Here is a 113,713-nt window from a genome sequence, read left to right as displayed (position 1 = left end):
TTCAGGTTTTCAAAGCGGCCGTACAGCGCCTTGGCGGAGGGTGTACGGAAACCTTCGGCATATTGGCCGAACCAGGTGTATTGATCGGTCAGGGCGTAGGTCAGGCCAAACTTGGGCGTCACGCGGTGCCAGGTCTTTTCCTGGTCGCTCACGGGGTCGGCCCCCGTGGGGTTTACGGTATTGAGGAACGCCTGGGTCAGCTTGGGCTTGAGCTGGGTGTAGTCGTAGCGCACGGCGGGCAGGAAGGTCCACTTGCCCCAGGTGACCTGGTCTTGTGCAAACAGCGAATAGGTGTTGATGGTCGGGTCCGGGAAGTCGCTGGATTTATTCACGCTGTCACTGGCCATTGGGCTGGGCGCGCCCACGGCCGTGCAGCCACTGCCGACGACCAGGCAGGTGGCGCTGCCTTCGCGCGAGCCGGTGACTTTTTGCTGCTTGAGGGTGGTGCCATAGGTCACTTGGTGATCGGTCTCACCGAGGCTGAACGCTTTGTCCAACTGCGCGTCGAAAACCCACTGTTTTTCTTCGTAAAGCGTGTCGCGGGTGCGCAAGACGCGACGGCCCGATTGATAGATTTCGGCGGTGGTCTGGTCGGTCTTGGCGATCTGGTAGTTGAGGCTGGTCTTGATGCGGTCGGCAATCGGCGACTCAAGGGCAACGCTGTTTTCCAGGCCGAAACGTTCACGGGTAATGGTGTCGTTACCGCGACGATCACGGTAGAGGTTGAAGCCTCGGCCGCCGATGAACGGGCCGCCCACCGCGTTCTTCAGGTTGACGTCGCGATCATCCTTGTACTTCTCATACGTCACGCCCAGGCGGTTGTCATCGCCATAATTCCAGCCCAACTTGGCCAGCACGTTGGTGGTGCGCGCGTCCTCCGGGTTGGCGCCCGTGCGGGCCAGGCCGGTAGCGTTGTTGCCGTCGTAGGATTCGGTTTCATGGCCATTGCGCTGGCTCAGGTGCAACAGGCCGTCGAAGTCCTGCAAACGGCCGGCGACCGTGGCGGAGGTCAGCCAGCTTTCGTCGGCGGAGCTGTAGCCGGTTTTCAGACGGGCGCCGACGTCTTGGCCGGGCTTGATGATGTCATCCGGGTCAAGGGTGAAGTAACTCACCGCGCCGCCGATGGCACTGCTGCCGTACAGGGCCGAGGCCGGTCCGCGCAGGATCTCCACGCGCTTGACGATTTCCGGGTCGACGTAGTTGCGACGGGTCTTGGCGTAGGGGCCGTTGAAGAAGTTGTCCGGCACTTCGACACCATCCACCTGGGTGAGGATGCGGTCGCCGTCGATGCCACGGATGTTGTAGCCCGCGTTGCCGGAACGGGTGCCTGCGCCGCCCACCGAGACGCCGGGCTCGTAGCGCGCCAGTTCGCGAATGGTGTTGACGTTCTGGCGGTCCAGCTCTTCGCGGCCATGCACGCTGACGGTGCTCGGTACGCTGTTGATATCCTGCTCATTACGGGTGGCGCTGATGGTCACCTGTTGCAGATTCAACGTGCTGCCCGCCACGCGCTTTTCCAGCACGATGTTGTTATTGCCCAATTTGCGGTAGCTCAGGTTGGTCCCCACCAACAAGCGCTCCAGGGCTTTTTCCGGTGACAGCGCACCGTGTACGCCAGGGGACGATACACCCTGGCCCAGCTCCGCCGGCAGGCCGATTTGCCAGCCGGTCACGCTGGTGAAGGCATTCAGGGCCGAGACCAGCGGCTGCTGCTCAATGCTGAAACGGTAGTTGCCGTGGCTGCGGGCAACGGGCTCGGTGGTCGTGGCGGCCATCACGGGCGCACCGGCCAGCAGGATGGCGACGGTCAGCAAGGACAGCACGGGCGAAGAAGACCGGCGGTTGAAACGAGAGGACATCGAGAGCGCTCCGGAGGTACGAGTCTTATAGTTGCGAACCGTTCCAAATAGGAATCAGTTGCATTGGCTAAGACGAGACGTACTGCCGCAGGCTATCGAGTAAAAATAATTCTCATTTAGTTCAAGATCACCAGCGCCGGATATTCCGACAGCTTGGCCGAGGTGATGTGCGCCAGGGAACGCACCACGTCCAGCGGTTGGTCGAGGCGGTAATTGCCGGTGACGGCGATGCTGGCGAGCTTGTCGTTGGTGTTGACGATCCAGCCCGGGTAATAGCGGCGCAATTCGGCAAGCACTTCGCTCATCGGGCAGTTTTCGAAAATCAGCCGGCCCTGGACCCAGGCCAGGTCTTTGTTGGCATCGAGTTTGGCGGGCGGCCCAAAGCCCTTGGGGCCGATACGGATGCTTTCGCCCGCGCTCAAGCGCACACGGGCGTCGTCGAAGGTAGTGCTCAGGTCGACATCGCCGCGCTGCACTTGCACCTGGGCTTCGCCATTGAGGTAGCGCACGGCGAAGGCCGTGTCGCGCACGCTGGCGCGGACGGGGCCTGCGTCGATTTCCAGGGGCAGGCCGCGGCTGGGTACCACTTCGAAAAACGCCTCGCCCTGGTACAGGCGGGCGATGCGCTGATGGTCCTCGATGCGGCTGGAAAACGCCGAATTGGTATTCAGCAGTACTTTCGACCCATCGTCCAATTGCAGGCGCTGGCGCTCACCCACCACGGTGAGATGGTCCGCCTGCAGGCGCACGGGCAGGTTGCTGAAACTGAACAACCCCAGCAGCAACACGGCAGCGGTGGCCAAGGGTTTCCAATGCGGCTGCAGGCGACGCCAGGCGCTGGGTTTGCGTGGCGCCGCCAGGGCCACCGCGGCACTGTGTACGGGAGCGCCACCCCAGGCAGCCTGCGCCTTCCCGAACGCGTGGACGTGCGCCGGGTCGCGGGCCAGCCACGCTTCAAACTCGGCCTGCTGCCCGGCCCGCGGGCACTGCAAGGCGATCAGCCAGTCCAGTGCCTGGTCCATAGCCGGGTCTTGCAACACCTCATCCGCCAGCTCATGGGGGCGCAGGTTATTCGGGTCCATCACGGTGTGCCTCGGGTCTTCGCCACGTTTTATTTATCTTTTCTACAGCCTTGGTCGACATTTCTGTCGGATGAAGCTTAAGGCTGATCCAGCCGTTCGGCCACACCTACGCAGATGGCCATGATCAATTTCAGTTCCTTTTGCACGGTGCTCAAGGACACGTTCAACTGATCGGCAATCTCCTGGTAGCTGCAACCGTGCAGGCGGCTGAGGATGAAAATCTGCTGCTGGCGCGCGCTCAACCGGCCAAGGCTGACACTCAAGTGTTCGAGCAATTGTTCGGCCTGGGTGGCGTCTTCGGGGGTGCTGATGGGGGCAGCGACGCTTTGCAGGATGTCCAGTGGCACATCTTCCTGCAGCGTGCGGGCCTGGACCCTGCGCGAGCGCAAGTGATCCAGCGCCAGGTTACGGGCGGTCTGGTAGACGAAGGGTTCAAGGTGGTCGATCGGCCGCTCGCTCAGGGCCCGGGTGACGCGCAGGTAGGTTTCCTGCACCAGGTCTTCGGCGGTGCTGGGGTTATTCACCATCCGCTGCAAGGTGCGTAGCAGAATCAGCCGTTGGCTGAGAAAGACATGGTTGAAGCGAGATAGGCTCACAGTGATACCTGACCGATTGGCAGTTAATGATAATGCTTATCATCAATGCAAATGGCAAGTGGCACTTTGCTGCAACACGGTGAACTCGGCAGACGCGCGCTTTTGTGGCGAGCGGGCTTGCCCCGCGTTGGGCTGCGCAGCAGCCCTAAATAAGAACACCGTGTTTTTCCAGGCAAAACGCGGCGGCAGTTTTTGGGGCTGCTACGCAGCCCAACGCGGGGCAAGCCCGCTCGCCACAACAAGCCCGCTTGCCACAGTAAGCCCGCTTGCCACAACAAGCCCCGCCTGAACACAGGCGTTATTCGGCGTTGCACAGCGCCAGGCAGTTATCCAGCATGCGGTTGGAGAAGCCCCATTCGTTGTCGTACCAGGCCAGCACCTTCAGCAATTTGCCGCTGACCTTGGTGTGATTGGCGTCGAAGATCGACGACAACGGGTTATGGTTGAAGTCACTGGATACCAGCGGCAGGGTGTTGTAGCCGAGGATTTTCGAGTGCTGGCTGGCTTCCTTGAGCAGCGCGTTGACTTCTTCCGCGGTAGCTTCTTTCTTCAGTTGTACGGTGAGGTCCACCAGCGACACGTTGATCACGGGTACCCGCACGGCCATGCCGGTCAGTTTGCCCGCCAGTTCCGGCAGTACCAGGCCAACCGCTTCGGCGGCGCCGGTCTTGCTCGGGATCATGTTCTGGGTGGCCGAACGCGCCCGGTACGGGTCGGTATGGTAGACGTCGGTCAGGTTCTGGTCGTTGGTGTAGGCGTGAATCGTGGTCATCAAGCCGCTTTCGATGCCCAGCTCGCGATGCAGCACTTGGGCCACCGGCGCCAGGCAGTTGGTGGTGCAGGAGGCGTTGGAGATGATCTGGTGGGATTGACGCAGAATGTCATGGTTCACGCCGTAGACCACGGTAGCGTCCGCGCCCTTGGCCGGGGCCGAGATGATTACCTTGCGCGCGCCAGCGGTAATATGGGCGGCCGCCTTGTCGCGGTCGGTGAACAGGCCGGTGCATTCGAACACCACGTCGATCTTGTGCGCGGCCCATGGCAGGTCGGCCGGGTTGCGAATGGCACTGACGGCGATCCGGTCACCGTTGACGGTCAGGCTTTCCTGATCGTGGGCGACCTCTGCCTCGAAAGTACCGTGTACGGTGTCGTATTTGAGCAGGTGGGCATTGATCGAACTGTCGCCCAAATCATTGATGGCGACGATCTGCAAATCCTGGCGGTAGCCTTGGGTATACAGTGCGCGCAGGACATTGCGGCCGATACGGCCAAAACCATTGATTGCGATTCGAAGAGTCATTGGAAAGTGCCTGTCGTCGATTTGTTGTAAGAATTACAAGATTATTCGCATAAAAATAGAAAACAAGCCTTTTTAGTGGCAATATTTTGTTCAATCTACAACGAGTGACCTGAATCAACTGGTCCGATGATTTAAACGACTCCCTGCCATCCCATGTGCTGCGGGCGTTTGATCAGCATAGACACTCAGGTCGCCACATCCGTTAGCCTGGAGTTCTACACATGCATCCCCGCGTTCTTGAGGTCACCGAACGGCTTATCGCCCGCAGTCGTGCAACCCGTGAGGCATACCTTGCGCTCATTCGCGGCGCAGCCAGCGACGGCCCGATGCGCGGCAAGCTGCAATGCGCCAACTTTGCCCATGGCGTGGCCGGTTGCGGCACCGAAGATAAAAATAGCCTGCGCATGATGAACGCCGCCAACGTGGCAATTGTTTCGTCATATAACGACATGCTCTCGGCGCACCAGCCGTATGAACATTTCCCTGAACAGATCAAGAAAGCCCTGCGCGAAGTCGGCTCGGTCGGCCAGTTCGCCGGCGGCACCCCGGCCATGTGCGACGGCGTGACCCAAGGCGAGCCCGGCATGGAACTGAGCCTGCTCAGCCGTGAAGTGATCGCCATGTCCACGGCGGTAGCGCTGTCCCACAACATGTTCGACGCGGCGCTGATGCTGGGCATCTGCGACAAGATCGTGCCCGGCCTGATGATGGGCGCACTGCGCTATGGCCACCTGCCGATGATCTTCGTTCCTGGCGGGCCCATGCCGTCGGGCATCTCCAACAAGCAGAAAGCCGATGTGCGCCAGCGCTACGCCGAAGGCAAGGCCAGTCGCGAAGAGCTGCTGGAATCGGAGATGAAGTCCTACCACAGCCCTGGCACGTGCACCTTCTACGGCACTGCCAACACCAACCAGCTGTTGATGGAAGTGATGGGCCTGCACTTGCCCGGCGCCTCGTTCGTCAACCCGTACACGCCGCTGCGCGATGCGCTGACCCGCGAAGCCGCCCATCAGGTCACGCGCTTGACCAAGGCGAACGGCAACTTCACGCCGATCGGTGAGATCGTCGACGAGAAATCCATCGTCAACTCCATCGTCGCCCTCAACGCCACGGGCGGTTCCACCAACCACACCCTGCATATGCCGGCCATCGCCATGTCGGCGGGGATCATCCTGACCTGGCAAGACATGGCCGACCTCTCTGAGGTGGTGCCCACCCTGTCCCACGTGTATCCAAACGGCAAGGCCGACATCAACCACTTCCAGGCGGCGGGCGGCATGTCGTTCCTGATCCGCGAACTGCTGGAAGCCGGCCTGCTCCACGAAGACGTCAATACCGTGGCCGGCAAGGGCCTGAGCCGCTACACCCAGGAACCGTTCCTGGTCGACGGCGAGCTGATCTGGCGCGATGGCCCGATCGAAAGCCTCGATGAAGCCATCCTGCGCCCGGTGGCCCGTGCGTTCTCCCCGGAAGGCGGCTTGCGCGTGATGGAAGGCAACCTGGGCCGTGGCGTGATGAAAGTCTCCGCCGTGGCGCCGGAGCACCAGATCGTCGAAGCTCCGGCGGTGGTGTTCCAGGACCAGCAGGACCTGGCCGATGCGTTCAAGGCCGGCCAGTTGGAAAAAGACTTCGTCGCGGTGATGCGCTTCCAGGGGCCACGCTCCAACGGCATGCCGGAACTGCACAAGATGACGCCGTTCCTTGGCGTATTGCAGGACCGTGGCTTCAAGGTGGCGTTGGTGACAGATGGGCGTATGTCGGGCGCGTCGGGTAAGATCCCCGCCGCGATTCATGTCAACCCCGAAGCCCAGAGCGGCGGGCCGCTGGCACGGGTGCGCGATGGCGATATCATTCGTGTGGATGGCGTGAAAGGCACCTTGGAGCTTAAGGTGGACGCCGAAGAATTTGCAGCGCGCGCGCCAGCCACGGGCCTGTTGGGCAATAACGTGGGGGCCGGTCGCGAGCTGTTTGCATTTATGCGCTTGGCCGCAAGCTCCGCAGAGCAGGGCGCCAGCGCCTTTACCTCTGCCCTGGAGACGCTTAAGTGAAGCTTGCGCTGGTCGGTGATATCGGGGGTACCAACGCCCGTTTTGCGTTGTGGCGGGATCAGGCCCTGCATTCGATTCGTGTGCATGCCACGGCGGATCACAAGAGCCCTGAAGACGCGATCAAGGTCTATCTCCAGGAAGAAGGCCTGGAAATCGGCGACATCGGTGCGGTGTGCCTGTCGGTGGCCGGTCCGGTGAGCGGGGATGAATTTAAATTCACCAACAATCACTGGCGTTTGAGCAAGACTGCGTTTTGCCGGGCTTTGCAGGTGGATGAGCTGTTGCTGGTGAATGATTTCTCGGCCATGGCCCTGGGCATGACCCGCCTTAAGCCCGACGAGTTCCGCGTGGTCTGCGAAGGCACGCCGGAGCCGTTGCGCCCGGCGGTGGTGATCGGCCCGGGCACCGGCCTGGGTGTCGGCACCTTGCTGGACTTGGGCGGCGGCCGTTGGGCCGCGTTGCCGGGGGAGGGTGGTCATGTCGACCTGCCCCTGAGCAGCCCGCGGGAAGCCCAGCTGTGGCAGCACATTTACAATGAGATCGGCCATGTCAGCGCCGAAAGCGTCTTGAGTGGCGCCGGTTTGCCGCGTCTGTACCGGGCGATCTGTGCCGTGGACGGCCACACCCCGGTGCTGGAAACTCCTGAAGCCGTGACGGCGGCAGGCCTGGCCGGCGACCCGGTGGCGATGGAAGTCTTGGATCAGTTCAGCATCTGGCTGGGCAGGGTCGCGGGTAACAACGTGCTGACCACGGGTGGTCGCGGTGGCGTCTACATCGTGGGCGGTGTGATACCGAGGTTTGCCGACTTCTTTATCCACAGCGGTTTTGCCAAAAGCTTCAGCGACAAAGGCTGCATGAGCGACTACTTCAAAGGTATTCCGGTGTGGTTGGTGACCGCGCCGTATTCCGGGTTGACCGGGGCTGGCGTCGCACTGGAACAGGCGTTTGCATAGGGACTGATGGCCTCATCGGGGCAAGCCCCTCCCACATTTGGAACGTATTCCAATGTAGGAGGGGTGGTGCGACGATTCGACTTGCCCCCGATGAGGCCATCAATAACACCCCCATAACAACAAGGAGGACCCCGTGAGCGTAATCAGTAAATCGATTCTCCTCGTCGATGACGACCAGGAAATCCGCGAATTGCTGCAAACCTACCTCAGTCGTGCCGGCTTCCAGGTGCGTGGCGTGCCGGATGGCGCGGGGTTCCGCCAGGCGATGAACGAAGCGCCGTGCGACCTGGTTATCCTTGATGTGATGCTGCCGGACGAAGACGGTTTCAGCCTTTGCCGCTGGATTCGCCAGCACCCGCGCCAGGCGCAGGTGCCCATCATTATGCTCACGGCCAGTTCCGACGAAGCCGACCGCGTGATCGGCCTGGAGCTGGGCGCCGATGACTACATCGGCAAACCCTTCAGCCCCCGCGAGTTGCAAGCGCGCATCAAGGCCCTGTTGCGCCGCTGCCAGTTTGGCCAGGAGCGCAGCGGCAATGGCGACGTGCTGGTGTTCGATGAATGGCGCCTGGACATGATCAGCCACCGCCTGTTTCATGTGGACGGTGAAGAGGTGATTCTCTCCGGTGCCGACTTTGCCTTGCTCAAGTTGTTTCTCGATCACCCGCAACAGATCCTCGACCGCGACACCATCGGCAACGCCACCCGTGGCCGTGACCTGATGCCGCTGGACCGCATCGTCGACATGGCCGTCAGCCGCCTGCGCCAACGCCTGCGCGATACCGAAAAACCCCCGAGGCTGATCCGCACTGTGCGTGGCAGCGGTTATCAACTGGCAGCCAGCGTGGTTGCCGGCAATGCCCACTGAACACCTGACCGAGCGTCGCCGGCGCTTCCCGGTACCGCGTTCGTTGCTGGGGCGCATGCTGCTGCTGACTTTGCTCGCGGTGTTGTTCGCCCAGGCGCTGTCCAGCGTGATCTGGGTTTCGCAATTGCGCGCCACCCAGCTCGAAGGCTTGGTCACCAGCGCCCGCAGCCTGGCGCACTCGATGACCGCGAGCGTGAGTTATTTCCGTTCGCTGCCGGTGGCTTACCGCCCCTTGGTGCTCGACCAGTTGCGCAGCATGGGCGGCACCCGGTTTGTGGTCACCCTCAACGATCGCCCGCTGGACATGGCGATATTGCCGCAGACCCCGCGCAAGCAAGCGGTGCTGGAAGCGGTCGACGAAGTGCTGCGCCAGACCCTGGGCGCCGACGTGCATATCTCGGTGGAGTTCGTCAGCGCCGAAGACCTGCGCATCTTCAACGCCGGTTTGAAGCTCGATGAACTGCCCCGCTCCTGGGCGCATTACGCGCTGACCCTGGAGCCGGTGAATCCACCGGTACTGGTCACCCAGATCCAACTCGCCCCCGGCGAATGGTTGTACATTGCGTCGCTGTTGCCCGAGCCCTACACCAGTCTCGAAGAACAGGGCCTGCCGTCTCAGCAGGTGTGGTTTATCGTGCTGACCAGTGGCTTTTTACTGCTGTTCATCGGCCTGCTGGTGCACTGGCAGAGCCGGCCGCTCAAGCGCCTGGCACGGGCGGCGCGGGATATGTCCCTGGGCGCCGACGTGGAGCCGGTGGCCGAAGGCGGCGGCAGTGAAGTGGTGGAGGTAGGCCGTGCGTTCAAAGCCATGCGCGAACGCATCAGCCGTTACCTGACCGAACGCAGCCAGTTGTTCAGCGCCATTTCCCACGACCTGCGCACGCCAATTACCCGCCTGCGCCTGCGGGTTGAATTGCTTGAAGATGAGAACCTGCAAACCAAGTTCGGCCGCGACCTGGATGAGTTGGAGTTGCTGGTCAAAGGCGCGCTGCAATGTGTGAAAGACACCGACATCCACGAAAACATCGAACCGGTGGACCTCAATCATGTGCTCGAATGCCTGGTGGAGCCGTATGTGGCGCCCAACGGCAACGGCCGCGTCACGTTGGACGGCTATGCCTTGGCGCCTTACCCGGGTAAGCCGCTGGCGCTCAAGCGCTGCATCGGCAACCTGATCGACAATGCCTTGAAGTATGGGCAGAACGCGCATTTGCACATCGAGGACGATGGCGCGGAATTTATCCTGCACGTGGATGACGAAGGTCCCGGCGTACCGGAACAGCGTCTGGAGCAAGTCTTCGAACCGCACTTCCGCCTTGCCGGCCAGCAGCAGGGCTACGGCTTGGGCCTGGGCATTGCGCGCAATATCGCCCATAGCCATGGCGGCGAGGTGAGTTTGCAGAACTTGCGCGAAGGCGGCTTGCGAGTCACGTTACAACTCCCCCGAACCCTGGATTAGCAAACAGCGCCGATCAAATGTGGGAGGGAGCAAGCCCCTCCCACATTTTGATCTTCATTGGCTCAGACGCTCTGGCGCAGTCTTGCCAAATCCCTCAGCGGCGGCGCCCCAAACAACCGGCTGTACTCCCGGCTGAACTGCGACGGGCTTTCATACCCCACCCGATACCCGGCCGCCGACGCTTCCAGCCCTTCGGCGATCATCAGGCGCCGCGCCTCCTGCAAGCGCAACTGTTTCTGGTATTGCAGCGGGCTCATGGCGGTGATTGCCTTGAAGCGGTGGTGCAAGGTCGAGACGCTCAGGTTCACTTCCTTGGCCAAGTCATCAATGCGCAGCGGTTGTTCGTAATTGCCGTTGAGCCACTTGATCGCCTGGCTGACCCGATGGCTTTGGCTGTTGGCCACGGCAATTTCATACAACCGATAACCTTGCGGCCCACGCAGCAAGCGGTAGAGGATTTCACGGTTGATCAACGGCGCGAGCATGGCGATGTCTTTCGGGGTATCCAGCAGGCGCGCCAGGCGCAGCACGGCGTCGAGCAACTGGGGGTCGATGCGGTCCACATACATCCCGCGCGATGTCGGACGCGTGGGCACGCCCATGGGGCCGGCTTCGGCGATCAAGGCCGTGAGCTGCGCCGGGTCGATATTGATGCGCACCGACAGGTTCGGATCTTCCGGCGTGGCATCGATGATCCGCCCGGCCACCGGCATCGCCACCGAGAACACCAGGTAGTTGAGCGGGTCGTAGGCAAAGATTTCGTCGGCCAGGCGCACTTCCTTGCTGCCGTTGGCGAGGATGCACAACGCCGGTTCCACCAGCACCGGCATGAAGTCACGCGGCGTGTTGTGGCGGTTCAGGAACAGTGACGTAATCGCCGTGCCATAGGAGCCGTCTTCCCAGGTATGACGATGCACGATACTCGCCAGCTCGGCGCGCTGTTTTTCCGTCTCGGCATCGAGGGGCATGGACTGATGTTCGGGCGACGACATGAGGCGTCCTCTGCATGCTTTTTTGATGGGCTCAGCTTAGCGGCCGCTTTTCAAACAGTGTTACGACGATTCTGCACAATCCTTGCCTGATCCTGCGACCTTTCGTGAATCAGGCAAGCGTAGGGGCTGTCATCTCCCTGAAACAAGGCGTTTGCCCACGGAATAAACCGGCGGGCCGAGCGTCCTTCTCTACGCTTTTCGCAGGATTGTGCAATAAGCCGGCAGGAATCGACTAACCGCGCTCACCATTGCGCCGCTATCTTTGATCCTGTGGCAACACACCCTCACAGTGCTTGCCGAGCATCACTTCTCAACGGGAGAGTCGAATATGTCCACCCCCATTCCCGCGAGCCATATGGCCTTTATCCGCGCCCGCAGCGGGTGCAGCACCGAACTCGGTGCACGCTTGAGCAGTTTGATCGAACCGGGCCGCCAGGCTCAGGGTTGCTTGCAATTTTCGTTGCAGCATTCCCAGGTCGACCCCGATGTCTGGTTGGTCTCCGGCTTCTGGAGCAGCGAGCAGGCAATGAGCGCTTACTTCAGTTCGCCGGCCCTGATGCTCTTCACCGAATTGTTGAACGACATGGTGGTGCGCAGCATGGACTTCCAGACCTTCACCGATGCATCCGCCGCCAACGCCTACGGTGAGTACCTGCAACTGGCCGGTTAATGGTTAGAATGGCCAACTTTTCCATTGGCCAGGACCTGCAACATGGCACGTAAACAATTTGCCCACCACGAAGCCGTTTCCGCCGTAGTACCGGGTGAAGGGGCCTACAGCGCTGCCGTCGCCGTCAAGGCACTGGATGGCATGGGCGCCCCGAAATTTCACAAGATCCTGGATGGGCAGACGTTCAAGACGGCCTCCGACGCCGATGATGCGGCCACCGTGCAGCTTGAGCGGTTGATCGATGTTGATGAAGAGGGTCAACTGACCTGGGCGAGCGCCGCCAGCTGAACAACGCCGACAATCTAATGTGGGAGGGGGCTTGCCCCCGATAGCAGTGTGACAGTCAACAAAGATGTTGAATGTGCCATTGCCATCGGGGCAAGCCCCCCCTTTTTTTGACTGTATTTCAGTCAGGGTTTGGTGGCGCCTGGGCGATACATCTTGAACAGCGCCTCAGGGCCCAATTGGAAGTAATCCGCCGGGCCGCCGCCCCGCAGGATCGGCTCGGCGGCGGCGGTGTCGTAGATCCCGTCCTTGAGCAGCCACTTGGCAATGTGCACCGCGACCACCTCGCCCAGCACCAGCCAGCTTGGCACCGGTTGCTTGTCCGCACGTTGCAGCTGGATGATCTGCGTGACCTTGCACTCGAACGATACCGGGCTCTCGCCCACTCGCGGAACGCTCACGATCTTCGAAGCCACCGGTGTCAGCCCGGACAACTCGAATTCGTTCACCTCTGGTCCTACCGCCGCGCAACTCTGGTTCATCTGCTCGGCCAACGGGCGGGTGGCCAGGTTCCAGACAAACTCGCCGGTCTGTTCGATATTGTTCAGGCTGTCTTTGCGCCCGACACTGGAAAAACCAATGATCGGCGGAATGTAGTTGAACGCGTTGAAGAAACTGTAGGGCGCCAGGTTCAGGCGGCCGTTGCTGTCGTGTGAGGAGATCCAGCCAATCGGCCGTGGACCGACGATGGCATTGAACGGGTCATGGGGCAGGCCGTGGCCGTTGGCGGGTTCGTAGAAATAGATATCGTCAGGCATGGCCGGGGTTCCTGCTGCGGGGTTCGGGAAGGTAGCCATAGTGCAATCCACGGCAGTGAATTTCCATTGGCCCTATGGAATTTTCATTCAACGCCCACCTATTTTTCACAGCGCCCCGTTCAGTCTGCGCGCAACGTCGACACCCCCTATAAGTCGGCTATTTGACAGACTGAAGCTTCGGAGCCTTGCCCCCCAATGAACAAACTTCCTCAGATCACCCTGGCGTTCTGGGTCATGAAAATCTGCGCAACCACCCTGGGCGAAACCGCCGGGGACTTGCTGTCGATGACCCTGAACGTTGGCTACGCCATCAGCTCGATGATCCTGATCAGCGTGTTCCTGGTTACCCTGGTGACGCAACTCTGGTCGAAAGCCTACAACCCGGTGCTGTACTGGATTGTGATCCTGTCCACCAGCACTGCCGGCACCACCATGTCGGACTTCATGGACCGCAGCCTGGGCCTGGGTTATGCCACGGGGTCGATGATCCTGATCGTGATTTTGATGATCATCTTTGCGTTGTGGCACCTCAGTGGCGACTCGCTGAACGTGAACAAGGTGCAGACCTTCCGGGGAGAGTTGTTCTACTGGATGGCGATCCTGTTCTCCAACACCCTGGGGACCGCGCTGGGCGACTTCCTGGCGGATGATTCCGGGCTCGGCTTCGCCGGTGGCGCGTTGTTGATTGGCTCCACCATCGCAGCGGTGGTGGCGCTCAAGTACTTCACGCGGATTTCGTCGGTGTTGTTGTTCTGGGTGGCCTTCGTGCTGACTCGGCCATTTGGTGCGACCCTGGGCGATTTCCTGACCAAGCCCCACGAAAAGGGCGGGTTGGACTTCGGCACCATCGGTTCGTCGGCGGTGTTGGCGGCGGTGCTGGTGGTGATGATTGTCGGGGCGTCGTACGCACAGCGGCGCTATGTGCGGCGCGAAGTGGCAGAGTTGTCCTGATGCCAAATGTGGGAGGGGGCAAGCCCCCTCCCACATTTTCTACTGCATCCAGCGGTTAGTCCGTGGTAATCCGCGAATGCTTGCGGGTGTCCTTCATGGTCACATAGACCGCCAGAGACACCGCGATACAGGCCGTCACGTACCAGTAATAACCGGTTTCCATGCCAATGCTCTTGAACCACAGCGCGATGTATTCAGCGGTACCGCCGAAGATCGACACGGTCAGTGCATACGGCAGGCCCACGCCCAGCGCGCGGATTTCAGTCGGGAACAGCTCGGCCTTCACCACCGCGTTGATCGAGGTGTAGCCGCTGACGATGATCAGCGCCGCCATGATCAGGAAGAACGCGCCCCACCAGGTCTGGATGGTGTGCAGGGTGGTGAGGATCGGCACGGTGAACAGGGTGCCGAGGATACCGAATGCGATCAGGATCGGCCGACGGCCGATCTTGTCCGACAGCCCACCGACCAGGGGTTGCAGGCACATGAACAGAAACAGCGTGGCCGCCGAGATGGTGGTGGAGTCGGAGATGCTCATGCCGACGGTGTTCACCAGGTACTTCTGCATGTAGGTGGTGTAGGTGTAGAAGGCCAGGGTACCGCCCATGGTCAGGCCGACCACGGTCATCAGTTCCTTGGGGTGGCGCATCAAGGTGCGCATTGCGCTTTCCTTGGCTTTTTCCTTCTTGGTGAACGACTCGGTTTCTTCCATGCCACGACGCAGGTACAGCGCCACGACCGCGCACAGGGCGCCGATGGCGAAGGGGATGCGCCAGCCCCAGGCATACAACTGCTCGGTGGTCAGCAATTGTTGCAGCACGATCAGTACGGCCAGAGCGATGAGCTGGCCAGAGATCAGGGTCACGTATTGGAAGCTGGAGTAGAAACCACGACGCTCCTTGGTTGCCATCTCGCTGAGGTAGGTGGCGGAGGTGCCGTATTCGCCCCCGACCGACAGGCCCTGCAGCAAACGGGCAAATACCAGCAGGATCGGCGCGCCGATACCGATGACTTCATAACTCGGGCTCAGGGCAATCAGCAGCGAGCCGAAACACATCAGGTACACCGAGGCCATCAAGGCCTTTTTACGCCCCACTTTGTCGGCGTACAGGCCCATCAGCCAGCCGCCGATCGGGCGCATCAGGAAGCCCACGGCGAAGATCGCGGCGGTATTGAGCAGTTGGGCGGTGGTGTCGCCTTTCGGGAAAAAGGTTTTTGCGAAGTACAACGAGAAAGCGGCGTAGACGTACCAGTCGTACCACTCGACCATGTTGCCGACAGAGCCGCTGAAAATCGACTTGATCCGGCTGGAAGTGGTGCGCTCTTTTGTCGGCGCGGCCGCCGACCCCAGAGGCAGGGCGTTGGAGTTATCCATTGAAGGATCCTTCATCTAGTTGTTTTTATGGAGCGGCGTGAGCAAAGCGAACGCAGCCTGGCTCGAGCTATAGCAGGAGCTGTGCCAGCTGGATGAACGCCCGGTCTAGAGGGGTTTGGCGGATTTTTTGAGCGGAAAGTCGCTGATGGTTTTAAGGGGGGTGAGCGGAAATCCGCTTATCGCTGCAGGCCTCATCGGGGGCAAGCCCCCTCCCACACTTGAGCGTGTTCACAGATCAAAATGTGGTAGGGGGCTTGCCCCCGATAGCGGCCTGCGAGTCAACACAAGGATTCGCCTAGAGAAACATCTCCCGCACCAACCCATGGCGCTGCATCTTTTCATTGAAGGTACGGCGCGGCAGTTGCAACTCGGCCAGCACCGCCTTGATATCGCCCTTGTGCCGCGCCAGCGCGGCTTTCAGGCAGTGCGCCTCGAACGCCTCCTGCTGCGCCGCCAGCGATTGCCCGACCTCGATGCCCTCGGGTTCCGGATCGCCCAGCCCCAGGACCTGACGTTCGGCGACGTTGGCCAGTTCGCGCACATTGCCCGGCCAGTCATGGCTGAGCAGGCGTCCCAGTTGCGGGCCGCTCAATGGCTCGGCACTGCGGCCCAGGCGTTCGGCGGCGCTCTGGGCAAAGTGCTCGTACAGCAAGGGAATATCTTCGCGGCGCTCACGCAGCGGTGGCAGGCGCAGTTGTGCGACGTTCAACCGGTAGGCCAGGTCTTCGCGAAAGCGCCCGGCGCGAGCCTCTTCCAGCAGGTCCGGCTTGGTGGCGGCGATGATGCGCAAATCGACGTGGATGCTTTGGTTGGAGCCGAGCCGCTCCAGCTTTTGCTCCTGCAGCACCCGTAGCAATTTCACTTGCTGGGCCAGGGGCATGCTTTCGATTTCATCCAGGAACAGGGTGCCGCCGTGGGCGTATTCCAGCTTGCCGATGCGCTTGCCCTGGGCGCCGGTGAATGCACCGCTTTCGTGGCCGAACAACTCGGCTTCAAACAGCTGCTCTGGGATCGCCGCGCAATTGAGCGCCACAAACGGCTTCTTCGCCCGAGGACCAAAATCATGCAGGCAGCGGGCGACCATTTCCTTGCCGCTACCGGTTTCGCCACGGATCAGCACATTGACCGGCAACGTCGCCAGGTCCAGCACCTGGCGTCGCAGGTTTTGCAAACTTCGGGACACCCCCAGCAGGCTGTTCTCCAGTTTCTCCCGGTGGTCGGCCTGTTGATGCAGGCGACGGTTTTCGAGAATCAGCCCACGTTTGTCCAGCGCGCGGCGCAGGCTGTTGAGCAGCGCATCGGGGCTGAAGGGTTTTTCCAGGAAATCGTAGGCACCGTCGCGCATCGCTTCGACGGCCATCGGTACGTCGCCATGGCCAGTGAGCAATATCACCGGCAAGTCGGCATCACGGCGCTGCACTTCGGCCAGCAGCTCCAGGCCGCTGAGCCCGGGCATGCGCACGTCGCTCAGAATCACCCCGGGAAAATCCTTGGGCAACTGCGCCAGGCACGTTTCGGCACGGCTGAAAAGCTGCACTTCAAATCCCGACAGGCTCAACCATTGCTCGACGGCCGTGCGAATGCTGGTTTCGTCATCGACCACAATCACCGCATTCAACATAGGTCGGGTGTCTCCAGTGCGATAGGCAGGGTCAGGGTGAAGACGGCGCCGTCGCCACGGTTGCCGGCGATCAGGCGCCCGCCCAGTTCGTGCACGATAGCGTAGGAAACCGCCAACCCCAACCCGAGGCCGTCTCCCACCGGCTTGGTGGTGAAGAAGGGGTCGAACACGCTGTTCAGGTGTTCTTCGGCAATGCCGCCACCGCTGTCGCTGACGGTCAGTCGCCACAGCTGCTCATCAGCGTGCAGGTGGATTTCGAGGCGTTTGCGCGGCTTGTTCGCCATCGCATCCAGGGCATTGCGCAGCAGGTTGATCAGTACCTGTTCCAAGCGGATCGCATCGCCGCGTACCCAGGCGGGGCGGGTCAGGTCCAGCAGGGTGCCGATGCCTTCATCGCGCAGGCGCGCGTCGAGCAACTGCAGAGACTGATCGACTACGGTGGCCAGGTCCAGGCGTTCGCGCAGGCCGCTGGGGCTCTTGCGCGCGAAGGTCTTGAGGTGGCCGGTCAGCGCGGCCATGCGTGTGAGCATATCGTCCAGTGGGGTCAGGGCCTTGTAGGCATCGTCTATACGGCCGTGGTCAAGCAGCAGGCGCAGGGTCGCCAACTGCATGCGCTGGGCGGTCAGCGGTTGGTTGATTTCATGGGCGAGGGCGGCAGACATCTGCCCCAGCGCCGCCAATTTGGCCGATTGCACCAGGCCGTCCTGAGCGGTGCGCAGCGCCTGGGTACGCTCCTCCACAAGCTGTTCGAGCTCTTCGCGGCTGCGCTGCCGCAAGCGGGCCAGGCGCCAGCGCTGGGTCAGGAACAGCACCAGAAACACCAGCGCCAGCCAGGAGCCAGCGGCGGCCAGGCCGGCGTTGCGTTGGTCTTCAAAGGCGAATTGGGGCTTGCGCAGCAGGTGCAGGGTCCAGCCCTCAGCCTTCAGCGGCAAGGATTCCCAGATGTAGTTGGCGTTGCCGTCAGGTCCGTTGACGCGCATCAGGTGACTGTTGTCGTCGAAGCGTTGCAACGCCTGGGTTTCCAGGGGCTGCAATTGTTTTTTGTCGTATTGGCGGGTGGCCTTGAGTTCGGCCAGGTCGCTGGCCGACAGCGGGCTCAGGTTGCGATAACGCCAGCCGGGCTGGTTGGCGATAAACACGATACCGCGCGCGTCGCTGACCAGCAGCAGGTCATTGCCCTGGGCCCACTCGCGTTCAAGCTCGGGGAATTCCAGCTTGACCACCATGGCGCCGAGGAACTGCTCATGTTCATCGAGCACCGCGCTGGAGAGGAAGTACCCCGGCACCCCGGTGGTCACCCCGACCGCATAAAAGCGCCCGGCGCCCTGGCTCTGGGTTTGGCTGAAGTAAGGTCGAAACGCGTAGTTGTGCCCGACATAACTGCTGGGCAGGTTCCAGTTACTGGCGGCCACGGCCAGGCCGGTGCGGTCCATCAACTCCAGGGTGGAAGACTGGGCGGCACCGTTGATGCGTTCCAGTTTGCGGTTGAGCATGTCCTGGGTGGTGGCATCCAGCGGACCTTTCAAGGCGCTGATCATTTCCGAGTCCAAGGCCAGTACGGCGGGCAGGGCGCGGTAGCGTTCGATCAAGGTGTGCAGGGAGTTGGCGTACAACGCGAGTTGCTGGTTGGCGCGGGCGGCATCGTCCACCAGGGCCACGCGTTCGGCGTGGCGCGTGGCCAGGGCCGCGGCCAGCAGTGCACCGGCGATGATGAGCAGGGAATAGAAGGTCAGGCGCAGTGGGCGAGGGATCACGATCATACGATGATGAACAGGCGCAGTAAGGGGGAGCACCATAGCATGAGCTGCCTGGATCTTGTGGTGGGAGAGGCTACGGTGGCTAGAGGGCTTGTTGTGGCAAGCCCTAATGCCGTTCAGTTAAGCGTACATCGCCTTCTGTAGGAGCGAGCTTGCTCGCGAAAAACGTCAACGATAACGCGTGTTTCCTGAGTGAACGCGGCGCCTGTGAGTTCTTCGCGAGCAAGCTCGCTTCTACAAAAAAGCCTTAACTGAACGGCATTATGGCAAGCCCGCTTGCCACAGGACGCCTGGTCGCCCGTGACCGCCTCGATTGCCAAAGGGCAATCGGCAGTCAGAAAAAAAGGCGACCGGGCTTATCGCCGCAGTCGCCTTTATCCTTGCGGGGAAAGTGCTTACTGCACTTCCACCGCCAGGCTTTCACTGATCTTTTTCTGCCAGATGGCAGGACCGGTGATATGGACGGATTCGCCCTTGCTGTCCACCGCCACGGTGACCGGCATGTCTTTCACGTCGAACTCGTAGATCGCTTCCATGCCCAGTTCGGCGAAAGCCACCACACGCGACTTCTTGATGGCTTGCGCCACCAGGTAAGCAGCGCCGCCGACGGCCATCAGGTACACGGCCTTGTGGTCCTTGATCGCTTCGATGGCGGCCGGGCCGCGTTCGGATTTGCCGATCATGCCCAGCAGGCCGGTTTGCTCGAGGATCTGGCGGGTGAACTTGTCCATCCGCGTTGCGGTGGTCGGGCCGGCAGGGCCAACCACTTCTTCGCGCACGGGATCAACCGGGCCGACGTAATAGATGAAGCGACCCTTGAGGTCCACCGGCAGGGCTTCGCCCTTGTTCAGCATCTCGACCATGCGCTTGTGCGCGGCATCGCGACCGGTGAGCATCTTGCCGTTGAGCAACACGGTTTCGCCCGGCTTCCAGCTCTGCACGTCTTCCGGGGTCAGGGTGTCGAGGTTGACGCGACGGGCCGAAGGGCCGGCTTCCCAGACGATTTCCGGGTAGGCGTCCAGCGGTGGCGCCTCCAGCGATGCCGGGCCCGAACCGTCGAGCACGAAGTGCGCGTGACGGGTGGCGGCGCAGTTGGGGATCATGCACACCGGCAGCGAAGCGGCGTGGGTCGGGTAGTCCATGATCTTCACGTCGAGCACGGTGGTCAGGCCGCCCAGGCCCTGGGCGCCGATGCCCAGTTGGTTGACCTTCTCGAACAGCTCCAGGCGCATCTCTTCGATACGGTTGGACGGGCCGCGCTTTTTCAGCTCGTGGATGTCGATGGATTCCATCAACACTTCCTTGGCCATCACCGCGGCTTTCTCGGCGGTGCCGCCAATGCCGATGCCGAGCATGCCCGGTGGGCACCAGCCGGCGCCCATGGTCGGAACGGTCTTGAGCACCCAGTCGACGATCGAGTCGGACGGGTTGAGCATGGCCATCTTCGACTTGTTCTCGGAACCACCGCCTTTGGCCGCCACGTCCACTTCCACGGTGTTACCCGGGACGATGGAGTAGTGGATGACTGCGGGGGTGTTGTCCTTGGTGTTCTTGCGCGCGCCTGCCGGGTCGGCGAGGATCGATGCACGCAGGACGTTTTCCGGCAGGTTGTAGGCGCGACGCACACCTTCGTTGATCATGTCGTCCAGGCCCATGGTGGCGCCATCCCAACGTACATCCATGCCCACGCGCACGAACACGGTGACAATACCGGTGTCCTGGCAGATCGGGCGATGGCCGGTGGCGCACATGCGCGAGTTGATCAGGATCTGCGCGATGGAGTCGCGGGCCGCTGGCGATTCTTCGCGCAGATAGGCTTCGTGCATCGCTTGGATGAAGTCAACGGGGTGGTAGTAGGAAATGAATTGCAGGGCGTCGGCAACGCTCTGAATCAGGTCGTCTTGCTTGATCACGGTCATGAGTCGCGCTCCTCTATAAGGGAACATTCAATAAAGGTGGCTTCAGTGAAGTGCATCGGTCGGCTGAAACCACCTTTCCAAGGCGCGTCGCCAAGAAGAGCAGGTATTGTTGGCGCGACGCTAAAAAGGCGCGGCAGTATAACCCGGCGTGGTGGCCGATACACCCGACGATGGTCAAACTCTGTGGCAAGCCCGAATGCCTGTCAGTTAAGAGATAGAACGAGCAAACAGCAGCGGGCTTGTTGTGGCGAGCGGGCTTGCCCCGCGTTGGGCTGCGCAGCAGCCCCAATCAATCGGAATACGGAGTATCAGGCACTCCTCAGCGGCGGGTTCTGGGGCTGCTTCGCAGCCCAACGCGGGGCAAGCCCGCTCGCCACAGTTACAGTGTTCCTCCTTGGCTGACAGGCATTATGGCAAGCCCGCTTGCCACAAAAATGCGTTTCGTCATGCTGCCCGCGTTATCGTTAGCAATCTTCGCAATGTTTGAGTCCTTGTATGCCTGAACTGCACGTCGGCGAACGCCACTGGTCGGTCTCCACCGGCAGCAACCTGTTGGATGCCCTGAACCAGGCCGGCGTCGCCGTGCCCTACAGTTGCCGCGCCGGCAGTTGCCATTCATGCCTGGTGCGATGCCAGGGCGACGTCGAGGACAAGCAACCCGACGCCCTCAGCCCGGCACAGCGCCAGGATGGCTGGCGCCTGGCCTGTCAGTGCCAGGTGACGGCGGACTTGCGGGTCGAAGCGTACGATCCGACACGCGACGGTCTGTCGGCCGAAGTGGTAGGCGCTGACTGGCTGAACACGACTGTACTGCGCTTGCGCCTGCAACCGGAGCGCGGCCTGCGCTACCGGGCCGGGCAGCATCTGGTGTTGTGGGCGGGGCAGGTGGCGCGGCCCTACTCCCTGGCCAGCCTGCCCCAGGAAGATCCGTTCTTGGAGTTTCATCTCGAGTGTCGCCAGCCTGGCGCGTTCAGCGATGCCGCTCGGCAGCTGCGTGTCGGGGACCGCCTGCGCCTGGGCGAACTGCGCGGCGGCGCGTTGCAATACGACCCCGCCTGGCAAACCCAGCCGCTGTGGCTGCTGGCATCCGGTACCGGTATGGGCCCGTTGTGGGGCGTGCTGCGCGAGGCGTTGCGCCAGAATCACCAGGGGGCTATCCGCGTGATTCATCTCGCCCATGATGCCAGTGGCCATTACCTGGCCGAGCCCCTGGCCGCGCTGGCCGCGCAGCATGCGAACCTGACGGTGGAGCTATGGACCGCGGCGGAGCAAGCCCAGGCATTGGCGCAACTGCGGCTTGTTTCACGGCAAACTCTGGCCTTACTCTGCGGGCACCCCGCCAGCGTCGAGGCCTTTTCCAAGCGCCTGTTCCTGGCGGGATTGCCGCGCAATCAACTGCTGGCCGATGTGTTCCTGCCCCGTGGTTGAGCGCTGAATTCTACAGCCGCGAGACTGACCATGACCGACGCCATCCTGCAGCAGCGCGAACGTGGGTTGCTGACCCTGCAGTTCAACCGCCCCGACAAGAAAAACGCCCTGACCCGCGCCATGTACACGCAGCTGGCCGAAGCGCTGGAGCAGGCTGACGCGGACCCCGCCATCAGCGCCGTGCTGATTCAGGGCAGCCACGCGTGTTTTACCGCCGGCAACGACATCGGCGACTTTCTTGAACAGCCGCCCAGCGACCTCGACAGCCCACCGTTCCACTTTATGAAAAGCCTGCTCAATTGCCGCAAACCAGTGATCGCCGCGGTGGCGGGCGCAGCGGTGGGCATTGGTACGACGCTGCTGCTGCACTGCGACCTGGTGTACGTCAGTCGCGATGCTCGTTTGCGCATGCCGTTCGTTAATCTGGGGCTGTGTCCCGAATTTGGGTCAAGCCTGATCCTGCCGCGCTTGCTGGGGCACGCGAAGGCGGCTGAATTGTTGCTGCTGGGGGAGGAGTTCACAGGCGAACAGGCGGCCCTTTGGGGCATTGCCACCGAGGCGCTGGGCAGTGGCGAAGCCGCCTTGGCCAAGGCGCGAGAAATCGCCGAACGCTTTGACACCCTGGCGTCGGGTGCGGTGCAAGTCACCAAGCAATTGATGAAAAGTGTGGACCGTGAGCAGTTGCGGCGAGTGATCGAGGAGGAGGGCGCGTTGTTTGTCCAGCGCCTGAAATCCTCTGAAGCGATCGCAGCCTTGTCGGAGGTTATTTCAAGGAAGTAAGGCTCATCAGGCAGAGCAGGCACGACCTCAGCCGTGCCTGCCTGGAGGAGCCCTTTCTGGAAAAACGAGAACATCAGTAGCCGAAAATTCTCACCATGCTGGCAACGCGATTGCCAGCAACTCCCGAGACGCCGGCCACCACCAGCCTGCTATTGGGTACTTCAGCTCTTTCCACACGGCATGAATTGAATAGAGCGGCAGGTGCGGTATATGCCTTAGGTCTGACCGCACACACGATTGGGCGCCTGTTCGTGGGTGGCGTCTACTGGTAGAGCTGACAGTAGACAATGGGCCGTGAATGTTTTTTTAACTGACAAAAAAGCCCCGCCATTCACATGGCGGGGCTTTCGTTTTTCAACCGATCACTCAGACCATTGGGTCGCCAACGTGCAGGATCTTCATGCCATTGGTGCCACCGGTGGTGTGGTAGCTGTCGCCCTTGGTCAGGATGACCCAGTCGCCTTTCTCTACGACGCCGCGTTTGACCAGTTCGTCGATGGCCTTTTGGCTGACTTCGTTGGGTGCCAGCGAAGCCGGATCGAACGGAATGGTATACACGCCACGAAACAGCGCCGTGCGAGCCTGGGCTTCACGGTGGGGGGTGAACGCGTAGATCGGCACCGAGGAACGGATGCGCGACATGATCAACGGCGTGTAGCCACTTTCGGTCAGGGCGATGATCGCTTTAACACCTGGGAAGTGGTTGGCGGTGTACATGGCCGCCAGGGCGATGCTCTGGTCGCAGCTTTCGAAGACCTTGCCGATGCGATGGCTGGAGGTCTTGCTGGTCGGGTGCTTTTCAGCGCCGACGCAGATACGCGCCATGGCCTGGACGGCTTCCAGCGGGTACGGGCCTGCGGCGCTTTCTGCAGAAAGCATCACCGCGTCGGTGTAGTCGAGCACGGCGTTGGCTACGTCGGACACTTCGGCGCGGGTCGGCATCGGGTTCTGGATCATCGACTCCATCATCTGGGTCGCCACGATCACCGCTTTGTTGTGGCGGCGTGCGTGCAGGATGATCTTCTTCTGGATACCGATCAGCTCGGCGTCACCGATTTCCACGCCCAGGTCGCCACGGGCAACCATTACGGCGTCCGACGCCTTGATCAGGCCGTCGAGGGTTTCGTCGTCGGCCACGGCTTCGGCGCGTTCGATCTTCGCCACCAGCCAGGCGGTACCGCCGGCTTCGTCGCGCAGCTTACGGGCGTATTCCATGTCGGCGGCGTCGCGCGGGAAGGATACGGCGAGGTAATCCACTTCCATTTCGGCGGCGAGCTTGATGTCGGCCTTGTCTTTTTCAGTCAGGGCCGGGGCGGTCAGGCCACCGCCGCGACGGTTGATGCCCTTGTGGTCGGACAGCGGGCCGCCGATGATCACGGTGCAGTTCAGCTCGGTGACGGAAGCGGTGTCGACGCGCATGACCACACGGCCGTCATCCAGCAGCAGTTCGTCGCCGACGCCGCAGTCCTTGACCAGGTCCGGGTAGTCGATACCGACGACTTCCTGGGTACCTTCGGTCAGCGGGTGGCTGGTGGAGAAGGTGAACTTGTCACCGATCTTCAGCTCGATCCGCTTGTTGGCGAATTTGGCGATACGAATTTTCGGGCCTTGCAGGTCACCCAGCAATGCGACGAAGCGGCCATGCTTGGCGGCCAGGTCTCGCACCAGCTTGGCGCGAGCCTTGTGCTCGTCCGGAGTGCCGTGGGAGAAGTTCAGACGGGCAACGTCCAAACCAGCCAGAATCAGCTGTTCGAGGACTTCCGGCGAGTTGCTGGCCGGGCCAAGGGTGGCGACGATTTTGGTACGACGGACGGACATGCACAGACTCCTGAGTTCAAGCGCTGAGGAAGGCTACTATGCTCTTTGGTTGTAGTCATTGTTCGTTTGCACTACTTATCGGCCATTCGCTTGTTTTCGCTTCGATTGAATAAATGAACATCCTTGAAGATTTTCGACCAGGGGTCGATACACTGCACAAGACAGGAGAACCCCCATGCGAATTTTGCTCATTGCTGCCCTGGCCGTCAGCGTTACAGGCTGCACCCGCTGGTCGATGGACCACCATTTGAACAACGCCTACCGTGCGTACGGGGTCGGTGACTGCGAACGCGTGACCCTGGAATTGTCCCAGGTCGACCGTGAAAGCCGTACCCGCCGCTATGTGCAACCGGAGGTCTCGATGTTGCGCGGGCAATGCCTGGAGCGGCAGAAGCTGTTTGTCGATGCGGTGCAGACCTATCAGTTCATCATTAATCAGTACCCGTCCAGTGAGTACGCTTATCGGGCCCGTGCCCGGCTCGATACCCTGCAGCAACTCGGGCATTACCCCGGCGCGAGCGTTGCGCAGCCACGTCCGGCCTCGTTGTGATGATATTTGTCATTCTATAGCTGGCCCGTCGCCAGTCTTGGGCTATTCTTTGAATGTCCGTTTGTACAAGTTTGTACTCATACGGATGGAATGCTTGGGATTGGCAGCCGTAGAGTGACAAGGCGCTTGCTGTTGTCGCACCGATTCCCAGGGAGAGCGGCCTTGCATTAGCCGTTCCGAATCACTGGTAAGGCCAGAGTCATGGCCAATGGATGGCGATTTCATCATGTTTACTGATCGACGGATTGAGCGACATCAGTTGTCTTGTTTCCTGCAAGTGTTCAACCGGCTGACGGACAAACCCATTGGCTACTTGGGTAACGTGTCCGAAGATGGGCTGATGTTGATCAGCCAATTGCCGATGATGGTCGACGTAGAGTTCGAGCTGCGCTTGAAGATTCCTGCGGCCGACGGCGATTTTCAGGCCGTTGACCTTACAGCTGCCTGTTTATGGAGCCATGAGGACGTCAACCCGCAGCACTATGATTCCGGGTTCAGGGTGGTTGATGCGTCGCCAGAGTACAGTCTTCTGATCAACGCCTTATTGCATTACTTCAGCTTCGATCCCCTGCAGGCTTCTGCCTAGACACTACTTGCTGCACGCCCGGCTTAGGTCGGGCTATCCACGTTGGGGTGTGTGACATTCAAAGGACGCCGGCTTTTTTCCAGCCCAGGTAACGTGTCACCAAGGCCGGCCCCAGCCCTGAGGGTGGTGTATCCAGTACCGACAACCCGTGGGCGCTCAAGCGTTCGTGCAGTTCGTCCCTTTTATTCAGGTAGTCGACGGTGCCGCTGTAGGCCAGCGCTTCGGGCAAGGTTTGCACCGGCGACTGGCGCAATTGGTCGAGTACGTCTTCGCGCAGGCTGGCGACCATCACCCGGTGCTGTCGGCCGATGCGCTTGACCGCTGTCAGTAATGCCTCATCGTCCTCATCCCGCAGGTTGGTCACCACAATGACCAATGCCCGACGTTTTTGCCGCGCCAGTAACTGACTGGCTGCGGCCTCGTAATCGGCTGTGCGTCGGGTGGTGTCCAGGTCGTATACGGCGTTGAGCAACAGGTTCAACTGGCCGGTGCCCTTGACGGGGGCCAGGTAGCGCGGCTGGTCGCAGGCAAAGGTACACAGGCCCACCGCATCGCCCTGGCGCAAGGCGACATAACTGAGCAGCAGGCAGGCGTTGAGTGCGTGATCGAAGTGGGACAGTTCGGCATCCTGGCTGCGCATGCGTCGGCCACAATCGAGCATGAACACGATCTGCTGGTCGCGCTCGTCCTGGTATTCCCGGGCAATCGGCGTGCGTTGGCGCGCGGTGGCCTTCCAGTCGATCTGCCGCAGGCTGTCGCCCTCGCGGAACTCGCGCAACTGGTGAAACTCCAGGCCCAACCCCCGTCGCTGGCGTTGACGCACTCCCAGTTGGCTCAGCCAGTTATCCACACCCAATAGCTGGGCGCCATACAGGCGGGCGAAATCCGGGTAGACGCGGGTGGCATCGCTGGCTTGGGTAAAGCGTCGTGCGGCCCACAGCCCCAAGGGGCTGGGCAGCTGTATCTCGCATTGACTGAAACTGAAATGGCCGCGCCGCAAAGGGCGTAGGCGATAGCCCAATTCGCTGCATTCGCCCGGGCGCAGTTCGATGGACTGGGGCATATTCTCCACACTCAAGCCGTCGGGGACGTGATCGAACACCTGTACGGTCAGCGGCTGTGGGTAATCATGTTCGAGTTTCAGGCGTACTTCTCCCCAGCGGCCCAGCGCCAGGCTGCCTGGCATCTGCCGTTGTACCTGCACGGAGGGGCGGCGGTGCAGGCGAGCTGCGTCCAGTAGTGCCAGCAGCAACAGCGCCAGCAGCAGGCCCCAGGCGACTGAATGCAGGCTGGTGGGTAGCTTGAGCTGCAACGCTGCCGCCGTACCCAGCAGGATATTCAAGCCCAGCAGCACGCCGAGCCAGCTCAACAGCAGACGAGTCGGCTTCATGGACGGCTCATTGGCGAGGCGCCGGAATCTGGTCCAGCAGTTGCTTGAGCACCTGGTCCACCTCCAGTCCGTCGATATCCAGTTCGGGAGCGATACGAACCCGGTGGCGCAGCACCGCCAAGGCGCAGCCCTTGATGTCGTCCGGGGTGACGAACTCGCCCCCGCGCAGCAGGGCTCGGGCACGGGCACCGCGTACCAGGGCAATGGAGGCGCGCGGACCTGCACCGATGGTCAGCCCCGGCCAACTGCGGGTGGCCCGGGCCAGGCGCACGGCGTAGTCCAGCACTTGCTCGTCCAGCGCCAGCTCACTGGCTATCTGCTGCAACTTCAGTACATCCCCGGCTTGCAGCACGACTCGCAGCGGTTGGACATCCAGCATGTCGGCCCGGGACGAACGCGTGACTTCGCGCACCATGTCCAGTTCCTGCCGGGAGTCGGGATAGTCCATGCGTACCTTGAGCATGAAGCGATCCAGTTCGGCCTCGGGCAGCGGGTAGGTGCCTTCCTGCTCGATGGGGTTCTGGGTCGCCAACACCATGAACGGCTGGCCGATCGGCAAGGCCTCGCCCTCAAGGGTGACTTGGCGTTCCTGCATGGCTTCGAGCAGCGCTGCCTGGGTCTTGGCTGGCGCGCGGTTGATTTCATCGGCCAGCAGCAAGTGGGTAAACAGCGGCCCCTTGCGCAGTTTGAATTGTTCGGTGTGCAGGTCGTACACGGCATGGCCGGTGACATCGCTGGGCATCAGGTCCGGCGTGAACTGGATACGTGCGAAATCGCCGCCAAAGCAACGGGCCAGGGCCCGCACCAGCAAGGTCTTGCCCAGCCCGGGTACGCCTTCAAGCAGCACATGGCCACCGGCGATCAGCGCAGTGAGTACGTCATCGATTACCTGATCCTGGCCGATGACCGCCTTGCGCAGTTCAATGCGCAGGGACTGGGCCTGCTGGCTGGCGAGTTGCAGGGTTTCGCTGGTCAGGGCCGTGGCCGTTGGAAAGTCGCTCATAGGGCATTCCTGAGAGTTTGCAGGCATGCCACCTGACGGCTGAAATCGGCGCTGGAAAGCCGTTTTGCCGAAAGTGGGCCGAGGGCCTGATTGATGACGTGGGAGGGTTGGCGTGTCAGGTGTTCAAGGACCCGCCACTGTTCTTCGGTGTCGAGGTGTTCAAAACCGGGGTGGCGGTGCCGGGCGGCGCGCAGGATATCGCGCTGCAAGGCACGGAGCAGCGTGCCTTGGCCGTTGCGCCGCATGAGGAAATCGGCGCTGGCCTTCAAGTGCTCCTGCAATTGTCGGCGAGCCTTGGGGGCGGGCGCCTGGATCGGCCCCTGGCGCATGCCGACGTGCCAGAGTGCCAGGATGAGCAGCGCGGCGAGTGCGACCAGGGCCTGGGGGAAATGGCGCAGCAGCAGGGTGGACAGATCGTCCACGTCGCTGTTGAACAGCAAGGTCACATCAGTGCCCTGGTTCAGGTACCACAGCAGCCAGGCGTTATCGTGCTTGCCGATGTTCGCGTTGTTCCACAGGTCGCTGTCAGTGACCACCGTCACATTGCCTTGCCCGAGGTCGAGTTGCATCAGGTGGCTGGACCTGGCGCTGTTGGCGGAAAACTGCGCGACATGCCTGGGGTCGGTGAGATTGAAGTCGGTATCGAAGCTGAAATAGGCCGGAGCGGTTTCATTGTCGATATAGAGCTTGGTCAGGTCCGGCGTTTTCTTCTTGGGGGCCGGGGAGGGGGCTTCAGGGTCATCGCTCAATGTCTGGTGGATGTGCAGGCGATCGAGCAGCCAGTCACCGCTCTTACCGGTCTCTTCATCCCACAGTGCTTCGGCGACCACCAGCAGGTGCCCGCCGGACCTGGCCCACGCCAGCAGTTGATCCACCTGGCGTGGGGTCATGTTGCTGCGCTCACCTAGCAACAACAGGCTGTGGCCCTTGGCTGGCAAGTCGTCAAGCCGATCAAGGCCGTTGGCATGCCCCACCGACAGGCCTTGCTGGCGCAGGAAATGCTCGGCTGCCAGGTAGGGATTGGCCAGCGCCTCCGGCGATGGACCGCGATCCACTACTTGCTCATACGGGATAGCCTTCTGCCACGCGTACAAGCCGCCCGCTCCCAACAGGCATGCCAGCAGCAGCCCCACCCACAATAACGGTTGTTTCATCATGCGGCCCCCGCGTTGAACAGGGCGCGCCAATCTCGGCACAGTTGCTGTTGTGCCAAGGCCGGTGGGAGGCGATGACCATAGGCGAGGTTCTGCCAATGACGGGTCAGATCATCGCTGAAGGCCAGCAGTTGCGGTTGTTGCAACTGATGAATGCGAGCCAGGACCTGGCCCTCGGTGTCTGCGCTTTTCAGCGGCAGGTCGAAGTCGTGCAATAACCGACTGAGCAGGCCGCGATACAGCAGGCCAAGGGCTTCCCGTGGTTGGGTGGCCCAGAGTTGTTCGGCGGTAGCGGCGATATCGTCTGGCAAGGTTTCGGTGGCCAGTTCCAGGCCGAATAATTGCGACGGCACCGGCCTGGTGATTTCAGGCTTGGGTGGCACTTGCCGGCTGACAAACGTGCGCAGCCAATCACGATAGCGCCAGATCAGCAAGGCCACGCTACCTGCCAGCAAGCTCCATAGCAGCACTTCCAGGGCTTGGGCGACGGGCTTGAAGGTGTCGCTGTTGAGATTGTCCAGCAGCGCCTGGAGCCAGGCCGGCAGCTTGCCGTCTCCGTGCTCTTTGTTTTTGACGACGGGTTTATCCTCGCCAAAACGGTAGTGGGTGACGGTTTCCGGGTTCTTGAAGGGGGGCACGTCCAGCAGCGCCTTGATCGATTGGCTGGAGGCCTGGGGCGTCAGTGGCTTGGGTGATATGGCGTTGTCTGCCAGGGCCTGTGGGCTGAACGGCAGCAACATCAGCCCGGCCACCAGCAACAGCAATGGCGCGACACTGCTCAAGCGTTGGCGCAGGCGGCGGAATACCAGCTCCAGGTCCCAGGCCTCCAGCACGGTGCGGCGGTTGAGATAGAGGCTGAAGCCGCAAGCGATGTAGATCGGTTCCCAGAACACCAGGATCAGCGCATAGAAGGCGTTGCCCAGGTGCTCCAGCCATAGCCCTTCTGAATCGCCCGCCAGCGCCAGGCGTTGCCAGTCCCAGGCCAGTTCAAGCTGCTGTGGAATCAATAGATAGAACAGCGCCATGCAGCCAAACCAGAGACCAATCTCCAGATGCACGCCTAGGATGGTCAACCAGCGTGCGGCCCCGGCGTTGTGTTGCTGCAATACACCCAGGCGTTTTTGGCGTGCCGGGCCATCCAGGCCTTCGAGTTGGCTAACCGGCATCACAAAGCTGCGGCTCAGGCTGAACCGCCGCCAGGTCAGGCTGGCCAGCAACTGGCCCTTGAGCAGTCGCGGCCATTGGCGCACGGCCTGCTTGAGGCTGGGCGTCTCGCCAAACAAGGTTTTGGACAGGATATGCAATGGCAGGCGGTCGAAGGCGGGCTTTAACCACCAGAACAGGAATATGGCCGTGGACGGGGATTGCCACAGTAGTGCGGTCAACAGGATGAACACCGGGAGGGTGACGATGGCCCAACTGGCCATTAACAACAGGCGGTGTTCCCGGGCCATTAATACGCCAAGGTCCATGGCTTCCCAGGTCGTACGGGGACGAATCACGACGCTGGCATCACTCAGGCGCATGATGAGTCCGTCCGGCAAGGATCAGGTAGGCGGCCACCAGTAGCCAGAGCCCGGCACCAACCAGGTATTTCACCCAGTGAGCGACCGAGGTAATGGATGACCAGTAGGCTTCGATAAAGGCTGCGATCAGCAGGAAGGCCATGACACCGCAGAGCATCTGCACGCTTTTGTGCGCTGCCAGCCGCAGGGCCTCGCCACGGGTCAACCGGCCGGGAGCGATCAGCGCCCAGCCCAACTGCAAGCCCGCCGCGCCGGCCAGGGCAATGGCGCTGAGTTCGAATGCGCCATGGCCGATGACAAATGACCAGAAAGTCTGGCCATAACCGATTTCAGTGAGGTGCCCGGAGACGGCACCGATGATCAGGCCGTTGAAAATCAGGAAAAACACGCTGCCCAGCCCGAACAGCAAGCCGGCGGCAAAGGTCTGGAAGGCGATGCCGATGTTATGCATCACGTAGTAGCCGAACATCATCCAGTCTTCACTGGAGGCGCGGTCGGCGACGCGGCCCAGGCGACTGGCATCGGGGTCGTACATGCTTTGCATCTCGGCCACCTGCTGGGGGCTGACGATGCTGTAGATCAGCTCGGGGAACAGGTACACCAGCAGCGCGATACCCACCAGGCTGCCGAAAAACAGCAGGCTGGCGATCAATACGAAACGCCATTGTTCACGCACCAGCCGAGGGAAGTCGGCCAGGACGAAACTCAACAGGTTAGCCCCCAACTGGCTGCGATGGCGGTACAACTGTTGGTGGCCGCGCAGTGCCAGCTGTTGCAACGGGTCCACCAGGTAGCTGCTGTAGCCACGCTCCTGGGCCAGGGCGAGATGTTGGCACAAGCGTCGATATTGATGAGGGAAGTCGGCCACATCACCGGCCTTGGCGTTGTCTTGCTCCAACTGCTTCAGTTGCTCGGCGAAGGCTTGCCATTGTGCTTGATGACGACTTTCGAACAGGCTCTGCTTCATGTCGGCCCCAGTAAGCCACGCGCCACGCCATTGAGCTGCTCCACGGCGCGAGCCGGGGATACTTGCAGGGGCGTTGCAAGGATTGAGGCCAGTTCGTGTACCCGCTCAGCCGACAGTTGGCCCTGGCGTTCCGCGAAACCCAGGATCGCACGTTGTTCGCTGAGCTCCAGGGCGAAGGGCAGGCGCAGGGCCGCCGCCGGGGGCACCTGTGGACGAGCCAGGGGGTGTTCACGGTAGATCACCAGCGTGCCGCCGGCCAGGTCGCCCAGTCGTTTGAAATGAGGATGTTGCAGGCAACTGATGGCGCCGAGAAAGTAACCGAAAGGCAGCATGTCGACAAAGCGCAGCAGGTTGCGGATAAGCGAAGCGGACCAGCCAACAGGCGTGCCGTCGTCCTGTACCACGCGCAGGCCCATGACTTGCTTGCCGGGGGAGCAGCCCTGGTTGAGAACTTCAAACAGCACCATGTACCACCAACTGACCAGGAACAGCAGCAGCGAACCCAGGCCTATGCCGATATTGCCGAGCAGGGCCAAAGGCACCAGCAGGATGCCCATGAACAGCCCGCGCACGCCCAGGTCGAAGGCAAAGGCCAGCGCGCGTGGCAGCAGGCCGGCCGGGCGCAAGGGCAGGTCGATGCCCTCCGGGGTCTCGATCTGGTAACGGGTATCCAATGGGGCTGATGGCATCGCGATCCTTGGCAGTGCAGGGCAGTTGGAAGACACGGATGCTAGCAGTGTCGGCGGTGGAAGCAACCATTCAAGGTTTTTCTGGGTGTTTGTACCGTTAAGGTAGCGCTGGCCCCGAACGCCTTGCAGCGCCTAGACTTTGTCGATCTTCAGCACAGGAACAGCCCGTGACCTCCATTTTCTGGTACGACTATGAAACCACCGGCATCAACCCGCGCAGCGATCGCCCCCTTCAGGTAGCGGGTATCCGCACTGACCTCGACCTCAATGAGGTTGGCGCACCGGTCAACCTGTATTGCCGACCCAGTGACGATATCCTGCCTCACCCGGCGGCCTGCGCCATTACCGGCATTACCCCGGGCATCCTGGCGCAAAAGGGCTTGGCCGAAGCCGACTTCATGACTCGGGTGCATGCAGAACTGGCGGCCCCCGGCACCTGTGGCGCTGGTTACAACACCCTGCGCTTTGACGATGAGATGACGCGCTACAGCCTCTATCGCAACTTTTTCGACCCCTATGCGCGTGAATGGCAGGGCGGGAACAGTCGCTGGGATTTGATCGATGTGGTGCGAACCGCCTATGCGCTGCGCCCGGAAGGGATCACCTGGCCCCAGCAGGATGGGCGTGTCACGCTCAAGCTTGAGCGTTTGACCGAGACCAATGGCATCGAGCATGGCCAGGCCCATGATGCCTTGTCCGATGTGCGCGCCACCATTGCCCTGGCCCGGCTGGTGCGCGAGAAACAGCCCAAGTTGTACGACTGGCTGTTCCAGCTGCGCAGCAAGCAGCGGGTGATGGACCAGGTGCGCCTGCTGCAACCGATGGTGCATATCTCCGGGCGTTTTTCTGCCGAACGCCATTATCTGGGGGTTGTATTGCCCCTGGCTTGGCACCCGCGCAATCGCAATGCGCTGATCGTCTGCGACCTCGGGCTCGACCCGCAGGGCCTGTTGGACGTGGACGCCGAGACCTTGCGCCAACGCCTCTATACTCGCCGTGATGAACTGGCCGAAGGCGAGTTGCCGGTGCCGCTCAAGTTGTTGCATATCAACCGCTGTCCAGTGGTCGCACCGTTGAACGTGCTGCGTGCCCAAGACCGTGCGCGGCTGCAATTGGATATGGACGCTTATCAGGCGCGTGCGCTGCGGCTAACTGACGCACAGGAAGTTTGGCGCGACAAGTTGGCGGCGATTTACGCGGATGAAGAGTTTGCACCGGTGACCGACCCGGAGCAGCAGCTCTACGATGGTTTTATCGGTGATCGTGATCGTCGTTTATGCGAGCAAGTGCGAGCGGCAGAGCCTGCGCAATTAGCGAGCCAGCAGTGGCCATTTGATGATCAGCGTTTGCCGGAATTATTATTCCGCTACCGAGCGCGTAACTTTCCTGACACCTTGAACAGTGAGGAGCAGCAACGCTGGCAATTCTTCTGTCAGCAACGTTTGAGCGATCCACAATGGGGCGCCCCCAATACCCTGGAAGCATTTAATCAGGCGCGCCAGGAGTTGGCTGTTAGTGCTACGCCGTTTCAATGCCAGGTGCTCGATCAATGGCAGGAGTTTGCCAATGCATTAGCGGCGCGCTTGAAGCTGTAGTCAGCTAATTGCAGAATCTGCAGGCAATAAAAAACGCCAGCAAGCTGGCGTTTTTAATGTGTCGCGTATCAGGCGCAAGCCTGGCAAGGCTTAGCCCAGCAGGGTAGCCCAACCTTCAACCACGTCAGCGCCCCACTTGGCTTTCCACTCTTTCAGCGTCTTGTGATTGCCGCCTTTGGTTTCAATCACTTCGCCGTTGTGTGGGTTTTTGTATTGCTTGACCTTACGAGCACGCTTGGTGCCGGTAGTTTTTACGGCGCCACGTGGTGCTTTAACTTTCGATTCTGGATCCAGCAGCGCAATGATGTCACGCAGGGATTTGGAGTATTCGCCCATCAGGGTGCGCAGTTTGCCTTCGAATTCCAGCTCGGTTTGCAGCTTGTCGTCTTGGGACAGGTTCTTCAAACGGGCTTGCAGTTCTTTGATAGCTTCTTCGGTGGCACGGTATTCGTTGATCAGAGACATGTGGACTACCTTATGTAGAGCGCTGATTGACAGGGATAGTGGCCCAATAATAGTCAGGCAATTTCATCAAGTAAACATTTAAGAATGCATTTATGTGAATTACTTTGAATGTTTGTGGCAAAGCGATGCAATTGAGTTAATTAGTAGAGGGTGCGGCTATAGATAATCTCGTTAATTTCCCTCGCAACTGCACGTGCTTGCCCATGCATCTTCATATAGCAGTGCTAAAACCTTACGCTATTAAGGGCTGTGGCCAGGCCGGGCTGTCAGAATAAGCCTCAAGGAATACTACAGTTTTTCTGCGTAATCGCTAGAATAGCGGCCTTTGCGAAGTTCTGGAGTTCCCCCCTAATGCGCACTTTTCGGCTGGTGATAGCTTGCCCGGACCGGGTTGGCATCGTTGCCAAAGTCAGTAACTTTCTGGCTTCCCACAACGGCTGGATCACCGAGGCGAGCCATCACTCGGACAATCTCAGCGGTTGGTTCTTCATGCGTCACGAAATTCGTGCCGATACGCTGCCCTTTGGTCTTGAAGCTTTTCGTGAGGCGTTTGCGCCGATCGCCGAAGAGTTTTCGATGACCTGGCGCATCACCGACACCGAGCAGAAAAAACGCGTGGTGCTGATGGCCAGCCGCGAATCCCACTGCCTGGCTGACTTGCTGCACCGCTGGCACAGCGATGAACTGGACTGTGAGATTGCCTGTGTGATCTCCAACCATGACGACCTGCGCAGCATGGTCGAGTGGCATGGCATCCCGTACTACCACGTACCGGTCAACCCACAGGACAAGGAGCCCGCGTTCGCCGAGGTCTCCCGCCTGGTCAAGCAGCATGACGCTGATGTGGTGGTACTGGCGCGCTATATGCAGATCCTGCCACCGGACCTGTGCCGCGAATACGCCGGCAAGGTCATCAATATCCACCACAGCTTCCTGCCGTCGTTCGTCGGTGCCAAGCCTTATCACCAGGCTTCCCTGCGTGGTGTGAAGTTGATTGGCGCAACCTGCCACTACGTGACCGAGGAACTGGACGCCGGCCCGATTATTGAGCAGGACGTGGTGCGTGTCAGCCATAGCGACAGCATTGAAGACATGGTGCGTTTCGGCCGCGACGTCGAGAAGATGGTGCTGGCCCGTGGCCTGCGTTATCACTTGGAAGACCGCGTGCTGGTGCACGGCAACAAGACGGTCGTGTTCTGATCATCGTGTTTTGATTGAACAAAGAAGGGCCTGGGCGTTAAATCGTCGCAGGCCCTTTTTATTGATCGGCATAAGAGGACAAGCCCATGACCGACCCGCTCGATAAAGCCACATCCAAGGCGCCCGCTACGTTGGGCGAGGGGTGTCTGAGTCGCTATGACCCGGATGCGCTGGATGCCGAGGATGGTACGGACTTCCCAGGGGCTGCCCAGTTATGGGAGCAGTTGCAGGAGCAACCTGCTTACCCTGAAAAAGACGCTTGAGCAGTGGTTTGCCAACCATCAGCACAAACACCGGCCCACCGGCCAACAGATAGAAGTAATAGGTCACCGCCCGCCAGATCAAAATCGCCGCCGCGGCGGTGGATTTGCCCACCATGGGCGCCAGCAAGGCCGCCGACGTCAGTTCCGCCGCGCCGGCACCACCCGGTAACAGGCTGAATTGCCCTGCCGTCAAAGACAGCATCTGGATCAGGAAGCTCCAGGCCCACTGCACATCGCCGCCCAGCCCGCGTAGCGCCAGGTACAGCACGCTGTAACGCAATAGCCAATGCAGACTGGTCAGCGCGAACACTGCCACCAGTGTGTGCCAAGGCAGTTTCAGCGTGTCACTGAATGCCGCTAGAAAATGCAGCAGCCGGCGTGCCCAGCGCCGCCGTGTCGTGGCCCGAACCTTTAGGGCCTTGAGTGCCAGGCCTATCAGGCGAATCAGGCGCCGATGAAATCGCACCATGAGCAGGCAACTGACAACGCCCCCGGTCATCGATACGGCGCTGAGCCCCAGCAACCATTCCAGGCGTGGATTGAGGCTGTGGAACAGCGCGTACAACGCGATCCCCACCAGTGCACAAAGAAAAAACAGCAAGTCGCTCAACTGGTCCATGGCGAATACCGCGCTGCCGTGGGCCGGGCGTATACCGTGGCGTGCCAGCAAGGCCATCAAGGTCAGCGGCCCACCGCTGCCACCGGGTGTGGCGCACATGGCGAACTCAGTCGAGATCACCACCCCAAGGCATTTAAGTCGCCCCAACCGGCCACGGTGCATGCCCAGCAATAAGCGGATGCGCAGGCTGTTGATCAGCCAGCACAGGACAATCATGACAAACATCAGCAACAGCAGCGGCAAGGGGAATTGCCGAAGGCGCGTTATGGTTTCGCTGCCCCCCAATCCCACGGGAATCACCAGCGCGACCAGCAGGGCGAGCAACAGCCAGATCAATCGGCTCACGGCTGCATCGCCAGCCACGCGGCCTTGGTCAGTGGGGTGCGTCCGGCGTTCAACAGGCGTTGCAGGGTGTCCAGCCAATAACGGCGGGAAAACTCATGGCGCATGTCCACCGGGTGTAACCCCAGGCGAATGACCGGGGCTGTTTGCCAGTGTTGCTCACGTCGGTCGCTGAGGACTTTGGACAAGCCACGGCGCCAGGCGCTGCGCGCGCTCCACACCAGCCCCGGCGCATTGAGCGCGGTGAAGTCGGGCAGGCGATACAGGTGCTGCGGGTCGCTGGTGTAGCTCAGGGGTAATTGGCGTAGTGCCTGGCGAGTGCCCTGGCTCATCAGCCAGGCAGGGGCGACGAAACCCTGCAGCGGCCAGCCATTGCGTCGGAACACCTCGATGCCATCGGTAATACGCTGCAAGGCCTGGACCTGGGACAGTTGGTAGAACTCGCCTTCATGGGTATAGACCCGGCGCATGAACCACTCTTTTGGCGAGCGCGGTGGCGGTTGATCGTCGCAATGGTAGTAGCCGTGCAACGTCAGTTCATCGCCCTTGGCGACGCGGGTGTCGAGCAACCGTCGGAAATCAGTGTGGGCGGCCAGGGCGTCACGATGATGAAAGTCCGGCACCACCAGCCAGGTCATCGGCACGGCGCCCAAGGCGTCGACAGCTTCGACGAATGGGCGATAGTCGGTCCAGGTGTGCGGTGCGACATCGTGCAGCACCAGTAAAACCGAGCGCTCAACCATGGGCGAGCATCGGTTTGTGGCGGCCCAGCACCGCGTAGTAATGACCCAGCAGGCTATCGACCACCGTGTCCCAGGCGTAATGCTGTTCGACATGGCGTCGTGCCTGCTCCCCCAGGCGCCGACTATCGGTGCCGAACAACTCGCGCACGGCATCGGCCATCGCTTTGGGGTGGTTGGGCGCGCAGAGCAGGCCGCAGCGCTCGTCGACAATCTCAGTGAACGCACCGGCCGCCACGGCAACGACCGGGATACCGCAGGCCATGGCCTCCAGGATCACCAGGCCGAAGGTTTCCTGGTCTCCGGCATGCAGCAGCGCGTCGGCACTGGCCATCAACCGGGCGACATGGAGGGCGGGGCGGAACCCATCGATCACCGTGACGTTGTCCGGTACGCTGGCCGGCATGCCAGAGCCCACTAACAGTAAGTGGTAGCCATCCCCCAGGCGCTTCATGCACTTGAGCAGCACCGGCAGGTTTTTTTCCTTGGAACCTCGCCCGGCGAAGATCAGCAGGCGGGTGTCTTCATCAATCCCCAGTTCGGCGCGCAAGCCGGGGTCGCGCACGGCCGGCGTGAAGGTCTGCAGGTCGACACCCAGCGGCTGCACGAACACATTCCTGACCCCAAGCCCGATGAGCTTGTCGGCCATCACTTGGCTCGGCGCCAATACCCGATCGAAATTGCCGTAGAGCTTGCTGACATACGCCTCGACATTAGGGGTAAACCAAGGCCCCATGCGGTTGCTCACCAGCAGCGGTAAATCGGAATGGTAGAAGCCGATGACCGGCACATCCAGCTGGCGCCGCGCATCCAGTGCCGCCCAGGCGGTCAGGTAGGGATCGCCAACTTCGATCAGATCGGGCTGTAAGTCATGCAGGACATTTCGCCAGGGCGCGAGCCGAAGGGGGAAGCGATAGCCTTTGCCGAAGGGCAGGGCAGGCGCCGGCACCTTGAAGATCCCATCCTGTTCGCTCAAGTGCGCGCCGGGGATCAACAGGCTGTGGCGAATGCCGGGCTTGAGCGCCAGACGCCGATGCTTGGCGTCGAGATAAGTGCGTACGCCACCGCTGGCAGGGGCGTAGAACATGGTTATGTCCGCAATGTGCACGATGAACATCCCTCCTATCCGTTGCTCTCCTAACGTGGACCTGAGGTAAGGATAGATGTTCGATCGAGATTGGGGATGCACGGTGCGATCGAGTTTGAACAGCGTCAGTGTGGGAGCGGGTTCACTCGCGATAGCCGTGGTTCAGTCAATACGTCACCGACTGATGCTGCGCTATCGCGAGCGAGAGGGCTGCCTGTCAGATGCGGAAACTACCCACCAGTTGCTTCAGCCGTGCCGCCTGCTGTTCCAGGTCCGAGCACGCGCGCAGGGTTGATTGCAGGTTTTCCACGCCTTCCTGGTTAAGCGTATTGATCTCGGTGATGTCCATGTTGATCGACTCCACGACCGACGTCTGCTCCTCGGTGGCGGTGGCGACGGACTGGTTCATCCCGTCGATCTCACCGATGCGCTGGGTCACGCTGTTCAAGCGTTCGCCGGCCAGGTTGGCGATTTCCACACTGTCGAGGCTGTGGCGCTGGCTTTCGCTCATGGTGCTGACCGAGTCTCGGGCGCCGATTTGCAGCTCCTCGATCATGGTCTGCACCTGCTGCGCCGACTCTTGGGTGCGATGCGCGAGGTTGCGCACCTCATCGGCGACCACCGCAAACCCGCGTCCGGCTTCCCCGGCACGCGCCGCTTCAATGGCGGCGTTGAGTGCCAGCAGGTTGGTTTGCTGGGAAATACTGGTGATTACCTCAAGAATCTGGCCGATATTCACCGTCTTGCTGTTAAGTGCTTCGATATTGCTGCTTGAAGTGCTGATCATCGCGGACAGCTGGGTCATCGCCTTGATGTTGCGATCAACCACCTGTTGACCGTCTTCGGCCAACTGCCGCGCATCGCTGGCCTGGTTGGATGCTTGCGCAGCGTTGCGGGCGATTTCCTGGGCCGCGGCCCCTAGCTCGTTGATGGCGGCGGCAACGCTGTTGGTACGGTTGGCCTGCTCGTCGGAGTTGACCATTGACGAGTTGGAGGCGCTGACCACCCGCAGGGCCACTTCGTTGACGTGCTCGGTGGCCGAGGACACTTCGCGAATCGATGTATGAATGCGTTCCACGAAGCGGTTGAACGCATTCCCCAGGATGCCGAACTCGTCGTGGTTCTGGATGGTCAGCCGGCGGGTCAGGTCACCCTCACCGTCGGCGATGTCCTGCATGGCACGGGTCATCACGTGCAGCGGTTGCATCAAGACGCGAATCAGCATGCCCAGCAGGGCGATGATGATCACCACGGCAATGACGGTAGCGATGACGGCCGAGGTACGGAATTCGCTGAGCATGGCGAAGGATTTGTCTTTATCCACCGAAATACCCAGGTACCAGTTCACCGATGGCAGCCCTTTGATTGGCGTGAAGGTCACGATGTTGTCTTTGCCATTGGCTTGGACCTCACTGAAATCACCGCTGATTTTGGGTGTGTGTGTCGGGTAGACGTCCGCCAGGGTCTTCATCACCAGGTTTTTGTCCGGGTGCACCAACACTTTGCCGTCGGCGCTGACCAGGAACGCATAGCCCATGCCGCCGAAGTTCAAGGCTGCGATGTTGTCCACCAGGGTTTGCAGGCTCAGGTCGCCGCCGACCACGCCGATGCTCTGGCTGCCCTTGGCGCTGGGGGTGGCGATGGAGATGATCAATTGCCCGGTTGCGGCATCGATGTAGGGTTCGGTCAGGGTCGAACCGTTGCTGTTCTGGGCGCCTTTGTACCAGGGGCGAACGCGCGGGTCGAAGCCGTCCGGCATCTTGGTGTCGGGACGGATGGTGAAGGCGCCTTTGCTGTCGCCCACGTAGGTCGCCATGAATGCAGAGGTCAGGGCTTTCTGTTCCAGCAGGCTGGCAACCACGCTTGGTTCGGGATTGATGGCGATGTTTTGCGCAGCGTTTTCCACCAACGCAATGCGCCCGGTGAGCCAGGTTTGAATGTTGTTGGCGGTGACATCGCCCATTTCATGCAGGTAGTTATTCAGGTCGTCGCGAATCGCGTTGCGTTGCAGGTAGTCGTTGTAGAGGGTAAACAGCGCGAAGGCGGCAATGACGATAAGGGAGGCTGCAAGCAGGATTTTATGGCTGAAACGCAGATTTTTATTCATGGCTTGAAGGGTCCGCTAAGGTCTTTATATCCGAAGCGCGTCCTTGTGGGAGGCGCAAAATGGCAGTGTCAAAAAAGGTGTGATACTTCTTGGCGATAGCTCTGTGGGTCCCTGTAGGAACTATCTGACCTATTTTTAGACTTTGTGGGTCTCACATCTGTCTGTATCGACTGGCGGCACGAAAGATTAACCATAGGTGACGAAATGCCTGATTCCTCGCAACTCCTTATTGGTGCCGGTCCCGACGACCAGCCCATCGCCCAGGCCATGCGCCTGGCCAACCGCCACGGGTTGATTGCTGGCGCCACCGGCACGGGCAAGACCGTCACGCTGCAACGCCTGGCCGAGGCGTTCAGTGATGCGGGCGTGGCGGTATTTGCCGCCGATATAAAGGGTGACCTCTGTGGCCTGGGCGCTGCGGCGAACCCGCAGGGCAAGGTGGCCGAACGCATCGCCGGCATGCCCTTTCTTCATTACACGAGCAAAGCGTATCCGGTCACGCTGTGGGACATTCATGGCCAGTCTGGTCATCCCTTGCGCACCACGATCAGCGAAATGGGCCCGCTGTTGCTCGGCAGCCTGCTGGAGTTGACGGACAGCCAGCAGTCGGCGCTCTACGCGGCATTCAAGGTGGCAGATCGCGAAGGCCTGTTGCTGCTGGACCTCAAGGACCTCAAGGCACTGCTCAACCACCTGCGCTATCACCCGGAACTGCTGGGGGAAGATGCCGCGCTGATGACCACGGGTTCCAGCCAGGCATTGTTGCGGCGCCTGGCGGTGCTGGAGCAGCAGGGGGCCGAAGCCTTGTTTGGCGAGCCGGCCCTGCAGCTTGAGGATATTTTGCAGCCTGCCAGCGACGGACGCGGACGCATCCACTTGCTGGACGCCAGCCGCCTGGTGCATGACGCGCCGAAGGTCTATGCGACCTTTCTGCTGTGGCTGCTCGCTGAGTTGTTTGAGCAGCTGCCGGAGCGCGGCGATGCGGACAAACCGCTGCTGGCGCTGTTTTTTGACGAGGCCCACTTATTATTCGCCGACACGCCCAAGGCCTTGCAGGACCGCCTGGAACAAGTGGTTCGATTGATTCGCTCCAAGGGGGTGGGGGTGTATTTCGTCACCCAATCCCCTGGCGATTTGCCTGATGCGGTGCTGGCGCAACTGGGCCTGCGTATCCAGCATGGGTTGCGTGCGTTCACCACTAAGGAGCAGAAATCCCTGCGAGCGGTGGCGGACGGCTTTCGCCCCAACCCGGCGTTCGATGCCTTGGCGGTCCTGACGGAGTTGGGTACGGGCGAGGCATTGGTGGGCACCTTGCAGGAAAAAGGCACACCGGAAGTCGTCCAGCGCGTGTTGGTCGCACCGCCACAATCGCGGATCGGGCCGCTCAGTGACGGTGAACGTGCCGCCTTGGTCGCCAGTTCGCCGTTGCAAGGCCGTTATGACAAGCCGATTGATCGAGAGTCGGCCTATGAAGTACTGATGGCGCGCAAGGAATTGGGGCCTGCCGAGGCGTCCACGCCTGCAGCCCAGGAGCCGAGCTTTACCGATAAGGCCGGTGCGTTCCTGGGGACTGCGGCGGGCAAGGCGCTCAAGTCCGCCATGCAGCAAGCCGCCAATCAGATGGGGCGGCAATTGGTGCGGGGCTTGTTGGGGTCTTTACTGGGGGGGAGCAAGCGCAAATAACGGATCAGGGCTTGGGCTTGGCATGCGCGGCCAGGCGCTCCAGTGCCGCGCGCAAGCCCGGGTCGCTGATGCCGTCGGCCGTGGCTTGAATGGTCTCGGCCGCGTTCACCGATAAATTGATTGTGTGCCCGACCGCGCCTTGCTGCACGGTTGGCGGTTGCACCTTGAACTGGATCCGCGTCAGGCTGGCGAACTCATCGAAGGCCATCAATTGCCGTTGCAGGCGTTTTTGCTGATAGCGCAGGCGTGTCGCCCAATGGCCATCTGTGACAATTAGCAGCAGGTTGCCTTCGCGCCAGGAGGCCACATGACAGTGTTCCCGCGCGGCAGGTTGCAGTTGGGTTTCAAGCAGGCGTTGCAAATGGCCCAAGCGTTGCGCATGGCCAAAGATGGCTTTCAACGGCTTGGCTTCGCGAAGCAACACGCTGGGCGCGCGGGCTGTAAGAGGGCGAAATGCCATGATCAGACACCTAAAGTAACAGAGCGGCCATCTTAGCAGAATCCGCCCAGGCACCCCCAGGCAATGCATTGGCGAGGCTTTACCCGTGAAATCAATAGATAACTTCTGGGCTCCATGGGTTGAAGTTCCAGCAAAAGCCCTTATTTTAAACAAGCCCTCTCACAGCACCATGCCAGCATCGGGGAACAACGCCACTTTCCTCACCCACGATTCCGGGTAGAATGCGCGTTCGCATGCGGCCGTGAGGGCTGCTCGGGCCACTCACGGTGCGCCCTCCATCCCTATGTGTGGAAGAACCTGCCGATATGTTTGCGCCTTTGTTAAAGAAACTTTTTGGAAGCAAGAATGAGCGCGAAGTCAAACGCATGCTCAAGACGGTGCAGCTGGTCAATGCCTTCGAAGAGCAGATGGTTGCCCTTTCGGACGAGCAATTGCGCGCCAAGACCGAAGAGTTCAAGGCCCGCATAGCCAAAGGTGAAACCCTCGACAAGCTGCTCCCCGAAGCCTTTGCGGTTGCCCGTGAAGCCGGTAAGCGCGTCATGGGCATGCGCCACTTCGACGTCCAGTTGATCGGCGGCATGACCTTGCATGAAGGCATGATTGCCGAAATGCGTACCGGTGAAGGCAAGACCCTGGTGGCGACCCTGGGTGTTTACCTCAACGCACTGTCAGGCAAGGGCGTGCATGTTGTGACGGTGAACGACTACCTGGCCCGCCGGGACGCCAACTGGATGCGCCCGCTGTATGAATTCCTCGGCCTGACCGTCGGTGTCGTGACGCCGTTCCAACCGCCGGAAGAAAAACGCGCGGCCTACGCTGCCGACATCACCTACGGTACCAACAACGAATTCGGCTTCGACTACCTGCGCGACAACATGGCGTTCAGCATGGAAGAAAAATTCCAGCGTGAACTCAACTTTGCCGTCATCGACGAAGTCGACTCCATCCTCATCGACGAAGCCCGTACCCCGCTGATCATCTCCGGCCAGGCCGAAGACAGCTCGCGCCTGTACACCGAGATCAACAAGTTGATCCCGCGCCTGGAGCAGCACATCGAGGAAGTGGAAGGCGTGGTGACCAAAGAAGGTCACTTCACCATCGACGAGAAGACCCGCCAGGTCGAACTCAACGAAGCCGGCCACCAGTTCGTCGAAGACATGCTGACCCAGATCGGCCTGCTGGCCGAGGGCGAAAGCCTGTACTCGGCACACAACCTGGGCCTGTTGACCCACGTGTATGCTGGCCTGCGCGCCCACAAGCTGTTCCATCGCAACGTCGAATACATCGTCCAGGACGGCCAGGTCGTACTGGTTGACGAACACACCGGCCGTACCATGCCGGGTCGTCGTCTGTCCGAAGGCCTGCACCAGGCCATCGAAGCCAAGGAAATGCTCAACATCCAGGCTGAAAGCCAGACGTTGGCGTCCACGACTTTCCAGAACTACTTCCGTCTGTACAACAAGCTGTCCGGCATGACCGGTACCGCCGACACCGAAGCGTTCGAGTTCCACCAGATCTACGGTCTGTCGGTGGTGGTCATTCCGCCGAACAAGCCATTGGCGCGTAAAGACTTCAACGACCTGGTGTTCCTGACCGCCGAAGAGAAATACGCGGCGATCATCAATGACATCAAGGACGGCATGGCCCAGGGTCGTCCTATCCTGGTGGGTACCGCCACCATCGAGACTTCCGAGCATGTGTCCAACCTGCTCAACAAGGAAGGCATCGAGCACAAGGTCCTCAACGCCAAGTTCCACGAAAAAGAAGCCGAGATCATCGCCCAGGCCGGCCGCCCAGGCGCGCTGACCATCGCCACCAACATGGCCGGTCGTGGTACCGACATCCTGTTGGGCGGCAACTGGGAAGTGGAAGTCGCGTCCCTGGACAACCCGACCCCTGAGCAGATCGCCCAGATCAAGGCCGACTGGCAGAAACGCCACCAGGCGGTGCTGGAGTCCGGTGGCCTGCAGGTGATCGCTTCCGAGCGCCACGAGTCGCGCCGTATCGACAACCAGCTGCGTGGTCGTGCCGGTCGTCAGGGTGACGCCGGTTCCAGCCGTTTCTACCTGTCGCTGGAAGACAGCCTGATGCGTATCTTCGCCTCGGATCGGGTGAAGAACTTCATGAAGGCCCTGGGCATGCAGTCCGGTGAAGCGATCGAGCACCGCATGGTGACCAACGCCATCGAGAAGGCCCAGCGCAAGGTAGAAGGTCGTAACTTCGACATTCGTAAGCAACTGCTCGAGTTCGATGACGTCAACAACGAACAGCGTAAAGTGATCTATCACATGCGTAACACGTTGCTGGCCGCCGACAACATTGGCGAGACCATTGCCGATTTCCGCCAGGACGTGCTCAACGCCACCGTCAGCGCGCACATTCCGCCACAGTCCCTGCCTGAGCAGTGGGATGTTGCCGGTCTGGAAGCTGCGTTGAAGAGCGACTTCGGTGTTGACTTGCCGGTCCAGCAATGGCTCGACGAAGACGACCACCTGTACGAGGAAACCCTGCGCGAGAAGCTCATGACCGAGCTGCTGGCCGCGTACAACGAGAAAGAAGAGCAGGCGAGCGCCGAAGCCCTGCGTACTTTCGAAAAACAAATCGTACTGCGCGTACTGGATGACCTGTGGAAAGACCACCTGTCGACCATGGACCACCTGCGTCATGGCATCCACCTGCGTGGCTATGCCCAGAAGAACCCTAAGCAGGAGTACAAGCGCGAGTCGTTCACGCTGTTCTCCGAGCTGCTGGATTCGATCAAGCGCGATTCGATTCGCGTGTTGTCCCACGTCCAGGTGCGTCGCGAAGATCCTGTCGAGGAAGAAGCTCGCCTGCGCCAGGAAGCGGAGGCCTTGGCTGCGCGCATGCAATTCCAGCATGACGAAGCGCCAGGTCTCGAGGCTCCTGAGGTGTTGGGCGAGGAGGTCGATGTGGCCCTGGCCCAGACCCCCGTGCGCAACGAGCAGAAGCTGGGCCGTAACGAGCTGTGCTGGTGCGGTTCGGGCAAGAAGTACAAACACTGCCACGGCGAAATCAACTAAGATTTTCGCCTGACGCTGCAACACCCCGCGCCGCGACCGGCATCAGCCGTCGCGGCGTTTTGCCATTAATTCCTACCGTCGAACGCGACGGCACAGACATCACCTATTTTTAAGGAGCGCATTCATGGCTGTTGGTCTTGGTCCTTTGCCCACTTTGCACCCGGTTGCCGGTTTTGAACTCGGTATCGCTTCGGCCGGCATCAAACGCCCGGGGCGCAAGGATGTGGTGGTGATGCGCTGTGCCGAAGGCTCGACCGTCGCTGGTGTGTTCACCCTCAACGCCTTCTGCGCCGCGCCGGTGATCCTGGCCAAGCAGCGCGTGGCCGGCCCGATTCGTTACCTGTTGACCAACACCGGCAATGCCAACGCCGGCACCGGTGAACCTGGCCTGGTCGCCGCCGCCCGCACTTGCGCCAAGCTGGCGCAACTGACCGGCGTGGACGCCAGCCAGGTACTGCCGTACTCCACCGGCGTGATCGGCGAGCCGCTGCCCGTGGAAAAAATCGAAGCGGCCCTGCAAGCCGCGTTGGATGACCTGTCTGTGGATAACTGGGCGGCCGCCGCCACTGGCATCATGACCACCGACACCCTGCCCAAAGGTGCGAGCCGCCAATTCGTGCACGAAGGCGTGACGGTCACCGTGACCGGCATCAGCAAAGGTGCGGGCATGATTCGCCCGAACATGGCCACCATGCTCGGCTACATTGCCACCGACGCCAAAGTTTCCCGCGATGTGCTGCAACGCCTGATCCTGGATGGCGCCAACAAGTCGTTCAACCGCATCACCATTGATGGCGATACCTCCACCAACGATTGCTGCATGCTGATCGCCACTGGCCAAGCCAACCTGCCGCAAATCACCGAAGCCAACGGGCCGCTGTTTACTGCATTGAAGCAGGCGGTGTTCGAAGTGTGCATGGACGTGGCCCAGGCCATCGTGCGTGACGGCGAAGGCGCAACCAAGTTCGTCACGGTTGAAGTCAACGGCGGCGGCAACCACCAGGAATGCCTGGATGTCGGTTATACCGTGGCCCATTCGCCACTGATCAAGACTGCACTGTTCGCCTCCGACCCGAACTGGGGGCGTATCCTCGCCGCCGTCGGTCGTGCCGGCGTGCCGGACCTGGATGTGAGCAAGATCGACGTGTTCCTCGGCGACGTATGCATCGCCAGCGGTGGCGCGCGCGCCGAGACCTACACCGAAGCCCAGGGCTCGGCGGTGATGCAGCAGGAAGAAATCACCATCCGCATCGAACTGGGGCGTGGTAACTGCAGCGAAACCATCTGGACCACCGACCTGTCCCACGAATACGTGAAGATCAATGCGGAATACCGCACCTGAAAACGAACGTTACCTTGTAGGCGCGAGCTTGCTCGTGAAGAACGTCAACGATAACGCGGACATTCTGGATGCACGCGGTGCCTGGGCGTTTTTCGCGAGTAGGCTCGCTCCTGCAAAGGGCAGCTCAAAGCTTGTAAGGGAGACAGTGGCGTGAAACGAGTGCATGTAGCAGCAGCGGTGATCCGCGGCGTCGATGGCAGGATCCTGCTGGCGCGCCGCGCCGATACCCAGCATCAGGGCGGTCTCTGGGAGTTTCCTGGCGGCAAGGTGGAGGCCGACGAGTCGGTCGCCACCGCGCTGTCCCGCGAGTTGCAGGAAGAGCTGGGTATCCAGGTCACCACGGCGCGGCCACTGATCAAGGTGCAGCATGACTACCCGGACAAGCAGGTGTTGCTGGATGTCTGGGAAGTCTCGGCCTTTACCGGCGAGCCCCATGGTGCTGAAGGGCAGCCGCTGGCGTGGGTGGCCCAACGGGATTTGCTCAACTATGAGTTTCCGGCAGCCAATGCGCCGATCGTTGCCGCCGCACGCCTGCCCGCCGAATACCTGATCACCCCGGGCGAGCTGGAAACTCCGACATTGTTGCGTGGTATCCAGAAAGCCATTGCCGGTGGCGTCAAACTGGTTCAGTTGCGTGCCCCCAACGGTTATGACCCCAAGTACCGTGACCTTGCGGTGGACGCAGTGGGGCTGTGCGCCGGTAAGGCGCAGTTGATGCTCAAGGGGCCGTTTGAATGGCTGGGGGATTTTCCGGCGGCCGGCTGGCACATGACCGCCGCGCAACTGCGCAAATACGCGAGCAAGGGCCGCCCGCTGCCCAAGGATCGTTGGCTGGCGGCTTCCTGCCACAACGCCGAAGAACTGGCGCTGGCGGAAATGATGGACGTGGATTTTGTCACGCTGTCGCCCGTGCAGCCGACCCAGACCCATCCTGATGCCCAACCGTTGGGCTGGGAACTGGCGGCAGAGTTGATCCGTGGGTTCAGCAAACCGGTGTTTCTGTTAGGCGGGGTTGGGCCTGCGCAGCGGGAGCAGGCGTGGGAAGCCGGCGCTCAAGGTGTCGCAGGGATTCGGGCGTTCTGGCCTGAGCTTTGATGGTGCTCTGAAGGGCCCTATCGGGGGCAAGCCCCCTCCCACATTCGACCGAGTTCCAACTTTGGAATGTGATCAACATGTGGGAGGGGGCACCCCCGATGAGGCCCAATCAGTCACCGAATCATCATCAGTGCGGCTTCGCCGCCGCCTGCCACAACACTTCTGCAACACCCTGGCGCTTGGCAATCACCCGCGCCGCCACAAACAGCAAATCCGACAGCCGATTGATATACGCCAACCCCACCCCTTCCAACGGCTCTACAGCATTCAGATGCTGACAGCGCCGCTCGGCACTGCGCGCCAGGCTGCGGCATACATGGGCCTGGGCAATCAGCGCTGAACCACCAGGCAAGATAAAGTTTTCCAGCGGTCCGACTTCCTCGTTCCAGCGATCAATCGCTGCTTCCAGCCGATCAACTTCCGCCGCATTCAGTGCCTTGTACTCCGGCATCGCCAACTCGCCGCCCAGATCGAACAATCGATGCTGGCAAGGCGTAAGCACCTCGATCACGTCTTGTAAGCCTGGATGCTGCCCGCCGAGTGCTTCGAGATACGCCAGCAGCAACCCCAACTGACTGTTCAGCGTATCGACTTCGCCAATGGCTTCCACCCGTGGGTGGTCCTTGGGCACGCGGCGACCGTCGCCGAGGCCGGTTTCACCCTGGTCGCCGGTACGGGTGTAAATCTTCGACAGGCGAAAGCCCATGGTCAGTGCTCCAGTTGGGTAAGTTCAGCGGGGGACAATTGGCTGCCCGCCAGGGGCAGGCGCAAGGTGAAGCAGGTACCTTGGCCCAAGGTGGAGTGCACCTCCATCTGGCCCTTATGGTTGTTGGTGATGATGAAGTACGACACCGACAGCCCAAGCCCGGTGCCCTGGCCGATCTCCTTGGTGGTGAAGAATGGCTCGAACGTGCGTTTGCGCACGTTTTCGCTCATGCCGATACCGTTGTCTTCCACCTGGATTTCGGCCCAGGGCGGATTAAGCCGAGTGCGCAGGATGATGCGTCCCGGCTCGCGATCGTCCCCGCGCAGGTGAATGGCCTGGGCTGCGTTTTTCAGCAGGTTGAGCAACACCTGCTCCAGCTCGTTGGCGGTGCCGGGCACCGGGCCCAGTTGCGGGTCGAATTGGCGGATGATCGCCTGGCCCTTGAAGTCGAAGCCGATGGCGAGGTCGAAGTCATTACCGGCAATTTCCACGGCCTGGTCGATCAGGGCCGGCAAGTCGCAAGGCGCCATTTGCCGATTGCTGCGGCGGCTGAAACTGAGCATATGGGTCACGATCTTCGCCGCCCGCGCGCCGGCTTGCTGGATGCCGTCGAGCAGCTGCGGCACTTCGCGGCTTTGCAGGTAGCGGTTGACCGTGTCCAGGTCGATGCCAACCTGCTCGGCCTGTTCCAGGTTCTTGGGCAGGTCGGGCGACAAGCGGCGGCGGATGTTTTGCACGTTATGCAGGATCGCTCCCAGCGGGTTGTTGATCTCATGGGCCATGCCGGCCGCGAGCCCGCCGACGGAAAGCATTTTTTCCGACTGCACCATCATTTCTTCCAGGGACAGGCGCTGGGTGATGTCATCGATGCGGATCACCACGCCGCGCCCGGCACCGCCCGTCAGCGGGTAGAAGGTCAGGGCGTAATGCTTGGGCTCATCGTCCTTGATCCAGGTGACCCGCTCGATGCGTTCCACCGTGTGTTGCTCGACGGTAGCCTTGATTTGCGGCAGGTATGGCTTGAGGGGTTGGAAGGCGAGGTAGATCGGCTGGTTCAAGGCTTCGTCGAGGCGCGTACCGGAAAGCGCGCTGGCTTCCTGGTTCCACTGGGTGACATAGAGCTGCTCATCCAGGGCGATCAGCGCCGACGGCATGGAGTCGATGATACTGTTCAGGTAATTCTGGAAACCGGTGAGTTTTTTCTCGATCTTGCTGCGCACCTGGACTTCCAGTTCCAGCTTGCGGTTGGTGTGGCGCGTCTCCTCGGCCAGGCCCTGGGCCTGGGAATAGGCGGCCTGGGAGTCGTCCCGCGCGCGCTTGAGCTGCTGTTCGCGGGCTTCGATACGCGACAGCATGGTATTGAAGGCCTCGGCCAGGCTGCCGATTTCATCGCGGTTGCCGCGGCCGGCGCGCAGGGCGTAGTTCTCTTCGCGGGTGACCTGGCGGGACAGCTCTTCCAGCTCATGGATGGGGCGCGTGATCAAGCGTTTGATCTGCCGGGCGATGACCAGCCACAGCAGTACGCTGAAAATCAGGATACCCAGGCTGGCGGTCAGCGTACCGGTGTAGAACGCCACCGGCAGCTCACTGCTGGCCACCAGCAGCAAATGCCCGGATGGCTGGCCCGCGCGAGGCAGGGTGATCACCTGGTTGCTGCGGAATTCAGTGACCCGCCAGGCCTCGATATGCCGGTAGCTGTCCGGCAAGTGCAGGCGGTCGCCATGTTGCATCTGCGCCAGGCGGTTGCCTTCGCCGTCGTACAGTGCGGCGGCGCGCAGCGGCGAATAGCTGGTCAGTTCATTGAGCAGGGCGTCGGCCTTGGCTGGAGATTCCAGGGCTTCGGCGGCGAGTGCCGGGTTGGACACCAGCCGACCGATGGCCTGCAAGGCCTGGGGCGCCATGCTTTCCTGGGAAATCCAGTAGGCGGCGCTGATAAAGGTCAGGTTGGCCACCAGCAATACAGTGGTCAGCAGCACCAGTAGGGCGGCCAGCAGCTTTTGCCCCACCGGGAGATTTTCGAGACGCTGGCGCAGTGGCATCAGTTTTCCACAGGTAATAGACAAGTGGGCAGGGTAGCGCGTGCCTCAGTCGCTGGGCAATCCGCGTGCAATCAACTGCTCGACCAGGCGCATCTGCACCTGTTGCAAGTGCGGCAGGACCAATTGATGACGGTTGGCCGCCTGGCACGCATAGCCCAGCAGGTAGCTGATTTCGGTGCGCCGCGCGTTGGCCACGTCCTGGTACATCGAGGAGTAATTGGCGGCCGTGGCCTGGATCACTCGCTCTACCTCACTGTGCAGATCTTGCGCGGCGGCAGGCTGGCCGCAGCATTCGAGCAGCTCGCTCAGTTCGGCGCACAGGGTCGCGACTTCACACTGATGTGCCTGCAGGCCGCCATTTCGGCATTGGTACAGCACCGTCAGCGGGTTGATCGCGCAATTGAGCGCGAGTTTGCGCCACAGGCGGGTGAGGATGTCGGTGCTCCATTCGTGGGGGATGCCCGCAGCTTGCAGGTCATCCAGCCATAGCGGTGGAGTGGGGTGCTGAGCGTCGCCCAGCCAGGTGTAGCCATGCCCGGCGAATACCACGCGCCAGTCGCCGTCGCGAAACGCGCCTTCGGTGCTGGAGGCGAAGATGCAGCGCGCCTGGGGCAGTTGCGCCGCGACGGCGTCCTGGCTGCCCAGGCCGTTTTGCAAGAGGATCAGTTCGGCGTCCGGTACCAGTCGATGCTGCAACCGGGCGATGGCACCCTGGGCGTCGTAGGCTTTGCACGCCACCAGCAGACGATGAATCGGGCCGGGGCTGTCAGGTGTTTCGCCGATCACAGGGTAGGTGTGTGCTACGCCTTGCTCCACCAGGGTCAGCCCTGGCCCCGCCTGGTAGCTGGCCAGGCGCGCCTCATCGCGCAGGATCAGCCTCACGGGCACGCCGGCGCGCGTCAGGCGGGTGGCCCAGAGTGTGCCGAGGCTGCCGGCGCCGAGAATGTGCCAAGGGGTCGACATCAGTTTGTGCTCCGTAGGGGCGCCCACGGTGAATGGGGCGAAAGAACCGCTATAATGCCCCGGCATTTTAGCTCGGCGCGCTCCATCTTTACTGAGCCCGCCCTTTATATTGGAGAAATGACATGCCTTCGTTCGACGTGGTATCCGAACTGGACAAACACGAAGTCACCAACGCCGTCGAGAACGCCGTCAAGGAACTGGACCGCCGCTATGACTTGAAAGGCAAGGGCAGCTTCGAATTCAAGGAAAAGGAACTGACTGTCAACTTGACCGCTGAAGCCGATTTCCAGCTGGAAGCGATGATCGAGATCCTCAAGCTGGCCCTGGTCAAGCGCAAGATCGACGTGCAGTGCCTTGAAGTCAAGGACGCCTACGCCTCCGGCAAGCTGATGAAGCAGGAAGCCGTGCTCAAGGAAGGCATCGACAAGGAGCTGGCGAAGAAGATCGTCGCCCATATCAAGGATGCCAAGCTGAAAGTCCAGGCTGCCATCCAGGGTGAGCAGGTACGTGTCACCGGCAAGAAGCGTGACGACCTGCAAGAGGCAATCGCGGCCCTGCGCGCCAAGACATTCGACATGCCGCTGCAGTTCAATAACTTCCGCGACTGATGGCACTTCGGGGAACCTGCGGGCGTTTTCGACGTCCCACGCCCCAGAACCCACGCCTGCACTTGAGCCCTACGGGGCTCATTTGTGTTTCTAGGCCGTCAATAAGCCGCACATCCGCCACACAGGAGAAGCTACATGGATTTAAACGCTGAAATGGATCACTTGATCAAGACGTCGCAGTCGTGGATCCCGATGATCATGGAATACGGCAGCCGGGTGTTGCTGGCGGTGATCACCCTGGCCATTGGCTGGTGGCTGATCAACGTATTGACCCACCGCGTGGGCCGCCTGCTGGCCATGCGTAACGCGGACCTGGCGCTGCAGCACTTCATCACCAGCCTTGCGAACATTGCACTGAAAGTCATGCTGATCGTCAGCGTGGCCTCGATGATCGGCGTGGCAACCACCTCGTTCGTCGCGGCTATCGGTGCGGCTACCCTGGCCATCGGCCTGGCATTGCAAGGCAGCCTGGCCAACTTCGCCGGCGGGGTGCTGATTCTGTTGTTCCGTCCGTTCCGTATCGGCGACTGGATCGAAGCCCAGGGCACCGCCGGTACCGTCGACAGCATCCAGATCTTCCACACCGTGCTGCGCACCGGCGACAACAAGACCGTGATCGTGCCGAACGGCATCCTGTCCAATGGCATTATCACCAACACCAACCGTCAGCCGACCCGCAAGGTGGTGTTCGATGTGGGGGTGGACTATGAAGCCGATCTGCAAAAAGCCCGCGAAGTGCTGCTGGATCTGGCGAAAGATCCGCGCGTGCTGGCTGACCCTGCGCCTGTTGCCGTGGTGTCGACCCTGGGTGACAGCTCGATCACTGTTTCTCTGCGTTGCTGGACCAATACCCCGGATTATTGGGATGTAGTGTTCATGCTTAATGAACTGTCCCGTGACCGTTTAAAGGCAGCCGGGATTGATATTCCATTTCCGCAGCGAGTTATACGAGTCATGCAAGAGGCTGCGCCGAAGTAAGCGAAAGCGTCATGTTTAACTTGGCCGAAAGGTCAGGTTAAACGTGTCAGCTTAATCTCGTTAGTTAGCTTGCTAGTTATTTATTCGCTGAAGTAAAACTGCAATAAAAAAGCCGCCCCCCTGGCTAGCAGAGGGGCGGCTTTTTTTGTTTAAGGCCGAAGCCTTAAGTCATCGTTGTAATCAAACGCTTAATTACAAGATGTTCAGCGGGTATTGCGCGATCAGACGCAGTTCGTCGATCGACGCCGAACCGTAGTACACGCCGTCAGACGAACGATAGGTCGCTTGACGGACGCGCAGGCTCAGGTCTTTGGCTGGGCCGCTCTGGATCACGTATTTGGCTTCGATGTCGCGTTCCCACTCTTTACCGTTCGATGTGGTGCCAGTGTTGGCGCCGCTGCCGTTGACGTAACGAGTCATGAAGCTCAGGCCTGGCACGCCGAAGGTGGCCATGTTCAGGTCGTAGCGAGCTTGCCAGGATTTCTCGTCTTCAGCGTTGAAGTCGGAACGGGCGATGGAGTTGGCCAGGAAAATCGTGCCGCCGCCGTCTACGCCGTAACCGTAGTCGCCGTCACCGCTAACTTTCTGGTAGGCGAGGGTAAAGGTGTGAGCGCCGAGGGTATAGGCGCCCTGCAAGCTGTAGGCACGGTTATCCAGCTTGGTGGTGCCGTCTTTTTCTGCGCGTTGCAGGCCGGCGCCGTCGCTTTTGGTGCTGTAGATGTTGAAGTCGACAGCCAGGGACTGATCATCGCTAAGCGCGTGGGTCCAGTTCACGTTGGCGTAGAGTTTCTTCCAGTAGTCTTCCACTTTCGAGTAGTAGAGGCTGGTAGTGAACTCTGGGGTCCAGGAGTACACGCCGCCTACGAAGTTGGCGTCGCGCAGGCCAGTACCGGTACCCGGCTCGGAGCTTGCGATACTGTCCTTGTAGGTGTGGTCCTGGGCAACGATCGAGGTGAAGTGACCGGCTTCCAGTTTCAGGCCCTTGATCTCGTTGCTGGTGAGCGAGATACCTTGTGGCAGTTCTGGCAGGAGGCGGCTGTCATCGGATGCGAATACCGGGGCGGTGGTGTACTGGTCGCCCACTTTCAGGACCGTATCGGAAATACGGAACTTGATGGCTGCGCCACCCTTGGAGTAATCATCCTGCGCACGACCGTCGGAGCCGTTAGGGAACAGGCCGGTACCGGCACGGCCCTTGCCGCTGTCGAGTTTGATGCCCAGCAAACCAATGGCATCGACACCGACACCGATGGTGCCTTGGGTGTAACCCGAGCTGAACAGACCGTGGAAGCCGAGACCGGTTTCTTCGCGACGGCTTTGAGTGCCTGGCGCGTTGTTACGGAAGTCACGGCTGAAGTACAGGGTACGAGTCAGGATACTGGCTGTGCTGTCCTCGATAAAGCCCTTGGAATCGTCCTGGGCGGACGCCATTGCGAACTGCGAGGTGCCTGCTGAAACAGCCAGGGCGATCATGCTCCACTTCATCACGCGCATCGTGATTTGCTCCTTTGGTTTAGGAAGAGTACTGCCGTCCCACCTGTATTTTTATCTGGGCGGCTCTTTCTTTTTTGTGTCGGCGTAAAGTTATATCACGCAGACCGTATTGACGATACTTGTCCAACTATCCTTTCAGCTTCTTTACGAGGCTGTCGTAAATTGCTAGCTCCATGTCGCAAATTCACAGTCCGAATGTAACTGGACTGACAACTTCAATGCTGTTTTCAAACCCTTCAATAGTTTGGAGTCTTCCTTGATTCGCATTGAAACGCTGTTGTTCTTTTCGCGAAACACCTGCTTCCGAACGGGTGTCGTTGCCGACGATATGGGTGTGAATGCAACAAGCGCGCCCAAATCGGTAACTGAATGTCATTTTTTCGTGAAAATCGTTACTGCCCTGTAAAAACCGCATAAGCACGGGCTTTTTACGCCCTTTGGTTTGGTCTTGACGGCCGCGCATGACATCAGTGCGGTGGTACAAAAAACCTGTGCCTGCGCAAAACGTTACCGGTTCACCCCGATGAGTGGGTACTTGGCGGATCTCTTTGAGGCACAAGTGGGTCATTTTGGTGCGTTCCGGTGAGGCCCGTTCTAGCGTAGCTCATATATTCGCTTGCTTCGAAAAGGTGCAGGTTTTTTTGTCGGACCGTGCCGACGCTTCCTGCATTCGCCGTGAAGCCGCGAACAATCAACGGTATGCTGGGTACCTGAACTTGACCTGCCGAACGGAGTGCCCGTGGTGTTCGCCTTAGACCAACGCTTGCAACAAGACACACTGGCCCTCGGGGACTTCCCGCTGTGCCGCCTGCTGCTGTCCAATGACTCGAACTACCCATGGTTCATTCTGGTACCGCGTATCAACGGTATCAGCGAAGTGTTTCAGCTGGATGTCGCAGATCAACGAATCCTATGGGAAGAAACCACGGCCCTGGCGCAGTTGCTCAACGAAGGCTTGATGGCCGACAAGATGAATATTGGTGCGCTGGGCAACGTCGTCAGCCAGTTGCATGTGCATGTGATCGTACGCAGGCGCGATGACGCGGCATGGCCGGCTCCGGTTTGGGGCAAGCATCCGGCGCAGCCGTACACTGAACAACAGGTAGCGGCTATTCGCGCGCGCATGCGTGAGTTGTTGCCTGCCGACTTTATTTTTGCGCAGGACTGAACCATGGATCTGCAAGACCGTGTGACGGACCTGGAAAGCCGCTTGGCCTTCCAGGACGACACCATCGAGACGCTCAACGATATCCTGGTGACCCAGCAGCGCGCGGTTGAACGCCTGCAGCTTCAGATGGCGGCGCTGCTCAAGCGCCAGGAAGAAATGGGCGGCCAGTTCGAAACCTCCGAAGAGGAGGCTCCACCGCCTCACTATTAATTGGCCCACCCTTAATAGTCGCGCATAAAAAACCGCGATCCAGCCTAGCTGGATCGCGGTTTTTTTTTTGCAGCGCGGGCTGAAATCAGCGACGTGGCAGGGCAGCGATCACGTCTTCGGCTTGCAGGCCTTTGTCGCGATTCATGACGGAGAATTCCACACGCTGACCTTCGACCAGAACGCGATGGCCTTCGCCACGGATGGCCCGGAAGTGGACGAAGATATCGTCGCCCGAATCGCGGGAAATAAAGCCGAAGCCTTTGGACGTGTTGAACCACTTGACGGTCCCGGTATCCCGATTGGTCATGTCGTAGTTTTGCGACGCGGCCGCAGGGGACGAACGGTAGAAGCTGATGGCCAGGTGAAGAACGATGGCGACCAGCGCAATGACCAGGCTGAGCAGGATGGCCGGGTGGCCGCCGACTTCAGGCATGGGTGCCAGGAGGGTGAGAGTTTGGACCACAACGGTCAGCACCAACAGCGCACTGACGAGGTTTTGCAGTTGATGACGCATGCCTTTGTTCCAGTACGGAATCACGGGCGCCAGCGTCAGGTTAAGAAGGCCGAACAAGGCCAGGTACAGAGCGTCATGTTGTTGCAGGTAGGGCAGGCTTTCAGGCTGCAGGCTCGGGATAAAGGACAGCAGCAAAGCTGCAACGCCCGTTAGCAGGTGGACGATTTTCAACATTTTGATTAACTCACGTTAAGACGGATCACAAGGAAGAGCTGACTGGCACGGTTCGCTTCTGAACAATGGGAGGCGTTGAGCACGTGCACGGGTATCAGCCTATGCGCTGGCCGAAGAAAATAACGGCAGCGACACGCTGCCTATTTAACAGCAAAGGCTGTGCCTACTCAAATCAAGCATTTCCAGGCATTGCAAGGGGTGTGGCATTTCTGCGTCAAACGCTTGTCCTAGACGTTTGCAGGCTTTTTTATCGCTATCAGGCAAATCGCCTGTCGGGCGCAAAGCCTTGCTTGTCACAGGCCGGTGCGCCCGCGCGGGGCGAATTGCCGCACGTCGCCTGGTGCTGCCGGGCTGCACAAGGTGGGGACTCTTGCTAGAGTGGTCCTGCACCTGATCAATGAATGCTTGTCAATTGAAGGGGATAAACATGGCAATCGATATCGGTATCAGTGAAGAAGATCGTAAATCCATCGTCGATGGGCTTTCGCGACTGCTTTCCGATACCTATGTACTGTACCTGAAGACCCACAATTTCCATTGGAACGTCACGGGCCCCATGTTCCGCACGCTGCACCTGATGTTCGAGGAGCAGTACAACGAGCTGGCGCTGGCGGTGGACTCCATTGCCGAACGTATCCGTGCCCTGGGCTTTCCGGCGCCGGGTGCCTATTCGATCTATGCCCGTCTTTCTTCGATCAAGGAAGAAGAAGGCGTACCGAGCGCAGAAGAGATGATCAAGCAATTGGTTGCGGGCCAGGAAGCGGTCACGCGGACCGCGCGTGGCATTTTTCCGCTGCTCGACAAGGTCAGTGACGAGCCAACGGCCGACTTGTTGACCCAACGCATGCAGGTTCACGAGAAAACCGCGTGGATGCTGCGTTCCCTGCTCGAAAACCAGTAACCATCGACCTCGAGTGGCGTCGTCCCGACGCCGCTCGCGGGTTTCCCCGCGCTTCCTGGCGTTCTCCTACGATGATCGACTCTCCGTCTTCTGGCTGCCCCTGTCTTCCTGCTGTTTTATAGGCCTATCGCCCAATGGGAGAAACCCATGGGCTGTTGTTTGGCAACGGAGTGTCAGGTGTATGTCACGTGGAGCGGTGAGTGGAGTGATGGAAACGGGTGGTTTTCAGAAGATAAAGGTCGATCCCTTCTCCAGGGGGTTCGATATGGGATTGGCCAGGCCGTTGTCCCGATCGGTCAGGCTCAACGGTTTTTCCACCTGTCTGCGGCTCGAGCAGATCTATTGGAATATCCTCACGGAGATTGCCAGGCTCAATGCCTGTTCGGTCAGTGCATTGCTGTCTTACGTCGATCGGGAAGTGCATTTGCGGTATGGAGGCGTAAAGAACTTCAGTGGACTGGTCAGGGTCGTGTGCGTGGTTCACCTGTTAAAAGGCTGCAGCGCACCGTTGAGTCCTGAGTAATCTTGCGGTTCCGTGGCCAGGCCTGCCCCAGGGCGGGCCTGGCTTCGGGCAGAAAGCCGGCTGCGCTGCCTCGATTTACCAGATATAATCCCGCGCTTTGCTGCGAATGCCGGGGCTTGATCCGTTGGGCAGGCGTAGCGCGTAACGATCTGATCGCCGAGACATCTCCATGCCCATGTACGACTATCAATGTGCTTCCTGTGGTCATCAGTTGGAAGCCATTCAAAAGATCAGCGCAGCGCCGTTGGTCGATTGCCCGGCCTGCCAGGCGCCTGAACTCAAGAAGATGTTGTCCATGCCGGGCTTCCGCCTGAGTGGCAGCGGCTGGTACGAGACCGATTTCAAGACCGGCTCGAAGAAGAATCTGGCCGGCGGCGACAAAGCAGACTGAGTTGAACTCTACGCGCGGGCTCCTGCATTATCCGTCCCCTGCTTAACTGTGCGGTGACGAGGCAGGCCTCCACCGAATTTCGAATTACGAGAAGTGAAACCACTACCATGATGCGCAGCCACTATTGCGGCCAACTGAACGAGACCCTGGATGGTCAGGAAATCACCCTTTGCGGATGGGTTCACCGTCGCCGCGACCACGGCGGGGTGATCTTCCTCGATATCCGTGATCGTGATGGTCTGGCCCAGGTGGTGTTCGACCCGGACCGCGCCGAGAGCTTCGCCGCCGCCGACCGCGTGCGCAGCGAATACGTCGTGAAGATCACCGGCAAGGTACGCCTGCGTCCGGCCGGGGCTGTGAACCCGAACATGGCGTCCGGCGCAATCGAAGTGCTGGGCTACGAGCTGGAAGTGCTGAACGAATCGGAAACCCCGCCGTTCCCGCTTAACGAATACTCCGACGTCGGCGAAGAAACCCGCCTGCGCTACCGCTTCCTGGACCTGCGTCGTCCGGAAATGGCCGAGAAGCTGCGCCTGCGTTCGCGCATGACCACCAGCATCCGTCGCTTCCTGGACGAGAACGGCTTTCTCGACGTCGAAACGCCGATCCTCACCCGGGCTACCCCGGAAGGCGCGCGTGACTACCTGGTGCCAAGCCGCACCCACGCCGGCAGCTTCTTCGCCCTGCCGCAATCGCCGCAGTTGTTCAAGCAACTGCTGATGGTGGCCGGCTTTGACCGTTACTACCAGATCGCCAAGTGCTTCCGTGACGAAGACCTGCGCGCCGATCGCCAACCTGAATTCACCCAGATCGACATCGAGACCAGCTTCCTCGATGAAAAAGAGATCATGGGTATCACCGAACAAATGATCCGCAACCTGTTCAAGGAAGTGCTGGACCTGGAATTCGGCGAATTCCCGCACATGACTTTCGAAGAAGCCATGCGCCGCTACGGTTCCGACAAGCCAGACCTGCGTAACCCGCTGGAACTGGTGGACGTGGCCGACCAGCTTAAAGATGTCGATTTCAAGGTGTTCAGCGGCCCGGCCAACGACCCGAAATGCCGCATCGCCGCCCTGCGTGTGCCTGGTGGCGCGAGCATGCCGCGCAAGCAGATCGACGACTACACCAAGTTTGTCGGCATCTACGGTGCCAAGGGCCTGGCGTACATCAAGGTCAACGAGCGCGCCAAAGGTGTTGAAGGCCTGCAGTCGCCTATCGTGAAGAACATCCTGGAAGCCAACCTCAATGTGATCCTGGATCGCGTTGGTGCGGTCGACGGCGACATCGTGTTCTTCGGCGCCGACAAGGCCAAGATCGTCAGTGAAGCCCTCGGTGCGCTGCGGATCAAGCTGGGCCACGACCTCGACCTGCTGACCTGCAAGTGGGCACCGATGTGGGTCGTCGACTTCCCGATGTTCGAAGAGAACGACGACGGCAGCTTCAGCGCCTTGCACCACCCGTTCACTGCGCCGAAGTGCTCCCCTGAAGAGCTGGAAGCCAACCCGGCAGGCGCTCTGTCCCGTGCCTACGACATGGTGCTGAACGGCACCGAGCTGGGTGGCGGTTCGATCCGTATCCATCGCAAAGAGATGCAGCAAGCGGTATTCCGCCTGCTGGGCATCAACGAAGCGGAACAGGAAGAGAAGTTCGGCTTCCTGCTCGACGCCCTGAAATACGGCGCGCCGCCGCACGGTGGCCTGGCCTTCGGCCTGGATCGCCTGGTGATGCTGATGACTGGCGCCCAGTCGATCCGTGAAGTGATCGCGTTCCCGAAAACCCAGAGCGCTGCGGACGTCATGACCCAGGCGCCGGGTGTGGTGGATGCCAAGGCACTGCGCGAGTTGCACATTCGCCTGCGCGAGACGCCGAAGGCTGAGTAAGGCTGCTGCGTGAAAGCGCGATAAGGTTTTACGCGGTCAAAAAGGCGCATCTTCGGATGCGCCTTTGCGTTACAAGGGTTGCATCCCGCCTGGGGCGGGGTTGATAAGGTTTCTAGAGAATTTCGGAGTTGTGTTATGGCTGGCCATTCCAAGTGGGCGAACATCAAGCACCGCAAAGAGCGTCAGGATGCCAAGAAAGGCAAGATCTTCACCAAGTGGATTCGCGAACTGACGGTCGCTGCCCGCCAGGGCGGTGGTGACCCAGGCTCCAACCCGCGTCTGCGCCTGGCGCTGGATAAAGCCCTCGGCGCCAACATGAGCCGCGACATCATCGACCGCGCCGTGGCCCGTGGTGCCGGGGCGGCCGATACCGACGACATGGTCGAGCTTACCTACGAAGGCTACGGCCCGGGTGGCGTGGCGGTGATGGTCGAGTGCATGACCGATAACCGCAACCGTACCGCGGCGGCGGTGCGCCATGCGTTCAGCAAGTGCGGGGGTAACCTCGGCACAGACGGTTCGGTAGCCTACCTGTTCGAGCGCAAGGGGCAGATCTCCTTCGCACCGGGTGTGGATGAAGATGCGCTGATGGAAGCGGCAATGGAGGCGGATGCCGACGACGTGGTGACCAATGAAGACGGCTCCATTGACGTGTTCACCTCGTTCGCCGGGTTCTACGCCGTGCGTAACGCGCTGGAAGCGGCCGGTTTCAAAGGTACCGACGCGGAAATCGTGATGCTGCCAACCACCAGCGCCGAGCTGGACCTGGACGGCGCGCAGAAAGTACTGAAGATGCTGGATATGCTCGAAGACCTGGATGACGTGCAGAACGTGTATTCGAATGCCGACATCCCTGAATCTGTAGCCGAACAGCTAGGCTGAAGGGCGATGTAGTTTTAAATGTGGGAGGGGGCTTGCCCCCGATAGCGGTGGTTCAGTCGATTGAGAGATAACTGACACACTGCCATCGGGGGCAAGTCCCCTCCCACATTGGGCCTCCCTGTATCAAAAATTGTGTTTACCCGACCTGCAGGCCTTATGACTTTAATCCTAGGTATCGACCCCGGTTCGCGCATTACCGGCTTTGGCGTGGTGCAACACACCCCGCGTGGCTGCGTCTATGTCGCCTCGGGCTGTATTCGTACCGGCGCGGGCGAGTTGGCTGAGCGCTTGCAGATCGTCTATCGCGGCGTGCGTGAAGTGATCCAGACCTACGGGCCAGTGACCATGGGCATCGAAAAGGTGTTCATGGCCAAGAATGCCGACTCGGCCCTCAAGCTCGGCCAGGCCCGTGGCGCTGCCATCGTGGCCGGTGCCGAGGAAGGCATGGAAATCGCCGAATACACCGCGACCCAGGTCAAGCAAGCAGTGGTTGGTACGGGTGCGGCGAATAAAGAGCAGGTGCAGATGATGGTGATGCACATGCTCAAGCTCACCTCAAAACCGCAGATCGATGCCTCCGACGCCCTGGCCATTGCCATTTGCCATGCGCACACGCGCTCCAGCCTGCTACCGCACGGCTTGGGGACGGCACGCAGTCGTGGCGGGCGCCTGCGTCTCTGATAGCATCAGCGCAATCGTTATTTCCGGTCAGGCCTCGATCTGACCCCACGCTTTAAGGATCTGAACCGTGATTGGACGCTTGCGCGGCACCCTGGCTGAGAAACAGCCGCCGCACCTGATTCTGGATGTCAACGGGTTGGGGTATGAGCTGGAAGTGCCCATGACTACCCTGTATCGCCTACCGTCGGTCGGTGAACCCATAACGCTGCACACCCACCTGGTGGTGCGCGAAGACGCGCAACTACTCTATGGTTTCATCGGCAAGCGCGACCGCGACTTCTTCCGCGAGCTGATTCGCCTCAATGGCGTGGGGCCGAAGTTGGCCCTGGCGTTGATGTCGAGCCTGGAAGTGGACGAACTGGTGCGTGCCGTTTCGGCCCAGGACACCTCGGCGTTGACCAAGGTGCCGGGCGTGGGCAAGAAAACCGCCGAGCGCCTGCTGGTGGAGCTCAAGGACCGCTTCAAGGCCTGGGAAGTGGTGCCGAGCATGTTCGCTCTGGTGCCGAACCAGCCGGATATGCCGGCAGGCCAGGTGGCCAGCGCTGAAAGCGATGCCGTCAGCGCGCTGATCTCCCTGGGCTACAAGCCGCAGGAGGCGAGCAAGGCGGTGTCGGCCATCAAGGACAAGAACCTGAGCAGCGAAGACATGATCCGCCGAGCCCTGAAGGGAATGATTTAAGTGATTGAAGCTGATCGTCTGATCGCGGCCACGGGCCCCCGTGACCGCGAAGAAATCCAGGACCGTGCCATCCGGCCCCTGAGCCTGGCCGACTACATCGGCCAGCCTACCGTGCGCGAGCAGATGGAGTTGTTCATCCAGGCCGCGCGCGGGCGCAGCGAGTCCCTGGATCACACCCTGATCTTTGGCCCGCCGGGGCTGGGTAAAACCACCCTGGCCAACATCATTGCCCAGGAAATGGGCGTGTCGATCAAGTCGACTTCCGGCCCGGTGCTGGAGCGTCCTGGCGACCTGGCGGCGCTGCTGACCAATCTTGAACCCCATGACGTGTTGTTTATCGACGAAATCCATCGGTTGTCGCCGATCGTCGAGGAAGTGCTGTACCCCGCCATGGAAGACTTCCAGCTCGACATTATGATCGGCGAAGGCCCCGCGGCCCGATCGATCAAGCTCGACCTGCCGCCGTTCACCCTGGTGGGGGCGACCACGCGTGCGGGTATGCTGACCAACCCGCTGCGAGACCGTTTCGGTATCGTTCAACGTCTGGAGTTCTATAGCACCGCAGACCTGGCGACCATCGTCAGCCGTTCGGCCGGCATTCTCGGCCTGCCCCTGGACCCGGAAGGCGCGTTTGAAATCGCCCGTCGGGCCCGGGGCACGCCACGTATTGCCAACCGCCTGCTGCGCCGCGTGCGTGATTTTGCCGAGGTGCGGGCCAAGGGGCATATCACCAAGCCGGTGGCCGACCTGGCCTTGAACCTGCTGGATGTGGACGAGCATGGCTTCGATCACCAGGATCGACGTCTACTCTTGACCATGATCGAGAAGTTCGACGGTGGCCCGGTGGGGGTAGACAGCCTGGCCGCGGCCATCAGTGAAGAGCGCCATACCATTGAAGATGTGCTGGAACCGTACCTGATCCAGCAGGGCTACATCATGCGCACGCCAAGGGGGCGGGTGGTCACGCGCCATGCCTATTTGCACTTCGGGTTAAACATTCCGTCACGATTGGGTGAGATGCCCGTGGTAGACGAATTCCTGGATGCAGTGGACGATTAAAAAGACCACGTGGATCGATTTATTCAAGGTTTGTGCTGTCCTAGTGGCTGGTATCGTCATTCAGTCACTGGAAATATTCTCGAACGCAAAAAGCGAGAATGAAAAAACAGTTGCTAAGCCGGATTGGCAACCTGAGGAGTAAGCACTAGAGTATGCGCGCGCAAAACGGGGATCAGTCGTTCGCACATCGCTGTCGCGTTTATTACGAGGACACCGATGCCGGCGGTATCGTGTATTACGTCAATTACCTCAAGTTCATGGAGCGGGCTCGAACCGAGCGGCTACGGGAGCTGGGCTTTGCCCAATCCCAGCTGGCAGGGGAGGACCTGTTATTCGTCGTGCATTCCAGCGAGGCTCGCTATCACGCGCCGGCGCGACTGGACGACGAACTGCTGGTCAGCGCTGAAGTAATCGAATTGAACCGTGCCAGCCTGCGATTCAAGCAGCAGGTCAGGCGGGCTACGGATGCAACGCTGCTCTGCGAGGGGCAGTTCCTGGTGGCGTGTGTACGCACCAACAGTTTGAAACCTCGGGCCATTCCCGAAACTCTACGTGCGGCCTTTGCCGCCGTGAGCGGCGCGGGTAAACAATCAAAGCAGGAGATTTAGCGTGGAACCTACCGTCGTCGACCATTCCTCCATGTGGAGCCTGGTCAGTAATGCCAGTGTTGTGGTTCAACTGGTGATGCTGATCCTGGTAGCCGCATCGGTTACCTCTTGGGTCATGATTTTTCAGCGCAGCAACCTGCTGCGTGCCGGTCGACGTGCCCTGGAGAGCTTCGAAGAGCGCTTCTGGTCGGGTATCGACCTGTCCAAGCTCTACCGCCAGGCCGGCAGCAACCCAGATCCGGATTCGGGCGTCGAGCAGATCTTCCGCGCCGGATTCAAGGAATTCTCCCGTCTGCGCCAGCAGCCAGGCGTTGACCCGGAAGCGGTCATGGAAGGCGTGGCCCGTGCCATGCGCGTGGCCATCTCCCGCGAAGAAGAGAAGCTGGAGCAGAGCCTGCCGTTTCTCGCCACCGTCGGTTCCGTCAGCCCGTACATCGGCCTGTTCGGTACCGTGTGGGGGATCATGAACTCGTTCCGTGGCCTGGCCCAGGCCCAGCAAGCGACCCTGGCCACCGTGGCCCCGGGTATCGCCGAAGCCCTGGTCGCCACCGCGATCGGCCTGTTCGCCGCTATCCCCGCAGTAATTGCCTACAACCGTTTTGCCGCGCGCGGCGAGACCTTGATCAGCCGTTACTACACCTTCGCCGATGAATTCCAGGCGATCCTGCACCGTAAAGTGCACACCAGCGAAGAATAAGCAGGTACTCCCCGATGGCTTTAATCACTCGAGCTCGAACCAAGCGCAAGCCGGTCGCCGAGATGAACGTAGTGCCTTACATCGACGTGATGCTGGTGCTGCTGGTGATCTTCATGGTGACCGCGCCGATGCTCAACCAGGGTGTGAAAGTTGATCTGCCCAAGGTTTCCAGCGAAGCCTTGCCCCAGGACAACAACACCCAGGTGCTGACCATTTCGATCAAGGCTGACAAGACCTACTACTGGAACCTTGGCAGCGAAGTCGATACCCAGAAGCAGCAGGACAAGGCCCTGACCTTGCCGGCGATGACCGACGCAGTGACCAAGATTATTCGCTCCGGCAACGAAGGCGGCAAGCACACCCAAGTCTTCATCCGCGGTGACAAATCGGTCGACTACGGCTCCGTCATGGGCGCCATGGGCGGGCTGCAGAAGGCCGGCGTCGGCAACGTTGGCTTGATTACCGAGGCGCCCTGATGCACCAACAGCGAGAGCCGTCCGCCTCGGAAAGCTACTTCTGGCCTAGCGTCTGGGCAATTGCCCTGCATGTCCTGGTGTTTGGCATGTTGTTCGTCAGCTTTGCCATGACCCCGGACCTGCCGCCAGCCAAGCCGATCGTGCAGGCGACCCTGTATCAGCTGAAATCGAAAAGTCAGGCCACTACCCAGACCAATCAGAAGATTGCGGGTGAGGCCCAGAAGTCGGCTGCGCGCCAGACTGAAGTCGAGCAGATGGAACAGAAGAAGGTCGAGCAGGAAGCGGTGAAGGCTGCTGCGGAACAAAAGAAAGAAGAGGCGGCTCAAAAGGCCGAGGAATCGAAAAAGGCTGACGAAGCGAAGAAGGCCGACGAGGCGAAAAAGGCTGATGAAGCCAAGAAAGCCGAGAAAGCTGCCGAAGCTAAAAAAGCTGAAGAGAAACAATTGGCTGATATAGCCAAGAAAAAATCTGAAGAAGAAGCCAAAAAAGCAGCCGAAGAAGAGGCCAAGAAAAAGGCCGCTGAAGACGCCAAGAAAAAGATAGTCGAGGACGCGAAGAAGAAAGCCGCCGAAGACGCCAAGAAAAAAGCTGAAGCAGACGAGGCGAAGAAGAAAATCGCCGACGACGCGAAGAAGAAAGCTGCCGCCGACGCCAGCAAGAAAAAGGCCCAGGAAGCAGCGCGTAAATCCGCCGAAGACAAAAAGGCCCAGGCCTTGGCAGATTTGCTTTCCGACACGCCTCAGCGTCAGCAAGCATTGGCCGATGAACGTGGTGATGAAGTCGCGGGCAGTTTCGACGACCTGATTCGGGCACGAGCAGCAGAAGGCTGGACACGTCCACCTTCGGCACGCAAAGGCATGACAGTAGTGCTGCAGATCGGCATGTTGCCGGACGGTACGGTGACTTCGGTCAGCGTGGCCAAGTCCAGTGGTGACGGTTCGTTCGACAGTTCGGCGGTTGCCGCGGTCAAGAACATTGGCCGGTTGACCGAGATGCAGGGAATGAAACCAAGCGACTTCGCTCCCTATCGTTCATTCAAGATGACATTCACACCTGAGGATCTAGCCTTGTGAGAAACCTTCTTCGAGGAATGCTTGTCGTTATTTGCTGTATGGCAGGGATAGCGGCGGCGGATGAAAAGAACATCCTGGTCACCAGCGGTAGCGATCGGGCCACCCCGATCGCGGTTGTGCCGTTCGGCTGGCAGGGCGGCAGCGTGCTGCCGGATGACATGGCCCAGATCGTCAGCGACGACCTGCGCAACTCCGGTTACTACGCGCCGATTCCGAAAGGCAACATGATCAGCCAGCCTACCCAGGCCAGCGAAGTCATCTTCCGTGACTGGAAGGCCGTGGGTGCCCAGTACCTGATGGTCGGCAACATCCAGCCTGCCGGCGGTCGCCTGCAGATCCAGTACACATTGTTCAACGTGGCCACCGAGCAGCAGGTATTGACCGGCAGCGTGTCGGGCACCGCCGAACAACTGCGGGACATGGCCCACTACATCTCGGACCAGTCGTTTGAAAAGCTCACCGGTATCAAGGGTGCTTTCTCGACGCGCATGCTCTATGTCACTGCTGAACGTTTCTCTGTAGACAACACTCGCTACACGTTGCAGCGTTCGGACTACGACGGTGCGCGCGCCGTGACCTTGCTGCAGTCCCGGGAGCCGATCCTTTCTCCGCGCTTTGCGCCGGACGGCAAGCGTATTGCCTATGTGTCTTTCGAACAGAAGCGTCCGCGTATCTTCGTCCAGCACATCGATACTGGCCGTCGTGAGCAGATCACCAACTTCGAAGGCCTCAACGGTGCACCTGCCTGGTCGCCGGATGGTTCGCGCCTGGCATTCGTACTGTCCAAGGACGGTAACCCGGATATCTACGTGATGAACATGGCTTCGCGCCAGATCACTCGCGTCACCAGCGGCCCAGGTATCAACACCGAACCGTTCTGGGGTAAAGATGGCTCGACCATCTATTTCACCTCCGACCGCGGTGGCAAGCCACAAATCTACAAATCGAGCATTGGCGGTGGGGGCGCGGAACGCGTGACCTTTATCGGTAACTACAACGCCAATCCGAAGCTTTCGGCTGATGAAAAGACGTTGGTGATGATTCACCGTCAGGATGGTTTCACTAATTTCCGGGTTGCGGCCCAGGATTTGCAGCGCGGAACCGTAAAAATCCTTACAGATACCAACCTTGATGAGTCAGCCACTGTTGCGCCCAACGGCACCATGGTAATCTACGCCACCCGCCAGCAGGGCCGGGGAGTCTTGATGCTCGTGTCCATTAATGGACGCGTAAGGCTCCCGCTTCCTACCGCACAAGGCGAAGTCAGAGAACCATCCTGGTCCCCTTACCTGAACTGACGCGGCGCTACAAAAAGATTTGCTTAACACACTGGGGTTCATTAGGAGTTTCACGATGGAAATGCTGAAGTTTGGTAAGTTTGCTGCTCTGGCTCTGGCTCTGTCCGTAGCCGTTGGTTGCTCGTCTAAAGGCGGCGACAATGCCGGTGAAGGCGCAGCTGTTGATCCAAACGCTGGTTACGGTGCTAACACTGGTGCAGTTGACGGCTCCCTGAGCGAAGAAGCTGCTCTGCGCGCAATCACTACTTTCTACTTCGAATACGACAGTTCGGACCTGAAACCAGAAGCCATGCGCGCTCTGGACGTTCACGCGAAAGACCTGAAAGCTAACGGCGCTCGCGTTGTTCTGGAAGGTAACACTGACGAACGTGGTACTCGTGAGTACAACATGGCTCTGGGCGAGCGTCGTGCGAAAGCCGTTCAGCGCTACCTGGTACTGCAAGGTGTTGCTCCAGGCCAACTGGAACTGGTTTCCTACGGTAAAGAGCGTCCAGTTGCTACTGGCCACGACGAGCAGTCCTGGGCTCAAAACCGTCGCGTCGAACTGCGTAAGTAATTCGTCATGCGAACGTGCCGTCGTGCTCTAACTGTACTGACTCTCAGCCTCGCGCCGCTCTCGGTGTGGGCTGCGGCTCCTGTGGTCGATAGCAACTCTGGCTATAACAATAGCGGAAGTGCTTATCCGCCAGCGGGTTATGGCACGAACGGCGCCTATGCTGGGGGGGCGGCTACGTCAGCCCCCTCGGCACAGGGCGAACTGTTCAACCAGCTGCAACGCATGCAGGATCAATTGTCGCAGCAACAAGGCGCCATTGAGGTTTTGCAGAACCAAGTGAACCAGCTGAAGCAAGAAGGCCTGGAGCGATATCAGGATCTTGACCGACGTATTGGAGCCGGCGTTACACCTGCCGCAACTCCTGATAATTCTTCTACCGGTGGCGCACCCAGTGCCGCCGCCGGTGGTGCAGCAGCAGGGGCCGCGGCCGCCAGCCAAGCCCCTGCCGCCAGCAGCGAACCGGGTGATCCGGCGAAGGAAAAGCTGTATTACGATGCCGCCTTCGATCTGATCAAAGCCAAGGATTTCGACAAGGCCAGCAAGGCTTTCACCGCATTCCTCGGTCGTTACCCAAACAGTCAGTACGCAGGCAATGCCCAGTACTGGTTGGGTGAGGTAAACCTGGCAAAGGGTGATTTGCAGGGGGCAGGGCAGGCATTTGCCAAGGTCAGCCAACTCTACCCTAAGCACGCCAAGGTGCCGGACTCGCTGTACAAACTCGCTGACGTAGAACGCCGCCTGGGTCATACCGACAAGGTCAAAGGCATTCTGCAGCAGGTGGTTGCCCAGTATCCGGGTACTTCCGCTGCCCAGTTGGCCCAGCGCGATCTGCAACGCTTGTAAGCGATGCAGCCCGTTTGGAAGAAACCCGCGCCTGGCGCGGGTTTTTTCGTTAGAATCCACGCCCTTTTATGAAACACGCTTCCTGGGGTTTACGCGTTGGCGGAATTCCTTGAAGTGCCTGACGGAGGCGGACAGCCTGTTTAGCTGTTACGCCCGTGGCGACTATGCAAGACACATTACGCATCACCGAAGTTTTTTACTCGTTACAGGGTGAAACGCGCACCGCTGGCCTGCCCACAGTATTTGTGCGCCTGACCGGCTGCCCATTGCGTTGCCAATACTGTGACAGCGCCTACGCCTTCAGTGGCGGCACCGTGCGCACCCTCGATGACATCCTCGAGCAGGTTGCCAGCTATCGACCGCGCTACGTTTGTGTGACGGGTGGCGAGCCGCTGGCGCAGCCAAATGCCATTCCCCTGCTCAAGCAGCTGTGTGACGCCGGTTACGAAGTGTCCCTGGAGACCAGTGGTGCCCTGGACATTTCCGCGGTAGACCCGCGCGTAAGCCGCGTGGTCGACCTGAAGACCCCAGGCTCCAAAGAGGCGCATCGCAACCTCTACGAGAACATCGATCTGCTGACGGCCAACGACCAGGTCAAGTTCGTGATCTGTTCCCGCGACGACTACGATTGGGCGAGCTCCAAGCTGATCCAGTATGGCCTGGACCGTCGCGCGGGCGAGGTGCTGTTCTCGCCGAGCCACCACGACCTGAACGCACGCGACCTCGCCGACTGGGTGGTGGCTGATAACCTGCCAGTGCGCCTGCAATTGCAGCTGCATAAATATCTTTGGAACGACGAGCCAGGACGCTGAAATGACTGAACCTACGATTGCTCAAAAACGCGCTGTCATCCTGTTGTCCGGTGGCCTGGACTCCGCCACCGTGGTCGCCATGGCGCAGGCTGAAGGTTACACCTGCTACACCATGAGCTTCGACTACGGCCAGCGCCATCGCGCCGAGCTGAACGCTGCTGCCCGTGTTGCCCGTGAGATGGGCGTGGCCGAGCACAAGGTGATTGGCCTGAACCTCAACGGCATTGGTGGCTCAGCCCTGACCGACAGCAGCATCGATGTGCCGGAAGCGCCGAGTGAAGGTATCCCGGTGACTTACGTGCCAGCACGCAACACCGTATTCCTATCCCTTGCCCTTGGCTGGGCAGAGGTACTGAATGCCCGCGACATCTTTATTGGCGTCAACGCGGTGGATTATTCCGGTTACCCGGATTGCCGCCCGGAGTTCGTCGAGTCGTTCGAGCGCATGGCCAACCTGGCCACCAAGGCCGGTGTCGAAGGGCAGGGCTTTCGCATCCTGGCGCCGCTGCAAAACCTGAGCAAGGCCGATATTGTGAAGGCTGGCGTAGGACTAGGCGTCGATTATTCGCTGACTGTTTCCTGCTACCAGGCAGACGATGACGGCCGTGCTTGCGGGAAATGTGACAGCTGCCGACTGCGTGCTGAGGGCTTCCAAGAGGCCGGAATTACGGACCCAACGCGTTATTTCTGATTTATTTCAAATAAGGTGTTGAATAATCCTTAGAAATCAGTATTATACGCGCCACCACACAGCGGGTCGTTAGCTCAGTTGGTAGAGCAGTTGGCTTTTAACCAATTGGTCGTAGGTTCGAATCCCACACGACCCACCATTTTTGGCGGTTTAGAAAATCCGGAAGGCCCACGCAAGTGAGGATTTCCGGGTTTTTTTTTGTCTTGTGAAAAAGTCGATGTGTCATGCGCCGTCCGTGAGATGCCGAGTCATACGCCCCCGTGGAGGAGGCGATTCTCGCCCTCCTGCGGTCGGCTTATGCGGCCCTTGACGAGTTTTTGTAACAGCAAGGCCAGTGTCTCGGTCGCGTACCGCTTCTGACGTTTGTCGCCTGGCCTGAATCAACCCTGTCGGCGTTGAGCGAGATAAAAAAACGGGAAACACCAGCGATGGTGTTTCCCGTTTTTTTACCCGCTTATCACGGCCTCGAACGCCAGATTAGGCTTTTGAAACCATTCGATATTCTGTAGCCTTGCCCAGCTTCACTTTAACCCGTGCTTGATGAACACCCTCACTTCGTCCGGCGGCGCCCGAAGGGCTCCAGAGCCGGTGGTACACTCGACTTTCGCGCAACTGCGCCTGCAGGTCTTGCGAACATGACGCAAATTTCCGAACGCCTACTGGTTCAAGCCCACCTCGACGCCAAGCAGCCCAAGGTCCTCAGTGCCGATGAAGAGGCTGGCCTGCGTACCGCCATCGCCGCCGAGCTGAAAGCTCAGGACGCGGTGCTGGTCGCTCACTTCTACTGCGACCCGGTGATTCAGGCCCTGGCCGAAGAAACCGGCGGCTGTGTCTCCGATTCCCTGGAAATGGCACGCTTCGGCGCCGCCCACCCGGCCAAGACCGTGCTGGTCGCCGGTGTGCGTTTCATGGGCGAGACCGCCAAAATCCTCACCCCTGAAAAACGCATCCTGATGCCGACCCTGGAAGCTACGTGCTCCCTCGACCTGGGCTGCCCAGTGGATGAGTTTTCGGCGTTCTGCGATCAGCACCCCGAGCGCACCGTGGTGGTGTATGCCAACACCTCGGCGGCGGTCAAGGCGCGGGCGGATTGGGTGGTGACCTCCAGTTGTGCGCTGGAAATCGTCGAAAGCCTGATGGATAACGGCGAAACCATCATCTGGGGCCCGGACAAGCACCTGGGTACCTACATCCAGCGCCAGACCGGAGCCGACATGTTGTTGTGGGACGGTGCCTGCATTGTCCATGAAGAGTTCAAGTCCAAGCAGTTGGAAGATATGAAGGCGCTGTACCCGGACGCCGCGATCCTGGTGCACCCGGAGTCGCCGACGTCGGTGATCGAGTTGGCGGATGCGGTGGGTTCCACCAGCCAGTTGATTGCCGCGGCGCAGCGTCTGCCCAACAAGACCTTCATCGTCGCCACCGACCGCGGCATCTTCTACAAGATGCAGCAGTTGTGCCCGGACAAGGTCTTTGTCGAAGCGCCTACCGCCGGTAACGGCGCGGCATGCCGCAGCTGCGCGCACTGCCCGTGGATGGCGATGAATACGCTGGAGCGCACCTTGCAGTGCCTGCGTGAGGGCAGTAACGAGATCTTCGTCGAGCCTTCGGTGATCCCGCAGGCGGTGCGGCCGCTCAAGCGCATGCTGGATTTCACTCAGGCTGCGCGCCTGAAGCTGGCCGGTAACGCCTGAAACGAAGCGAGCTCGGTTAAAAATGTGGGAGGGGGCTTGCCCCCGATGACGGTGTGTCAGTCAATAGAAATATTGAATGTAGAGCCGCTATCGGGGGCAAACCCCTCCCACATTTTGATTTCAGCAGGCAGGGAGTTATTTCTTTTGCTTCGGAATTCTCACCAACTGCGTATCCGAGTAGATGTCATGCCAGCTGCGTTTCTGCTTGTCGAACAACGACCAGATAAACCCCAGCCCCACGCACAACCACGACGCAATCGACACCACAAAGCGTAACAGCGCCTGCCACAGGCTGATCCGCGAGCCGTCGGCGTTCTGTACGCGCACGCCCCACACCTGCATGCCCAGGGTCTGCCCGGAATGGGTCCAGAATTTGGCGAAGAAGCCAAACAGCACAAAGAACAGAATGGTCGACAGCAGCGGGTCGCCGTCCAGCGCGCCGGACTCGGTGAGAGTGCGCATTTTCGCTTCGCCCACGAATGCGATCCACACCAGTTTGTAAAGGAAGGCGGTGACGATCAGCAGTGCGGTGCACAACAGGAAGTCATAGAACATCGCTGCCAGGCGACGGCCCAGGCCAACGGCGGGGAACTCGCCTTGGGGGCTCAGCAGGGGTTTTGACATGGCAGGGCTCTCTGGAGAAAAAATGCATTTTACGGGGCAATGCCCCTGCGGCGCCCATAAAAAAGCCCCTGATGGTGACATCAGGGGCTTTTTGTCGCAGGGAAGTATCAGCCTTCGGCGATCACTTCATCAGCTTGCATGCCTTTTTGCCCTTGCACAGCAACGAAAGTCACTTTCTGGCCTTCTTTCAGGCTCTTGAAGCCGTTGCCCTGAATAGCGCGGAAGTGTACGAACAGATCCGGACCGCTTTCTGGAGTGATAAAACCAAACCCTTTTTCGTCGTTAAACCACTTGACGGTACCGCTCTTACGTTCAGACATTTTCTTATTTCCTTGACGCTAAAAATTGATGACAGCCCCTTCGCATGAAAGAGTACTGGGCTGGGTTGCAGGAAAGTAAGAGACGTCGAACGGGTTGTAGCAAGCTTTGGCTACTGCCCAGGTCAGGTTCCAAGCGACCCATGCAAACACAGTGGACAAACTCTACGACAACTAATGCAGAAAAAACAAGCCCTGCCAAAAGCCCAGGTTTTGCTTGGCCTCATGACACTTCGTTGAATAATGTGGAAGCGACTTATTCGATAGAATGGGTCACTTGTTATAGGTTAATTCCTTTAACAAAGACTATCGTTGCTGCACTGTTTTATGGCGGTTGCGTTACAGATTAGTGCACATTAACGCAACCGCGTTACTTATAGGAACAGTCAATCAGCCACGATAGTAACGCTGCGGCACAAATGGCATTTTACTTACACGAAGAGGTACCTTTTTCCCACGCACCAGCGCAGAGACTTGGGTATCCAGCGCGATGAATGCACTGTCCAGGTAACCCATGGCCAGTGGGCCGCCCAGGCTCGGGCCAAAGCCACCGCTGCATACGCTGCCGATCACGGTGCCGTGTTCATCGACGATCTCTGCGCCTTCACGTACGGGGGTGCGCTCCTGGGGCAGCAGACCTACGCGCTTGCGGCTGACGCCGGCCTGCTGCTGGGTGAAGATGCGATCGGCGCCCGGGAAGCCGCCGGCACGTGCACCGTCAGCCCGACGGGCCTTGGAGATCGCCCACAGCAGGCTGGCCTCGATCGGCGTGGTGTCGGTGTTCATGTCATGACCGTACAGGCACAGGCCGGCTTCCAGGCGCAGCGAGTCACGCGCACCCAGGCCGATCGCCTGTACTTCGGTTTCGGCGAGCAGGCTGCGTGCGAGGCTTTCGGCGTTGGCGGCCGGCACCGAGATTTCAAAGCCGTCTTCGCCGGTGTAGCCCGAGCGGCTCACGTAGCAGTCCACGCCCAGCAGGCGCAGGGAGGCGAACTGCATGAAGGTCATCTGCGTGACTTCAGGTGCCAGGCGAGCCAGTACCTTCACCGCAGCCGGGCCTTGCAGGGCCAGCAGGGCGCGTTCTTCGAACAGCGGCTCAATGCTGCATTGGTCGCCGATCCGCGCACGCAGGTGCGCCAGGTCCTGGTCCTTGCAGGCGGCGTTGACCACCAGGAACAGCTCGTCGTTACCCAGGTTGGCGACCATCAGGTCATCGAGGATGCCGCCCTGGTCATTGGTGAACATGGCATAGCGCTGCATGCCCACTGGCAGGTCAATGATGTCGACCGGTACCAGGGTTTCCAGGGCCTTGGCGGCATTGGCGCCGGTGAGGCGGATCTGGCCCATGTGGGACACGTCGAACAACCCGGCCTGTTCACGGGTGTGCAGGTGTTCCTTCATCACGCCCAGTGGGTATTGCACCGGCATGTCATAGCCGGCGAAAGGCACCATGCGCGCGCCCAGCTCGATATGCAGGGCGTGCAATGGGGTTTTCAACAGGGTTTCGGTGGACATATTCAGCTCCTGAAAAACGTACTGGCGCGCAGTTGGGCGTCAGCACTCGATAATGTTGACCGCCAAACCGCCACGGGCGGTTTCCTTGTATTTGCTTTTCATGTCGGCGCCGGTCTGGCGCATGGTGCGGATGACCTTGTCGAGGGATACAAAGTGCTGCCCATCGCCGCGCAGGGCCATGCGCACGGCATTGATCGCCTTGACCGAACCCATGGCATTGCGCTCGATACACGGTACCTGTACCAAGCCGCCAATCGGGTCGCAGGTCAGGCCGAGGTTGTGTTCCATGCCGATCTCGGCGGCGTTTTCCACTTGGGAAACGCTGCCGCCCAACACTTCGCACAGTGCGCCGGCCGCCATGGAGCACGCCACGCCGACTTCGCCCTGGCAGCCAACTTCGGCCCCGGAGATCGACGCGTTTTCCTTGTACAAAATGCCGATGGCGGCGGCGGTGAGCAGGAAGCGCACCACGCCGTCTTCATTCGCGCCCGGGATAAAGCGCATGTAGTAATGCAGCACTGCCGGCACGATCCCGGCGGCACCATTGGTGGGCGCTGTGACCACGCGGCCGCCGTTGGCGTTTTCTTCGTTGACCGCCAGGGCGTACAGGTTGACCCAGTCGAGTACCGACAGCGGGTCGCGCAGGGCCGATTCGGGGTTCTTGCACAGTTGGCGATGCAGGGCGGCGGCGCGGCGCTTGACCTTCAAGCCGCCCGGCAAGATGCCTTCGTTGCGACAACCGGCGCTCACACAGTCCTGCATCACTTGCCAGATCTTCAGCAAGCCGGCGCGGGTTTCTGCCTCAGGGCGCCAGGCACTTTCGTTGGTCAGCATCACCTGGCTGATGGACAGCCCGTAGGTGGCGCAATGGCCAAGCAAGTCCTTGGCGTGCTTGAAGGGGAAGGTCAGGGGGGTGGTGTCTTCGACGATCCGGTCGGCGCCGGCGGCGTCTTCATCCACCACGAACCCGCCGCCGACCGAGTAGTACTCGCGGCTGCGAATCTGGATACCCGCGGCGTCAAAGGCCCGAAAGATCATGCCGTTGGGGTGGTAGGCCAGGGGTTTGCGAATCATTGCCAGGTGTTCTTTCTCGTTGAACGCAATGCTGTGTTCGCCGAGCAGGTTCAAGCGACCGTCGCTGCGCATCTGCGCCAGGCGTGCGGCCACGGTTTCGGTGTTCACGGTGTCCGGGTGTTCGCCTTCCAGGCCCAGCAGCACGGCCTTGTCGCTGCCGTGGCCTTTACCGGTGGCGCCGAGGGAGCCATAGAGTTCCACCTTGATGCCGGCGGTGGCGCTCAGCAGGTTGTCCCGCTTGAGGCCCTCGACGAATCGAGCGGCCGCGCGCATAGGGCCGACGGTGTGGGAGCTGGAGGGTCCGATGCCAATCTTGAACAGGTCGAACACGCTTAACGACATGAGTTGTTCTCCGGTTTCTTATTGTTCTTGAGGTCATACGCGGTCAAGTGTGGGAGGGGGCTTGCCCCCGATAGCGGTGGGTCAGTAGAAAGTTCTGGTGACTGACACTCTGCCATCGGGGGCAAGCCCCCTCCCACATTTGATTACGCGTAGCTCTCGATCGAAGGGCACGCGCATACGAGGTTGCGATCGCCAAACACGTTGTCGACCCGGCCAACCGGTGGCCAGTATTTGCCTTCGATCAACGAAGCCACCGGGTACACCGCCTGTTCACGGCTGTATGGGTGGCTCCATTCGCCCACCAGTTCCGCCGCGGTGTGCGGGGCGTTTTTCAGTGGGTTGTCGTCCTTGTCCAGGGTGCCGTTTTCCACCGCTCGGATTTCTTCGCGGATGGCGATCATCGCGTCGCAGAAGCGGTCCAGTTCTTCCTTGGATTCACTTTCGGTGGGCTCGATCATCAAGGTGCCGGCGACCGGGAACGACATGGTCGGTGCATGGAAACCGAAGTCGATCAGGCGCTTGGCCACGTCATCCACGCTGATGCCGCTGCTGTCTTTCAGCGGGCGCAAGTCCAGGATGCATTCATGCGCTACCAGGCCGTTGCTGCCGGTGTACAGCACGGGGTAGTGCTCTTCCAGGCGACGGGAGATGTAGTTGGCATTCAGGATCGCCAGTTGCGACGCACGCTTGAGGCCCGCACCGCCCATCATGCTGATGTACATCCAGGTAATCGGCAGGATGCTTGCGCTGCCAAAAGGCGCTGCGCACACCGCGCCTTCCTTGCGCGCCATGGCCGCGTGGCCCGGCAGGAATGGCGTGAGGTGCGATTTGACGCCAATCGGGCCGACGCCCGGGCCGCCACCGCCGTGGGGGATGCAGAAGGTCTTGTGCAGGTTCAGGTGGGACACGTCGCCACCAAACTTGCCCGGTGCGCACAGGCCGACCATGGCGTTCATGTTCGCGCCGTCGATGTACACCTGGCCGCCGTTGTCGTGGATGATCCCGCAGATTTCGCGGATGCCTTCCTCGAACACACCGTGGGTGGACGGGTAGGTGATCATCAGCGCGGCGAGGTGTTCGCGGTGCTCGATGGCCTTGGCACGCAGGTCTTCGATATCCACGTTGCCCCGGGCATCGCAGGCGGTGACGACCACGCGCATACCGGCCATGTTGGCGGTGGCCGGGTTGGTGCCGTGTGCCGACGATGGGATCAGGCAGATGTCGCGACGGGCTTCGCCACGGCTCTGGTGATAGGCGCGAATGGCCAACAGACCGGCGTACTCACCCTGGGAACCGGCGTTCGGTTGCAGGGAGATCGCGTCGTACCCGGTGGCCGCGCAGAGCATGGCTTCCAGGTCAGAGGTCAATTGCAGGTAGCCGGCGCTTTGCTCGGCTGGGGCGAAGGGGTGCAGGGCACCGAATTCAGCCCAGGTCACCGGGATCATTTCGCTGGCGGCGTTGAGCTTCATGGTGCATGAACCCAGCGGGATCATGGTGCGGTCCAGTGCCAGGTCCTTGTCGGCCAGCTTGCGCAGGTAGCGCATCAGCTCGGTTTCCGAGTGATAACGGTTGAATACCGAGTGGCTGAGGATCGGCGACTGGCGCAGCAGCGCGGCGGGCAGGGTGCTGTCGACGCTGGCCGCCAGGGCGGCGAAGTCCGGCAGGGCTTTACCGTCGGCCAATACGCTCCACAGGGTCTCGATATCGGCCTGGGTGGTGGTTTCATCCAGCGACAGGCCCAGTCGCGCAGCGTCCACGACCCGCAGGTTGATGCGTTGGGCGCGGGCTTTGTCGTGCAGCGCGGCGGTGTGAGTGCCGGTGGCCAGTGTCAGCGTGTCGAAGAAGGTGGCTTGTTCAACCTGAAGGCCCAAGGTGGTCAAGCCCTTGGCCAGGATCGCGGTCAGGTGGTGAATGCGCTGGGCGATCTGGGTCAGGCCTTTAGGGCCGTGGTACACGGCGTACATGCTGGCGATGTTGGCCAGCAGCACTTGGGCAGTGCAGATGTTGCTGGTGGCTTTCTCGCGGCGGATATGTTGCTCGCGGGTCTGCATGGCCAGGCGCAGGGCCGGCTTGCCGAAGCGGTCGACCGATACACCGACCAGACGCCCCGGCATATCGCGCTTGAACGCATCCCTGGTGGAGAAGTACGCCGCGTGCGGGCCACCGAAGCCCAGCGGCACGCCGAAGCGTTGCGCGCTGCCAATGGCCACGTCGGCGCCGAACTCACCCGGTGGGGTCAGCAGGGTCAGGGCCAGCAGGTCGGCGGCTACCGCCACCAGCGCATGGGCGGCATGGAAGCGTTCAGCCAGTTCACGGTAGTCGAACACGTCACCGTTGCTGGCCGGGTATTGCAGCAGTGCCCCGAAGAACGGGCTGACGTCGGTCAGTTCGCGCTCATCGCCCACCACCACATCGATGCCCAATGGCTCGGCACGGGTGCGCAGCACATCGAGGGTTTGCGGGTGGCTGTGGATCGAGGCAAAGAAGGCATTGCTGCCTTTGTTCTTGCTCAGGCGCTTGCAGAAGGTCATGGCTTCGGCGGCCGCGGTGGCTTCGTCGAGCAAGGAGGCGTTGGCGATCGGCAGGCCGGTGAGGTCGCTGATCAGGGTCTGGAAGTTCAGCAGCGCTTCCAGGCGGCCTTGGGAGATTTCTGGCTGGTACGGGGTGTAGGCGGTGTACCAGGCCGGGTTTTCCAGGAGGTTGCGCAGGATCGGCGACGGCGTATGGCAGTTGTAGTAGCCCTGGCCGATATAGGTCTTGAACAGTTGGTTCTTGCCTGCGATCGCCTTGATCCTGGCCAGTGCCTCGGCTTCGCTCAGGCCGTCTTCCAAGCCAAGCACGCTGGTGCCCTTGATGCTTTCAGGGATCACGCTGGCGCTCAAGGCTTCCAGGGAGTCAAAACCCAGGCTGGCGAGCATCTGCTGCTCATCGTCCTGGCGCGGGCCGATATGGCGGGCGATGAATTCGTTGGCGGTGCTCAGGTTGATACTCATGGCGCGCTCCTCAGGCTTCGGCGTTGGCTTTGATCAGACGGTCGTACGCGTCCTGATCCAACAGTTTAGCGATAGCCTCGGCATCGGCCGGTTTAAAGCGGAAGAACCAGCCTTCGCCCATCGGGTCTTCGTTGACCAGTTCCGGGCTGCCGTCGAGCTTGTCGTTCACTTCCAGCACTTCACCGTCCAATGGCATGTACACGCCGCTGGCGGCCTTGACCGACTCAACGGTGGACGCTTCGGCGCCCTTGGCGTAGGCCTGCAACTCTGGCAGTTGCACGAAAACCACATCACCCAGCGCGTCCTGCGCGAAAGCGGTGATACCCACGGTGACGCTGCCGTCAGCTTCGGCGCGCAGCCATTCGTGATCTTCAGTGAAACGCAACTCGCTCATGGAAACTCCTCGGGGCCAGATTCGTCTGGTGGACGGGATTGGAATAATGGGGAGTTGCTTAGCAATATTGCGGCCAACGTTATTAATTCGTTAAAAATCAACAAGTTAATAAAATGGGTTATGACGTTATGCGTTTTGCCTGTAGCGATTTCGCTACAGTCCGGCCGTCTAAAAAAAGCCTATGTGGATCAAAGCCTTGCATGGCGCGTAAAAAACAGGGTTGTAGCGATATCGTTCCACTGTAGCGCTTTCAGTACAGTGGATGTCGTTCTCAGACCCTTTTTTGAAACGTGGCCCTGTAGGCGCGAGCGTGCTCGCGAAGATCGTCAACGATGACGCAAGCAGCCTGGATGAACGCCGCACCCTTGGGGTTTTCGCCAGCAAGCTTGCGCCTGCAGTGGGCAGAGCCCGGCTCAGGGCTTGTTCGGGATGCCGTACTTGCGCAGGCGATGGGCGATAGCGGTGTGGGAGGTTTGCAGGCGGCTCGCCAGTTGACGGGTCGAGGGGTAGCTGGTGTAGAGCTTCTCCAGCAGGTTGCGCTCGAAATCGTCCATAGCCTGTTCCAGGCTGTCGATCTCGCCATCGCTTTGGCGGGCGACCGAGGTGCCGGCGATATCCAGGTCACCAATGTCCACCAGGCTGCTTTCGCAGATGGCAGCTGCGCGGAAGATCACGTTCTGCAACTGCCGCACATTGCCCGGCCAGCGGTTGCCGAGCAGCGCCGGATACGTGCCGGGCGCCAGGCGGCACACCGGTCGCTGGATCTGGGCACAGGCCTGCTGCATGAAGTAGCGCGCCAGCAGCAGGATGTCCTGGCCGCGCTCGCGCAGGGGCGGCACTTCGACGTTGAGCACGTTGAGCCGATAGAACAGGTCTTCGCGAAAAGTCCCCTCGCTGACCATCTTTTCCAGGTCGCGGTGGGTCGCGCTGAGGATGCGCACATTGACCTTCACTTCGCGATCACCGCCGACCCGGCGAAAGCTGCCGTCGTTGAGAAAGCGCAGCAACTTGGCCTGCAGGTACGGCGACATCTCACCGATCTCATCCAGGAACACCGTGCCCTGGTTGGCCAGCTCCATCAGCCCCGGCTTGCCACCGCGCTGGGCGCCGGTAAACGCACCGGGGGCATAGCCGAACAGTTCGCTTTCGGCGAGGTTCTCCGGCAGCGCCGCGCAGTTCAGCGCCAGGAACGGTGAGCTGTACCGCGCACTGATGGCATGGCAGGCGCGTGCCACCAGTTCCTTGCCGGTACCGGTCTCGCCCTGGATCAACAGCGGTGCATCCAGTGCGGCCACCCGCTGCGCGCGCGCCTTGAGGGTGCGGATCACCGGGGACTCGCCCAACAGTGCATCGAAGCCTTCGGCATGGTCGTGGTGCAGCGCAGACAATTGCTCGCCGATGCGGTTGGGCTGATAGAGCGTGAGCAGGGCGCCGGCATCGGTGATCGGGGTGGCATCCAGCAACAAGGTCTGGCCGTTGACGTTGATTTCGCGCAACGGCAAACGAAAGCCCTGTTCCAGCAAGGTGTCCAGCAACGCGGGGTCATTGAACAGCTCGGCAATGCTTTCCCCGGCCGGCTCGCGGCCGTACAGGGCGATCAACGCCGGGTTGGCCAGCAGGATCGTGCCGGCGCTGTCCAGGGCCAGTACCGGGTCGGTCATGGCCGCCAGCAGGGCGTCGAGTTGCAGGTGGCGACGTTGGCCGGGGAGGATGTCGACCACGGTGACCGACTGGACGCCGTGCACGCTGAACAGTGCATCGCGCAACTCTTCGAGGACTTCGGCACTCAGGGTCGGCGCGTCGATGTAGACGTTGGGCGGCACCATTTCCACGGCATCCAGGTTGAGATTGCGCCCACCGAGCAAGGCCAGGACTTCCTGGGTGATGCCGACGCGGTCGATGAAGCTGACGTGGATACGCATGGGGCGCTAACAATTCTGGGGAGCGAGAGGCGGCAAGTATGCCTTGGCGCGGATGGAGATCAAAATATGGGAGGGGCGGTGCGACGATTCAACATGCTCCCGATGGCGGTGTGTCAGTCAGCTGATCCACCGCCATCGGGAGCAAGCCCCCTCCCACATTTTGAGCAGTGTTGTGTCAGTGCAACCGGGTTATGCCAGGTGTTCAGGTTTGATCGGGTCGCCGGATTTCACATCCAGTTGATGCCGTACATCCTCGAACATCTGGTCGTACTGTTTGTGCATCGATCCATTCAACACGGCGATCTTCGGCATGCCGTATTTCTGCGCGATGTTCATCGCATGCCGCGCAAAGTCGAAGGCCTGGTCCTTGGGCAGGAAGAACTCTTCCTTGAGGTCCTTGCCCTGCACCGAGCCGTGCAGCTTGAACAGCATGCCCTTGCCTTCCTTTGGGTCCTGGCTGATTTCGTAGTCAATACACAGGTTGTAGCTGTAGTCCTGGGTATTCAGCGCGTGACGTTCAACGTGCAAGTGACCGGGTTCAAAGGTGGCCATAGGCGTATCTCCTCTACTTCACAGATAGGTGATGCCAGGTGTTGCCGTGCTGATGCGTGTGCCGGCACTGCCCTGGACGATGGCTTCGATGTCGGAGAGTGAACCGATCACTGCGGTTTTGCCAGTCTGGCGGGCGAACTCGCAGGCTGCTTGCACCTTGGGCCCCATGGAGCCGGCGGCGAAACCGAGTCTTTCCATTTCATCCGGGTGGGCCTGGCCGATAGCCTTCTGGGTCGGTTTGCCAAAGTCGATATACGCCGCGTTGACGTCGGTGGCGATCACCAGCAAATCGGCTTCCAGTTGCGATGCCAGCAGCGATGAGCACAGGTCTTTGTCGATGACCGCTTCAATACCCTTGAGCTTGCCGTCTTCGCCATACATCGTTGGAATACCGCCGCCGCCGGCGCAGATCACGATGCTGCCCTTTTCCAGCAGCCATTGGATCGGACGAATTTCAAAGATGCGTTTCGGCCGCGGGCTGGCCACGACGCGGCGGTATTTATCGCCATCCGGGGCGATCGCCCAGCCTTTTTCAGCGGCCAGTTGCTCGGCTTCGGCCTTGGAGTACACCGGGCCTATGGGCTTGCTGGGGCGCTGGAAGGCCGGGTCGTTGGCGTCCACTTCGACCTGGGTGAGCAGGGTGGCGAAGGGCACTTCGAAGTCCAGCAGGTTGCCCAGTTCCTGTTCGATGATGTAGCCGATCATGCCTTCGGTTTCCGCACCGAGCACGTCCAGCGGGTAGGGCGATACGCTGGTGTAGGCCGCAGCCTGCAACGACAGCAGGCCGACCTGCGGGCCATTGCCGTGGGCGATGACCAGCTCGTTGCCGGGGTGGATCTTGGCGATCTGTTCGGTGGCAATGCGGATATTGGCGCGTTGGTTGTCTGCGGTCATGGGTTCACCACGGCGCAGGAGGGCGTTGCCGCCCAGGGCTACGACGATGCGCATAATGCAATCCTTCTAGAGCTCGTAATCCTTTGTAGGAGCGAGCTTGCTCGCGAAGGAGGTCAACGATAACGCGCCCATCCTGAATGAACGCGGTGCCCTTGAATTTTTCGCGAGCAAGCTCGCTCCTACAGTGGGATCGCAGCAGGGTTTAGATATCCGCGAGTGCCGACACCAGGATCGCCTTGATGGTGTGCATGCGGTTTTCCGCCTGCTCAAAGGCAATGTTGGCCGGCGACTCGAACACTTCTTCAGTCACTTCCACACCATTGGCCAGGTTCGGATAACGCGCGGCGATGTCCTTGCCGACCTTGGTCTCGCTGTTATGGAACGCCGGCAGGCAGTGCATGAACTTCACGCGCGGGTTGCCCGAGGCTTTCATCATCTTGGTGTTGACCTGGTACGGCAGCAGTTGCTCGATACGTTCGTCCCACGCTTCCACCGGCTCACCCATGGAGACCCAGATATCGGTGTGGATAAAGTCCACGCCTTTGACCGCTTCTTTTGGGTCTTCGGTGATGGTGATACGCGCGCCGCTTTCTTCGGCAAAGGCCTGGCATTGCTTGATGAAATCTTCATGGGGCCACAGGGCTTTTGGCGCGCCGATGCGCACGTCCATGCCCAGCTTGGCGCCGATCATCAGCAGTGAATTGCCCATGTTGTAGCGTGCGTCACCCAGGTAGGCGTAGCTGATGTCATGCAGCGGCTTGTCGCTGTGTTCGCGCATGGTCAGGGTGTCGGCGATCATCTGGGTCGGGTGGAATTCAGCGGTCAGGCCGTTGAACACCGGCACGCCGGCAAACTTGGCCAGCTCTTCGACGATTTCCTGCTCGAAGCCACGGTATTCAATGGCATCGAACATGCGGCCGAGCACGCGGGCGGTGTCTTTCATGCTTTCTTTGTGGCCGATCTGCGACGACACCGGGTCGATATAGGTGACGTGAGCGCCCTGGTCGTGGGCTGCCACTTCGAACGCGCAGCGGGTGCGGGTCGAGGTTTTTTCAAAAATCAGCGCGATGTTCTTGCCTTGCAGGTGTGGACGCTCGGTGCCGGTGTATTTGGCGCGCTTGAGGTCGCGGGACAGGTCCAGCAGGTAATGCAGTTCGCGGGTGGTGTGGTGCATCAGCGACAGCAGGCTGCGGTTGCGCATATTGAAAGCCATGGTGGATCTCCTTCTGTTCAGGTTATCCCCTGGGCCGACGCCTTATGAGCGGCGGCCAAGGTTTGAAAGTTAGTAGTCGATAGGGTCGCGGATGATCGGGCAGGTCATGCAGTGGCCGCCGCCACGGCCCCGGCCGAGTTCACCGGCGCTGATGGTGATGACTTCCACGCCGGCCTTGCGCAGCAGGGTGTTGGTGTAGGTATTGCGGTCGTAGCCGATGACCACGCCCGGTTCCACGGCGACCACGTTGTTGCCGTCGTCCCACTGCTCGCGCTCGGCAGCGAAGCTGTTGCCACCGGTTTCGACGACCCGCAGGGCCTTGAGGTTGAGTGCTGCGGCCACGGTTTCGAGGAAGTTGGTTTTCTCCCGTTGAATATCGATGCCGTGTGGCTTGCTCTCGTCAGGGCGCAGGGTGAAGGGCACGATCTGGCTGACCACTTCGGGGAAGATGGTGACCAGGTCGCGGTCGCAGAAACTGAACACGGTGTCCAAGTGCATTGCCGCGCGGGATTTTGGCAGGCCGGCAACGATCACCCGTTCCACGGCTTTGTTCTTGAACAGGTTGCGCGCCAACTGGCCGATGGCCTGGTGGGACGAGCGCTCGCCCATGCCGATCAACACCACGCCATTGCCAATCGGCATGACGTCGCCACCTTCCAGCGTGGCGGCACCGTGTTCCTGGTCGGGGTCGCCATACCAGATTTGGAAGTCGGCGTTGGTGAACTCGGGGTGGAATTTGTAGATGGCGCTGGCCAGCAGGGTTTCCTGACGTCGCGCCGGCCAGTACATCGGGTTGAGCGTCACGCCGCCGTAGATCCAGCAAGTGGTGTCGCGGGTGAACTGGGTGTTGGGCAGCGGCGGCAGAATGAAGCTGGCGTGGCCGAGGAAGTCGCGGAACATCTCGATGGTTTTGCCACCGAAGCTGCTCGGCAGGTCATCGGCCGACACGCCACCAATCAGGAACTCGGCGATCTTGCGTGGCTCCAGGCTACGCAGCCAGGAACCGACTTCATCGACCAGGCCCAGACCGACGGTGTTGGAGGTGATCTTGCGCTCCAGGATCCAGTCCAGGGCTTCGGGGTTGGCAACGATGTCGGTCAGCAGGTTGTGCATTTCCAGCACATCAATGTCCCGCTCGCGCATCTTGGTGACGAAATCGAAATGGTCGCGCTTGGCCTGGGCCACCCACAACACGTCATCGAACAGCAATTCATCACAGTTGTTGGGGGTCAGCCGCTGGTGGGCCAAACCTGGGGAGCACACCATGACTTTACGCAGTTTGCCGGCTTCGGAATGTACGCCGTACTTCACTTTTTCCGTGGTCATTACAGATCCTCCAGTGAGCAACAATTACATAGTCAGGAAGCCGGCGTAGAGCCCATAGGCGGCCACCAGGGCGCCAATGACCACTGCGACGAAAATCAGCTTCTCGACGTTGGTGAAAATCGGTTTGCCCAGTTCATGCTTGGCCTTGGCGAACAGGATCGCGCCAGGGGCATAGAGCAGGGCGGAGAGCAGCAGGTATTTGGTGCCGCCGGCATACAGCAGCCAGACCGCATAGATCAGCGCGATCGCGCCGATGACCAGGTCTTTCCTGCGTTCGCCCGCGGCGTTTTCGTAAGTCTCGCCACGTACCGCCAGCAGCAGCGCATAGGCAGCGGACCACAGGTAAGGCACCAGGATCATCGAGGTGGCGAGGTAGATCAGCGACAGGTAGGTGCTGGCGGAAAACAGCGTGATCACCAGGAATAACTGGACCAGCGCGTTGGTCAGCCACAGGGCGTTGGCCGGCACATGGTTGGCGTTTTCGCGGCGCAAAAACTCCGGCATGGTGTGGTCCTTGGCGGCGGCGAACATGATCTCCGCACACAGCAGCACCCACGACAGCAACGCACCGAGCAGCGAGATAACCAGGCCGACACTGATCAACACGGCGCCCCAGTGGCCCACGACATGCTCCAGCACGGCAGCCATCGATGGGTTCTGCAACTTGGCCAGTTCCGGTTGGGTCATGATCCCGAGGGACAGCACGTTCACCAGCATCAGGAACAGCAGCACGGTGATAAAGCCGATCACGGTGGCCTTGCCCACATCCGAACGTTTTTCGGCACGCGCCGAGAAGATGCTCGCGCCTTCGATGCCGATGAACACCCACACGGTGACCAGCATCATGTTGCGCACCTGGTTCATCACGCTGCCCAGGTCCGGGTTTTTCAGGCCCCAGATGTCAGCGGTGAAGATGTCCAGCTTGAACGCGAACACGGCGATCAACACGAACAGCACCAGCGGCACGATCTTGGCGACGGTGGTCACCAGGTTGACGAACGCCGCCTCCTTGATCCCGCGCAGTACCAGGAAATGCACGGCCCAGAGCAGGACCGAGGCGCCGATCACCGCGGCCGGGGTGTTGCCCTCGCCAAAGATCGGGAAGAAGTAACCGAGGGTGCTGAACAGCAGCACGAAATAGCCGACGTTACCCAGCCAGGCGCTGATCCAGTACCCCCAGGCGGACGAGAACCCCATGTAGTCGCCAAACCCGGCCTTGGCGTAGGCATATACGCCGCCGTCGAGGTCGGGTTTGCGGTTGGCCAACGTCTGAAACACGAAGGCGAGGGTCAACATACCCACGGCCGTGATGACCCAACCAATCAGGACAGCGCCAACATCGGCACTGGCCGCCATGTTTTGCGGCAGGGAGAAGATCCCGCCGCCAATCATTGAACCCACGACAAGTGCAACCAGTGCACCGAGTCGAAGTTTTCCGGCAGATTCAGACATTGCATAACTCCAATGCAGGAGAAGAGAGACCACAGAATAATTCCGTGCGCTATTCAAACAGCTGACTCAGATCACATCATTGGCACATTCCATTGTGAATTAATGACTTAGGCTGAAAAGCCGCGGGCAGCACTTTTCTTCGCAAAGGCGCTTTCCAGAGCGATCTGTGCGGTATGGTCAATCTTTTAGTGCAATGCGTGGACGTTTGAAGCTAGTCATTTTTTCTGAATGTGCAAACTTTTCCAAAAGGCGACGATAAGTAGCTTGGAGGCGACAAAGTATTCGTCGTATTTAAATTCTAAATAAGCCTAAACTATGAAAACTGTCATGCCCTTGAGTTATGAGCGTGGCAGTTTTATCGCGGTCTTTAATAAACGCTACACTCGCTGAGTTAATTAGTTGAGTGCACGGTTGTCAGCTCAAACGTTATTGATTCAGGAGTCTGCATGTCTCAACCGGTCCAAAAACTTCGGCTGGGTGCCCTGATTGCCCTGGTGGTGGGGTCGATGGTGGGGGGCGGGATCTTCTCCCTGCCACAGAACATGGCCGCCCGCGCCGAAGTGGGCGCGATATTGATCGGCTGGGGCATCACCGCCGTGGGCATGTTGACCCTGGCGTTCGTGTTCCAGACCCTGGCCAATCGCAAACCGGGATTGGATTCCGGGGTGTATGCCTATGCCAAGGCCGGTTTCGGCGACTACATGGGGTTCTCGTCCGCCTGGGGGTACTGGATCAGTGCGTGGATGGGCAACGTCGGCTACTTCGTGTTGCTGTTCAGCACCCTCGGTTACTTTTTTCCGGTGTTCGGAGAGGGCAACACGCCGGTGGCCATCGGTTGCGCGTCGGTGCTGCTATGGGCTGTGCATTTCCTGGTACTGCGTGGGATCAAGGAGGCAGCGTTCATCAACCAGATCACCACCGTGGCGAAGATCGTGCCGCTGCTGCTGTTTATCGTGATCGCTGCCGTGGCATTCAAGGCGGATATTTTCACCCGTGATATCTGGGGCCTGGGCAATCCGCAATTCGGCAGCGTGGTGGACCAGGTGCGCAACATGATGCTGGTGACGGTGTTCGTGTTTATCGGCATCGAAGGCGCCAGCGTGTATTCGGCGCGGGCGGAGAAACGCTCGGACGTGGGCCGCGCGACCGTGATCGGGTTTCTTGGCGTGCTGGCGCTGCTGGTGCTGGTGAACCTGCTGTCCCTGGGCATCATGAGCCAGCCGGAACTGGCGCAATTGCAGAACCCATCCCTGGCCGGCGTGCTGGAGCATATTGTCGGCCCCTGGGGCGCATTGCTGATCAGCATCGGCCTGGCGGTATCGCTGGTGGGCGCGTTGCTGTCGTGGGCGTTGCTCTGTGCGGAAATCCTCTACGCCACTGCCCATGACAAGACCATGCCGGCCTTCCTGAAAAAGGAAAACGCCAACCAGGTGCCGGTCAATGCGCTGTGGCTGACCAATGTGATGATCCAGCTGTTCTTGGTGATTACGCTGTTTTCCCACAGCACCTACACCACCCTGATTTACCTGGCCTCGTCGATGATCCTGGTGCCGTACCTGTGGTCGGCGGCCTACGCGGTGCTACTGAGCGGGCGCGGCGAAACCTATGAAGGTGCCCCGCACCATCGCATCAAGGACCTGCTGATTGGCTTGATCGCTTTGGGCTATGCCGTGTGGCTGCTCTACGCCGGAGGCTTGAAATACCTGCTGCTCTCGGCGTTGCTGTATGCCCCTGGGGTGATTCTGTTCGCGCTGGCCAAGCGCGAGCAGGGCCAGCCCTTGTTCAGCCATGTGGAAAAAGGCATTTTCGGCTGCGTGATCGCCGGTGCGGGGTTGGCGGCGTATGGGCTGTATAGCGGGGTGTTGTCGTTGTGAGGCTGGCGTATCAGCCGCCCGATGACAAGGCGGCTATGGTGGGTTTTCTATCGGCGTGGTATTTGCGGACATCGCTGGGTCGGGGGATTGATAGTGGCTGTGCTGGCCTCATCGGGGGCAAGCCCCCTCCCACAGGATGACTGAGTATTTCCTTCGAAATGCGTTCGAGCGTGGGAGGGGGCTTGCCCCCGATGGCGATCTTCAAGTCACCACTGAGGCCGGTGTGAGCCCAGTTCCCCAGCCGGCAAATCCCACTGCACCGGCGTGCCGCTAATGCTCAGTGGCGCCAGCAAACGGTGGGCCTGACCCCAGGCTGTTTGTTCCACCACCAACCCCTGATCGCTTGGCTCTTCGGCACGCAACCCGGCCTGCTCCGGTACTTGCCCCGCATCCACCAGCAATTTCGCCGTGCGCGCCAATGACAAGCGCGCCGCCCCACCCCGGCCTGATGCCAAGCGCTCACCCAAGGCCCGGATTGCACTGGCCGCCATCAGGTAGCCGGTGGCATGATCCAGCGCCTGCAACGGCAGCGGCACTGGTTTATCCGCCCGCTTCCAGGCCATGCCCGCCTCAGCGATGCCGCTGCTCATCTGCACCAGGCTGTCAAAGCCGCGACGATTGCGCCACGGGCCGCTCCAGCCGTAGGCGTTGAGGCTGACGTCAATCAGCCCGGGAGCGAGGTGTTGCAGTTCGCCCGCGGTGTAACCCAGTTGTTCCAGTGCATCGGCGCGGTAACCGTGGAACAGTACGTCAGCGTCCTTGAGTAAGGCTTCGAATACCTGTCGGCCTTCAGCGCCTTTCAGGTCGAGGCGAGCGCAGCGCTTGCCCAGGGTCATTTCCGGTACCACGCCGGGTTCGTTCCAGGTGGGCGAGTCGATGCGCAATACATCCGCGCCCAGGCCGGCGAGGAAACGACTGGCCACGGGGCCGGCCAATACGCGGGTCAAGTCCAGCACCTTGATGCCGGTCAACGGGCGGGCAGCCGAACCGAGCCAGGGTTTGTCGGTGCCATTTTCGAAGACCTGACGCTGTATCAGTTCTTCGGCATTCACCGCCAGGCCCTGCGGATGTTGCTGCCAGGCTTGCCAGCCACGCATCTGCGCCGCACAACCGCCGGCCTCGACAATCGACTGTTCCAGTTCGGCGGCGTTCCAAGCCGTGACTTTGGCTGCCATTTCGGCGCGGTCGGCAGCCCGCCCCAGCACCCGCTCGGCCGCTGCACGGTGATGGGGCGCGTTGGTGTGCAAGCGAATCCAGCCATCGGCGCTGGCATAGTCGCCGGCCACCGGGTCCCACAATGGCGGTACTTGCCAGCCCACCGGGCGAATCGAGGAAGAGAACCAGAAGGAGGCCAGGCGTCGGTCCACGCTCACACTGGGCAGGCGCCCGGTCTGTTGCTGGATCAGTTGGGCGACGGCCTGGCCGGCGGCACCGATGCTGGCGCTGGCCAGGTCGGTCACGGCGAAGGTCGAGGGCAGGGCGCCGGCCTCGGTCAGGGGCAGCGGGGTTTGCGGCAGATCGAGTGCGGCTTGGATGGGAGTCAGCAGGTCAGTCATCAAAGGCCCTCCGTAAGAGAAGGGCCACTATAGAAGATCCTCACATCGGTGTGACAACTCCCGGCTCCAGCGGCAGGTCAATGCTGGCGATAAAACCACCGTCGGGGTGATTGGCCAGGATCAGGCTGCCGCCGTGGCGTTCAGCGGCGCGACGGGCAATGGCCAGGCCCAGGCCATGGCCCTGCGCAGTCTGGCCGGGCGCTCGGTAGAACGGTTCGCCCAACTGGCTCAGGTGCTCGGCGTCGACGCCAGGGCCATGGTCACGCACGCTGATCAGAATGCGTTCGCCCTGGTGTTGGGCCTGCAACTCGATGGGCAGTCCCTGTGGGTTGAAGCGCTGGGCATTACGCAGCAGGTTATCCACCGCGCGTTCGATCATGGTCGGCCAGCCTTTGAGATGCAGGTCGGCGTCGGCCGTCAGTTGCACCACCTGGTCCGGTGCGCTGAGCTGGGCGTCTTTTTGCAGGGTCTTGAGCAGCGGGATAAGGTCGACCTCCTCGGCGCTGGCGTTGTCGGCATCGACCCGGGCCAGCACCAGAATCTCACTGATCAGCGCTTCCAGGCGGTCGCATTCACGCGTCAGGCGCGGCCAGAGCTTTTCCCGTTCCTCAGGGCTGGCACGTTCAGCCAGCGCGAGGGCGATCCGCAAGCGGGCCAGGGGCGAGCGCAGTTCGTGAGACACGTCGCGCAGCAATTGGCGCTGGCTGCCGATCAAGCTTTGCAGGCGTGCGCCCATGCGGTTGAAGTCGGTGGCGAGCACGCCGAATTCATCGCGGCGGTTGGCCAGTTGCGCCAGGCTGTTTTGCTGGTAGGTGGCCTGGCCGAGGTCATGCACCGCACCGCGCAGGCGGCTTAAGGGGCGGGTAATGGACAGTGTCACCAACAGGCTGAAGAGCGTGAGCACCACCAGCGCGATCGCCAGTGCGCTCAACGGCCACAACAGGCTGTTACGGTGCCAGGCATCCAACTCCGGGTGGGGGATGCGGTAGATCAGCAGGTAGGTGTCACCGGTTTTTTCGCTGGTGTACTCGGCGGTCAGGCGCCGCCAGGGCAGGTGGCCGTCCTTGCTGTCGTTCTGCCGGGCCTCGAAGGCGGCGGCGCGTCGCGGGAAGGTGCCGCGCACCACGGGCTCGCCGCTTTCGTTGAGCACTTGCACGTCGATGTGGTACTGGCGCTTGCGCTGTTGCAGCAGGTCTTGGGCGGCGTCCTCACCCTGGGTTTCGTAGAGTTGGGTCCACTCTTCGGCCAGGTTATTGAGGCCGGGATGGCGGCTGAGAATCCAGGCGTCCTGGTTGAGCATATGCCCAAGCAGGATCGACAGCCCGGCAACCAAGGCGATGGCCAGCCAGAAACTGGCCAGGATGCGCCAGAACAATGAACGCACAGGAAACCCTCAAACAGGAAAAGCCCAGTGGCGTGAGCCACTGGGCTGGGGGAGTGACGCTAACGCATTATTGCGCTTTTTGCGGCTGTTGCGCCTTCCAGGCCTGGAATTCCTTCCACTCGGCACGGCGCTGTTCTTGCTTCTTGACGATTTCGTCGAATTTTTTCTGCTGGTCGGGCTTGAGCACGGCACGGATGTCGGCCTGGGTTTTCTGTCTGCCGGCTGCGATTTCATCCTGCATGGCTTTCTGGTCAGCGGCCGGGAGTTTGTCCAGGTACTTCTTGACCAGGTCTTTGCGAGCGTGCCATTGGTCACCCATCAGCCTGCCGATCTGCTCCCGCTGTTCCTTGCTCAAATCCAGCTGGCTGAATGGGCCACCCTTGCCACGCGGGCCGTGTTCACCGCCGTGGCCCGGGCCACCCATCATGTGGCCTTCAGGGCCGCCCATCGGGCCTGGACCTTCGGGCATCGCGGCCATGGCAACGGTCGGCAGGGCGGCGGCGAACATCAGAGCGATTAGGGTCTTGCGCATGGTGATTCTCCTGTCTCTATTCCGGTGAGTCCGGATGTGAGTAGATTACGGAGATCAAGGTCAGCGGCGGTCAGGTGTGGGTAAAGCTTGGGTAAAGAGGGTTTTGTCGCGAACTGACAAAACCCTGTAGGAGCGAGCCTGCTCGCGAAAAACGCAAGATAAGCGCGGGCATTCAGGCCGCCCGTATTATCGTTGACGTTTTTCGCGAGCAAGCTCGCTCCTACAGGGGCGGGGGGGGTTAGAGGCTGTAGTAGTAACCGCGACTGCGCAGCGCCACGATCCGTGGCCGTCCGTCCGGGTGCGGGCCGATCTTTTTGCGCAGGTTGCTTACGTGCATGTCCAGGCTGCGATCGTAAAGGGTCAGCTTGCGGCCGAGGGCGATCTGCGCCAGTTCCTGCTTATCCAGCGGTTCGCCGGGCTGGCGCAGCAAGGCTTCCAGCAGGCGGCTTTCGGAGACGGTGAGGGTGAATTCCTGTTCATCAATGCTGACCACGCCGCGCACCGGGCTGAAGCACAGGTCGCCCAGTTCAAGCTGGGTCGACACGGCCGCCGGGTGGCTGCGGCGCAATACCGCGCGCAGGCGGGCAGTCAATTCGCGGGGGTCACAGGGCTTGGCCAGGTAATCGTCGGCACCCAGTTCCAGGCCGAGGATACGGTCCAGCGGTTCGCCCCGGGCCGAGAGCATCAACACCGGCAGCTCCGGGTGGTCGTTGCGCAATTGCTTGAGCAGCTCCAGGCCGCTGCCGTCGGGCAGCATCACATCGAGCACCACCGCCGCTGGGGCGCTGTCGGCCAATGCTTTACGGGCGCTCAAGCCGTCGTGGCAGGCGCGTACCTGGAAGCCTTCCTGGCCCAACCAACTGGTCAGCAGCTCACAGAGCTCCTGGTCATCATCTATCAGTAGCAGCTCGCTCATGACTCACTCAATTTAGCCATTGTCGACGACGACGGTGTCCACCGCTGGCGAAGATCCCGCACAGCAAGGCGATCAGCGCGACGGCCCCACCGGTGACGAACCATTGCTGTTGCTCGGTCAGCCATCGGGTCAAGCCGCCACCCTCTGTTTCTTTGAGTTGCTGGACCAGGCGTTGGTTCTCTTGGCGCAAGCGACTCAGTTGAGCGCTTTCGCGGGCCGCATCGGCCGTTTGCAGTTGCTTGCTCAGTTCTTCGCGCAGTCGTTCGCTTTCTTTCAAACGTTGCTGCAATTCGGTGATCTGGCTGCCGGCACTCAAGGACAGGGGCGTAGAACTGCCGGTGTTCGAGGTTTCTTCAGCGTGGGCCGTAGCCCCGATCATTAACACTGCCAACAGACACAACTGACGTAAGCGCATCGGAACTCCTGATTCCACACGAATATTCAGAACGTTGTCGGCAGGTTACCGAGAATAATGAGCAAATAGGAGTGCGCCGAACCGATTAGGTTCGGCGCGACCCGAATCAAGGCAGGACTTGCTTGAACGGTTTGACCACGACGTCGGCGTAGACGCCGGCTGCGACATAGGGGTCGGCCTTGGCCCAGGCCTGGGCGTCGGCCAGGGAAGCGAACTCGGCGACGATCAGGCTGCCGGTGAAACCGGCGTCGCCCGGGTCGTTGCTGTCAACGGCCGGGTGCGGGCCGGCCAGCACGATGCGGCCTTCGGCTTGCAGCACTTTCAGGCGCTCGACATGGGCCGGGCGCACGGACAGGCGTTTTTCCAGCGAGTTGGCAACATCGGTAGCAATGATGGCGTAGAGCATGTCAATCCTCGGTTTTCGGCGTGGTGGGCTCGGTGTCATGCAGGTGACGCGACAGGTAGATGCCCTGACCGACCAGGAACAGCACGGTCATGCCCAGGCTGCCGAACACTTTGAAGTCGACCCAGTAGTCCTGGAAGGTAAAGGCCACGAACAGGTTGGCGGCGCCGCAGAACAGGAAAAAAACGATCCAGGCCACGTTCAAGCGGGTCCAGACCGGCTCCGGCAGGGTCAATGCATGGCCCATGATCCGCTTGATCAGCAGGCGATCCCCGATGAAGTGGCTGCCGATGAATGCGAGGGCAAACAGCCAGTTCACCACCGGGGCTTTCCATTTAAGGAAGGTTTCGCTGTGGAAGGCCAGGGTCAGGCTACCGAAGACCAGGCACGCCACCAGGGTCAGCCATTGGCTTTTTTCCAGCTTGCGCTGGGAGATGAAGATGGCGCCGTAGACCACGATGGAGCTGATGATCAGCACCGCGGTGGCGCTGTAGATGCCTCCGACGGTCAGCTCATGGCCGGCGAGATCGATGACCCTGGGGTCGAGTTTGTAAACGATGAAAAACAGCAACAGCGGGATGAAGTCGATGAATTGTTTCACAGTAAGAGCCAGAAGCTGGATGTGGCGGCATAATAACAAACATCCTTGGTAGCGAAAGCGCCAGCTGACTTGAGGTTACACTCCCCCGTGAATGTTGATTTGCACTGCCACAGCACGGCCTCCGACGGCGCCCTGGCGCCCGCGGTACTGGTTGCGCGTGCGTTTGAAAAAGGCGTGCGAGTCCTATCGTTGACCGACCACGACACCCTCGAAGGCCTCGATGAAGCCCGCGAGGCGGCGCATGCCCTGGGCATGCAACTGGTCAACGGCGTGGAATTGTCCTGCACCTGGGGGGGCGCCACCATTCATGTGCTGGGCTATGGCTTCGATCAAAAAGCCCCTGCGCTGGTCGAGGCCATCGCCCAATTGCACGATGGCCGTTGGCTGCGGTCCGAAGAAATAAGTCGCAAGCTCGGCCTTAAAGGCATGGCCAACGCCCTCGACGGCGCCCGGGCCATCCAGCAGGAACTGGGTGACAGCGGCAACGCGCCGGCCCGTCCGCATTTTGCCGACTGGATGGTGCGTGAAGGGTTTGTCAGGGATCGCGCCGAAGCTTTTCGCAAATGGCTGGGCGCCGGCAAGTTGGGCGACGTCAAGCAACACTGGCCAACCCTGGAAGACACCGTCGAGACCCTGCGGGCCTCCGGGGCCTGGGTCAGCCTGGCACATCCCTGGCATTACGATTTCACCCGCAGCAAGCGCCGCAAGCTGATTGGCGACTATATTGGTGCGGGCGGCCACGCGATTGAAGTGGTCAACGGGCATCAACCCGCCGAACAGGTTGGCAGCCTGGCGATTCTTGCCCGCGAATTTGGTCTGCTGGTCAGTGCCGGCAGTGACTTTCATGGCCCAGGCGGCTGGTCCGAGATTGGCGAGTATCGCCCCGTCCCGGAAGACTTGCCGCTCTTGTGGGGGCGATTCAAGCATGACCCCATTACTGCCACCGTCTGAACAGGTAGAACACGTGAGTCAATTCTTCCAGATTCATCCGGAAAATCCCCAGGCGCGCCTGATCAAGCAGGCTGTGGAGATCATCCGCGCCGGCGGCGTGGTGATCTATCCAACGGATTCGTCCTACGCCATTGGTTGCCAGATTGGCGACAAGAACGCGGTCGAGCGTGTCCGGCGCCTGCGGGGCCTGGACAAGAACCACAACTTCGCACTGATTTGCAGCGACCTGTCCCAATTGGGCCTGTTCGCCAAGGTCGACACCGGCACCTTCCGCCTGCTCAAGGCCCACACGCCGGGGCCCTACACCTTTATCCTCAACGCCACCCGCGAAGTGCCGCGCCTGCTGCTGCACCCCAAGAAGCGCACCATCGGCCTGCGCGTGCCGGAACATCCCATTGCCCTGGCCCTGCTGGCCGAGCTGGGTGAGCCGTTGATGAGCGTGTCGTTGATCCTGCCCGGCGAAGCCGAGCCGCTATACGACCCCTACGAAATGCGCCGCCTGTTGGAAAAACACGTCGACCTGATCATTGACGGTGGTTATGGCGGCAACAAAGCCTCCACCGTGATCAACCTGGCCGACGGCGAGCCGGAAGTGGTGCGTGTCGGCTGCGGTGACCCGACTCCGTTTATGGTCGAGGCCTGAATGTCGGCCGTGGAAACCGTCGACAGCCAGGCCGGTGCCCAACAGGAACTGCCGTTCGCCATGGTGTACGGCCAGGCGGTCATGGAAATGCCGCTGGACCTGTACATCCCGCCGGACGCCCTGGAAGTCTTCCTTGACGCCTTCGAAGGCCCGCTGGACTTGCTGCTGTACCTGATCCGCAAGCAGAACATCAACATCCTCGACATTCCGGTGGCGGAAATCACCCGCCAGTACATGGGCTATGTCGAGCTGATGCAGTCGGTGCGCCTGGAGTTGGCCGCCGAGTACCTGGTGATGGCTGCCATGCTCGCCGAGATCAAGTCGCGCATGCTGCTGCCGCGTTCGGAAACCGTCGAGGCTGAAGAAGACGACCCGCGTGCCGAACTGATCCGCCGCTTGCAGGAGTACGAACGCTTCAAGGCCGCCGCCGAAGGCATCGACGGCCTCAGCCGCGTGGGCCGCGATGTGCTGGTGCCCAAGCTCGACGCCCCGGAGGCCCGAGCGCGCAAATTGCTGCCGGACGTGAGCCTGGAAGAGTTACTGATGTCCATGGCCGAGGTGCTGCGCCGTGGCGATATGTTTGAACACCACCAGGTCAGCCGCGAGGCCCTGTCGACCCGCGAGCGCATGAGCGACGTGCTCGAACGCCTCAAGGGCGGTGGCTTCGTGCCGTTTGTCGAGCTGTTCACAGCCGAAGAAGGGCGCCTGGGGGTGGTGGTGACCTTTATGGCGATCCTCGAACTGGTCAAGGAGTCCTTGGTCGAGTTGGTCCAGAATGAGCCTTTTGCGGCTATCCACGTGCGGGCGCGAGCCGAATAAAGAGCTGAATCGATGAATCTGACTGAACCCCGCGAACTGGCCCCGTTGCTGGAGGCCTTTCTCCTGGCCTCGGGTAAGCCGCAATCCCTGGAGCGCCTGTTCGAACTCTTTGAAGAAGCCGAACGCCCTGAGCCCCCGGTCTTTAAAAAGGCGCTGGAGATTTTGCGCAAGTCCTGCGATGGCCGCGCCTTTGAACTGCGCGAAGTGGCGTCGGGTTACCGCCTGCAGATCCGTGAGCAGTTTTCCCCGTGGGTCGGCCGCTTGTGGGAAGAACGCCCGCAGCGATATTCCCGCGCGATGCTCGAGACCATGGCGCTGATTGCCTATCGCCAGCCGATTACCCGGGGCGAAATCGAAGACGTGCGCGGCGTGGCGGTCAACAGCCATATCGTCAAGACGCTGCTGGAGCGCGAGTGGATTCGCATCGTTGGCTACCGCGATGTGCCCGGCAAGCCGGCGATGTTCGCCACTACCAAGGCATTCCTCGACCACTTCAACCTGAAAAACCTTGACGACTTGCCGCCGCTCGCCGAACTGCGCGAGATGGAAGCCGAGCCGGTGCTCGACTTCGACGACGTGCCGGTTCCGGCCAGCCTGCAGGAACTGGCCGATGCCACCGCCGAGCCGGAGGAGCCAAAGGACGAAACCAGCTTCCACACCCTGTTGCTGGAACTGGACGACATGGAGCAGGGCATCAAGACCGACTTCGACGACTTGTTGCGTGACGGCGCATCCGAACCGGACGCCCAGGTAAACGTCGAAACCGAGCCGGTGGTCGAAGTCGAAATTGAACCTGAACCTGAACCTGAACCTGAACCTGAAGCAGAGGCCGAGGCCGAGGAAGACATCCTCGGCGTCGCCGAAGCCCGGGAAAAACTCCTGGCCGCCGTCGCCGCCCTCGAACAACCGCCGTTGAGCGATGAAGAAGACGAAGCCCGCGCGCTGGCCGAAGCCATCGAGAACGAGCGACGCCAGCTAGAAGACTGACGCGATCCCCCTGTAGGAGCGAGCTTGCTCGCGAAGATCGTCAACGAAAACGCGGGGAATCTGGGGGGGGGGCGGTGTTCTTGCGTTTTTCGCGAGCAAGCTCGCTCCTACAGGATGTGCACCACCGGTCGGCGGAAAGACCACTGACCAGGCGCTTATCGACTAGTCTCTGATGCGCAACGCGCAGCATGCGCGTATGATTCGCGCCCCTTTGCCGACGTATTCGGCCAAAGCCCCGCTTTCAACACTCTTCAGGCCACGCCTGAATCGACCCACCGGGAGGTGCTTAAGATGAACGACAAAGACCAGAACGACAGCCAGGAAATCGGCCCAGCAGGCGAAAAACTGCAAAAGGTGCTGGCACGTATCGGCGTGGGCTCGCGCCGCGACGTCGAAGCCTGGATCACCCAGAAGCGCATCAAGGTCAACGGCGTAGAGGCCACCCTTGGCCAGCGCGTCGACCTGCACGATGCAATCACCATTGATGGCAAGGTCATCAAGCGTGAAGAGGCTGCCGAATCGGTACGCCGCGTCATCATGTACAACAAGCCCGATGGCGAAATCTGCACCCGTGACGACCCGGAAGGCCGTCCGACCGTGTTCGACAAAATGCCAAAGCCCAAAGAAGGCCGCTGGATCAATATCGGCCGTCTCGACATCAACACCACCGGCTTGCTGATGTTTACCACCGACGGTGAACTGGCCAACCGCCTGATGCACCCGTCTTACGAGATGGACCGTGAATACGCGGTGCGTGTACGCGGTGAAGTCGACGACGAGATGATCGAGCGCCTCAAGGCTGGTGTGGTACTGGAAGACGGCCCGGCCAAGTTCACCGACATCAAGCAGGCTCCAGGCGGCGAAGGCTTTAACCACTGGTACCACTGCGTGGTGATGGAAGGTCGTAACCGTGAAGTTCGTCGCCTGTGGGAATCCCAGGGCCTGGTGGTCAGCCGCCTGAAGCGCGTGCGTTTTGGCCCGGTGTTCCTCAACTCCGACCTGCCAATGGGCCGCTGGCGCGAAATGAGCCAGTACGAAGTCGACATCCTCAGCGCCGAAGTTGGCCTGACGCCGGTCGCCATGCCGCAGATGAACGCCAAGAGCAAAGACAAGCTCGAGCGTATGCAGCGTAAATCGTCGCGCCCTGTGGCCCGTACCGAGCGCGTTGCGCGCACCCTGCGCCCGGCACTGAACGCACCGGCAACCGGCGGGCGTATTTCTCGTGAGCCGCAGATCGAAGGCGAGCGCCGCCCAACGGCTCCGTCGCGCCAGGAAGGCGAGCGTGCACCACGCGCACCGCGCCCGGCAGGCCGTGGTGAAGCACCTGCTGGTGGTCGCAGTAATCGCGGTGAGGCCGGTCGCGGTGCGCCATCGGATCGTCCGGCCGACAGCGCCAACACCAAACGCCCAGCCAAGCCAGCGCCGAAAAAGCGCCCTGGCCTGAAACTGGTCGCAGACGAGCCGTCGGGCAAGCGCCGTGGCGCTCCTGCGGGTTCCGGTCAGCGTCCAGGCTTTGGTCGCAAGAAGCCGCAGTGATGTAAGCGCTGCACACCAACGCCAACCCTAGGGTTGGCGTTTTTTTTGCCTTGGAATACAGGCAAAAAATGTGGGAGGGGGCTTGCCCCCTCCCACATTTGGATCTTCATCCTTTTCAAGGTCGGTGCTCAGAACGCGAACGTGCCGTCAAACACCGGTTTGTCATCCAGGGCCAAGACCCCACTGGCAAAGATCAGATCCAGGTGATGGCTGCCTTTCTGCCCGCCGCCCAAGCCCAGGTGCAAGCCGCAATGACGCTCCTCGAACCCGGCATTGCGGGCGTACAGATCCTTGACCCCCTCATTGGTGCCGATCCCCAGCTCTTCCACCCGGCGGTTGGAAGGGTTGGCATTCAGGTATTTGTTGAAATCCTCCGCGAGCCCCGGCACGTCACTGGCCACGCTGCAGATGGTCGAGTTCTCGATCCACAACTCCAAGGGTGATTGCAGTACACCGTATTTGCGCGCAAAGGGGATGGTGCTGAGGAAGGTCCCCATGAACCGCACTTGGCCATTGATCGCCTCGCTGTGGGTAGCGATCTCGCCGGGGGCCAGGTCGTGGTTGCCGATACCGTTGATATTGGTCCACTTCTTGATGCTGCTCAGCGGCGCTTCCAGGCGCGAGCCGTGTTCGTCGGTAAAGCTCAGCACCGTGGCCTGGGACATGCGCCGGATCAGCGTGGCATTGAGGTCGGCGATACGCTGCGGTTCGACGCTGAAGGTGTCGTAGAAATAGTCGCCGTAATCCTTGAACAGCAGGGATTTCTTCCAGTGTTCAGCCATGACCTCATGCAAGGCGCGAATAAAGTCCGGGCCTTCGGCGCGTGGGTTGGGCAAGGTCGAGGAGTCGTACAGAAACAGGTACAGGTCGCAGGCTTCGATGGCCTGGGCCAGGTGGTGGCTGGGCGCCAGGTCCAGGCGTTGTACCTGGAAGTTAAAACGGGCGGCACTGCCGTGGGTGATGGCCTGGGCAATGGCGTCGTAGCGTTCGGTATGGCCCAGTAACACGGTCGGGCGGCTCAGGCCGATAAGGGCCGGGTGATGCGCGAGGTAGTAGAGAAAGTGTTCGACGGCGCGGGCCTTGTCCATGACGTATGTCCTTCTGTGCCTTGGGTAAGGGGGCAGGTGCCGTGCACAGCACCTGCCGGATGCCTGCCGCGTGTTAGAAAGGCCACATCGCGGTGCCAAAGGGCACAACGGCGTCGGCTTGCATCATTTCAACGGCTGCCTCGTGGGTCGGTGCTTCAAACCAATCGTCAAGTTGCAGTTCGGTTTCCAGGTCTTTTTCCAGTGCTTGCATGGTGTATCTCCTAGAGGACGTTGTTTGAGAACGGCTTGCCAGCGGCTTCGCTGGGCAAGTGAAAGAACCTAGGTGAGAGTGTTTGGTAATGCAAAAAATTTATTGACACGGTTTCATTTGCATTTTTTGTTCTGTTTTTTCAGGGCGTCGATTTATTCAGAAAAAACAGTTGGCTAGCTGACACGACAGGTCAGCAATTTCCTGGCGACAATTTTCTGCTGAATGACGGATAAGCGTGCCTGTAACGCTGGGTTTCCGCGGTGTAACAATAAATTTACGATATTGGCCGGGCATTTCTCAGCCTCGCCAAGCTGTAAGGAATACCTGACAGATTGTCGCGCACGCTCTGCGACGGCCTCCCGAAGCTGTCGAGCGGTGTACAATGCGCCGCGTTTTACTGTGACCCCCTTGCGTAACCACGCAAATGGCCAAGACCTCAGGGTGACTCGCCCTGATCATTCCGCCTGGCCACGAGCCAGTCGGGTTCGATTTCGTCACAGATAAAAACAAACAGGTGACGCATGACCGTTAGAACGACGCTGTACTCCTGGTGCCTGCGCTGGGGTTTGAGCGGTGCTGCTTGAGTCGGTAATTCAAGCCAGCAACGTGCATTCAACATCATCAAACCTTGCGTGAGACCCTTTTCATGAGTGGACCCCATTCTTCTTCAGGCGAGCTGAAACGCGGCCTGAAAAATCGGCATATCCAGTTGATCGCCCTCGGTGGTGCCATCGGTACCGGCCTGTTCCTGGGCTCGGCCGGGGTGCTCAAATCCGCCGGCCCGTCGATGATCCTCGGCTATGCCATCTGCGGCTTTATCGCGTTCATGATCATGCGCCAGCTCGGCGAAATGATTGTCGAAGAGCCGGTCGCCGGTTCTTTCAGCCACTTTGCCCACAAGTACTGGGGCGGTTTCGCCGGCTTCCTGTCGGGCTGGAACTGTTGGATCCTGTACATTCTGGTGGGCATGTCGGAGCTGACGGCTGTCGGCAAGTACGTGCATTACTGGTGGCCGGAGATCCCGACCTGGGTGTCGGCGGCAGCGTTTTTCGTGCTGATCAATTTGATCAACCTGGCCAACGTCAAAGTCTTCGGTGAGGCCGAGTTCTGGTTTGCCATCATCAAGGTGGTGGCCATCGTCGGCATGATCGCCCTGGGCAGTTACTTGCTGGTCAGCGGCAGCGGCGGCCCACAAGCCTCGGTGAGCAACCTGTGGGAACATGGCGGCTTCTTCCCCCATGGCGTCGGCGGGTTGGTGATGGCCATGGCGATTATCATGTTCTCCTTCGGCGGCCTGGAAATGCTCGGTTTCACCGCTGCCGAAGCCGACCAGCCACGCACCGTGATCCCCAAGGCAATCAACCAGGTGATCTACCGCATCCTGATCTTCTACATCGGCGCCCTGGTGGTGCTGTTGTCGCTGACGCCGTGGGACAGCCTGCTGGCGACCCTCAACGCGTCCGGCGATGCCTACAGCGGCAGCCCGTTCGTGCAGGTGTTCTCGATGCTGGGCAGCAACACCGCCGCGCATATCCTCAATTTCGTGGTGCTGACGGCGGCGCTGTCGGTGTACAACAGCGGCACCTACTGCAACAGCCGCATGCTGCTGGGCATGGCCGAGCAGGGCGATGCGCCCAAGGTGTTAGCAAAGATCGACAAGCGCGGCGTGCCAGTGCGTTCGATCCTCGCTTCGGCGGCGGTCACGCTGGTGGCAGTGTTGATGAACTACTTGATCCCGCAACACGCGTTGGAGCTGCTGATGTCCCTGGTGGTGGCCACGCTGGTGATCAACTGGGCGATGATCAGCTTCTCGCACTTCAAGTTCCGCCAGCACATGAACCGCACCGGCCAGGTGCCGCTGTTCAAGGCGTTGTGGTACCCGTATGGCAACTACGTCTGCCTGGCGTTCGTGGTGTTTATCCTGGTGATCATGCTGATGATTCCGGGGATCCAGGTGTCGGTGTACGCGATCCCGGTGTGGGTCGCGTTCATGGCGGTGTGTTACGGGATCAAGAACAAGCGCAGTGCTGAAGCCGCGTTGAGCGCAGCGAGTGCGACACTGAAGTAAACAGGCGCACGTCTAAAGAAAACCCCGCACCCTGTATTCCGCTGTCGGGAACTCAGGGCGCGGGGTTTTTGAATGTTGAAGTCGTCAACTTTTTGAAATCACACCGCTCATGTATTCGTTCAAGTCGCGCAAGTCCTTGACGTTCCAGGCATGCGGCGCGACCTTCACCCCATTCTCGCGCAGCGTTTTTGGGATCAGGTCTCCATTCGGGCGGAGTATGACCGAAGACACAATAACGCCCGGATAAGCCGCCAGCCGTTTTTTGAAGGCCGGGGTTGTAAGGTCAGGTGTGGGCGGGTTGCTTTTCTTGGCCAACGGCCCCGTTGCCTTGAGGTCTGGCCCGTGGCACATGGCGCATCGCTGTGAATAGAGGTTTTTGCCATTGGTATTGTCTGCAAGGGACAGTGGCGTTTGAATGAGTGATAAGGTGCCGAGCAAAGTGATCAATAGTATTTTCATGTTCATGCGTCCTTGTTGTTGATGTTGTTGTCCGAGTTGGGCGTGTCCGTTGCCTAAGGTTTTTGATCGATGCTGGTGATATCCAATAATGTGCAGCTACCCGATGCCGAGATCGAGCTGACTGCCATCCGCGCCCAGGGCGCCGGTGGTCAGAACGTCAATAAGGTGTCGAGCGCGGTGCACCTGCGGTTTGATATTCCAGCATCGTCGTTGCCGGATTTCTACAAGGAGCGGTTGCTGGCGCTGCGTGACAGTCGGATCACCAGCGAAGGGGTGCTGGTGCTCAAGGCCCAGCAATATCGGACCCAGGAGCAGAACCGCGCCGATGCGCTGGAGCGCCTGGTGGAGTTGATCCTCAGCGCCACCAAGGTCGAGAAGAAGCGCCGCCCCACCAAGCCCACGCTGGGTTCGAAGAAGCGCCGCCTGGAATCCAAGACCAAGCGCGGCAGCATCAAGGCCGGGCGCGGCAAGGTCGATTTCTAGGCACCGCGCGACTCACGGGCCTTGGGCGCTTGCCGGTACAGGTAGACACTCAGCAGCAACCCTCCCAGGGCGGCAAGGGCGGCGAACAGGAAGATCGAGGCGAAGCCGAAGCCTGCCGCCACGGCCCCGGCCAGCGGGCCGGTAATCCCCAGCGACAAGTCGATAAACAACGAGTAAGCCCCTACCGCCGAACCCCGGCTGGACGCGGGCACCAGGTTGACCGCCTCCACCCCGAGCGCCGGGAACACCAGGGAAAAGCCGAAGCCGCTCAACGCCGCCCCAGCCAGGGCCAGGTGGGCATCCGGCGCCAGCCACAGCAACAACAGGCCAAGGATCTCCACTGACAGGCAGGCGATCGCCACGCGAAAGCCGCCAATCCGGTTGATCAAATTGCCGAACAACAGGCGGGCGCCGATAAAGCTGGCACCGAACAGGCTCAAGGCCCACACCGCGTTATCCCAGTGCTGGGTGGTGTAGTACAGGGTGATAAAGGTGGCGATGGTGCCAAAGCCGATGGAGCCCAGGGCCAGCGCGCAACCGTGGGGCAGGACCCGACCCAGCACGTTCATGAACGGCAGGCGCACCCCGGCCACAATCGGCGCCGCTTCCTTGGGCCAGGCCAGGGCGACGCCGATGACCGCCAGCAGAATGATGCTGACCCCCATGCTCCACAACCCGAGATGACTGACCAGCAGCACCCCCAACGGTGCGCCGACCGCCAGCGCGCCGTAGCTGGCGATGCCGTTCCATGAGATCACCTTGGCGGTATTTGTCGCGCCCACACGGCCAATGCCCCAGCCGATGGCGCCCGAACCGACCAGGCTTTCAGCACTGCCCAAGACCAGGCGGCCGATCAGCAGGCTGCCCAGGCTCAAGGCCGGCAGGCTGGAAAACCAGGCTGCGAGCAACATGAACACGCCGCTCAGGCCGCAGCCCACCAGCCCGATCAATACCGCACGCTTGCTGCCCAGGTTGTCGATGATGCGCCCGGCGTAGGGGCGGCTCAGTAAGGTGGCCAGGTATTGCACGCTGATCACCAGCCCGGCGATCACCGCGCCATAGCCCAGTTCGCTGTGGACATAGCCGGGCAATACGGCAAGGGGGATGCCGATGTTCAGGTAGCCGATGAAGGTGAACAACACGATGGAAACAACTTGCAGCGTGACCGCCATGGGGCGCTGGGTATCTGGCATGGGAGAGGTCCACTGTCGCAGCAGGTAAAGATAGGCTGCTAATGATACCGGGGCTTTGGTCCGCGCAGGGCGGTAAAACGCAAAAACCTCAGATCAAAAAGACCTCAGGATCGAGCGGGGGCCAGCAATTGGGTGGTGACCAGGGCGGCCAGCGCATTTTCCTGGGTACCGAAGCGCTTGAGCAAAACGGCTTGTTTGTCTGCGCTGAGGCGGTTCCAGACGTCGACCATCTGCAAGGCCGTATCAAGCACGGCGGTATCGCGGCTGTCGGGAGGGGTATCGGTCATGGTGGGGATCTCGGGCAATTCAGGCAGTGTGGAAAGCGCTCAAAGGTGCGCTTTCCACACGGTCTGGTACGGCGTCAGTCCTGGCTTTTGCTGTCGACTGGTTTTGCTTCTTTGGCCTCAGGCTGCTTCGCGCTGGCCTGCTGCGGGGTTGGCTGCTCAGTTTCGTGCAGGCTTGGGAAGGGGAGATTAGGTATCTCGTGCATCGTCGTCGCTCCTCGCAAGGTCTGTGGTTTTCAATCGCAGGTGATTCCGCGCTCTCAAAAAGCCTTGGCAGGATACAGCACTGTAAATGACAAAAAGACTTTTATATCGACGGATGTGCGAGCCTTGATTTTTTTACGCAAGTGACAAGAGGCCGCACGGCTAGAACGGCACCTTGCCGAGGATCATGTCGCGGTACATCACGAAATCCCCCAGCAGGCTGTAGAACGGGTGCTGGAAGGTCGCCGGCCGATTCTTTTCGAAGAAGAAGTGGCCCACCCAGGCGAAGCCATAGCCGGCGATGGGCACCGCCAGCAACAGGCCCAGGGAGCCCTTGCCCACCGCATACGCCAAAAAGCCAATCACCAGCGTGGTCCCGATGAAGTGCAGGCGCCGGCACGTGCTGTTGGCGTGCTCCGCCAGGTAATAGGGGTAGAACTCGGCAAAGCTGTTGAATCGCTTGATGTTTTGCACGACGGGCGGCCCTTTGATTGTTATGCCGCCCAACAGATGTTCGGCGGGGAGCTTATTTGAGTCTAGAGTGATCAGTGGTAACAGCCAGTGACAATAGATGCCACTTTAGTATCCTTGGCTTCCTGGCTGCTGGTTGAGCCTGCTTTTTTAAGAAGACGCCATGAGCGAACGAACAACTTCTGCAAGCTGGGCGATGGGGATAGTCAAGGCATTGGAAATGGACGGCCTGGATTGCCATGCCTTGTTCCAGCAACTGGGCCTGGACTACGCCGCCCTCAACGATCCCGATGCGCGTTTTCCGCAAGACTCCATGACGCGGCTCTGGCAGCGCGCGGTTGAGTTATCGGGCAACCCCGCGATCGGCCTGAACATGGGCAAGGTGGTGCGCCCGGCGTCGTTCCATGTGGCCGGCTATGCGCTGATGTCCAGTAACACCCTGGCCGAAGGTTTTATGCGCCTGGTGCGTTACCAGCGCATCATTGCCGAAAGTGCCGACCTGAGTTTCCGCCTGTTACCCGAAGGTTATGCGCTGATCCTCACGGTTCATGGCGATCACCTGCCACCGACCCGGCAAAGCGCCGAAGCGTCGCTGGCCTGTGCATTGGCATTGTGCGGCTGGCTGACCGGTCGCACCCTGCAACCGCGCAAGGTGCTGTTGCAAGGCGAGCAGCCCGCGAACCTGGCGCCCTACAGGCAAGCGTTCCATGCCCCACTGGAGTTCGACGCGCCCTACGACGCGTTGATCTTCGAGCGCGCCGACATGGACGCGCCGCTGCCCACCGCTAACGAGGCCATGGCACTGTTGCACGATCGGTTTGCCGGTGAATACCTGGCGCGCTTCTCGGAAAGCCGTGTGACCCACAAGGCTCGGCAGGTACTGTGCCGCCTGTTGCCCCAGGGTGAGCCCAAGCGCGAAGTGGTGGCCCAGACCCTGCACCTGTCCCAGCGCACCTTGCAACGGCGTTTGCAGGAGGAGGGCACCAGTTTCCAGACCTTGCTCGACGACACCCGTCGCGAACTGGCCGAGCAATACCTGGCGCAGCCGAGCATGACCCTGCTGGAAATTGCCTACCTGTTGGGGTTTGCTGACCCGAGCAACTTCTTTCGCGCGTTTCGCCGCTGGTTCGATAGCACGCCCGGCGAGTACCGGGCGCGTCTGTTGGAAACCTCGACGGTCAGTGACGCCAGAACGCAGGAATACACAGAACAAAGACTGTAATGATCTCCAGCCGGCCCAGTAACATGCCCAGCGACAAAATCCACTTGGCCGCATCCGGCAGGCTGGCGAAGTTGCCGGCCGGGCCGATGGTTTCTCCCAGGCCCGGGCCTACGCCGGACACGGTGCTGGCGGCGCCGGTCAGGGCGGTCATCCAATCCAGGCCCAGCAGCGACAAGGCCAGGGCGATCATGCAGATGGTGATCGCGAAGAAGAACGAGAACGTGAGGATCGAGCGTACGATTTCTTCGTCGAGGCGGTGGCCGTTGTACTTCTGCTTGATCACCGCGCGCGGGTGAATCAGTTGGTTCAAGTTGGCCTTGAGCAGGATATAGGCGACCTGGAAACGGAAGATCTTGATTCCGCCCGCCGTGGACCCCGAGCAGCCGCCGATAAAGCCCAGGTAGAAAAACAGCATCAGTGAGAAGTTGCCCCACAGGCTGTAGTCCCCCAGTGCAAAGCCCGTCGTCGTAACCACCGACGTCACGTTCAGCGCCACATGGCGCAGGGCATCCAGCCAATGCAGGTTGGTGGTCCACCAGTACCAGGTGCCGAGCACCAGCCAGGTCACCAACAACAAGGCGAGCAGCCCCTGCACCTGCTGATCCTTGATCAACGCCCGGCGGTTGCCGCGCAACGTGGCGACATACAGGGTGAACGGCAGGCTGCCGAGGATCATCACCACCACCGCCACCCAGTGCACGGCCGGCTGTTTCCAGTGGGCCAGGGACTCATCGGAGGTGGAAAAACCGCCGGTGGAAATCGCCGACATCGCATGGTTGATCGCATCGAACAAGCCCATCCCGGCCCACCAGAACGCCAGGCTGCCGAGGATGGTGATGCCTACGTATGCCGCCACGATCAGCCGCGCCACCATGTGCGAACGCGGCATGACCTTCTCCGAGCGGTCCGAGGATTCGGTCTGGAACAGGCGCATGCCACCGATGCGCAGCAGCGGCAGGATCGCCACCGCCATGCCGATAAAGCCGATACCGCCGAGCCAGTGCAGCAGCGAGCGCCATATCAGGATGCCCGGAGACATGCTGTCCAGCCCGCTCAGGACCGTGGAACCGGTGGCGGTGATACCGGACATGCTTTCGAAGAAGGAGTCGGTGTAGCTGATGTGTTGGGTCAGCAAAAAGGGCAGCGCGGCGAAGATGCACACCACCACCCAACTGCTGACAGTCAGCAGGTACATGTCTCGGGGCCGCAAGTGCACATGCTCCGGGCGCCCGGGGATTACCAGGACCAGGCCGGCGACAAAGGTGATCAGGCTGGCCCACAGGAACGAAGGCAGGTCTTGGGTGCGCTCGAACAGCACCAGGGTGGCCATGGGCACAACCATGGCGATCGCGAGGGTGATCAGGAAGATGCCGATGATGAAACCGATGATGCGTAGGGTCGGCAACGCCATGAAGTGAGCTCGGGTGAAAGGAGAGAGGCGCCATTCTACCTGGGGTGCAGGGCATGTAAACCGGGCCGTCGAGACGATGCAGGTCAACTGTGGGAGGGGGCTTGCCCGATAGCGGCCTGTCAGTGAAGGAAGTACCGGCTGACCCACCGCCATCGGGGGCAACCCCCTCACACATGGGGTCTGTGGTAGAAGAGATAGCGCAAAAAAAGGCGACCCGAAGGTCGCCTCATTCAACACGGCACGGATCAGAACTCGTGATCAGCGTTATCCGGGTTCAGGTCGCTGATGCCCAGCTTGCCTGCAGCGGCTTCGATCGAGCCGGTCTGCTTGACCAGCGCGGCGATGGCGTCACGCACGATCTGGTTGCCCGCGTCGTTACCGGCAGCGATCAACTGGTCGTAATGTTCACCCTTGTTGGCATGATCAACCATGACCTGGATCTTCGCTTCGGTCGCGGCCAGGTCGGCCTTCAGGGCGCTATCGGCCGCCGGATCGACCTTGGCCACCAGCGACGACAGGCTGGCGCCCGTCATCTTGGTGCCGTCGACTCGGGTGTATTCGCCCAGGTAGACGTTGCGGATGCCCTTGGCGTCATAGAAGTGCGAGTTGTGGGTGTTGTCGCTGAAGCAGTCCTGCTCGTCTTCCGGCGAGTTGGCTTCCAGGGAAACCTTCATGCGCTCGCCGGCCAGTTCGCCCAATGACAGGCTGCCCATGCCGAACAGCATTTTGCGCAGGCCGTCGGTGGCAGGTTCTGCCTCCAGGGTGGCGCGGTAGTTGTCTTCGACGTTGGGTTTCCAGTTGCCGACCATTTCTTCTAGGTCGCTGACCAGCAGTTGGGTCACGGCGCGCAGGTAAGTGCGGCGACGCTCGTTGTGGCCGCCCGTGGCGCCGTCGCCCGTCATGTAGTCCGATGCAGGGCGGTTGCCGGCACCTGGGCCGGTGCCGTTCAGGTCTTGGCCCCACAGCAGGAATTCGATGGCGTGGTAGCCGGTGGCGACGTTGGCTTCGGAACCGCCGAGCTCATTGAGGCTGGCGAGTTTTTCCGGGGTGATGTCCTTCACGTCGACCTTGTCTTCGCCCACCTGGATCTCGGTATTGGCAATGATGTTGGCGTTGGCGCCTGGGTTACCCAGGGCGTGTTCGTAGGATTTGTCGGTGTAGTCGATCAAGCCTTCGTCCAGGGGCCAGGCGTTCACTTGGCCTTCCCAGTCGTCGATGATGGTATTGCCGAAGCGGAACACTTCGCTCTGCAGGTACGGTACGCGTGCAGCGACCCAGGCGGCACGGGCGGCTTTCAGGGTCTGGTCGTTCGGATTGGCGAGGAAGGTGTCGATCGCGGTCTGCAGGGTTTTCGCGGTGGATTCGGCGTCGCTGTAGACCGCGAATACCATGTCGGCGTAATGCGCGACCACAGCCTTGGCGGCTGCTTCGTCGACCTGGCCGGCAGGGGTGGCAGCCGCTGGAGCGGTAGTGCTGGCAGCCGGGGTCGGCGCCTGGGGCGCAGCGGCTTTGTCTTTACCTTCGCCGCAACCGGCGAGAGAAATGGCAATGGCCAGCAGACTGGCGGTGGCCAGGGGCATACGAATCATGGCGAACATCCTGCTTCGGTTGTTAATAGGGCGCGCGGGGCCGCGCAAAACTGCAACATAATGCGAAAGATTTGCATTTTGTGTAAAGGCTTAAACGAGGGAAATATTCAGTATTGTTTTATCGGCTCAAAGAATGGCTGCGTTATTGCGCTCGGACTGCTTCAAATAAGCTGCCAATTCCCGCGCTGGCAGCGGTTTGCTGTAGTGATAGCCCTGACCCTCATGGCAGCCTTCGGAGATGATATAGGCCTCTTGCTCCGCGGTTTCCACGCCCTCGGCGATCACCTGCATGCCCAGGCTTTTGCCCAACTGGATGATGGCGCGCACGATGGTTGCATCGTCATCGTCGTCCAGCAGGTCCTGAACGAAGCTCTTGTCGATCTTGATCTTGTCCAGGGGCAGGCTTTTCAGGTAGCTCAAGGATGAATAACCGGTCCCGAAGTCATCGATGGCGATCAACGCACCGGAACGGCGCAGGCTCAGCAGGTGCTGGGCGGCGGTGCTGATGTCTTCCATCAGGCCGGTCTCGGTCACTTCCAGTTCCAGGCTGCGGGGCGGCAAGCGGTAGATCTGCATGAGGTTATTGACCACTCGCGGCAGTTCGGCGTGGTGCAACTGCACGGTGGACAAGTTGACCGCCATGCGCAGGCCGGTGAAGCCCTGGTCATGCCATTCGCGCAGTTGCCGGCAGGCCTGGTCGAGCACCCATTCGCCAATGGGGATGATGGTGCCGTTCTGTTCCGCCAGCGGGATAAACAAGTCTGGCGGTACCAGGCCATGCTCCGGGTGCTGCCAGCGGATCAATGCCTCGACGCCGACCACACGGTGGTCGCGATAGCTGATCTGCGGCTGGTACACCAGGTGGAACTGGTCGCGGCTCAGGGCGTCGCGCAGGTCTTTTTCCAGTTCGCGGCGACGGCGCATTTCGCTGTCGACGCTGGCGATATAGAACTGGTACCGGTTGCGCGAGCGGCTCTTGGCCAGGGTCATGGTTTGTTCGGCTTTTTGCAGCAGCTTTTCGGTGCTGTCGCCGTCTTCCGGGAACAACGTGATGCCAATGGTGGCGCGCAGGCGGATCAGCTCATGGTCGAGGGCGAATTCCGCTTCCAGGTCATCGAGGATGCTTTGCGCCAGTTCAGCGGCTTCGTACGGCTGGTCGATATCGGCCTGCACCAGGGCAAACTGGTCGCCGCCGAGGCGGGCAAGCGCACCGAGGCGGCCACTGTGGGCGCGCAGGCGGTCGGCCAGGGCGAGCAATAATTTGTCGCCGGCCTGGTAGGTGAACTGCTCGTTGACGCTTTTAAAGTCGTCCAGGCCCACGCACAACACGGCCACGCGGCGTTGTCGGCGGCCGGCGTCGATCAGGATCTTGTCCAGTTGCTCCTGCAGTTTCTGGCGGTTCGGCAGGCCGGTGAGAAAGTCGTATTGGGCCATGCGCAGCAGGCTGGATTCAGCTTCGTGGCGCAGGTGGGTATTGCGTTCGATGGATTCGAGCAACTGATTGGCGGTGTTGATCCACAGCCCCAGTTCGTTGCGTTCGTGGCCCTTGAGCTGAGGGATCTTGTGTTCGCTGGGCCGGTCGGGGTTGATCGACGTCAGGTGCTCGATAATCCGCGACAACGGTTTGGTCAGCAGCCAGTGGTACACCAGGTACAGCACCAGGCCCATGGCCAGGGCGCGCAGCACACCGGAAATGAAGATGATCACCGAATTGACAATAAACCCCTGGCCATAGGTGGCTGTGTCGAGGGTGATGCTCAGGTCGCCGTAATATTCGCTGTAGGGGCCTTTGCCGACCAGGGCGGTGGTGAATGTGCGTTCCTGGCCGAGGATCAAGTCGGTCAGCCAGCGGCTGGGGGATTGCTGCATGGCGCGGCTTTTTTCCGCGAGCATGGTTTCGTTGGGATGGCCGATGGAGGCCATGCGCACCGCGTCGTCCTGAAACAGCCCCTCGATCACCTGCATGCCCATCTCGCGGTCCAGGCTATAGACGGCCTGGGTCGAGGGGTCGCGAAACATATCGAGGATGCGCTGGGCATCACTGGCCACGGCCTGGCGTGTCTTGTAGGCATCGAAGACGATCTGCGCGACGCTCAGCGCCACACCCACGATCAATGCCGACAGCAGCACAACCCGTAACAACTTCACCGACAAGCTGTTTTTGAGTTCCAGCTTCAAAGGGTCATTCCTTGTTCCATGCGGGTGGCCTTCAATATGCCATGAGTATTGGCAATCTGGTGAGGGCAGTCAAAGGGACATTAAGAGCAAGAGCCCAATCGACGTTTTGGCTGGATAAACGCGAGAGATGGCAGGTTATCTCATGGCTTGTCTGAAGTGGGCGAGGAGAGGGGCGGGCGCTGCAAGCCCCACTGGGAAAAAAGCGGAGGAGCTGCGCCTTTATTATTCGCAGAGTGTCTTAAAAACTAATCGGACCCTGTGGCTGTTGCTCTTCGCCGCCGATCTTCGCGCCGTCGCCGGCTGTGTCCATTGCTTTATTGGCCATGTCCATTGCGTCTTTTGCCAGATCCATCCCCGTCCCCAGAAGGCCCATTATCATTGAGATTGCACCTGCTCCCGATATCGGATCCATCGTCATTCCTCACACTTGATTAAGAGGTTCATTCCTCCTATCGCTTGTGTGGCGAATTCTGTTGTTGGGTTCCCGTGCTTATGGCCTGTCTATCCTGCGCCCGTAAAAAATCTATGGTCCCCCCCATTTTTGCAATACTGATTAACGGGCGATGTGGTTGGCTTGCTTAAATCTATCCGGC

At 60.6% G+C, this 113,713-nt stretch carries 106 protein-coding genes, 1 tRNA gene and 1 pseudogene (1 of these 108 cut by a window edge); 49 read left to right on the top strand and 59 right to left on the bottom strand.

The annotated features are described in order from the left end of the window. The 4 genes from AC1Q6I_RS15570 to gap form a co-directional block, all read right to left on the bottom strand. Positions 1-1,859 carry the 5' portion of a TonB-dependent receptor gene (locus AC1Q6I_RS15570; protein ID WP_069076912.1) on the bottom strand. It extends 706 nt beyond the left edge of the window, so only the first 1,859 of its 2,565 coding nucleotides appear in the window; the start codon lies at positions 1,857-1,859; its stop codon lies off the left edge, out of view. A 116-nt stretch (positions 1,860-1,975) separates the two neighbouring features. Continuing rightward, positions 1,976-2,941 (bottom strand): FecR family protein, encoded by a 966-nt coding sequence (locus tag AC1Q6I_RS15565; protein WP_069076913.1) that lies wholly within the window; start codon positions 2,939-2,941, stop codon positions 1,976-1,978. A 77-nt stretch (positions 2,942-3,018) separates the two neighbouring features. After that, complete coding sequence (locus AC1Q6I_RS15560; RefSeq protein WP_024077196.1) at positions 3,019-3,537, bottom strand: RNA polymerase sigma factor; 519 nt, start codon at positions 3,535-3,537, stop codon at positions 3,019-3,021. Positions 3,538-3,835: 298 nt separating this feature from the next. After that, positions 3,836-4,837: a type I glyceraldehyde-3-phosphate dehydrogenase gene (gene gap / locus AC1Q6I_RS15555; protein ID WP_015885658.1), complete on the bottom strand. Its 1,002-nt coding sequence runs from the start codon at positions 4,835-4,837 to the stop codon at positions 3,836-3,838. 221 nt (positions 4,838-5,058) lie between these two features. Here gap and edd point away from each other — a divergent pair, with 221 nt between their 5' ends. The 4 genes from edd to AC1Q6I_RS15535 all read left to right on the top strand — a co-directional run bounded on the left by edd (position 5,059) and on the right by AC1Q6I_RS15535 (position 10,165). Next, positions 5,059-6,885 (top strand): phosphogluconate dehydratase, encoded by a 1,827-nt coding sequence (gene edd, locus AC1Q6I_RS15550; protein WP_024077194.1) that lies wholly within the window; start codon positions 5,059-5,061, stop codon positions 6,883-6,885. Beyond that, entirely contained in the window at positions 6,882-7,838 is a 957-nt protein-coding gene (locus AC1Q6I_RS15545) for a glucokinase (RefSeq protein WP_024077193.1), read from the top strand. The genes edd and AC1Q6I_RS15545 overlap by 4 nt, the downstream gene beginning before the upstream one ends. A 133-nt stretch (positions 7,839-7,971) precedes the next feature. Further along, positions 7,972-8,706: a response regulator gene (locus AC1Q6I_RS15540; RefSeq protein ID WP_024077192.1), complete on the top strand. Its 735-nt coding sequence runs from the start codon at positions 7,972-7,974 to the stop codon at positions 8,704-8,706. Beyond that, positions 8,696-10,165: an ATP-binding protein gene (locus AC1Q6I_RS15535; RefSeq protein ID WP_102623804.1), complete on the top strand. Its 1,470-nt coding sequence runs from the start codon at positions 8,696-8,698 to the stop codon at positions 10,163-10,165. Before AC1Q6I_RS15540 ends, AC1Q6I_RS15535 begins: the two co-directional genes overlap by 11 nt. Positions 10,166-10,227: 62 nt before the next feature. On the opposite strand, the gene AC1Q6I_RS15530 is transcribed toward AC1Q6I_RS15535, so the two are convergent. Next, a complete protein-coding gene (locus AC1Q6I_RS15530) occupies positions 10,228-11,157 on the bottom strand; it encodes an AraC family transcriptional regulator (protein WP_024077190.1) in 930 nt (309 codons plus the stop codon). A gap of 328 nt (positions 11,158-11,485) precedes the next feature. Between AC1Q6I_RS15530 and AC1Q6I_RS15525 the strand changes: the two genes are divergently transcribed. Further along, complete coding sequence (locus tag AC1Q6I_RS15525) at positions 11,486-11,827, top strand: antibiotic biosynthesis monooxygenase family protein (protein WP_024077189.1); 342 nt, start codon at positions 11,486-11,488, stop codon at positions 11,825-11,827. Positions 11,828-11,869: 42 nt separating this feature from the next. Continuing rightward, a complete protein-coding gene (locus tag AC1Q6I_RS15520; RefSeq protein WP_024077188.1) occupies positions 11,870-12,115 on the top strand; it encodes a hypothetical protein in 246 nt (81 codons plus the stop codon). Between the two features lie 122 nt (positions 12,116-12,237). On the opposite strand, the gene AC1Q6I_RS15515 is transcribed toward AC1Q6I_RS15520, so the two are convergent. Beyond that, the gene (locus tag AC1Q6I_RS15515) at positions 12,238-12,870 is read right to left on the bottom strand and encodes a flavin reductase family protein (protein WP_069076917.1); all 633 of its coding nucleotides are present in this window, start codon (positions 12,868-12,870) and stop codon (positions 12,238-12,240) included. A gap of 195 nt (positions 12,871-13,065) precedes the next feature. On the opposite strand from AC1Q6I_RS15515, the gene AC1Q6I_RS15510 reads away from it, so the two are divergent. Next, the gene (locus AC1Q6I_RS15510) at positions 13,066-13,821 is read left to right on the top strand and encodes a COG4705 family protein (RefSeq protein WP_024077186.1); all 756 of its coding nucleotides are present in this window, start codon (positions 13,066-13,068) and stop codon (positions 13,819-13,821) included. Positions 13,822-13,876: 55 nt separating this feature from the next. Here the strand turns inward: AC1Q6I_RS15510 and AC1Q6I_RS15505 are convergent, their stop codons facing one another. The 4 genes from AC1Q6I_RS15505 to AC1Q6I_RS15490 all read right to left on the bottom strand — a co-directional run bounded on the left by AC1Q6I_RS15505 (position 13,877) and on the right by AC1Q6I_RS15490 (position 20,493). Continuing rightward, positions 13,877-15,196 (bottom strand): MFS transporter, encoded by a 1,320-nt coding sequence (locus AC1Q6I_RS15505; RefSeq protein ID WP_024077185.1) that lies wholly within the window; start codon positions 15,194-15,196, stop codon positions 13,877-13,879. 295 nt (positions 15,197-15,491) lie between these two features. Further along, positions 15,492-16,817 (bottom strand): sigma-54-dependent transcriptional regulator, encoded by a 1,326-nt coding sequence (locus AC1Q6I_RS15500; RefSeq protein ID WP_024077184.1) that lies wholly within the window; start codon positions 16,815-16,817, stop codon positions 15,492-15,494. Beyond that, the gene (locus tag AC1Q6I_RS15495) at positions 16,811-18,577 is read right to left on the bottom strand and encodes an ATP-binding protein (RefSeq protein WP_041161010.1); all 1,767 of its coding nucleotides are present in this window, start codon (positions 18,575-18,577) and stop codon (positions 16,811-16,813) included. Before AC1Q6I_RS15495 ends, AC1Q6I_RS15500 begins: the two co-directional genes overlap by 7 nt. A 392-nt stretch (positions 18,578-18,969) precedes the next feature. Next, positions 18,970-20,493, bottom strand: coding sequence for a fumarate hydratase (locus AC1Q6I_RS15490; RefSeq protein WP_024077182.1), 1,524 nt, complete (start codon positions 20,491-20,493; stop codon positions 18,970-18,972). A gap of 495 nt (positions 20,494-20,988) precedes the next feature. On the opposite strand from AC1Q6I_RS15490, the gene AC1Q6I_RS15485 reads away from it, so the two are divergent. Both AC1Q6I_RS15485 and AC1Q6I_RS15480 read left to right on the top strand, forming a co-directional pair. Then, on the top strand, positions 20,989-21,921 hold the full coding sequence (locus AC1Q6I_RS15485; protein WP_102623803.1) for an iron-sulfur-binding ferredoxin reductase: 933 nt from the start codon (positions 20,989-20,991) through the stop codon (positions 21,919-21,921). A gap of 30 nt (positions 21,922-21,951) precedes the next feature. After that, a complete protein-coding gene (locus AC1Q6I_RS15480) occupies positions 21,952-22,701 on the top strand; it encodes an enoyl-CoA hydratase-related protein (RefSeq protein WP_102623802.1) in 750 nt (249 codons plus the stop codon). A 366-nt stretch (positions 22,702-23,067) separates the two neighbouring features. On the opposite strand, the gene pyk is transcribed toward AC1Q6I_RS15480, so the two are convergent. Next, positions 23,068-24,519: a pyruvate kinase gene (gene pyk / locus AC1Q6I_RS15475; protein ID WP_024077179.1), complete on the bottom strand. Its 1,452-nt coding sequence runs from the start codon at positions 24,517-24,519 to the stop codon at positions 23,068-23,070. A gap of 175 nt (positions 24,520-24,694) precedes the next feature. On the opposite strand from pyk, the gene AC1Q6I_RS15470 reads away from it, so the two are divergent. Both AC1Q6I_RS15470 and AC1Q6I_RS15465 read left to right on the top strand, forming a co-directional pair. Next, a complete protein-coding gene (locus AC1Q6I_RS15470; RefSeq protein ID WP_024077178.1) occupies positions 24,695-25,069 on the top strand; it encodes a tol-pal system YbgF family protein in 375 nt (124 codons plus the stop codon). 226 nt (positions 25,070-25,295) lie between these two features. Next, positions 25,296-25,655 (top strand): PilZ domain-containing protein, encoded by a 360-nt coding sequence (locus AC1Q6I_RS15465; RefSeq protein WP_102623806.1) that lies wholly within the window; start codon positions 25,296-25,298, stop codon positions 25,653-25,655. Between the two features lie 58 nt (positions 25,656-25,713). On the opposite strand, the gene AC1Q6I_RS15460 is transcribed toward AC1Q6I_RS15465, so the two are convergent. From AC1Q6I_RS15460 to AC1Q6I_RS15435, 6 genes are read right to left on the bottom strand one after another with little or no spacing between them, the layout of a single operon-like run. Then, positions 25,714-27,045, bottom strand: a complete 1,332-nt coding sequence (locus AC1Q6I_RS15460; RefSeq protein ID WP_102623801.1) for a DUF58 domain-containing protein — start codon at positions 27,043-27,045, stop codon at positions 25,714-25,716. A 7-nt stretch (positions 27,046-27,052) separates the two neighbouring features. Next, positions 27,053-28,048, bottom strand: coding sequence for an AAA family ATPase (locus AC1Q6I_RS15455; protein ID WP_024077175.1), 996 nt, complete (start codon positions 28,046-28,048; stop codon positions 27,053-27,055). Then, the gene (locus AC1Q6I_RS15450) at positions 28,045-29,202 is read right to left on the bottom strand and encodes a DUF4350 domain-containing protein (RefSeq protein ID WP_102623805.1); all 1,158 of its coding nucleotides are present in this window, start codon (positions 29,200-29,202) and stop codon (positions 28,045-28,047) included. The genes AC1Q6I_RS15455 and AC1Q6I_RS15450 overlap by 4 nt, the downstream gene beginning before the upstream one ends. Continuing rightward, positions 29,202-30,728 (bottom strand): DUF4129 domain-containing protein, encoded by a 1,527-nt coding sequence (locus AC1Q6I_RS15445; RefSeq protein ID WP_102623800.1) that lies wholly within the window; start codon positions 30,726-30,728, stop codon positions 29,202-29,204. Before AC1Q6I_RS15445 ends, AC1Q6I_RS15450 begins: the two co-directional genes overlap by 1 nt. Next, positions 30,715-31,695, bottom strand: a complete 981-nt coding sequence (locus tag AC1Q6I_RS15440) for a stage II sporulation protein M (protein ID WP_102623799.1) — start codon at positions 31,693-31,695, stop codon at positions 30,715-30,717. Before AC1Q6I_RS15440 ends, AC1Q6I_RS15445 begins: the two co-directional genes overlap by 14 nt. Continuing rightward, positions 31,692-32,384 (bottom strand): RDD family protein, encoded by a 693-nt coding sequence (locus AC1Q6I_RS15435; protein ID WP_041161009.1) that lies wholly within the window; start codon positions 32,382-32,384, stop codon positions 31,692-31,694. The genes AC1Q6I_RS15440 and AC1Q6I_RS15435 overlap by 4 nt, the downstream gene beginning before the upstream one ends. Positions 32,385-32,551: 167 nt before the next feature. On the opposite strand from AC1Q6I_RS15435, the gene sbcB reads away from it, so the two are divergent. After that, a complete protein-coding gene (gene sbcB, locus AC1Q6I_RS15430; protein WP_102623798.1) occupies positions 32,552-33,979 on the top strand; it encodes an exodeoxyribonuclease I in 1,428 nt (475 codons plus the stop codon). A 90-nt stretch (positions 33,980-34,069) separates the two neighbouring features. On the opposite strand, the gene mvaT is transcribed toward sbcB, so the two are convergent. Next, on the bottom strand, positions 34,070-34,444 hold the full coding sequence (gene mvaT / locus AC1Q6I_RS15425; RefSeq protein WP_024077169.1) for a histone-like nucleoid-structuring protein MvaT: 375 nt from the start codon (positions 34,442-34,444) through the stop codon (positions 34,070-34,072). A gap of 351 nt (positions 34,445-34,795) precedes the next feature. Between mvaT and purU the strand changes: the two genes are divergently transcribed. After that, entirely contained in the window at positions 34,796-35,644 is an 849-nt protein-coding gene (purU, locus tag AC1Q6I_RS15420; RefSeq protein WP_024077168.1) for a formyltetrahydrofolate deformylase, read from the top strand. Positions 35,645-35,770: 126 nt separating this feature from the next. Here purU and gpgF read toward each other — a convergent pair whose 3' ends face one another. The 5 genes and pseudogenes from gpgF to AC1Q6I_RS15395 all read right to left on the bottom strand — a co-directional run. Beyond that, positions 35,771-36,871 (bottom strand): glucosaminyl phosphatidylglycerol flippase, encoded by a 1,101-nt coding sequence (gene gpgF / locus AC1Q6I_RS15415; RefSeq protein WP_024077167.1) that lies wholly within the window; start codon positions 36,869-36,871, stop codon positions 35,771-35,773. After that, a complete protein-coding gene (gene gpgD / locus AC1Q6I_RS15410; protein ID WP_102623797.1) occupies positions 36,868-37,611 on the bottom strand; it encodes an N-acetylglucosaminyl phosphatidylglycerol deacetylase in 744 nt (247 codons plus the stop codon). The genes gpgF and gpgD overlap by 4 nt, the downstream gene beginning before the upstream one ends. Beyond that, the gene (gene gpgS, locus AC1Q6I_RS15405) at positions 37,604-38,725 is read right to left on the bottom strand and encodes an N-acetylglucosaminyl phosphatidylglycerol synthase (RefSeq protein WP_024077165.1); all 1,122 of its coding nucleotides are present in this window, start codon (positions 38,723-38,725) and stop codon (positions 37,604-37,606) included. Before gpgS ends, gpgD begins: the two co-directional genes overlap by 8 nt. 187 nt (positions 38,726-38,912) lie before the next feature. Further along, complete coding sequence (locus AC1Q6I_RS15400; protein WP_370531131.1) at positions 38,913-39,677, bottom strand: methyl-accepting chemotaxis protein; 765 nt, start codon at positions 39,675-39,677, stop codon at positions 38,913-38,915. Positions 39,678-39,770: 93 nt separating this feature from the next. Continuing rightward, a pseudogene (locus AC1Q6I_RS15395) lies at positions 39,771-40,802 on the bottom strand (HAMP domain-containing protein); the annotation flags it as partial. A gap of 204 nt (positions 40,803-41,006) precedes the next feature. Between AC1Q6I_RS15395 and AC1Q6I_RS15390 the strand changes: the two are divergent. Further along, positions 41,007-42,485: a helicase HerA-like domain-containing protein gene (locus AC1Q6I_RS15390; protein ID WP_024077163.1), complete on the top strand. Its 1,479-nt coding sequence runs from the start codon at positions 41,007-41,009 to the stop codon at positions 42,483-42,485. 4 nt (positions 42,486-42,489) lie between these two features. On the opposite strand, the gene AC1Q6I_RS15385 is transcribed toward AC1Q6I_RS15390, so the two are convergent. After that, positions 42,490-42,945: a DUF721 domain-containing protein gene (locus AC1Q6I_RS15385; RefSeq protein ID WP_024077162.1), complete on the bottom strand. Its 456-nt coding sequence runs from the start codon at positions 42,943-42,945 to the stop codon at positions 42,490-42,492. 305 nt (positions 42,946-43,250) lie between these two features. Between AC1Q6I_RS15385 and secA the strand changes: the two genes are divergently transcribed. The 3 genes from secA to AC1Q6I_RS15370 all read left to right on the top strand — a co-directional run bounded on the left by secA (position 43,251) and on the right by AC1Q6I_RS15370 (position 48,423). Continuing rightward, the gene (secA, locus tag AC1Q6I_RS15380) at positions 43,251-45,986 is read left to right on the top strand and encodes a preprotein translocase subunit SecA (RefSeq protein WP_024077161.1); all 2,736 of its coding nucleotides are present in this window, start codon (positions 43,251-43,253) and stop codon (positions 45,984-45,986) included. A 124-nt stretch (positions 45,987-46,110) separates the two neighbouring features. Continuing rightward, positions 46,111-47,328: a bifunctional glutamate N-acetyltransferase/amino-acid acetyltransferase ArgJ gene (gene argJ / locus AC1Q6I_RS15375; protein ID WP_024077160.1), complete on the top strand. Its 1,218-nt coding sequence runs from the start codon at positions 46,111-46,113 to the stop codon at positions 47,326-47,328. Positions 47,329-47,478: 150 nt separating this feature from the next. Continuing rightward, complete coding sequence (locus AC1Q6I_RS15370) at positions 47,479-48,423, top strand: Nudix family hydrolase (protein ID WP_024077159.1); 945 nt, start codon at positions 47,479-47,481, stop codon at positions 48,421-48,423. Between the two features lie 127 nt (positions 48,424-48,550). Here the strand turns inward: AC1Q6I_RS15370 and AC1Q6I_RS15365 are convergent, their stop codons facing one another. From AC1Q6I_RS15365 to AC1Q6I_RS15355, 3 genes are read right to left on the bottom strand one after another with little or no spacing between them, the layout of a single operon-like run. Continuing rightward, positions 48,551-49,129 (bottom strand): cob(I)yrinic acid a,c-diamide adenosyltransferase, encoded by a 579-nt coding sequence (locus AC1Q6I_RS15365; protein ID WP_024077158.1) that lies wholly within the window; start codon positions 49,127-49,129, stop codon positions 48,551-48,553. 2 nt (positions 49,130-49,131) lie between these two features. Next, the gene (locus AC1Q6I_RS15360; RefSeq protein ID WP_024077157.1) at positions 49,132-51,168 is read right to left on the bottom strand and encodes a sensor histidine kinase; all 2,037 of its coding nucleotides are present in this window, start codon (positions 51,166-51,168) and stop codon (positions 49,132-49,134) included. Positions 51,169-51,213: 45 nt separating this feature from the next. Next, entirely contained in the window at positions 51,214-52,131 is a 918-nt protein-coding gene (locus AC1Q6I_RS15355; RefSeq protein WP_069077451.1) for a putative 2-dehydropantoate 2-reductase, read from the bottom strand. Positions 52,132-52,253: 122 nt separating this feature from the next. On the opposite strand from AC1Q6I_RS15355, the gene AC1Q6I_RS15350 reads away from it, so the two are divergent. Together AC1Q6I_RS15350 and AC1Q6I_RS15345 are read left to right on the top strand one after the other, a co-directional pair. Continuing rightward, positions 52,254-52,739, top strand: coding sequence for a YajQ family cyclic di-GMP-binding protein (locus tag AC1Q6I_RS15350; protein ID WP_003193880.1), 486 nt, complete (start codon positions 52,254-52,256; stop codon positions 52,737-52,739). A gap of 135 nt (positions 52,740-52,874) precedes the next feature. After that, positions 52,875-53,717: a mechanosensitive ion channel family protein gene (locus AC1Q6I_RS15345; RefSeq protein WP_102623795.1), complete on the top strand. Its 843-nt coding sequence runs from the start codon at positions 52,875-52,877 to the stop codon at positions 53,715-53,717. 192 nt (positions 53,718-53,909) lie between these two features. Here the strand turns inward: AC1Q6I_RS15345 and AC1Q6I_RS15340 are convergent, their stop codons facing one another. Both AC1Q6I_RS15340 and AC1Q6I_RS15335 read right to left on the bottom strand, forming a co-directional pair. Next, complete coding sequence (locus tag AC1Q6I_RS15340; protein ID WP_024077154.1) at positions 53,910-55,211, bottom strand: OprD family porin; 1,302 nt, start codon at positions 55,209-55,211, stop codon at positions 53,910-53,912. 184 nt (positions 55,212-55,395) lie between these two features. Beyond that, positions 55,396-55,779, bottom strand: coding sequence for a hypothetical protein (locus tag AC1Q6I_RS15335; protein WP_143036939.1), 384 nt, complete (start codon positions 55,777-55,779; stop codon positions 55,396-55,398). 174 nt (positions 55,780-55,953) lie between these two features. Here AC1Q6I_RS15335 and AC1Q6I_RS15330 point away from each other — a divergent pair, with 174 nt between their 5' ends. Both AC1Q6I_RS15330 and AC1Q6I_RS15325 read left to right on the top strand, forming a co-directional pair. Continuing rightward, positions 55,954-56,379: an HIT domain-containing protein gene (locus tag AC1Q6I_RS15330; protein ID WP_041161288.1), complete on the top strand. Its 426-nt coding sequence runs from the start codon at positions 55,954-55,956 to the stop codon at positions 56,377-56,379. Between the two features lie 3 nt (positions 56,380-56,382). Continuing rightward, positions 56,383-56,589 carry a SlyX family protein gene (locus AC1Q6I_RS15325; RefSeq protein ID WP_024077152.1) on the top strand — a complete coding sequence of 69 codons (207 nt, stop codon included), beginning with the start codon at positions 56,383-56,385 and terminating at the stop codon, positions 56,587-56,589. A gap of 85 nt (positions 56,590-56,674) precedes the next feature. Here AC1Q6I_RS15325 and AC1Q6I_RS15320 read toward each other — a convergent pair whose 3' ends face one another. Continuing rightward, positions 56,675-57,277, bottom strand: a complete 603-nt coding sequence (locus AC1Q6I_RS15320; RefSeq protein ID WP_024077151.1) for a cold-shock protein — start codon at positions 57,275-57,277, stop codon at positions 56,675-56,677. A 427-nt stretch (positions 57,278-57,704) separates the two neighbouring features. On the opposite strand from AC1Q6I_RS15320, the gene AC1Q6I_RS15315 reads away from it, so the two are divergent. From AC1Q6I_RS15315 to nadA, 19 genes are all read left to right on the top strand, one after another. Continuing rightward, on the top strand, positions 57,705-58,178 hold the full coding sequence (locus AC1Q6I_RS15315; RefSeq protein WP_003193874.1) for a Dps family protein: 474 nt from the start codon (positions 57,705-57,707) through the stop codon (positions 58,176-58,178). Positions 58,179-58,359: 181 nt separating this feature from the next. Continuing rightward, positions 58,360-58,701, top strand: coding sequence for a ribbon-helix-helix domain-containing protein (locus AC1Q6I_RS15310; RefSeq protein WP_041161008.1), 342 nt, complete (start codon positions 58,360-58,362; stop codon positions 58,699-58,701). A gap of 169 nt (positions 58,702-58,870) precedes the next feature. Further along, positions 58,871-59,092, top strand: a complete 222-nt coding sequence (locus AC1Q6I_RS15305; protein WP_010208103.1) for an FmdB family zinc ribbon protein — start codon at positions 58,871-58,873, stop codon at positions 59,090-59,092. 107 nt (positions 59,093-59,199) lie between these two features. After that, positions 59,200-60,975, top strand: coding sequence for an aspartate--tRNA ligase (gene aspS / locus AC1Q6I_RS15300; protein WP_102623794.1), 1,776 nt, complete (start codon positions 59,200-59,202; stop codon positions 60,973-60,975). Between the two features lie 135 nt (positions 60,976-61,110). Beyond that, positions 61,111-61,857 (top strand): YebC/PmpR family DNA-binding transcriptional regulator, encoded by a 747-nt coding sequence (locus tag AC1Q6I_RS15295; protein ID WP_024077148.1) that lies wholly within the window; start codon positions 61,111-61,113, stop codon positions 61,855-61,857. Between the two features lie 156 nt (positions 61,858-62,013). Beyond that, the gene (gene ruvC, locus AC1Q6I_RS15290) at positions 62,014-62,538 is read left to right on the top strand and encodes a crossover junction endodeoxyribonuclease RuvC (protein ID WP_024077147.1); all 525 of its coding nucleotides are present in this window, start codon (positions 62,014-62,016) and stop codon (positions 62,536-62,538) included. A gap of 67 nt (positions 62,539-62,605) precedes the next feature. After that, positions 62,606-63,217, top strand: coding sequence for a Holliday junction branch migration protein RuvA (ruvA, locus tag AC1Q6I_RS15285; RefSeq protein ID WP_003175802.1), 612 nt, complete (start codon positions 62,606-62,608; stop codon positions 63,215-63,217). Beyond that, positions 63,218-64,276, top strand: a complete 1,059-nt coding sequence (gene ruvB / locus AC1Q6I_RS15280; RefSeq protein ID WP_024077146.1) for a Holliday junction branch migration DNA helicase RuvB — start codon at positions 63,218-63,220, stop codon at positions 64,274-64,276. A 152-nt stretch (positions 64,277-64,428) separates the two neighbouring features. Next, positions 64,429-64,884 carry a tol-pal system-associated acyl-CoA thioesterase gene (ybgC, locus tag AC1Q6I_RS15275; protein WP_032890914.1) on the top strand — a complete coding sequence of 152 codons (456 nt, stop codon included), beginning with the start codon at positions 64,429-64,431 and terminating at the stop codon, positions 64,882-64,884. 1 nt (position 64,885) lies between these two features. Further along, positions 64,886-65,581: a protein TolQ gene (gene tolQ, locus AC1Q6I_RS15270; protein ID WP_024077143.1), complete on the top strand. Its 696-nt coding sequence runs from the start codon at positions 64,886-64,888 to the stop codon at positions 65,579-65,581. Positions 65,582-65,604: 23 nt separating this feature from the next. Continuing rightward, positions 65,605-66,057 (top strand): protein TolR, encoded by a 453-nt coding sequence (tolR, locus tag AC1Q6I_RS15265; RefSeq protein ID WP_160384999.1) that lies wholly within the window; start codon positions 65,605-65,607, stop codon positions 66,055-66,057. Continuing rightward, a complete protein-coding gene (tolA, locus tag AC1Q6I_RS15260; RefSeq protein ID WP_024077142.1) occupies positions 66,057-67,130 on the top strand; it encodes a cell envelope integrity protein TolA in 1,074 nt (357 codons plus the stop codon). The genes tolR and tolA overlap by 1 nt, the downstream gene beginning before the upstream one ends. Positions 67,131-67,147: 17 nt before the next feature. Further along, positions 67,148-68,428 carry a Tol-Pal system beta propeller repeat protein TolB gene (gene tolB / locus AC1Q6I_RS15255; RefSeq protein WP_041161007.1) on the top strand — a complete coding sequence of 427 codons (1,281 nt, stop codon included), beginning with the start codon at positions 67,148-67,150 and terminating at the stop codon, positions 68,426-68,428. A 55-nt stretch (positions 68,429-68,483) separates the two neighbouring features. Next, positions 68,484-68,984 (top strand): peptidoglycan-associated lipoprotein Pal, encoded by a 501-nt coding sequence (gene pal, locus AC1Q6I_RS15250; protein WP_003209827.1) that lies wholly within the window; start codon positions 68,484-68,486, stop codon positions 68,982-68,984. A gap of 6 nt (positions 68,985-68,990) precedes the next feature. Then, the gene (gene ybgF, locus AC1Q6I_RS15245; protein WP_069076929.1) at positions 68,991-69,827 is read left to right on the top strand and encodes a tol-pal system protein YbgF; all 837 of its coding nucleotides are present in this window, start codon (positions 68,991-68,993) and stop codon (positions 69,825-69,827) included. A 164-nt stretch (positions 69,828-69,991) separates the two neighbouring features. Next, positions 69,992-70,639, top strand: coding sequence for a 7-carboxy-7-deazaguanine synthase QueE (gene queE / locus AC1Q6I_RS15240; protein ID WP_024077139.1), 648 nt, complete (start codon positions 69,992-69,994; stop codon positions 70,637-70,639). 16 nt (positions 70,640-70,655) lie between these two features. Further along, positions 70,656-71,330, top strand: coding sequence for a 7-cyano-7-deazaguanine synthase QueC (gene queC / locus AC1Q6I_RS15235; RefSeq protein ID WP_173903805.1), 675 nt, complete (start codon positions 70,656-70,658; stop codon positions 71,328-71,330). 63 nt (positions 71,331-71,393) lie between these two features. Next, positions 71,394-71,469: transfer RNA gene (locus AC1Q6I_RS15230), tRNA-Lys, on the top strand. Positions 71,470-71,965: 496 nt separating this feature from the next. Continuing rightward, a complete protein-coding gene (nadA, locus tag AC1Q6I_RS15225) occupies positions 71,966-73,024 on the top strand; it encodes a quinolinate synthase NadA (protein ID WP_024077137.1) in 1,059 nt (352 codons plus the stop codon). Between the two features lie 135 nt (positions 73,025-73,159). Here the strand turns inward: nadA and AC1Q6I_RS15220 are convergent, their stop codons facing one another. The 12 genes from AC1Q6I_RS15220 to arcD (AC1Q6I_RS15165) all read right to left on the bottom strand — a co-directional run bounded on the left by AC1Q6I_RS15220 (position 73,160) and on the right by arcD (AC1Q6I_RS15165) (position 87,642). Further along, a complete protein-coding gene (locus AC1Q6I_RS15220) occupies positions 73,160-73,648 on the bottom strand; it encodes an RDD family protein (protein ID WP_024077136.1) in 489 nt (162 codons plus the stop codon). Positions 73,649-73,755: 107 nt separating this feature from the next. Continuing rightward, on the bottom strand, positions 73,756-73,968 hold the full coding sequence (locus AC1Q6I_RS15215; protein ID WP_024077135.1) for a cold-shock protein: 213 nt from the start codon (positions 73,966-73,968) through the stop codon (positions 73,756-73,758). Positions 73,969-74,355: 387 nt separating this feature from the next. Then, entirely contained in the window at positions 74,356-75,480 is a 1,125-nt protein-coding gene (gene gcvT, locus AC1Q6I_RS15210) for a glycine cleavage system aminomethyltransferase GcvT (RefSeq protein WP_069076931.1), read from the bottom strand. 39 nt (positions 75,481-75,519) lie between these two features. Then, a complete protein-coding gene (locus AC1Q6I_RS15205; protein WP_024077133.1) occupies positions 75,520-76,896 on the bottom strand; it encodes an L-serine ammonia-lyase in 1,377 nt (458 codons plus the stop codon). A gap of 143 nt (positions 76,897-77,039) precedes the next feature. Further along, complete coding sequence (gcvP, locus tag AC1Q6I_RS15200; RefSeq protein WP_102623792.1) at positions 77,040-79,889, bottom strand: aminomethyl-transferring glycine dehydrogenase; 2,850 nt, start codon at positions 79,887-79,889, stop codon at positions 77,040-77,042. Between the two features lie 10 nt (positions 79,890-79,899). Then, complete coding sequence (gcvH, locus tag AC1Q6I_RS15195) at positions 79,900-80,283, bottom strand: glycine cleavage system protein GcvH (RefSeq protein WP_024077131.1); 384 nt, start codon at positions 80,281-80,283, stop codon at positions 79,900-79,902. Between the two features lie 413 nt (positions 80,284-80,696). After that, entirely contained in the window at positions 80,697-82,205 is a 1,509-nt protein-coding gene (gcsR, locus tag AC1Q6I_RS15190) for a transcriptional regulator GcsR (protein ID WP_102623790.1), read from the bottom strand. Between the two features lie 189 nt (positions 82,206-82,394). Continuing rightward, positions 82,395-82,757 (bottom strand): DUF5064 family protein, encoded by a 363-nt coding sequence (locus tag AC1Q6I_RS15185; RefSeq protein ID WP_102623789.1) that lies wholly within the window; start codon positions 82,755-82,757, stop codon positions 82,395-82,397. Positions 82,758-82,775: 18 nt separating this feature from the next. After that, positions 82,776-83,705 (bottom strand): carbamate kinase, encoded by a 930-nt coding sequence (gene arcC, locus AC1Q6I_RS15180; protein ID WP_102623788.1) that lies wholly within the window; start codon positions 83,703-83,705, stop codon positions 82,776-82,778. Positions 83,706-83,853: 148 nt separating this feature from the next. Then, entirely contained in the window at positions 83,854-84,864 is a 1,011-nt protein-coding gene (locus AC1Q6I_RS15175; RefSeq protein WP_024077127.1) for an ornithine carbamoyltransferase, read from the bottom strand. 69 nt (positions 84,865-84,933) lie between these two features. After that, positions 84,934-86,190, bottom strand: a complete 1,257-nt coding sequence (arcA, locus tag AC1Q6I_RS15170; RefSeq protein ID WP_024077126.1) for an arginine deiminase — start codon at positions 86,188-86,190, stop codon at positions 84,934-84,936. Positions 86,191-86,214: 24 nt separating this feature from the next. After that, positions 86,215-87,642, bottom strand: a complete 1,428-nt coding sequence (gene arcD / locus AC1Q6I_RS15165) for an arginine-ornithine antiporter (protein ID WP_024077125.1) — start codon at positions 87,640-87,642, stop codon at positions 86,215-86,217. A 446-nt stretch (positions 87,643-88,088) separates the two neighbouring features. On the opposite strand from arcD (AC1Q6I_RS15165), the gene arcD (AC1Q6I_RS15160) reads away from it, so the two are divergent. Beyond that, complete coding sequence (gene arcD, locus AC1Q6I_RS15160) at positions 88,089-89,516, top strand: arginine-ornithine antiporter (RefSeq protein WP_024077124.1); 1,428 nt, start codon at positions 88,089-88,091, stop codon at positions 89,514-89,516. A 206-nt stretch (positions 89,517-89,722) separates the two neighbouring features. Here arcD (AC1Q6I_RS15160) and AC1Q6I_RS15155 read toward each other — a convergent pair whose 3' ends face one another. From AC1Q6I_RS15155 to AC1Q6I_RS15125, 7 genes are all read right to left on the bottom strand, one after another. Beyond that, positions 89,723-91,072, bottom strand: a complete 1,350-nt coding sequence (locus tag AC1Q6I_RS15155) for a CoA transferase (RefSeq protein ID WP_102623787.1) — start codon at positions 91,070-91,072, stop codon at positions 89,723-89,725. A gap of 40 nt (positions 91,073-91,112) precedes the next feature. After that, positions 91,113-92,456, bottom strand: coding sequence for a sensor histidine kinase (locus AC1Q6I_RS15150; RefSeq protein ID WP_024077122.1), 1,344 nt, complete (start codon positions 92,454-92,456; stop codon positions 91,113-91,115). A gap of 67 nt (positions 92,457-92,523) precedes the next feature. Next, the gene (locus tag AC1Q6I_RS15145) at positions 92,524-92,988 is read right to left on the bottom strand and encodes an LTXXQ domain-containing protein (protein WP_024077121.1); all 465 of its coding nucleotides are present in this window, start codon (positions 92,986-92,988) and stop codon (positions 92,524-92,526) included. Positions 92,989-93,226: 238 nt separating this feature from the next. After that, positions 93,227-93,904, bottom strand: coding sequence for a response regulator transcription factor (locus AC1Q6I_RS15140; protein ID WP_024077120.1), 678 nt, complete (start codon positions 93,902-93,904; stop codon positions 93,227-93,229). A gap of 7 nt (positions 93,905-93,911) precedes the next feature. After that, complete coding sequence (locus AC1Q6I_RS15135; RefSeq protein ID WP_024077119.1) at positions 93,912-94,319, bottom strand: SH3 domain-containing protein; 408 nt, start codon at positions 94,317-94,319, stop codon at positions 93,912-93,914. 106 nt (positions 94,320-94,425) lie between these two features. Beyond that, positions 94,426-94,725 carry a YciI family protein gene (locus AC1Q6I_RS15130; protein WP_024077118.1) on the bottom strand — a complete coding sequence of 100 codons (300 nt, stop codon included), beginning with the start codon at positions 94,723-94,725 and terminating at the stop codon, positions 94,426-94,428. Between the two features lies 1 nt (position 94,726). Beyond that, complete coding sequence (locus tag AC1Q6I_RS15125) at positions 94,727-95,323, bottom strand: septation protein A (protein ID WP_024077117.1); 597 nt, start codon at positions 95,321-95,323, stop codon at positions 94,727-94,729. 87 nt (positions 95,324-95,410) lie between these two features. On the opposite strand from AC1Q6I_RS15125, the gene AC1Q6I_RS15120 reads away from it, so the two are divergent. The 5 genes from AC1Q6I_RS15120 (at position 95,411) to rluB (ending at position 100,259) form a co-directional block, all read left to right on the top strand. Continuing rightward, complete coding sequence (locus tag AC1Q6I_RS15120) at positions 95,411-96,274, top strand: PHP domain-containing protein (RefSeq protein WP_024077116.1); 864 nt, start codon at positions 95,411-95,413, stop codon at positions 96,272-96,274. A 13-nt stretch (positions 96,275-96,287) separates the two neighbouring features. Then, on the top strand, positions 96,288-96,917 hold the full coding sequence (locus tag AC1Q6I_RS15115; RefSeq protein WP_024077115.1) for an L-threonylcarbamoyladenylate synthase: 630 nt from the start codon (positions 96,288-96,290) through the stop codon (positions 96,915-96,917). After that, complete coding sequence (locus tag AC1Q6I_RS15110; RefSeq protein WP_024077114.1) at positions 96,918-97,736, top strand: segregation and condensation protein A; 819 nt, start codon at positions 96,918-96,920, stop codon at positions 97,734-97,736. A 12-nt stretch (positions 97,737-97,748) separates the two neighbouring features. Then, positions 97,749-98,723: an SMC-Scp complex subunit ScpB gene (gene scpB / locus AC1Q6I_RS15105; protein WP_102623786.1), complete on the top strand. Its 975-nt coding sequence runs from the start codon at positions 97,749-97,751 to the stop codon at positions 98,721-98,723. A gap of 291 nt (positions 98,724-99,014) precedes the next feature. Further along, the gene (gene rluB, locus AC1Q6I_RS15100; protein WP_024077112.1) at positions 99,015-100,259 is read left to right on the top strand and encodes a 23S rRNA pseudouridine(2605) synthase RluB; all 1,245 of its coding nucleotides are present in this window, start codon (positions 99,015-99,017) and stop codon (positions 100,257-100,259) included. 128 nt (positions 100,260-100,387) lie between these two features. Here the strand turns inward: rluB and AC1Q6I_RS15095 are convergent, their stop codons facing one another. Next, entirely contained in the window at positions 100,388-101,347 is a 960-nt protein-coding gene (locus tag AC1Q6I_RS15095) for a CgnE/CgnB domain-containing protein (RefSeq protein ID WP_069076938.1), read from the bottom strand. A gap of 73 nt (positions 101,348-101,420) precedes the next feature. Beyond that, entirely contained in the window at positions 101,421-101,558 is a 138-nt protein-coding gene (locus tag AC1Q6I_RS15090) for a hypothetical protein (protein ID WP_003237751.1), read from the bottom strand. Between the two features lie 646 nt (positions 101,559-102,204). Between AC1Q6I_RS15090 and AC1Q6I_RS15085 the strand changes: the two genes are divergently transcribed. Then, entirely contained in the window at positions 102,205-103,626 is a 1,422-nt protein-coding gene (locus tag AC1Q6I_RS15085) for an amino acid permease (protein ID WP_102623785.1), read from the top strand. Between the two features lie 84 nt (positions 103,627-103,710). Here the strand turns inward: AC1Q6I_RS15085 and AC1Q6I_RS15080 are convergent, their stop codons facing one another. Further along, positions 103,711-104,085 carry a c-type cytochrome gene (locus AC1Q6I_RS15080; RefSeq protein WP_102623784.1) on the bottom strand — a complete coding sequence of 125 codons (375 nt, stop codon included), beginning with the start codon at positions 104,083-104,085 and terminating at the stop codon, positions 103,711-103,713. 69 nt (positions 104,086-104,154) lie between these two features. On the opposite strand from AC1Q6I_RS15080, the gene arfB reads away from it, so the two are divergent. Further along, entirely contained in the window at positions 104,155-104,568 is a 414-nt protein-coding gene (arfB, locus tag AC1Q6I_RS15075) for an alternative ribosome rescue aminoacyl-tRNA hydrolase ArfB (RefSeq protein ID WP_024077108.1), read from the top strand. Here the strand turns inward: arfB and AC1Q6I_RS15070 are convergent. The 3 genes from AC1Q6I_RS15070 to AC1Q6I_RS15060 form a co-directional block, all read right to left on the bottom strand. Beyond that, on the bottom strand, positions 104,565-105,761 hold the full coding sequence (locus AC1Q6I_RS15070) for an MFS transporter (RefSeq protein ID WP_024077107.1): 1,197 nt from the start codon (positions 105,759-105,761) through the stop codon (positions 104,565-104,567). The genes arfB and AC1Q6I_RS15070 overlap by 4 nt on opposite strands. A 104-nt stretch (positions 105,762-105,865) precedes the next feature. Continuing rightward, positions 105,866-106,048: a hypothetical protein gene (locus AC1Q6I_RS15065; protein WP_069076940.1), complete on the bottom strand. Its 183-nt coding sequence runs from the start codon at positions 106,046-106,048 to the stop codon at positions 105,866-105,868. A gap of 363 nt (positions 106,049-106,411) precedes the next feature. Then, entirely contained in the window at positions 106,412-106,723 is a 312-nt protein-coding gene (locus AC1Q6I_RS15060; protein ID WP_024077104.1) for an Mpo1-like protein, read from the bottom strand. Positions 106,724-106,883: 160 nt separating this feature from the next. Here AC1Q6I_RS15060 and AC1Q6I_RS15055 point away from each other — a divergent pair, with 160 nt between their 5' ends. Then, positions 106,884-107,942, top strand: coding sequence for an AraC family transcriptional regulator (locus AC1Q6I_RS15055; RefSeq protein ID WP_024077103.1), 1,059 nt, complete (start codon positions 106,884-106,886; stop codon positions 107,940-107,942). On the opposite strand, the gene AC1Q6I_RS15050 is transcribed toward AC1Q6I_RS15055, so the two are convergent. The 4 genes from AC1Q6I_RS15050 to AC1Q6I_RS15035 form a co-directional block, all read right to left on the bottom strand. Next, complete coding sequence (locus AC1Q6I_RS15050) at positions 107,899-109,353, bottom strand: TrkH family potassium uptake protein (RefSeq protein WP_024077102.1); 1,455 nt, start codon at positions 109,351-109,353, stop codon at positions 107,899-107,901. The genes AC1Q6I_RS15055 and AC1Q6I_RS15050 overlap by 44 nt on opposite strands. 245 nt (positions 109,354-109,598) lie before the next feature. Next, positions 109,599-110,942 (bottom strand): imelysin family protein, encoded by a 1,344-nt coding sequence (locus tag AC1Q6I_RS15045; protein WP_024077101.1) that lies wholly within the window; start codon positions 110,940-110,942, stop codon positions 109,599-109,601. Positions 110,943-111,068: 126 nt separating this feature from the next. Further along, positions 111,069-113,120, bottom strand: a complete 2,052-nt coding sequence (locus AC1Q6I_RS15040; RefSeq protein ID WP_024077100.1) for a putative bifunctional diguanylate cyclase/phosphodiesterase — start codon at positions 113,118-113,120, stop codon at positions 111,069-111,071. 238 nt (positions 113,121-113,358) lie between these two features. After that, complete coding sequence (locus AC1Q6I_RS15035) at positions 113,359-113,532, bottom strand: hypothetical protein (RefSeq protein WP_158244156.1); 174 nt, start codon at positions 113,530-113,532, stop codon at positions 113,359-113,361. Positions 113,533-113,713 lie beyond the last annotated feature (181 nt).

This window comes from Pseudomonas sp. MPR-R2A5 (genome assembly GCF_058793055.1).
The sequence above is the reverse complement of the archived record's forward strand: the minus strand, read 5'-3'. Positions and strand labels throughout refer to the sequence as shown.

Coding starts and splice junctions, on each gene's coding strand:
- gcvT (WP_069076931.1), bottom strand. CDS start 75,480: ATGTCCACCGAAACCCTGTTGAAAACCCCATTGCACGCCCTGCATATC.
- AC1Q6I_RS15465 (WP_102623806.1), top strand. CDS start 25,296: ATGTTTACTGATCGACGGATTGAGCGACATCAGTTGTCTTGTTTCCTG.
- AC1Q6I_RS15065 (WP_069076940.1), bottom strand. CDS start 106,048: ATGACCGATACCCCTCCCGACAGCCGCGATACCGCCGTGCTTGATACG.
- AC1Q6I_RS15350 (WP_003193880.1), top strand. CDS start 52,254: ATGCCTTCGTTCGACGTGGTATCCGAACTGGACAAACACGAAGTCACC.
- argJ (WP_024077160.1), top strand. CDS start 46,111: ATGGCTGTTGGTCTTGGTCCTTTGCCCACTTTGCACCCGGTTGCCGGT.
- AC1Q6I_RS15445 (WP_102623800.1), bottom strand. CDS start 30,728: ATGCGCCTGAGTGATGCCAGCGTCGTGATTCGTCCCCGTACGACCTGG.
- AC1Q6I_RS15325 (WP_024077152.1), top strand. CDS start 56,383: ATGGATCTGCAAGACCGTGTGACGGACCTGGAAAGCCGCTTGGCCTTC.
- rluB (WP_024077112.1), top strand. CDS start 99,015: ATGAACGACAAAGACCAGAACGACAGCCAGGAAATCGGCCCAGCAGGC.
- AC1Q6I_RS15095 (WP_069076938.1), bottom strand. CDS start 101,347: ATGGACAAGGCCCGCGCCGTCGAACACTTTCTCTACTACCTCGCGCAT.
- gcvP (WP_102623792.1), bottom strand. CDS start 79,889: ATGAGTATCAACCTGAGCACCGCCAACGAATTCATCGCCCGCCATATC.
- arcC (WP_102623788.1), bottom strand. CDS start 83,705: ATGCGCATCGTCGTAGCCCTGGGCGGCAACGCCCTCCTGCGCCGTGGT.
- AC1Q6I_RS15220 (WP_024077136.1), bottom strand. CDS start 73,648: ATGTCAAAACCCCTGCTGAGCCCCCAAGGCGAGTTCCCCGCCGTTGGC.
- gpgS (WP_024077165.1), bottom strand. CDS start 38,725: ATGTTCATCGTGCACATTGCGGACATAACCATGTTCTACGCCCCTGCC.
- AC1Q6I_RS15080 (WP_102623784.1), bottom strand. CDS start 104,085: ATGAAAATACTATTGATCACTTTGCTCGGCACCTTATCACTCATTCAA.
- purU (WP_024077168.1), top strand. CDS start 34,796: ATGCGCACTTTTCGGCTGGTGATAGCTTGCCCGGACCGGGTTGGCATC.
- AC1Q6I_RS15505 (WP_024077185.1), bottom strand. CDS start 15,196: ATGGATAACTCCAACGCCCTGCCTCTGGGGTCGGCGGCCGCGCCGACA.
- AC1Q6I_RS15085 (WP_102623785.1), top strand. CDS start 102,205: ATGAGTGGACCCCATTCTTCTTCAGGCGAGCTGAAACGCGGCCTGAAA.
- AC1Q6I_RS15205 (WP_024077133.1), bottom strand. CDS start 76,896: ATGTCGTTAAGCGTGTTCGACCTGTTCAAGATTGGCATCGGACCCTCC.
- AC1Q6I_RS15295 (WP_024077148.1), top strand. CDS start 61,111: ATGGCTGGCCATTCCAAGTGGGCGAACATCAAGCACCGCAAAGAGCGT.
- tolA (WP_024077142.1), top strand. CDS start 66,057: ATGCACCAACAGCGAGAGCCGTCCGCCTCGGAAAGCTACTTCTGGCCT.
- AC1Q6I_RS15385 (WP_024077162.1), bottom strand. CDS start 42,945: ATGGCATTTCGCCCTCTTACAGCCCGCGCGCCCAGCGTGTTGCTTCGC.
- AC1Q6I_RS15130 (WP_024077118.1), bottom strand. CDS start 94,725: ATGCTCTACGCCATCATTGCTACCGATGTTGCCAACTCGCTGGAAAAA.
- AC1Q6I_RS15515 (WP_069076917.1), bottom strand. CDS start 12,870: ATGCCTGACGATATCTATTTCTACGAACCCGCCAACGGCCACGGCCTG.
- AC1Q6I_RS15400 (WP_370531131.1), bottom strand. CDS start 39,677: ATGGTCAACTCCGACGAGCAGGCCAACCGTACCAACAGCGTTGCCGCC.
- AC1Q6I_RS15495 (WP_041161010.1), bottom strand. CDS start 18,577: ATGATCGTGATCCCTCGCCCACTGCGCCTGACCTTCTATTCCCTGCTC.
- tolB (WP_041161007.1), top strand. CDS start 67,148: ATGCTTGTCGTTATTTGCTGTATGGCAGGGATAGCGGCGGCGGATGAA.
- nadA (WP_024077137.1), top strand. CDS start 71,966: ATGACGCAAATTTCCGAACGCCTACTGGTTCAAGCCCACCTCGACGCC.
- ruvC (WP_024077147.1), top strand. CDS start 62,014: ATGACTTTAATCCTAGGTATCGACCCCGGTTCGCGCATTACCGGCTTT.
- arcD (WP_024077125.1), bottom strand. CDS start 87,642: ATGTCTGAATCTGCCGGAAAACTTCGACTCGGTGCACTGGTTGCACTT.
- ybgF (WP_069076929.1), top strand. CDS start 68,991: ATGCGAACGTGCCGTCGTGCTCTAACTGTACTGACTCTCAGCCTCGCG.
- arfB (WP_024077108.1), top strand. CDS start 104,155: ATGCTGGTGATATCCAATAATGTGCAGCTACCCGATGCCGAGATCGAG.
- secA (WP_024077161.1), top strand. CDS start 43,251: ATGTTTGCGCCTTTGTTAAAGAAACTTTTTGGAAGCAAGAATGAGCGC.
- AC1Q6I_RS15185 (WP_102623789.1), bottom strand. CDS start 82,757: ATGGCCACCTTTGAACCCGGTCACTTGCACGTTGAACGTCACGCGCTG.
- pal (WP_003209827.1), top strand. CDS start 68,484: ATGGAAATGCTGAAGTTTGGTAAGTTTGCTGCTCTGGCTCTGGCTCTG.
- AC1Q6I_RS15055 (WP_024077103.1), top strand. CDS start 106,884: ATGAGCGAACGAACAACTTCTGCAAGCTGGGCGATGGGGATAGTCAAG.
- aspS (WP_102623794.1), top strand. CDS start 59,200: ATGATGCGCAGCCACTATTGCGGCCAACTGAACGAGACCCTGGATGGT.
- AC1Q6I_RS15135 (WP_024077119.1), bottom strand. CDS start 94,319: ATGCGCTTACGTCAGTTGTGTCTGTTGGCAGTGTTAATGATCGGGGCT.
- AC1Q6I_RS15175 (WP_024077127.1), bottom strand. CDS start 84,864: ATGGCTTTCAATATGCGCAACCGCAGCCTGCTGTCGCTGATGCACCAC.
- AC1Q6I_RS15480 (WP_102623802.1), top strand. CDS start 21,952: ATGACCGACGCCATCCTGCAGCAGCGCGAACGTGGGTTGCTGACCCTG.
- queE (WP_024077139.1), top strand. CDS start 69,992: ATGCAAGACACATTACGCATCACCGAAGTTTTTTACTCGTTACAGGGT.
- AC1Q6I_RS15140 (WP_024077120.1), bottom strand. CDS start 93,904: ATGAGCGAGCTGCTACTGATAGATGATGACCAGGAGCTCTGTGAGCTG.
- gcsR (WP_102623790.1), bottom strand. CDS start 82,205: ATGCGTATCCACGTCAGCTTCATCGACCGCGTCGGCATCACCCAGGAA.
- pyk (WP_024077179.1), bottom strand. CDS start 24,519: ATGTCCGTCCGTCGTACCAAAATCGTCGCCACCCTTGGCCCGGCCAGC.
- AC1Q6I_RS15530 (WP_024077190.1), bottom strand. CDS start 11,157: ATGTCGTCGCCCGAACATCAGTCCATGCCCCTCGATGCCGAGACGGAA.
- arcA (WP_024077126.1), bottom strand. CDS start 86,190: ATGACCACGGAAAAAGTGAAGTACGGCGTACATTCCGAAGCCGGCAAA.
- scpB (WP_102623786.1), top strand. CDS start 97,749: ATGAATCTGACTGAACCCCGCGAACTGGCCCCGTTGCTGGAGGCCTTT.
- AC1Q6I_RS15310 (WP_041161008.1), top strand. CDS start 58,360: ATGTCACGTGGAGCGGTGAGTGGAGTGATGGAAACGGGTGGTTTTCAG.
- AC1Q6I_RS15145 (WP_024077121.1), bottom strand. CDS start 92,988: ATGCGCAAGACCCTAATCGCTCTGATGTTCGCCGCCGCCCTGCCGACC.
- AC1Q6I_RS15110 (WP_024077114.1), top strand. CDS start 96,918: ATGTCGGCCGTGGAAACCGTCGACAGCCAGGCCGGTGCCCAACAGGAA.
- AC1Q6I_RS15565 (WP_069076913.1), bottom strand. CDS start 2,941: ATGGACCCGAATAACCTGCGCCCCCATGAGCTGGCGGATGAGGTGTTG.
- AC1Q6I_RS15035 (WP_158244156.1), bottom strand. CDS start 113,532: ATGGATCCGATATCGGGAGCAGGTGCAATCTCAATGATAATGGGCCTT.
- AC1Q6I_RS15305 (WP_010208103.1), top strand. CDS start 58,871: ATGCCCATGTACGACTATCAATGTGCTTCCTGTGGTCATCAGTTGGAA.
- AC1Q6I_RS15460 (WP_102623801.1), bottom strand. CDS start 27,045: ATGAAGCCGACTCGTCTGCTGTTGAGCTGGCTCGGCGTGCTGCTGGGC.
- AC1Q6I_RS15455 (WP_024077175.1), bottom strand. CDS start 28,048: ATGAGCGACTTTCCAACGGCCACGGCCCTGACCAGCGAAACCCTGCAA.
- AC1Q6I_RS15450 (WP_102623805.1), bottom strand. CDS start 29,202: ATGAAACAACCGTTATTGTGGGTGGGGCTGCTGCTGGCATGCCTGTTG.
- AC1Q6I_RS15090 (WP_003237751.1), bottom strand. CDS start 101,558: ATGCAAGCACTGGAAAAAGACCTGGAAACCGAACTGCAACTTGACGAT.
- AC1Q6I_RS15355 (WP_069077451.1), bottom strand. CDS start 52,131: ATGTCGACCCCTTGGCACATTCTCGGCGCCGGCAGCCTCGGCACACTC.
- AC1Q6I_RS15360 (WP_024077157.1), bottom strand. CDS start 51,168: ATGCCACTGCGCCAGCGTCTCGAAAATCTCCCGGTGGGGCAAAAGCTG.
- gpgD (WP_102623797.1), bottom strand. CDS start 37,611: ATGGTTGAGCGCTCGGTTTTACTGGTGCTGCACGATGTCGCACCGCAC.
- gap (WP_015885658.1), bottom strand. CDS start 4,837: ATGACTCTTCGAATCGCAATCAATGGTTTTGGCCGTATCGGCCGCAAT.
- arcD (WP_024077124.1), top strand. CDS start 88,089: ATGTCTCAACCGGTCCAAAAACTTCGGCTGGGTGCCCTGATTGCCCTG.
- AC1Q6I_RS15390 (WP_024077163.1), top strand. CDS start 41,007: ATGCCTGATTCCTCGCAACTCCTTATTGGTGCCGGTCCCGACGACCAG.
- gcvH (WP_024077131.1), bottom strand. CDS start 80,283: ATGAGCGAGTTGCGTTTCACTGAAGATCACGAATGGCTGCGCGCCGAA.
- AC1Q6I_RS15345 (WP_102623795.1), top strand. CDS start 52,875: ATGGATTTAAACGCTGAAATGGATCACTTGATCAAGACGTCGCAGTCG.
- ybgC (WP_032890914.1), top strand. CDS start 64,429: ATGCGCGCGCAAAACGGGGATCAGTCGTTCGCACATCGCTGTCGCGTT.
- AC1Q6I_RS15435 (WP_041161009.1), bottom strand. CDS start 32,384: ATGCCATCAGCCCCATTGGATACCCGTTACCAGATCGAGACCCCGGAG.
- edd (WP_024077194.1), top strand. CDS start 5,059: ATGCATCCCCGCGTTCTTGAGGTCACCGAACGGCTTATCGCCCGCAGT.
- AC1Q6I_RS15470 (WP_024077178.1), top strand. CDS start 24,695: ATGCGAATTTTGCTCATTGCTGCCCTGGCCGTCAGCGTTACAGGCTGC.
- AC1Q6I_RS15440 (WP_102623799.1), bottom strand. CDS start 31,695: ATGAAGCAGAGCCTGTTCGAAAGTCGTCATCAAGCACAATGGCAAGCC.
- AC1Q6I_RS15320 (WP_024077151.1), bottom strand. CDS start 57,277: ATGTTGAAAATCGTCCACCTGCTAACGGGCGTTGCAGCTTTGCTGCTG.
- AC1Q6I_RS15155 (WP_102623787.1), bottom strand. CDS start 91,072: ATGACTGACCTGCTGACTCCCATCCAAGCCGCACTCGATCTGCCGCAA.
- AC1Q6I_RS15365 (WP_024077158.1), bottom strand. CDS start 49,129: ATGGGCTTTCGCCTGTCGAAGATTTACACCCGTACCGGCGACCAGGGT.
- AC1Q6I_RS15520 (WP_024077188.1), top strand. CDS start 11,870: ATGGCACGTAAACAATTTGCCCACCACGAAGCCGTTTCCGCCGTAGTA.
- AC1Q6I_RS15070 (WP_024077107.1), bottom strand. CDS start 105,761: ATGCCAGATACCCAGCGCCCCATGGCGGTCACGCTGCAAGTTGTTTCC.
- AC1Q6I_RS15525 (WP_024077189.1), top strand. CDS start 11,486: ATGTCCACCCCCATTCCCGCGAGCCATATGGCCTTTATCCGCGCCCGC.
- AC1Q6I_RS15215 (WP_024077135.1), bottom strand. CDS start 73,968: ATGTCTGAACGTAAGAGCGGTACCGTCAAGTGGTTTAACGACGAAAAA.
- AC1Q6I_RS15510 (WP_024077186.1), top strand. CDS start 13,066: ATGAACAAACTTCCTCAGATCACCCTGGCGTTCTGGGTCATGAAAATC.
- AC1Q6I_RS15050 (WP_024077102.1), bottom strand. CDS start 109,353: ATGGCGTTGCCGACCCTACGCATCATCGGTTTCATCATCGGCATCTTC.
- mvaT (WP_024077169.1), bottom strand. CDS start 34,444: ATGTCTCTGATCAACGAATACCGTGCCACCGAAGAAGCTATCAAAGAA.
- AC1Q6I_RS15335 (WP_143036939.1), bottom strand. CDS start 55,779: ATGACCCACTTGTGCCTCAAAGAGATCCGCCAAGTACCCACTCATCGG.
- AC1Q6I_RS15315 (WP_003193874.1), top strand. CDS start 57,705: ATGGCAATCGATATCGGTATCAGTGAAGAAGATCGTAAATCCATCGTC.
- AC1Q6I_RS15340 (WP_024077154.1), bottom strand. CDS start 55,211: ATGCGCGTGATGAAGTGGAGCATGATCGCCCTGGCTGTTTCAGCAGGC.
- AC1Q6I_RS15500 (WP_024077184.1), bottom strand. CDS start 16,817: ATGTTGAATGCGGTGATTGTGGTCGATGACGAAACCAGCATTCGCACG.
- AC1Q6I_RS15490 (WP_024077182.1), bottom strand. CDS start 20,493: ATGACCGTGATCAAGCAAGACGACCTGATTCAGAGCGTTGCCGACGCC.
- AC1Q6I_RS15535 (WP_102623804.1), top strand. CDS start 8,696: ATGCCCACTGAACACCTGACCGAGCGTCGCCGGCGCTTCCCGGTACCG.
- AC1Q6I_RS15045 (WP_024077101.1), bottom strand. CDS start 110,942: ATGATTCGTATGCCCCTGGCCACCGCCAGTCTGCTGGCCATTGCCATT.
- AC1Q6I_RS15485 (WP_102623803.1), top strand. CDS start 20,989: ATGCCTGAACTGCACGTCGGCGAACGCCACTGGTCGGTCTCCACCGGC.